At 45.3% G+C, this 115,343-nt stretch carries 106 protein-coding genes and 1 other annotated feature (1 of these 107 running past the window's edge); of the genes, 61 read left to right on the forward strand and 45 right to left on the reverse strand.

Features of this window, described 5'->3' with window-relative positions:
* The 5 genes from L5M28_RS10590 to rpsU all read right to left on the reverse strand — a co-directional run.
* On the reverse strand, window positions 1–142 hold a 142-nt coding region (locus L5M28_RS10590; protein WP_263203336.1), incomplete at its 3' end, for a transposase.
* A 155-nt stretch (window positions 143–297) separates the two neighbouring features.
* Window positions 298–2,136 carry an RNA polymerase sigma factor RpoD gene (gene rpoD, locus L5M28_RS10595; RefSeq protein ID WP_105249892.1) on the reverse strand — a complete coding sequence of 613 codons (1,839 nt, stop codon included), beginning with the start codon at window positions 2,134–2,136 and terminating at the stop codon, window positions 298–300.
* A gap of 135 nt (window positions 2,137–2,271) precedes the next feature.
* Entirely contained in the window at window positions 2,272–3,996 is a 1,725-nt protein-coding gene (gene dnaG / locus L5M28_RS10600) for a DNA primase (RefSeq protein ID WP_263203302.1), read from the reverse strand.
* An 83-nt stretch (window positions 3,997–4,079) separates the two neighbouring features.
* Window positions 4,080–4,523, reverse strand: coding sequence for a GatB/YqeY domain-containing protein (locus L5M28_RS10605; RefSeq protein ID WP_028760869.1), 444 nt, complete (start codon window positions 4,521–4,523; stop codon window positions 4,080–4,082).
* A 6-nt stretch (window positions 4,524–4,529) separates the two neighbouring features.
* A complete protein-coding gene (gene rpsU, locus L5M28_RS10610; protein WP_006080725.1) occupies window positions 4,530–4,745 on the reverse strand; it encodes a 30S ribosomal protein S21 in 216 nt (71 codons plus the stop codon).
* Between the two features lie 215 nt (window positions 4,746–4,960).
* Here rpsU and tsaD point away from each other — a divergent pair, with 215 nt between their 5' ends.
* Window positions 4,961–5,977, forward strand: coding sequence for a tRNA (adenosine(37)-N6)-threonylcarbamoyltransferase complex transferase subunit TsaD (tsaD, locus tag L5M28_RS10615; protein ID WP_131523062.1), 1,017 nt, complete (start codon window positions 4,961–4,963; stop codon window positions 5,975–5,977).
* Window positions 5,978–6,060: 83 nt separating this feature from the next.
* Here tsaD and plsY read toward each other — a convergent pair whose 3' ends face one another.
* A complete protein-coding gene (plsY, locus tag L5M28_RS10620) occupies window positions 6,061–6,672 on the reverse strand; it encodes a glycerol-3-phosphate 1-O-acyltransferase PlsY (RefSeq protein WP_028760867.1) in 612 nt (203 codons plus the stop codon).
* Window positions 6,673–6,940: 268 nt separating this feature from the next.
* Between plsY and folB the strand changes: the two genes are divergently transcribed.
* The 4 genes from folB to L5M28_RS10640 all read left to right on the forward strand — a co-directional run bounded on the left by folB (window position 6,941) and on the right by L5M28_RS10640 (window position 9,643).
* On the forward strand, window positions 6,941–7,291 hold the full coding sequence (folB, locus tag L5M28_RS10625; RefSeq protein ID WP_105249889.1) for a dihydroneopterin aldolase: 351 nt from the start codon (window positions 6,941–6,943) through the stop codon (window positions 7,289–7,291).
* A gap of 68 nt (window positions 7,292–7,359) precedes the next feature.
* The gene (gene folK, locus L5M28_RS10630) at window positions 7,360–7,863 is read left to right on the forward strand and encodes a 2-amino-4-hydroxy-6-hydroxymethyldihydropteridine diphosphokinase (protein ID WP_263196461.1); all 504 of its coding nucleotides are present in this window, start codon (window positions 7,360–7,362) and stop codon (window positions 7,861–7,863) included.
* Window positions 7,864–7,881: 18 nt separating this feature from the next.
* A complete protein-coding gene (locus tag L5M28_RS10635; RefSeq protein ID WP_173246178.1) occupies window positions 7,882–8,682 on the forward strand; it encodes an undecaprenyl-diphosphate phosphatase in 801 nt (266 codons plus the stop codon).
* Window positions 8,683–8,800: 118 nt separating this feature from the next.
* Window positions 8,801–9,643: a putative RNA methyltransferase gene (locus L5M28_RS10640; protein ID WP_212599964.1), complete on the forward strand. Its 843-nt coding sequence runs from the start codon at window positions 8,801–8,803 to the stop codon at window positions 9,641–9,643.
* A gap of 622 nt (window positions 9,644–10,265) precedes the next feature.
* On the opposite strand, the gene L5M28_RS10645 is transcribed toward L5M28_RS10640, so the two are convergent.
* Both L5M28_RS10645 and L5M28_RS10650 read right to left on the reverse strand, forming a co-directional pair.
* Complete coding sequence (locus L5M28_RS10645; protein WP_006080732.1) at window positions 10,266–10,532, reverse strand: Lpp/OprI family alanine-zipper lipoprotein; 267 nt, start codon at window positions 10,530–10,532, stop codon at window positions 10,266–10,268.
* Window positions 10,533–10,765: 233 nt separating this feature from the next.
* Window positions 10,766–12,016, reverse strand: coding sequence for a multifunctional CCA addition/repair protein (locus L5M28_RS10650; RefSeq protein ID WP_263203304.1), 1,251 nt, complete (start codon window positions 12,014–12,016; stop codon window positions 10,766–10,768).
* Between the two features lie 178 nt (window positions 12,017–12,194).
* Here L5M28_RS10650 and L5M28_RS10655 point away from each other — a divergent pair, with 178 nt between their 5' ends.
* Entirely contained in the window at window positions 12,195–13,868 is a 1,674-nt protein-coding gene (locus tag L5M28_RS10655; protein ID WP_263196457.1) for an ExeA family protein, read from the forward strand.
* Window positions 13,868–14,953, forward strand: coding sequence for a general secretion pathway protein GspB (locus L5M28_RS10660; RefSeq protein WP_263196456.1), 1,086 nt, complete (start codon window positions 13,868–13,870; stop codon window positions 14,951–14,953). The genes L5M28_RS10655 and L5M28_RS10660 overlap by 1 nt, the downstream gene beginning before the upstream one ends.
* Before the next feature lie 107 nt (window positions 14,954–15,060).
* Here L5M28_RS10660 and nhaD read toward each other — a convergent pair whose 3' ends face one another.
* From nhaD to L5M28_RS10680, 4 genes are all read right to left on the reverse strand, one after another.
* Window positions 15,061–16,308 (reverse strand): sodium:proton antiporter NhaD, encoded by a 1,248-nt coding sequence (gene nhaD, locus L5M28_RS10665; RefSeq protein WP_028760859.1) that lies wholly within the window; start codon window positions 16,306–16,308, stop codon window positions 15,061–15,063.
* A 798-nt stretch (window positions 16,309–17,106) separates the two neighbouring features.
* Entirely contained in the window at window positions 17,107–18,399 is a 1,293-nt protein-coding gene (hemL, locus tag L5M28_RS10670; protein WP_263196455.1) for a glutamate-1-semialdehyde 2,1-aminomutase, read from the reverse strand.
* A gap of 26 nt (window positions 18,400–18,425) precedes the next feature.
* Window positions 18,426–19,445, reverse strand: coding sequence for an aspartate carbamoyltransferase (locus L5M28_RS10675; RefSeq protein ID WP_105249881.1), 1,020 nt, complete (start codon window positions 19,443–19,445; stop codon window positions 18,426–18,428).
* Between the two features lie 231 nt (window positions 19,446–19,676).
* Entirely contained in the window at window positions 19,677–21,401 is a 1,725-nt protein-coding gene (locus L5M28_RS10680; protein ID WP_263203306.1) for a chloride channel protein, read from the reverse strand.
* A gap of 74 nt (window positions 21,402–21,475) precedes the next feature.
* Here L5M28_RS10680 and L5M28_RS10685 point away from each other — a divergent pair, with 74 nt between their 5' ends.
* A complete protein-coding gene (locus L5M28_RS10685) occupies window positions 21,476–22,279 on the forward strand; it encodes a DUF6776 family protein (RefSeq protein WP_263203308.1) in 804 nt (267 codons plus the stop codon).
* Window positions 22,272–22,622: an iron-sulfur cluster insertion protein ErpA gene (gene erpA / locus L5M28_RS10690; protein WP_006080742.1), complete on the forward strand. Its 351-nt coding sequence runs from the start codon at window positions 22,272–22,274 to the stop codon at window positions 22,620–22,622. The genes L5M28_RS10685 and erpA overlap by 8 nt, the downstream gene beginning before the upstream one ends.
* A 132-nt stretch (window positions 22,623–22,754) precedes the next feature.
* Here erpA and L5M28_RS10695 read toward each other — a convergent pair whose 3' ends face one another.
* The 5 genes from L5M28_RS10695 to L5M28_RS10715 form a co-directional block, all read right to left on the reverse strand.
* Entirely contained in the window at window positions 22,755–23,204 is a 450-nt protein-coding gene (locus tag L5M28_RS10695) for a hypothetical protein (protein WP_263196451.1), read from the reverse strand.
* A gap of 25 nt (window positions 23,205–23,229) precedes the next feature.
* On the reverse strand, window positions 23,230–23,610 hold the full coding sequence (locus L5M28_RS10700; protein ID WP_028760853.1) for a DUF2750 domain-containing protein: 381 nt from the start codon (window positions 23,608–23,610) through the stop codon (window positions 23,230–23,232).
* 164 nt (window positions 23,611–23,774) lie between these two features.
* Window positions 23,775–24,470: an aquaporin Z gene (gene aqpZ / locus L5M28_RS10705; RefSeq protein WP_263203310.1), complete on the reverse strand. Its 696-nt coding sequence runs from the start codon at window positions 24,468–24,470 to the stop codon at window positions 23,775–23,777.
* A gap of 435 nt (window positions 24,471–24,905) precedes the next feature.
* On the reverse strand, window positions 24,906–26,015 hold the full coding sequence (locus L5M28_RS10710; RefSeq protein ID WP_263203312.1) for an anhydro-N-acetylmuramic acid kinase: 1,110 nt from the start codon (window positions 26,013–26,015) through the stop codon (window positions 24,906–24,908).
* Window positions 26,016–26,035: 20 nt separating this feature from the next.
* The gene (locus tag L5M28_RS10715) at window positions 26,036–27,442 is read right to left on the reverse strand and encodes a peptidoglycan DD-metalloendopeptidase family protein (protein WP_263140521.1); all 1,407 of its coding nucleotides are present in this window, start codon (window positions 27,440–27,442) and stop codon (window positions 26,036–26,038) included.
* Window positions 27,443–27,568: 126 nt separating this feature from the next.
* On the opposite strand from L5M28_RS10715, the gene tyrS reads away from it, so the two are divergent.
* Window positions 27,569–28,762, forward strand: a complete 1,194-nt coding sequence (gene tyrS / locus L5M28_RS10720) for a tyrosine--tRNA ligase (RefSeq protein WP_028760849.1) — start codon at window positions 27,569–27,571, stop codon at window positions 28,760–28,762.
* Between the two features lie 99 nt (window positions 28,763–28,861).
* On the opposite strand, the gene L5M28_RS10725 is transcribed toward tyrS, so the two are convergent.
* The 8 genes from L5M28_RS10725 to gltB all read right to left on the reverse strand — a co-directional run bounded on the left by L5M28_RS10725 (window position 28,862) and on the right by gltB (window position 38,873).
* Window positions 28,862–29,290, reverse strand: a complete 429-nt coding sequence (locus tag L5M28_RS10725) for a hypothetical protein (RefSeq protein ID WP_028760848.1) — start codon at window positions 29,288–29,290, stop codon at window positions 28,862–28,864.
* Between the two features lie 126 nt (window positions 29,291–29,416).
* The gene (locus L5M28_RS10730) at window positions 29,417–29,908 is read right to left on the reverse strand and encodes a nuclear transport factor 2 family protein (protein ID WP_028760847.1); all 492 of its coding nucleotides are present in this window, start codon (window positions 29,906–29,908) and stop codon (window positions 29,417–29,419) included.
* A 1-nt stretch (window position 29,909) separates the two neighbouring features.
* A complete protein-coding gene (locus L5M28_RS10735; protein ID WP_105249873.1) occupies window positions 29,910–30,536 on the reverse strand; it encodes a trimeric intracellular cation channel family protein in 627 nt (208 codons plus the stop codon).
* Window positions 30,533–30,910, reverse strand: a complete 378-nt coding sequence (locus L5M28_RS10740) for a DUF2721 domain-containing protein (protein WP_012088590.1) — start codon at window positions 30,908–30,910, stop codon at window positions 30,533–30,535. The genes L5M28_RS10735 and L5M28_RS10740 overlap by 4 nt, the downstream gene beginning before the upstream one ends.
* A 56-nt stretch (window positions 30,911–30,966) precedes the next feature.
* The gene (locus tag L5M28_RS10745; protein WP_212599976.1) at window positions 30,967–31,956 is read right to left on the reverse strand and encodes a cobalamin biosynthesis protein; all 990 of its coding nucleotides are present in this window, start codon (window positions 31,954–31,956) and stop codon (window positions 30,967–30,969) included.
* A 22-nt stretch (window positions 31,957–31,978) separates the two neighbouring features.
* Window positions 31,979–32,689 carry a 5'-methylthioadenosine/adenosylhomocysteine nucleosidase gene (locus tag L5M28_RS10750; RefSeq protein WP_173246143.1) on the reverse strand — a complete coding sequence of 237 codons (711 nt, stop codon included), beginning with the start codon at window positions 32,687–32,689 and terminating at the stop codon, window positions 31,979–31,981.
* A gap of 322 nt (window positions 32,690–33,011) precedes the next feature.
* Entirely contained in the window at window positions 33,012–34,418 is a 1,407-nt protein-coding gene (locus L5M28_RS10755; RefSeq protein ID WP_263203314.1) for an FAD-dependent oxidoreductase, read from the reverse strand.
* 6 nt (window positions 34,419–34,424) lie between these two features.
* Complete coding sequence (gene gltB / locus L5M28_RS10760; RefSeq protein WP_263196440.1) at window positions 34,425–38,873, reverse strand: glutamate synthase large subunit; 4,449 nt, start codon at window positions 38,871–38,873, stop codon at window positions 34,425–34,427.
* Window positions 38,874–39,460: 587 nt separating this feature from the next.
* Here gltB and L5M28_RS10765 point away from each other — a divergent pair.
* The 3 genes from L5M28_RS10765 (at window position 39,461) to oxyR (ending at window position 42,154) form a co-directional block, all read left to right on the forward strand.
* Complete coding sequence (locus L5M28_RS10765; RefSeq protein ID WP_263196438.1) at window positions 39,461–40,390, forward strand: TIGR01212 family radical SAM protein; 930 nt, start codon at window positions 39,461–39,463, stop codon at window positions 40,388–40,390.
* A 204-nt stretch (window positions 40,391–40,594) separates the two neighbouring features.
* Window positions 40,595–40,960, forward strand: coding sequence for an Hpt domain-containing protein (locus L5M28_RS10770; RefSeq protein WP_028760840.1), 366 nt, complete (start codon window positions 40,595–40,597; stop codon window positions 40,958–40,960).
* 282 nt (window positions 40,961–41,242) lie between these two features.
* Window positions 41,243–42,154, forward strand: a complete 912-nt coding sequence (gene oxyR / locus L5M28_RS10775) for a hydrogen peroxide-inducible genes transcriptional activator OxyR (protein WP_028760839.1) — start codon at window positions 41,243–41,245, stop codon at window positions 42,152–42,154.
* A 55-nt stretch (window positions 42,155–42,209) separates the two neighbouring features.
* Here the strand turns inward: oxyR and L5M28_RS10780 are convergent, their stop codons facing one another.
* Window positions 42,210–43,277 (reverse strand): adenylate/guanylate cyclase domain-containing protein, encoded by a 1,068-nt coding sequence (locus L5M28_RS10780; RefSeq protein ID WP_105249866.1) that lies wholly within the window; start codon window positions 43,275–43,277, stop codon window positions 42,210–42,212.
* Between the two features lie 122 nt (window positions 43,278–43,399).
* Entirely contained in the window at window positions 43,400–44,071 is a 672-nt protein-coding gene (mutH, locus tag L5M28_RS10785) for a DNA mismatch repair endonuclease MutH (RefSeq protein ID WP_263196436.1), read from the reverse strand.
* Window positions 44,072–44,761: 690 nt separating this feature from the next.
* Here mutH and rppH point away from each other — a divergent pair.
* The 10 genes from rppH to L5M28_RS10835 all read left to right on the forward strand — a co-directional run bounded on the left by rppH (window position 44,762) and on the right by L5M28_RS10835 (window position 53,495).
* Window positions 44,762–45,286 carry an RNA pyrophosphohydrolase gene (rppH, locus tag L5M28_RS10790; protein ID WP_006080762.1) on the forward strand — a complete coding sequence of 175 codons (525 nt, stop codon included), beginning with the start codon at window positions 44,762–44,764 and terminating at the stop codon, window positions 45,284–45,286.
* 23 nt (window positions 45,287–45,309) lie between these two features.
* On the forward strand, window positions 45,310–47,544 hold the full coding sequence (gene ptsP / locus L5M28_RS10795) for a phosphoenolpyruvate--protein phosphotransferase (RefSeq protein WP_263196435.1): 2,235 nt from the start codon (window positions 45,310–45,312) through the stop codon (window positions 47,542–47,544).
* Between the two features lie 52 nt (window positions 47,545–47,596).
* The gene (locus tag L5M28_RS10800; protein ID WP_028760835.1) at window positions 47,597–48,397 is read left to right on the forward strand and encodes a sulfite exporter TauE/SafE family protein; all 801 of its coding nucleotides are present in this window, start codon (window positions 47,597–47,599) and stop codon (window positions 48,395–48,397) included.
* A 42-nt stretch (window positions 48,398–48,439) separates the two neighbouring features.
* Window positions 48,440–49,249: a prolipoprotein diacylglyceryl transferase gene (gene lgt / locus L5M28_RS10805; protein WP_263196434.1), complete on the forward strand. Its 810-nt coding sequence runs from the start codon at window positions 48,440–48,442 to the stop codon at window positions 49,247–49,249.
* Window positions 49,246–50,040, forward strand: a complete 795-nt coding sequence (thyA, locus tag L5M28_RS10810) for a thymidylate synthase (RefSeq protein WP_105249861.1) — start codon at window positions 49,246–49,248, stop codon at window positions 50,038–50,040. The genes lgt and thyA overlap by 4 nt, the downstream gene beginning before the upstream one ends.
* A gap of 117 nt (window positions 50,041–50,157) precedes the next feature.
* A complete protein-coding gene (gene nhaA, locus L5M28_RS10815) occupies window positions 50,158–51,327 on the forward strand; it encodes a Na+/H+ antiporter NhaA (RefSeq protein ID WP_263203316.1) in 1,170 nt (389 codons plus the stop codon).
* Between the two features lie 2 nt (window positions 51,328–51,329).
* Window positions 51,330–51,716, forward strand: a complete 387-nt coding sequence (locus L5M28_RS10820; protein ID WP_105249860.1) for a hypothetical protein — start codon at window positions 51,330–51,332, stop codon at window positions 51,714–51,716.
* Window positions 51,717–51,831: 115 nt separating this feature from the next.
* Complete coding sequence (nhaR, locus tag L5M28_RS10825; RefSeq protein WP_028760830.1) at window positions 51,832–52,740, forward strand: transcriptional activator NhaR; 909 nt, start codon at window positions 51,832–51,834, stop codon at window positions 52,738–52,740.
* A gap of 85 nt (window positions 52,741–52,825) precedes the next feature.
* The gene (locus L5M28_RS10830; protein ID WP_028760829.1) at window positions 52,826–53,074 is read left to right on the forward strand and encodes a succinate dehydrogenase assembly factor 2; all 249 of its coding nucleotides are present in this window, start codon (window positions 52,826–52,828) and stop codon (window positions 53,072–53,074) included.
* Entirely contained in the window at window positions 53,055–53,495 is a 441-nt protein-coding gene (locus L5M28_RS10835) for a protein YgfX (RefSeq protein WP_263203317.1), read from the forward strand. The genes L5M28_RS10830 and L5M28_RS10835 overlap by 20 nt, the downstream gene beginning before the upstream one ends.
* A gap of 28 nt (window positions 53,496–53,523) precedes the next feature.
* Here L5M28_RS10835 and nadB read toward each other — a convergent pair whose 3' ends face one another.
* On the reverse strand, window positions 53,524–55,137 hold the full coding sequence (gene nadB, locus L5M28_RS10840) for an L-aspartate oxidase (protein ID WP_263196429.1): 1,614 nt from the start codon (window positions 55,135–55,137) through the stop codon (window positions 53,524–53,526).
* 190 nt (window positions 55,138–55,327) lie between these two features.
* Here nadB and rpoE point away from each other — a divergent pair, with 190 nt between their 5' ends.
* From rpoE to L5M28_RS10900, 12 genes are all read left to right on the forward strand, one after another.
* Complete coding sequence (rpoE, locus tag L5M28_RS10845) at window positions 55,328–55,906, forward strand: RNA polymerase sigma factor RpoE (protein ID WP_028760826.1); 579 nt, start codon at window positions 55,328–55,330, stop codon at window positions 55,904–55,906.
* Between the two features lie 41 nt (window positions 55,907–55,947).
* Window positions 55,948–56,574, forward strand: a complete 627-nt coding sequence (locus L5M28_RS10850) for a sigma-E factor negative regulatory protein (RefSeq protein WP_263196427.1) — start codon at window positions 55,948–55,950, stop codon at window positions 56,572–56,574.
* A 12-nt stretch (window positions 56,575–56,586) separates the two neighbouring features.
* Window positions 56,587–57,519: a MucB/RseB C-terminal domain-containing protein gene (locus tag L5M28_RS10855; RefSeq protein ID WP_028760824.1), complete on the forward strand. Its 933-nt coding sequence runs from the start codon at window positions 56,587–56,589 to the stop codon at window positions 57,517–57,519.
* Window positions 57,520–57,529: 10 nt separating this feature from the next.
* The gene (locus L5M28_RS10860; RefSeq protein WP_263203319.1) at window positions 57,530–58,003 is read left to right on the forward strand and encodes a SoxR reducing system RseC family protein; all 474 of its coding nucleotides are present in this window, start codon (window positions 57,530–57,532) and stop codon (window positions 58,001–58,003) included.
* A gap of 166 nt (window positions 58,004–58,169) precedes the next feature.
* Window positions 58,170–59,960 (forward strand): translation elongation factor 4, encoded by a 1,791-nt coding sequence (lepA, locus tag L5M28_RS10865; RefSeq protein ID WP_028760822.1) that lies wholly within the window; start codon window positions 58,170–58,172, stop codon window positions 59,958–59,960.
* 183 nt (window positions 59,961–60,143) lie between these two features.
* On the forward strand, window positions 60,144–61,061 hold the full coding sequence (lepB, locus tag L5M28_RS10870; RefSeq protein WP_263203321.1) for a signal peptidase I: 918 nt from the start codon (window positions 60,144–60,146) through the stop codon (window positions 61,059–61,061).
* A 1-nt stretch (window position 61,062) separates the two neighbouring features.
* Window positions 61,063–61,743, forward strand: coding sequence for a ribonuclease III (rnc, locus tag L5M28_RS10875; RefSeq protein ID WP_012088603.1), 681 nt, complete (start codon window positions 61,063–61,065; stop codon window positions 61,741–61,743).
* Window positions 61,740–62,756, forward strand: coding sequence for a GTPase Era (gene era, locus L5M28_RS10880; protein ID WP_028760819.1), 1,017 nt, complete (start codon window positions 61,740–61,742; stop codon window positions 62,754–62,756). The genes rnc and era overlap by 4 nt, the downstream gene beginning before the upstream one ends.
* A 28-nt stretch (window positions 62,757–62,784) precedes the next feature.
* Window positions 62,785–63,495, forward strand: coding sequence for a DNA repair protein RecO (recO, locus tag L5M28_RS10885; RefSeq protein WP_028760818.1), 711 nt, complete (start codon window positions 62,785–62,787; stop codon window positions 63,493–63,495).
* A 70-nt stretch (window positions 63,496–63,565) separates the two neighbouring features.
* Entirely contained in the window at window positions 63,566–64,303 is a 738-nt protein-coding gene (pdxJ, locus tag L5M28_RS10890; protein WP_263160819.1) for a pyridoxine 5'-phosphate synthase, read from the forward strand.
* Window positions 64,303–64,686: a holo-ACP synthase gene (acpS, locus tag L5M28_RS10895; protein ID WP_028760816.1), complete on the forward strand. Its 384-nt coding sequence runs from the start codon at window positions 64,303–64,305 to the stop codon at window positions 64,684–64,686. Before pdxJ ends, acpS begins: the two co-directional genes overlap by 1 nt.
* Before the next feature lie 208 nt (window positions 64,687–64,894).
* Window positions 64,895–65,419 (forward strand): DUF962 domain-containing protein, encoded by a 525-nt coding sequence (locus L5M28_RS10900; RefSeq protein ID WP_131523031.1) that lies wholly within the window; start codon window positions 64,895–64,897, stop codon window positions 65,417–65,419.
* A 130-nt stretch (window positions 65,420–65,549) separates the two neighbouring features.
* Here L5M28_RS10900 and L5M28_RS10905 read toward each other — a convergent pair whose 3' ends face one another.
* Window positions 65,550–66,824 (reverse strand): HlyC/CorC family transporter, encoded by a 1,275-nt coding sequence (locus L5M28_RS10905; RefSeq protein WP_113940661.1) that lies wholly within the window; start codon window positions 66,822–66,824, stop codon window positions 65,550–65,552.
* Window positions 66,825–66,923: 99 nt separating this feature from the next.
* Window positions 66,924–67,712 carry an inner membrane protein YpjD gene (locus L5M28_RS10910; RefSeq protein WP_028760813.1) on the reverse strand — a complete coding sequence of 263 codons (789 nt, stop codon included), beginning with the start codon at window positions 67,710–67,712 and terminating at the stop codon, window positions 66,924–66,926.
* A 289-nt stretch (window positions 67,713–68,001) separates the two neighbouring features.
* Here L5M28_RS10910 and ffh point away from each other — a divergent pair, with 289 nt between their 5' ends.
* The 11 genes from ffh (at window position 68,002) to L5M28_RS10965 (ending at window position 79,027) form a co-directional block, all read left to right on the forward strand.
* Window positions 68,002–69,375 (forward strand): signal recognition particle protein, encoded by a 1,374-nt coding sequence (gene ffh / locus L5M28_RS10915; protein WP_006080787.1) that lies wholly within the window; start codon window positions 68,002–68,004, stop codon window positions 69,373–69,375.
* 218 nt (window positions 69,376–69,593) lie between these two features.
* Window positions 69,594–69,845, forward strand: coding sequence for a 30S ribosomal protein S16 (rpsP, locus tag L5M28_RS10920; protein ID WP_006080788.1), 252 nt, complete (start codon window positions 69,594–69,596; stop codon window positions 69,843–69,845).
* Window positions 69,846–69,865: 20 nt separating this feature from the next.
* A complete protein-coding gene (rimM, locus tag L5M28_RS10925) occupies window positions 69,866–70,396 on the forward strand; it encodes a ribosome maturation factor RimM (RefSeq protein WP_006080789.1) in 531 nt (176 codons plus the stop codon).
* A 15-nt stretch (window positions 70,397–70,411) separates the two neighbouring features.
* Window positions 70,412–71,158, forward strand: coding sequence for a tRNA (guanosine(37)-N1)-methyltransferase TrmD (gene trmD, locus L5M28_RS10930; protein ID WP_028760810.1), 747 nt, complete (start codon window positions 70,412–70,414; stop codon window positions 71,156–71,158).
* Window positions 71,159–71,192: 34 nt separating this feature from the next.
* Window positions 71,193–71,546 carry a 50S ribosomal protein L19 gene (gene rplS / locus L5M28_RS10935; protein ID WP_006080791.1) on the forward strand — a complete coding sequence of 118 codons (354 nt, stop codon included), beginning with the start codon at window positions 71,193–71,195 and terminating at the stop codon, window positions 71,544–71,546.
* Window positions 71,547–71,806: 260 nt separating this feature from the next.
* Window positions 71,807–72,898 (forward strand): 3-deoxy-7-phosphoheptulonate synthase, encoded by a 1,092-nt coding sequence (locus tag L5M28_RS10940; RefSeq protein ID WP_263146076.1) that lies wholly within the window; start codon window positions 71,807–71,809, stop codon window positions 72,896–72,898.
* A 27-nt stretch (window positions 72,899–72,925) separates the two neighbouring features.
* Window positions 72,926–74,065, forward strand: coding sequence for a bifunctional chorismate mutase/prephenate dehydrogenase (gene tyrA / locus L5M28_RS10945; RefSeq protein ID WP_028760808.1), 1,140 nt, complete (start codon window positions 72,926–72,928; stop codon window positions 74,063–74,065).
* A gap of 216 nt (window positions 74,066–74,281) precedes the next feature.
* Entirely contained in the window at window positions 74,282–75,946 is a 1,665-nt protein-coding gene (hcp, locus tag L5M28_RS10950; RefSeq protein WP_263196424.1) for a hydroxylamine reductase, read from the forward strand.
* Between the two features lie 74 nt (window positions 75,947–76,020).
* Entirely contained in the window at window positions 76,021–77,196 is a 1,176-nt protein-coding gene (locus L5M28_RS10955; protein WP_263196423.1) for a hybrid-cluster NAD(P)-dependent oxidoreductase, read from the forward strand.
* A 156-nt stretch (window positions 77,197–77,352) separates the two neighbouring features.
* On the forward strand, window positions 77,353–77,688 hold the full coding sequence (locus L5M28_RS10960) for a hypothetical protein (RefSeq protein ID WP_105249849.1): 336 nt from the start codon (window positions 77,353–77,355) through the stop codon (window positions 77,686–77,688).
* 43 nt (window positions 77,689–77,731) lie between these two features.
* Window positions 77,732–79,027, forward strand: a complete 1,296-nt coding sequence (locus L5M28_RS10965; RefSeq protein WP_263165651.1) for a cation:proton antiporter — start codon at window positions 77,732–77,734, stop codon at window positions 79,025–79,027.
* Between the two features lie 174 nt (window positions 79,028–79,201).
* Here L5M28_RS10965 and L5M28_RS10970 read toward each other — a convergent pair whose 3' ends face one another.
* Both L5M28_RS10970 and hpf (L5M28_RS10975) read right to left on the reverse strand, forming a co-directional pair.
* On the reverse strand, window positions 79,202–81,196 hold the full coding sequence (locus L5M28_RS10970; RefSeq protein WP_263196422.1) for a chorismate mutase: 1,995 nt from the start codon (window positions 81,194–81,196) through the stop codon (window positions 79,202–79,204).
* A 41-nt stretch (window positions 81,197–81,237) separates the two neighbouring features.
* Window positions 81,238–81,354, reverse strand: a sequence feature (Phe leader region).
* Window positions 81,355–82,996: 1,642 nt separating this feature from the next.
* Window positions 82,997–83,353, reverse strand: coding sequence for a ribosome hibernation-promoting factor, HPF/YfiA family (gene hpf, locus L5M28_RS10975; protein WP_105249847.1), 357 nt, complete (start codon window positions 83,351–83,353; stop codon window positions 82,997–82,999).
* A 299-nt stretch (window positions 83,354–83,652) separates the two neighbouring features.
* Here hpf (L5M28_RS10975) and L5M28_RS10980 point away from each other — a divergent pair, with 299 nt between their 5' ends.
* Entirely contained in the window at window positions 83,653–84,345 is a 693-nt protein-coding gene (locus tag L5M28_RS10980) for a cytochrome b/b6 domain-containing protein (RefSeq protein WP_219250092.1), read from the forward strand.
* 73 nt (window positions 84,346–84,418) lie between these two features.
* Here L5M28_RS10980 and L5M28_RS10985 read toward each other — a convergent pair whose 3' ends face one another.
* Complete coding sequence (locus tag L5M28_RS10985; protein WP_219250093.1) at window positions 84,419–84,868, reverse strand: c-type cytochrome; 450 nt, start codon at window positions 84,866–84,868, stop codon at window positions 84,419–84,421.
* A 190-nt stretch (window positions 84,869–85,058) separates the two neighbouring features.
* Between L5M28_RS10985 and trpR the strand changes: the two genes are divergently transcribed.
* Window positions 85,059–85,334: a trp operon repressor gene (gene trpR / locus L5M28_RS10990; RefSeq protein ID WP_028760799.1), complete on the forward strand. Its 276-nt coding sequence runs from the start codon at window positions 85,059–85,061 to the stop codon at window positions 85,332–85,334.
* Between the two features lie 64 nt (window positions 85,335–85,398).
* Here trpR and L5M28_RS10995 read toward each other — a convergent pair whose 3' ends face one another.
* Both L5M28_RS10995 and slyD read right to left on the reverse strand, forming a co-directional pair.
* A complete protein-coding gene (locus L5M28_RS10995; protein WP_263146093.1) occupies window positions 85,399–85,770 on the reverse strand; it encodes a hypothetical protein in 372 nt (123 codons plus the stop codon).
* Window positions 85,771–86,007: 237 nt separating this feature from the next.
* Window positions 86,008–86,667, reverse strand: a complete 660-nt coding sequence (gene slyD / locus L5M28_RS11000) for a peptidylprolyl isomerase (protein WP_263196420.1) — start codon at window positions 86,665–86,667, stop codon at window positions 86,008–86,010.
* Between the two features lie 641 nt (window positions 86,668–87,308).
* On the opposite strand from slyD, the gene thrA reads away from it, so the two are divergent.
* From thrA to L5M28_RS11030, 6 genes are all read left to right on the forward strand, one after another.
* Window positions 87,309–89,777 (forward strand): bifunctional aspartate kinase/homoserine dehydrogenase I, encoded by a 2,469-nt coding sequence (gene thrA, locus L5M28_RS11005; protein WP_263196418.1) that lies wholly within the window; start codon window positions 87,309–87,311, stop codon window positions 89,775–89,777.
* Window positions 89,774–90,736 carry a homoserine kinase gene (gene thrB, locus L5M28_RS11010; RefSeq protein WP_263203322.1) on the forward strand — a complete coding sequence of 321 codons (963 nt, stop codon included), beginning with the start codon at window positions 89,774–89,776 and terminating at the stop codon, window positions 90,734–90,736. The genes thrA and thrB overlap by 4 nt, the downstream gene beginning before the upstream one ends.
* A 71-nt stretch (window positions 90,737–90,807) precedes the next feature.
* Entirely contained in the window at window positions 90,808–92,091 is a 1,284-nt protein-coding gene (gene thrC / locus L5M28_RS11015) for a threonine synthase (protein ID WP_263203323.1), read from the forward strand.
* Window positions 92,092–92,375: 284 nt separating this feature from the next.
* Window positions 92,376–92,669 carry a hypothetical protein gene (locus L5M28_RS11020; RefSeq protein ID WP_113940650.1) on the forward strand — a complete coding sequence of 98 codons (294 nt, stop codon included), beginning with the start codon at window positions 92,376–92,378 and terminating at the stop codon, window positions 92,667–92,669.
* Between the two features lie 280 nt (window positions 92,670–92,949).
* On the forward strand, window positions 92,950–93,807 hold the full coding sequence (locus L5M28_RS11025) for a substrate-binding periplasmic protein (RefSeq protein ID WP_263203324.1): 858 nt from the start codon (window positions 92,950–92,952) through the stop codon (window positions 93,805–93,807).
* A 347-nt stretch (window positions 93,808–94,154) separates the two neighbouring features.
* On the forward strand, window positions 94,155–97,439 hold the full coding sequence (locus tag L5M28_RS11030) for a S41 family peptidase (protein ID WP_263203326.1): 3,285 nt from the start codon (window positions 94,155–94,157) through the stop codon (window positions 97,437–97,439).
* A 106-nt stretch (window positions 97,440–97,545) separates the two neighbouring features.
* Here the strand turns inward: L5M28_RS11030 and L5M28_RS11035 are convergent, their stop codons facing one another.
* The 5 genes from L5M28_RS11035 to L5M28_RS11055 form a co-directional block, all read right to left on the reverse strand.
* Window positions 97,546–97,986, reverse strand: a complete 441-nt coding sequence (locus L5M28_RS11035; RefSeq protein WP_263203327.1) for a hypothetical protein — start codon at window positions 97,984–97,986, stop codon at window positions 97,546–97,548.
* 224 nt (window positions 97,987–98,210) lie between these two features.
* A complete protein-coding gene (locus L5M28_RS11040) occupies window positions 98,211–98,648 on the reverse strand; it encodes an OsmC family protein (protein WP_028760789.1) in 438 nt (145 codons plus the stop codon).
* Window positions 98,649–98,735: 87 nt separating this feature from the next.
* Complete coding sequence (locus L5M28_RS11045) at window positions 98,736–99,086, reverse strand: DUF3325 domain-containing protein (RefSeq protein ID WP_113940646.1); 351 nt, start codon at window positions 99,084–99,086, stop codon at window positions 98,736–98,738.
* Complete coding sequence (locus L5M28_RS11050; protein WP_263203328.1) at window positions 99,083–100,753, reverse strand: PepSY-associated TM helix domain-containing protein; 1,671 nt, start codon at window positions 100,751–100,753, stop codon at window positions 99,083–99,085. The genes L5M28_RS11045 and L5M28_RS11050 overlap by 4 nt, the downstream gene beginning before the upstream one ends.
* A gap of 1 nt (window position 100,754) precedes the next feature.
* Window positions 100,755–101,129 (reverse strand): DUF3649 domain-containing protein, encoded by a 375-nt coding sequence (locus L5M28_RS11055; RefSeq protein ID WP_131523016.1) that lies wholly within the window; start codon window positions 101,127–101,129, stop codon window positions 100,755–100,757.
* Window positions 101,130–101,557: 428 nt separating this feature from the next.
* Here L5M28_RS11055 and L5M28_RS11060 point away from each other — a divergent pair, with 428 nt between their 5' ends.
* Both L5M28_RS11060 and hpf (L5M28_RS11065) read left to right on the forward strand, forming a co-directional pair.
* Window positions 101,558–103,126: a methyl-accepting chemotaxis protein gene (locus L5M28_RS11060; protein ID WP_105249832.1), complete on the forward strand. Its 1,569-nt coding sequence runs from the start codon at window positions 101,558–101,560 to the stop codon at window positions 103,124–103,126.
* Window positions 103,127–103,374: 248 nt separating this feature from the next.
* Entirely contained in the window at window positions 103,375–103,731 is a 357-nt protein-coding gene (gene hpf, locus L5M28_RS11065) for a ribosome hibernation-promoting factor, HPF/YfiA family (RefSeq protein WP_028760784.1), read from the forward strand.
* A gap of 93 nt (window positions 103,732–103,824) precedes the next feature.
* Here the strand turns inward: hpf (L5M28_RS11065) and L5M28_RS11070 are convergent, their stop codons facing one another.
* Entirely contained in the window at window positions 103,825–104,475 is a 651-nt protein-coding gene (locus L5M28_RS11070) for a response regulator transcription factor (protein WP_168823385.1), read from the reverse strand.
* Between the two features lie 29 nt (window positions 104,476–104,504).
* The gene (locus L5M28_RS11075; protein WP_263203331.1) at window positions 104,505–105,698 is read right to left on the reverse strand and encodes a sensor histidine kinase; all 1,194 of its coding nucleotides are present in this window, start codon (window positions 105,696–105,698) and stop codon (window positions 104,505–104,507) included.
* A gap of 183 nt (window positions 105,699–105,881) precedes the next feature.
* Here L5M28_RS11075 and L5M28_RS11080 point away from each other — a divergent pair, with 183 nt between their 5' ends.
* Window positions 105,882–106,388 (forward strand): DUF2141 domain-containing protein, encoded by a 507-nt coding sequence (locus L5M28_RS11080; protein WP_263203332.1) that lies wholly within the window; start codon window positions 105,882–105,884, stop codon window positions 106,386–106,388.
* Between the two features lie 13 nt (window positions 106,389–106,401).
* Complete coding sequence (locus L5M28_RS11085) at window positions 106,402–108,090, forward strand: carotenoid oxygenase family protein (RefSeq protein ID WP_263203334.1); 1,689 nt, start codon at window positions 106,402–106,404, stop codon at window positions 108,088–108,090.
* Window positions 108,091–108,155: 65 nt separating this feature from the next.
* On the opposite strand, the gene L5M28_RS11090 is transcribed toward L5M28_RS11085, so the two are convergent.
* On the reverse strand, window positions 108,156–108,878 hold the full coding sequence (locus tag L5M28_RS11090) for a YebC/PmpR family DNA-binding transcriptional regulator (protein ID WP_105249827.1): 723 nt from the start codon (window positions 108,876–108,878) through the stop codon (window positions 108,156–108,158).
* Window positions 108,879–109,313: 435 nt separating this feature from the next.
* Here L5M28_RS11090 and L5M28_RS11095 point away from each other — a divergent pair, with 435 nt between their 5' ends.
* Window positions 109,314–110,882, forward strand: a complete 1,569-nt coding sequence (locus L5M28_RS11095) for a methyl-accepting chemotaxis protein (protein WP_263203335.1) — start codon at window positions 109,314–109,316, stop codon at window positions 110,880–110,882.
* A gap of 332 nt (window positions 110,883–111,214) precedes the next feature.
* Entirely contained in the window at window positions 111,215–111,439 is a 225-nt protein-coding gene (locus L5M28_RS11100) for a TIGR02922 family protein (protein ID WP_263196288.1), read from the forward strand.
* Window positions 111,440–111,615: 176 nt separating this feature from the next.
* Here the strand turns inward: L5M28_RS11100 and L5M28_RS11105 are convergent, their stop codons facing one another.
* Window positions 111,616–112,197 carry a TetR/AcrR family transcriptional regulator gene (locus L5M28_RS11105; protein ID WP_263196280.1) on the reverse strand — a complete coding sequence of 194 codons (582 nt, stop codon included), beginning with the start codon at window positions 112,195–112,197 and terminating at the stop codon, window positions 111,616–111,618.
* Between the two features lie 133 nt (window positions 112,198–112,330).
* On the opposite strand from L5M28_RS11105, the gene L5M28_RS11110 reads away from it, so the two are divergent.
* Entirely contained in the window at window positions 112,331–113,398 is a 1,068-nt protein-coding gene (locus L5M28_RS11110) for an alkene reductase (RefSeq protein WP_212600007.1), read from the forward strand.
* A gap of 71 nt (window positions 113,399–113,469) precedes the next feature.
* Here L5M28_RS11110 and L5M28_RS11115 read toward each other — a convergent pair whose 3' ends face one another.
* Window positions 113,470–115,343: the 3' portion of a Lon protease family protein gene (locus L5M28_RS11115; RefSeq protein WP_263196279.1), read on the reverse strand. The gene runs 544 nt beyond the window's last position; the window shows 1,874 of its 2,418 coding nt (coding positions 545–2,418); its start codon lies off the right edge, out of view; its stop codon occupies window positions 113,470–113,472.

A 115,343-nucleotide genomic window follows, 5' to 3' on the forward strand; every position in this document is an offset into this window, starting at 1 on the left:
AAAGAGATTGCACGATAGATTGTCCTGTATGAGCTGCAAGTTGAGCCGCCAACTGTACAAGCCGTTTGGTCCTTCGTACATCCCCTAATTGTGCGCGCTGAAAAATGCTCTGTGCCCAGAGTGATGGTTCACTTAAAAACATGGCATGTGGTATCTGAAACAAAAGGTCAGGATCAGATCAGGTTAATTAAAAATGGTTCAAAAAAATCCCCCGGGGCAAACCGAGGGATTTGTGTAGAAGAGACAGGCATGGGCAGGGCTTCAATCCATCTTAGATGACTTTAGGCTTGTAACAGCCTATTCATCTAGGAACGATTTTAAGATTTCTGAGCGTGAAGGGTGACGCAGTTTGCGCAGTGCCTTAGCTTCAATCTGACGAATACGTTCACGGGTCACGTCGAACTGTTTACCCACTTCTTCAAGTGTGTGGTCAGTGTTCATATCGATACCAAAACGCATACGCAGTACTTTCGCTTCACGGGCGGTTAGACCTGCTAACACTTCGTGAGTGGCGTTTTTCAAGCTTTCGCTGGTCGCTGAGTCCAGTGGTAATTCGAGGGTTGTATCCTCGATAAAATCACCTAAATGCGAATCTTCATCGTCACCGATTGGGGTTTCCATGGAGATAGGTTCTTTAGCGATTTTCAGTACCTTACGGATCTTATCTTCCGGCATCATCATACGCTCAGCCAGTTCTTCAGGTGAAGGCTCGCGGCCCATTTCCTGTAGCATTTGGCGAGAGATACGGTTCAGCTTGTTGATCGTTTCGATCATATGTACTGGAATTCGAATAGTACGCGCTTGGTCGGCGATAGAACGGGTAATCGCCTGACGGATCCACCAAGTTGCATAGGTCGAAAATTTGTAACCACGACGGTATTCGAATTTATCTACGGCTTTCATTAAGCCAATGTTACCTTCTTGGATTAAGTCCAAGAATTGCAGACCACGGTTGGTGTATTTCTTCGCGATAGAAATTACCAGACGTAAGTTGGCTTCAACCATTTCTTTTTTCGCACGGCGAGCTTTGGCTTCACCGATTGACATACGGCGGTTGATGTCTTTTATGGCAGAAATTGCTAAGCCGGTTTCTTCTTCAACTGCTGCAAGCTTGGTACGACAACGAATGACGTCATCTTCAACCATTCTTAGGCCTTCGGCATAAGGTTTCGTTGAGGCTTTCTCAGTGTTGAACCAATCGAGGTTGGTTTCGTTGCCAGTGAAGAATTTAACGAAGTTTTTCTTCGGCATTTTGGCTTGTTCAACGCACAGTTTTAACACTAAACGTTCTTGAACACGCACGCGGTCCATCATAGTGCGCATGCTTTTGACTAAACGGTCAAACTGCTTAGGGACTAAGCGGAATTCTTTGAAGATTTCGCCGATTTCGAAGAGGGCTTTTACCGATTCAGGGTGTTCACGGCCCTTAGCTTCGATAATTTTCAGTGCGCTTTCGTAAGCGGCTCTAAGTTGACCGAATCTTTCACGAGCTTCTTCAGGATCAGGCCCTTTGTTGCCTTCTTCTTCATCTTCGCTGTCATCGTCATCCTCTTCGTCATCTTCATCGTCCAGCTCTTCTTCAGATAATTCTGAGCCGATGTGAGTGGCGGTCGGGGCGACGTCATCTTCGTCCGGGTTTACAAATCCAGAGATAATATCAGATAAGCGCAGTTCGTCGGCTTCAAATTGGTCGAATTGCTCAAGGATCATAGCGATCGCTTGTGGGTATTCGGCGACTGAACTTTGAACTGTGTTGATGCCTTCTTCGATGCGTTTGGCGATTACAATTTCGCCTTCGCGGGTCAGAAGCTCAACGGTACCCATTTCACGCATGTACATGCGTACGGGATCGGTTGTGCGGCCAAGTTCGCTTTCTACTGTTGCCAGTGCTGCGGCGGCTTCTTCTGCTGCATCTTCGTCTGTGTTGTCTTCCGACATCATCATGTCATCGGCATCGGGGGCTTCTTCGAACACCCGGATACCCATGTCATTTATCATCTGGATAATATCTTCGATCTGGTCAGAATCGACCATGTCTGCAGGTAAGTGATCGTTCACTTCTGCATAGGTTAAGTAACCTTGCTCTTTACCTTTGGCAAGCAACAGCTTAAGTTGCGACTGCGGAGTATGATCCATAGATATCATCCAAGTTGGGAAACTGTTACAACGACGGACACTTAGCATAAGCCAAGTGCCGCGCAAATCGTCAATTATAGCCGTGTGCACATATCTGTGCTAGTCACTGGGGTAGCGAATGAGGACATTTTTGCCTCAGTTTAACCCTTTCATGACTGAGATCAGCTTCGAGAGCTGCATCTTCTCTTCTTTTGTATGAGTCTGCTTTAGACTCAATTCCTGATATCGTTGTTCAATATATTGATTGTTCAACCAAACCAGGGTTTGTTTAAACTTTTCGAGCAAGTTTTCATCCGCCACTTGATGGTCCCATTGGGCCAATTTATGGAGAGTGCCGCTGTAAGGGTGCTCTCTGAATTGTTCAAGTAGTTGTGCGCTGTTTAACGTTTGCTCTCGAGTCATCTCCAATAACAGTGGCAGCAATTCTATGCCTGGCATCTGCAAGTGGGCGAGTGCGGGTTGTGGGGGTAAACCCATACCCAGTTTAGGATGTTGTACTAACAGTGCGATGGCGAGTCGCAATGGTGTACCGCGTCCTTTTAATCCTTTACTTGCCATTGGTTTAGCTTGTTTCACGCTAAAGCCTAGCTTCTTTTTCATATCTTCTGAGCTGTTCATTCCTAACTTGTGAGCTAAGTTCTCAAGTAGTAAATTTTGCAGCACAGTGTCTTGAATTTTTTCAATTAAGATAAAAGCTTGTTTCGCTAAGTTGCCTTTATCTGTACCGTATTTTGTCGCTAACGTGTTAAATAGAAACTCGGGTAGTGCAATGGCAGAGTCCATTAAGGTTTCAAATGCATCTTTACCAATTTTACGTACCATAGAATCAGGATCTTCGGCCTGAGGCAGGAACATAAATCGTACTTGATCGCCCGGCTTTAATAATGGCAATGCCGTTTCTAAGGCGCGCCATGCCGCTTCAGTACCCGCTCTGTCACCGTCGTAACAGCAAATCACTTCTTTAGCGCTGCGCAGCAAAAGCTGAAATTGCTCTGCTGTGGTTGAGGTGCCTAATGATGCGACAGCATAATCGACGCCAAATTGCGCCAATGCCACCACATCCATATAGCCTTCAACGATCAGTACTTTGTCTGGATCGCGATAGCGTTGCTTTAGTTCATAGAGACCATAAAGCTCATTGCCCTTATGAAATATGGGCGTTTCTGGAGAATTCAAGTATTTGGGTGTGCCATCACCTAAAACTCTGCCACCAAAACCAATGACTCGTCCGCGCCTGTCGCGGATAGGAAACATGAGGCGGTCACGAAATCTGTCGTAACGTTTCCCACTGTCGTTGCTAATTAACATACCCGCAGTCAGTAACTTATCCTGCGCATCTTGATTCTGACGATAGCGGCCCAATAAGCCATCCCAACCGTCTGGCGCAAAGCCAATACCAAAATGTTCTACTACATCATCGGATAAACCGCGATAGGCAAGATAATCGATAACTTTTTGTTTATCTTGGTGTTGTCTAAGTTGGTTTTGAAAGTAAAGGCTTGCTTCTTCCATGAGTTGATATAAGTCACGGCTTAAACCGTCATCATGTCGCTTGCCTGTGCCTTGTTCTCTGGGAACCTCTAATCCAAGCTGGCCCGCCAAATCTTCAATGGCATCAATAAAATCGAGTCGGTCATACTCCATCACAAAATCGATGGCGTTGCCGTGAGCACCGCAGCCAAAGCAATGATAGAACTGTTTATCACGGCTGACGGTAAACGAAGGTGATTTTTCGCTATGAAAAGGACAACAGGCCGAGTAGTTCTTACCCGCCTTTTTCAAGGGCACCTTACGATCGATAAGTTCGACTATGTCAGTGCGAGCGATTAGCTCATTGATAAAATCACGAGGTATTGCCATTGAGTGCTTAAAATCCCGCCTTGCGCGAATTTAAACAAACAAGCCGCGCATAGGCACGGCTTGTTCATACAGTGAAACGCTAATTATTGCAATTTAGCACGGATCATAGCGCCGATAGCGCCCATGTCTGCACGTCCTTGCACTTTAGATTTCAATGCTCCCATTACTTTGCCCATATCCGCCATGGCGGATGCACCTACTTCTACAATAGTTGCATCGATGAGCGCCGCGATTTCCGCCTCTGTAAGAGGGGTAGGCAGGAAAGCTTCAATAACTTGAATCTCTGCTGCTTCCACGTCGGCCAACTCGTTACGACCCGCTGCTTCAAATTGAGCAATCGAGTCACGACGTTGTTTCACCATTTTGGTTAAGACCGCTATAACCTGTTCATCAGTCAGAGATTCGCGGGTATCCACTTCAATCTGTTTGATGGCGGCTAATGCCATACGAATAGTGCTCAAGCGCGCCTTCTCTTTGGCGATCATGGCCTGTTTCATATGGTCTTTTAGCTGATCAATTAGGCTCATATGAGATTAATATAAACGTACGCGACGTGCGTTTTCGCGAGAAAGCTTCTTAGCTAAACGTTTAACTGCAGCTGCTTTTGCGCGCTTACGTGCAGTAGTTGGCTTCTCGTAGAATTCACGAGCACGCACGTCGGCTAAAATACCAGCTTTTTCACAAGAGCGCTTGAAACGACGCAGAGCTACGTCGAATGGTTCGTTTTCACGTACTTTAATAATTGGCATACGCCATCACCCCTTAGGTGTAGGTTGTTCTGGTTCAATTGCTCGAACCAAGTCTATTTAAAATGGTGCGGAATTTTATACCGAGACACCTAGGCTTGTAAAGCCCTAAAACTGAGCTCAGTCCTATAGTGGACTCAATATGGCCTGCGCGACTGGAGTAATCGAGCGCTTGCAGGTAGAATTGGCGCCCTTTAGTTAGCAATTGATGAGACACCATGCGGGTTTTAGGTATTGAAACATCCTGTGACGAGACAGGTATCGCCGTCTATGACGATGAACTGGGCTTATTATCTCATACTTTATACAGTCAGGTTAAGCTGCATGCTGACTATGGTGGTGTGGTGCCTGAGTTGGCGTCGCGTGACCATGTACGCAAAATTGTGCCGCTTATTCGTCAAGCGCTGAAAGATGCAAATACTGAAATTGCTGATCTCGATGGGATTGCCTATACCAAGGGCCCTGGTTTGATTGGTGCTTTGCTTGTTGGCGCTTGTGTGGGGCGGTCACTGGCGTTTGCTTGGGACAAGCCTGCAATCGGTGTTCACCATATGGAAGGACATCTACTGGCGCCTATGCTTGAAGATGACGCACCCGAGTTCCCATTTGTGGCCTTATTGGTCTCTGGTGGCCATTCTATGTTGGTTAAAGTCGATGGAATTGGCCGCTATGAAGTATTAGGTGAGTCGGTTGACGATGCTGCGGGTGAAGCGTTTGATAAAACAGCTAAGTTAATGGGGCTGGATTATCCCGGCGGTCCGCGTTTAGCAAAGCTTGCTGCTAAAGGTTTACCTGCAGGGTATAAGTTTCCGCGGCCTATGACCGATAGACCTGGACTCGATTTTAGCTTTTCGGGTCTAAAAACTTTTACCGCTAATACCATTGCTGCCGAACCTGACGATGAACAGACTCGAGCCAATATTGCTCGTGCTTTTGAAGAAGCTGTGGTTGATACGCTAGCGATTAAATGTCGCCGTGCACTGAAGCAAACAGGCTATAACCGCTTAGTGATTGCCGGTGGCGTGAGTGCTAATACGCGCTTAAGAGAAACCTTGGCTGAAATGATGAGCTCGCTTGGTGGACAAGTATTTTATCCCCGTGGTGAGTTTTGTACCGATAACGGCGCCATGATTGCCTTTGCAGGATTGCAGCGTTTAAAGGCAGGGCAGCACGAAGATTTGGCGGTAAAAGGTCAGCCAAGATGGCCGTTAGATACCTTGCCACCAGTGGCATAAAACGCCTTTGATGTTGATAGGTTATGTTGAGACAAAAAAACTGCGCTTATAGCGCAGTTTTTTATTGGGATAATGTTGTCACATTAAGATTTTTTAGGCGTTTTTTTACGTGAAACTTTGGACTCTTCACCTTTAAGTAACCGTTGGATATTGTCTTTATGACGAATAATGATAAGCGTCGATAGCATGGCAACGGGAATGGTAAATCTGTCGTCTAACCACCAAGTATAAAGTGGTGCAAGTAAGGCCGTCAGGATGGCTGCAAGGGACGAGTAGCGGCTAATTAAGAGGAGGACAATCCAAGATGCCATTAAGCAAATGGCTAAATCATCGCCAATGGGAGCCATAGCACCAAAAGCTGTTGCGACACCTTTTCCCCCCTTAAATCCAAAAAATACGGGATAAATATGCCCAAGGCAGGCGGCGATAGCGATAAGCCCGAGTGATACTGCATCTATGCCCATCAGATAGGCTAAATAAGATGGCAGGGCGCCTTTGAGCATGTCAAAAAACAACACCATGGCAGCCGAACTCGCGCCGCCAATTCGCAGTACATTGGTAGCTCCCGGATTACCTGAACCCTGTAATCTTGGATCGGGTAAACCCCTCATTCTACAAACCAGCACAGCACTCGAGATTGAACCTGCCAAATAGGCGGCCAAAATCATCAAAAGTGTCAGTGTTAATGGACTCACATTGGTTTCCTTACGCGTCTTAAGGTATTATCGCGCAACAATTTAAAAAGCTGACTCAGTTGTCAATCCCGCTATAGGTTTGTGGAATAACTCGCCCATTTGAGGTTGAGATATTTTCTGAATGAGCAAATCCTTTTAGGGCGTTATCCTACTGTGGATTGGCTCGAGTAGAAAGCAAATTAGTTATCTGTCAGAAGATTGCGGATTATACAGCTAGGATCGCTTTTAGCTTATCAGACCTCATAGTAGTAAGTTAGTTGGAGAAAGCATGGATAAAGTACTTATACGGCAATTACGCGTTGATACTGTGATTGGTGTCTATGAGTGGGAAAAGACAATCCATCAGAGCCTTTTGCTAGATTTAGATATGGCGTGGGATAACAAACCAGCCGCCGCGACAGACGATTATCAATATGCGCTTTGCTATGAGACAGTTTCCAATCGATTAACAGAACTTATTACTGAGCATCCAATCGAGTTAATCGAAACGGTTGCCGAGCGCGTAGCGGATTGCTTACTTCAAGAATTTAACGTGACTTGGGTGAAAGTTGTCGTGATGAAGCCAGGGGCTGTAGCCACTGCAGCATCGGTTGGCGTTGAGATAGAGCGTTCACGTTAGATACGAGTTTGATCAACTCGACTGTTGATTAAGAAATCATGTTTATCTTCAGATAAATCGGACATTGCATGGCACGTATTTATATCAGTTTAGGTAGCAATATCGAGCCTGAACAGCATCTGCAAGCGGGATTAATATCGCTGCGAGTGTGTTTTGGGCCGCTGCGCCTCTCTTCTATGTATGAAAGTGAAGCGGTAGGTTTTAGTGGCACTAACTTTTTGAATATGGTTGCTAGTGCTGAAACTGACCTTAATATTGCTGCGGTAGTTGCGCAGTTTAAGCAAATCGAGCAGAATCACGGCCGGCTTGTCGGGGCGAAGAAATTTAGCCCAAGAACTTTAGATTTAGACCTGCTGCTTTATGACCATGTGGTATGTGAAACGCCCGTTACGCTCCCCCGTGCAGAGATAGTTAATAATGCCTTTGTGTTATGGCCATTAGCCGAGTTAGCGCCGGAATTGATTCATCCCGTGGTTCATAAAAGCTATGCCAGTTTGTGGCAAGAGTATGATAAAGAGTCACAGCTGCTTTGGCCTGTGATGTTTGAATGGCCCCAAGGGCTGACGTTTTAATTTATTGATAGGATTGTCATGGATACGTTTCAGGTCATTATTTTAGCGCTTATTCAAGGGCTAACTGAGTTTTTACCTATTTCTAGTTCTGCTCACTTAATTCTGCCTGCTCAGCTTTTAGGCTGGGAAGATCAAGGTTTGTCATTCGACGTGGCGGTGAATACGGGGTCGTTATTTGCTGTGGTGATTTATTTTAGACACGAGTTATGGACTATGTTTAATGCTTGGGTTGCAAGCATCTTTAAAGGTCAGCAATCCGAAGACAGCAAGTTGGCATGGTGGATTATTCTGGCGACGTTACCTGCTGTATTTTTTGGTTTTATGGCTAAGGATTTTATTGCAACTCACCTACGTAATACAGAGGTTATCGCGGTCACGACAGTCGTTTTTGGTTTATTATTGTGGTGGGCTGATAAGATGTCGCGCCGCGATTTAACAATCTATCAGACTGGATGGCGCAAAGCCTTGTTAATTGGTTTCGCCCAGGCGCTTGCTTTAATCCCTGGAACTTCACGTTCTGGTGCCACTATGACCGCGGCGCTAATGCTAGGTTTGAGTCGAGATGCTGCGGCTCGCTTTTCATTCTTAATGTCAGTGCCTGTGAGCTTAGGCGCGGCAATTTTAGTGGGTAAAGATTTGGCGGAAAGCGCGCTGCCAATTGATTATCAAGCATTGATCTTAGGCACTTTGATTTCCTTTGTTGCAGCTTATGCATGTATTCATTATTTCTTGAAAATCATCAGCCGCATGGGAATGACCCCGTTTGTTATTTACCGTTTAGCACTGGGTGCTGTGCTGTGTGGATTTATTTTTTTGTAGTCATTCCAGTTTAGTCATCATAGTGAAATTATGAATAATAGAATCGGGTCAAGTACCCGATTTTTGTTTTTGGAGCTTCCTCATTTTTCTGAAGCTTAACTTATTTTTGGAGCTTTATATGGGTCTCGAATATCAGTGTCCAACCTGCGGACTTGCGTTAAAACAACACAAAGCCTCCCAAGGTTTTTATTGTGCAAATAAGCATCATTTTGATCGAAATGAGCAAGGTTATTGGGTTTTCACTAAACCACAACGCCAAAAGCCGACAGGGGATTCGCGCGAGCAAGTTAGGGCTAAGCGTTTTCTTCTCGAATCAGGCATCTTTTCGCCTTTAATCGATAAACTGGCTGAGTTAATCACGGGCTTTATCAAGCCTGACGCTTGTTTATTGGATTATGAATGCGCTGAGGGCTTCTATTTGCGTGCTTTAGCTTCCAAGTTGGCAGAGGTCGAAAATCCGCGAAACGTCCAGTACGTGGGTGTAGCGGACGCAGAAAATGCTATTTTTGCTGCAGCAAAAGCGCAGACTCCTGGGATCTTGTGTTTAAGCTCTTCTAAAAAATTACCCTTTGCCGATAATTGTGTGGATTTTATTACTGTTATTGATAGGCCGTTAAAGGGAAAAGAGTCTGTCAGGGTATTGAAAGACGATGGGACCATGTTACTGGTTATGCCTGGGCCACGACATCTATGGCAACTCAGAGAATATATTTATTCCGACTTGGCTGAAAAACCTTTCCAAGTGAATTTACCTTCAGCATTATTGGTAAAAGAAACTCAGTCACTGCGCTTCACCTTATCTGTTACCGGTGAGCAGGCATTAACGTTATTGGATATGGCACCCTATGCGTGGCGTGCAACTGACAAGATGAAACACGATATTCAAGCTAATCATTTTGAGTCGCTAGAAATTGACTATGTATTAGTCTTAGCACATAAACGCGTGAGTGAATCGCTATAGGTTAAAACTTGCAGTCGATGCGGTTAATTTTAAGACAATTCATAGGCTTAGTTAGATGGTTTTTTGATGTTTTAAACGGCTATATTACTCAAGTCTATGATTCTGTTTGACGTTTTTATGTTATTTTTATGTTGGGTAGGCTGGAGGTGTTATTATTTTTAACTTTAGGCCTATTTGTTCAGTGACAAATACAACCTTCTTATTGCCTTTGTTTCCCATATAGCCTCGATTTTTTTATCTATAGCTGTGCTTTAAATTAATAGCTTTCACTTCCCATAAATACATTTTTTATGATAGATGAGGCTGATTGTTAGGGATGCTTAAAAATGCAAACGAGAAGTTTAGATTAATAACGAGACTTTATTTAAAAGAGGAATAGCACTCGTTTATACAGAAGTATGCCAAAGCTAACTTTTAGGGGGGAGGTAGGCGAATCGCCTTTAACATGCCTTTGGAAGTTTAAAACCAATTTAGCGATTTTGTATTGCCACATTCGCTATTCTTTGCATGGCAATCTTGAATTGCAGGTATAAAAAAAGGCTTAGATTGATGTGCTTATCGCTTTCATCTTTCTTAAGCCTTTTGTCTTAACTTACTAAATAGTAAGCTAAATTACCTTTCATTACTTCTTGTAACGAGAAGCAACGTTGTCTAAACGGTCGTTTGCGCGTTTAGCTTCTGCTTGTGCGTCCATAGATGCTGCTTTTGCATCTTTAACGTCTGCAGACAGTTTGCTTTGCTCTGATTTCAGAGAACCAACATCAGCTGACAATTGATCAACTTTGTTGCCCAGAGTTGCAACGCTTTCTTCCAGAGCAGTAGTGTTCGCGCAACCACCTAGTAGGGCAGTCATTGCTAAACCAGCAATCATCAGTACTTTTTTGTTCATTGTAAAAAATCCCTTAAAATAGGTTGGATTTGAATGTTTCGTTACTTTGTAAGCGAAACTGCCTAATTATGACATAGCTATTTTAATTTGCTACGAATATTAATGTGTTTAACCACTATAGGCATATAAATTTTTTTTAAAAGCTTTTTTTCTATGTGATATCGACATTTCTAATCGTAAAAAGGGGCATTATTCACCATGCAGTGATGCACGACTTACAAATCCTTTACAAATTACTGGTTATCCGTCGGCAGTTTTGTTTGCATTTTTTGTTTAAACTGACTGACGGCTTCAACTCGATGTAAATTTAAGGCTTGTTTTATCTCTGCGCCTTGGAAACCAGTGGCAATGATGGCGGCAATATCGACATTATTGGCGACAGTGAAGCACTGAGTTAAATAATCTCCCTGAGGATATGGGATGTTTTCAAATCCTGTGCGGCCGCGCATATCTGCGGTGCAAGCTAATATAAGTTGCGTTAAGCGCTCTGGTTTACGCCAAAAGTCAGCTTTATCGAATATTTTAACGATAGTTTCGGCTCTGAGCTCGAATGCCTGATGGACGTTCTGATGTTGGTCGCTGACGAGCAACGCCAGATCGCGTGCCTCATTCGGTACTCGTAAACGTGTACAGAGTGCTTTTATGAGTGGCAAGCCTTTCTGGCCGTGGCCGTGATGCTTTGGTAAATGCTCTTTTGGGCTCAGTGCTTTGCCCAAATCATGTACTAGGGCGGCAAACCGAACGCTTTTATCTCTAGTGAGCAGTGCGGCTTGAGCGAGCACCATTAAGGTATGCACGCCAGTATCTATTTCAGGATGCCATTTTTCAGGTTGAGGTATGCCAAATAAGGCGTGAATTTCAGGGAATAGGACTTCGAGTGCGCCACATTGGTGAAGTACCTCAAAAAAGACTTCTGGGTGAGGTCCGCCTAAACTTTTATCAACTTCTTGCCAAACTCGCTCCGCCGTTAAAGCGCTAAGCTCATCGCTTGCGCTAATTTGACGCATCAGTGCCAGGGTTTCTGCGGCAATTTGAAATCCTAAGGCATGAAACCTTGCGGCAAAGCGGGCGACGCGTAACACTCGCAGTGGATCTTCAACGAAAGCATCCGACACATGGCGTAACAGGCGCGCGTTAATATCCTCAATACCATTAAAAGGATCATATAAGTTGCCCTTTTCATCTTGGGCGATCGCATTGATGGTTAGATCTCGGCGCAACAAATCTTGCTCTAAAGTCACATCTGGGCTGGCGTGGCAGCTAAAACCACCATAACCCAGACCAATTTTTCGTTCGGTTCGGGCTAAAGCATATTCTTGTTGATTTTTGGGGTGTAGAAATACGGGGAAATCTTTACCCACTTGGCGGTAACCCTGTTGCAGCATTTGTTCTGGTGTTGCTCCAACGACGAGGTAATCTTTATCTTTAATGGGAAGATTGAGCAGGCTGTCACGTACAGCACCGCCGACGAGATATATTTTCACAGGCAAGATTCGGCTAATGTGTCATGAACATAGCTTATCACGCTCATTAAGATGATGGATAAAGTCGTTGCGAGATATTTGCGCACTTATCTGTCACATTGATGTTGCAGATATTTTGACAATAACATTGGGACGCTTTAACGTGGGGCGTTATTTTTAAATTAGGATGATTGGTGGTATGTACAAGGCCTTTTACGGACTCAGCGATAACCCTTTTTCAATTGCACCCAATCCCCATTATTTATTTCTGAGTGATAGGCACAGAGAGGCGTTAGCCCATTTAACCTATGGGTTAGGGGAAACGGGCGGCTTTGTGTTGTTAACAGGGGAAGTCGGTACGGGTAAAACAACAGTATCTCGTTGTTTGCTTGGGCAATTGCCCGACAATACCGATACTGCTTTTATCCTTAATCCGTCGTTAACTGAGCTTGAATTACTCGCAACGCTTTGTGATGAGCTTAAGATTTCCTACGGCGATAATCCTACACTCAAGCAATTGACTGATCACTTGAGCCGTTTTTTATTGGCGAATCACAGCAAAGGTCGTAATACCGTGCTCATTATCGATGAAGCACAGCATTTACGTCCTGAGGTGCTGGAGCAATTGCGTCTTCTGACTAATTTGGAGACGGACACTAAGAAGTTACTGCAGGTGATTTTAATCGGTCAGCCGGAATTACAGCTGTTATTGAAGCGCCAAGAATTGCGTCAGTTAGCCCAGCGGATCACGGCTCGTTATCATTTATTGCCGCTCAATGAAGATGAAATCGCCCTCTATGTGCTGCATCGTTTGCAAGTGGCAGGGCGGTTTGAGCCTTTATTCACCCGTAAAGCCGTTAACGTTTTGCAGAAATACAGTGGCGGCATCCCTCGATTAATTAACCTTTTATGTGAACGTTCACTGATGGCAGGCTATGCACAATCGCGGGTGCCCATAGATCATCATATGGTGCGGCAAGCTGCGGCTGAAGTATTAGGTGAAGAAGAACCGACTCAAAATAGATATCTGTGGCCGACAGCAACGGCTGCGGCGTTATGTGTTGCGTTTGGTGTGTCTTATTGGTTATTTACTGATAAGTCAGCCAATACGGTGCCAGCGTCCAATTTGGTTACTGAGTCTGTACCAACTAATGTGGCGTCATTAAATGCTCAAACCTTGGGCGGGGAAGACGTCGCTGGTAAGTCAGTAAAACCAACTAATCAACCAAGCGGTCAGACTTCCATTCCCGATCCTAATCAACGTCTGTTAAACGAGGCGATTAATCAGAGTCGCAATATCGATACTGCTTTTGCAGGTTTGTTTAGCGTGTGGGGCAAAGTGCCCTATAAAGGCTTGACGGCTTGCCAATCGGCGGTTGAGCAAGGATTAGCTTGCTATCAACAGCAGGGTAACTGGATGTCACTGACTCGGCTTAATTATCCGGCTGTCGTGTATTTGGTTGATGACAAGCAACAAGATTTTTATGGTGCAGTGCTTGCGGTAGAGGGGGAACAATTACTGATGCAACTGGGTGAGCAGCAACTTTGGGTTGATAGAGCTTGGTTTAATCAACATTTCAGTGGCACCTTCGAAATATTATGGCAAGCACCTAATTTGCCTATGATGGATATCAGTCAAAAATCGAGTCCTGGTCAATTACAGTGGTTAGAGAATGCGTTAGCCCATGTGAATGGTCGTAGCCCCCGTCGGGTTAATCAATTTGATGTGCAATTGGAAAATGATCTTAAAACCTTCCAAAGTCAGCATGGATTAAAAGCCGATGGTATTGCAGGGAATCAAACATTAGTGAGATTAAATTTGTATTTAAGTCAGCAAGGCCCAAGGTTAACTGATGATGGGGCGCGCAGCTGATGTCCATTTTACTCGATGCCGTAACCCGCAACAAACAACAGCAACAATCACCGTTACCTGATGCTGTGATGACGCCAAGGGCTAATTATCCACAGCCTCGTAAATCGGGTGTGCCGATAGGAAAACTGTCTATATTAGTCGTTGCAGTTGCCGCTGGAATTGGTGTGGCTTGGGGATTAAGCGTTTGGGATAAAACTCGACTTCCCCAAAGTGATACTGTGGCAGTGGCTAACGTACTACCATCAACTTCATCATTACCAGCTTCGACTGTGATTAAAAATGAGCTTCAGTCTACCGCGGTAGGATCTGACTCTGAGCTCCAAGTTGAGCCCAGTGCTGCTTCAGGTGTTCGGCTTGCTGGGAAAGTGGCGCTTCCTCGGACGCAGACTTTACCCGAGCTAACGGTATCGCCGCAATTTCAGGCTGAGACTGTAGTATCAAATGCGCCTCAAGTGAATGCTAGCGCGAATATAACGACCAATTCTGTTGGCATGCCGGCTCAAAGTGATAGCAATTCGGGTTTTAGTGATTCAAGCTACGCAGATTATATGTCGACGTCAGCCCAAGTCGATGCGGCAAGTCAGGAAGCGGTTGTGCCAGCAGAGACGCAATCACAGCAGCCTATGATGTTAGGCGCTAATGCCAATGAGTCGGGTCTAGCGAGTCTTGAAGCCCTGCGTCAGCAAGTCAGTGCCGCGGCGGAAGATGTCGGTTTAGAGACCAATAAAAGTCGCGATGAAGATAAGTTAGTGGCTTCCTTTCAAAATGCATTAAAGGATGTGGAGTATGTTAATGCTGCAGAGACGAATGTCACTGAAGCTAAATTAGATCCTATCCCCAAAACTGCTGTGGATGAAATTCCGAAATACGGCCAATTACCTGCAGGTCTGCAATTACAAGTGCCTGAATTTAATATCGTTGCTCATGTTTATTCCAGCGACCCTGCCCAGAGATGGCTGAATGTAGACGGTGCTGAGTTACAAGAAGGGGATATGATTGCTGGTAAGCTGAAAATCATCTCTATTCGTCCAAGGGACATAGTGTTAGATATTCAAGGAACCCAGTTTAAGGTGCCCGCAATCTAATCAGGTATTACGATAAGTCATGCTAGCGGTTATTTGTGATAACAATGAATAAGTAGTTGATAAAAAAGGCGCACTAGGCGCCTTTTTTGATCTTAGCCAATCTCAACTTAATCAAACAGTCTGTTGGCTAAGAATAGGGTCAGTGCGTAACCGACGCTGTAGCAGAGGAAAAGTGCAGGAACATATTTCAAGTAACTCACAAAAGTCAGTTCTTTCACTTTACTCATGGCAACAATACCTGATGCTGAACCGATAATCAGCAGTGAACCACCTACCCCGACGCTGTAAGTCAAGCCAAGCCATTCAGGAGTACTCAGTACTGGATTGGCTTTTAACAATGCCGCCGTTAGCGGTACGTTATCAATTAAGGCTGAGCCCATACCCGTGACGAAGTTAGAGATGTTTGGATTAAACTGAGTATAAGCTTCAGTCAGCATGTCTAAGGTGCCAATTTCTTTAAGCATTCCAACGAGTAGTAAAATACCTAAGAAGAACAACAGAGTGTCGTATTCAACTTGGCGAATATACTCTAGGATCTTGATTTCTTCTTTATCGCTGCGAGTGGTATGGCCAATCAGGAACATAATTGATAGACCCGTTAAGAAGGTTAACACCGGCGGTATACCAAACAATATGTTGAGTAGCATGGTCATTAAAATGGTGCAGAAGAAGACGAGGGCAATCAATACATCAACGGTTTGATAAGTATGTTTGATTGGCGTCGTGCTCACAACACCTTCGGCTTTGAGTGAGAATAGGGTTGCCAGTAAAATCACGCTGACGGCTGAAGGGATAAACAACATCAATAGTTCAGACATATGCACATGCCCAGCTAAGAAGATCATCAGTGTCGTCACATCGCCAGTGATCAGGGCTACACCGCCTGAGTTCACCGCGAAGATAATCAACACTGCCATTCTACGGCGCATTTGCTTATCGAGTTTAAAGGTGGTTAATAAACCTAAAGACACTAAAGTCGCGGTGACGTTATCACAAAATGCTGAGAGCACGAGTGCAAATAGGGCGACTTGGATCATTAACATACGCACTGATACTTTCTGCGGAAACAGCTTTTGCACCATGATTTGGATCATACCCTTAGCATTCAAATATGCTACGAAGGTCATGGTCGACATCAGAAAGAGCCAAAGTGTGGCAATCTCGAGCAAATTTTCATTGAGCTGATGGGCAACGATTTTCTCATTAGCCGGTTCCCCTGCAGCCATAAACAGCGCTACCCAAGAGATACAACCAAAGAATAAGGTGGTTTTTGCTTTATTAAGGTGGGTCACTTCTTCGAAAATAATACTGAGCAATGCGAGCACGGCCAGTAAGATGAGAAAGGTATTTAACATAACTGCAATTCCAACTGCTGTTTTGATGTCGTAGGGCGACTTGAGTCAACCTAAAGATTGGGCATATCAAGGCTAAATTAAGCTAGCCGTGTTAGCGCGTGCGGATCAGAACATAATGGGCTAGAGAACGCAACTGTTAGCTGTAACTCAATTTAATGCTTCTTTGTGATGTCTATCTCATGCTTTTGGGTTGCTAATTAGTTTTATATATTGGTTATTGTTATTATTGTAGCGTTATTAACTGTATTGCTTGATTTGATTACCGCGTTAAAAGTGAGATCTACGATTAAAGTCTAAGCAGTTAGTTTGCATATTCTTCAATTAATTTTTATTCAGGTCGATATTCCTGAATTGTCGTGCCTATGTAGGCAGGCATTTTTAATGCTTGCCTTTTGAATGAGTGCCCGCTAGGAAGTAGAGTGCTCTTAGCACTCTGTCCTGCAGAATTCTGCGTCTTGAGCTTGTTTGGGTATCAATACTGGATATTGTGTTTTGGAGTAGAGGAAAATGACATTTGTTATCTGGAGTCTTTTGCTTTTAGGCTCACTCGTTTGGTTAACGTATTGTGGTAAGCAACTTATTGCGCTGGGCGTGATGGGTTGGCCTTAGCACGTTATTGAGCATATCCACTTGACCTTACAATTCATGGTGGCTGGGATAATATTTAAATCGGCTTTAGGTTCTAAAAAGTCTGATCGTTATTAAAGCGACACAAAGCTAACTAAATCGAATAAAAGCAAAGGGACGCATTGGCGTCCCTTTGTTATGTTTAAACGGCTTAAATACTAAAGCTTAGGCTTAGCTTGCCGCTTTCATGCTCGCCAATACGCGATCAGCTGCTTCTAAGGTTAAGCGTATCTCTTCTTCGCCATGGGCCATTGACAGGAAGCCAGCTTCATAGGCACTTGGCGCTAAGTAAACACCTTCATCTAGCATGCCGTGGTAGAAAATACGGAACTGTTCGATATTGCATTGGGTCACTTGATCGAAACGAGTGATCTTGGGTTGTTCCGTGAAGAAGAAACCGAACATGCCACCAACATAGTTGATCGCCATTGGAATACCGTGCTTATCCGCAGCCGCTTTAAAGCCTTCTGCAATACGTTTGGTTTTCGCGCTCAGCGCTTCGTACAGACCTTCTTCACACAGGGCTTCCATTTGTGCCAGACCCGCTGACATCGCAATGGGGTTACCCGATAACGTACCCGCTTGGTAAACCGGACCCGTAGGGGCGATAAATTGCATCACATCTTTACGGCCACCGAAAGCCCCCACTGGCATACCGCCACCAATCACTTTACCGAGTGTGGTTAAGTCTGGTGTGACGCCGTAGTAACCTTGAGCGCCACTTAGTGATACGCGAAAACCTGTCATCACTTCATCGATAATCAACAGCGCGCCAAACTCATCACACATATCACGCAGGCCTTGAAGGAAACCTGGGACAGGTGGAATACAGTTCATGTTGCCAGCAACGGGCTCGATGATGATGCAAGAAATCTCAGTTGGATACTGCTCGAACAGGGTTCTAACTGAATCTAAATCGTTATACACAGCGGTTAAGGTGTGTTTGGCGAAATCTTCTGGAATACCTGGTGAGCTAGGTTGACCTAAAGTTAACGCGCCAGAACCGGCTTTCACTAACAGGCAATCTGCGTGGCCGTGGTAACAACCTTCGAATTTTAAGATCTTGTCACGATTAGTAAAACCGCGTGCTAAACGGATAGCACTCATGGTAGCTTCTGTGCCTGAACTCACCATGCGTACTTGCTCGATAGAAGGCACCATAGAGATGACTTTTTCGGCCATTTGCACTTCAAGCTCAGTTGGCGCACCAAAAGATAAGCCATTTTCTACCGCTGCTAATACCGCAGCACGGATTTTAGGATGGTTGTGGCCGAGGATCATCGGGCCCCAAGAACCGACATAGTCGATATAAGCTTTACCATCGGCATCGTAAATATAAGCGCCGTTAGCTTTTTCAATAAACAGGGGCGAACCGCCTACACCATTAAATGCACGAACCGGAGAGTTAACGCCGCCGGGGATGGTTTTTTTAGCCTGTTCAAATAGCGCTTCGGAACGGGTCATGTTTAGTCCTTAAAGTCTGTAGCCAATTAGCGATCGGCTTTACGTGAATACCAATTAACCGGACACTCATATTTTTCGAGTTGATTATCAACGCCGAGTGTCAATGCAAACAAAGCCATGCGAATTAACAGCCCATTATCCGCCTGTCTGAAGATGGCGAGATTGGGATGGCTGTTCAAATCATTATCTAACTCATTGGCTTGCGCGCGTGAATCCCTTGGAAGCGGATGCATAATGACAGTGTTAGATTTGCAATGCTGAGTGTAAATACTGCGATTTAAGCGGAACTTGCCGCGATACTTATTTGCTTCTTCCTGTGAAGGGAAGCGTTCTTCTTGAATGCGAGTGAGATACAAAATATCTGCTTGATCTAAATGGCCTTCAAGTTGGTCGGTTATTTTGATGCTATGGCCAGCATTTTCAATGTCGGAGATCACATAATCAGGCATCGCTAATTCTGCGGGTGAAATCAGCGTGAAACTGATGTTCTTATACATGCAGAGTAAGCGTGATAGTGAATGCACAGTGCGGCCAAATTTTAAGTCGCCGACCATAGCGATGTGCATGCCATCGATACCGCGGCCAGCACACTTGAGTTCTTTTTGGATAGTGTATAAGTCGAGCAAAGCTTGGGTCGGATGCTCGTTCGAACCATCGCCGCCGTTGATCACTGGGACGCGGCTGCCTTCTGCAAACTCTTTTACCGAGTAAGAGTCTGGATGGCGCATGGCAATGACATCAGAATAGGTGGATAACACCCGCGCCGTATCGTACAGGGATTCACCTTTAGATAAAGACGATGAAGCCATGCCTGTGGTTTCACGTACATGGCCGCCGAGCAAGTTAAAGGCACAGCCAAAACTCACGCGGGTACGGGTACTGGGTTCGAAAAACAGGTTACCTAAAATGGCGCCATCGAGCACATTATTACGCTTCTCTCGAAGTGCATAGGGCATCATGCGGCTAGCGACATTAAAAATAGTTTGGATTGAGTCAAGATCTAACTGGTTTACGGAGAGGATATGGGATCCTTCGAACTGATTCATCAGCCTGTTTTCCAATTTGCTAGGGGGCATTTTAAGCTGCGGTATCGCGCTTATCTGCCCTGATGTTATGTAGGGTGGCTGAGGCGCGATTGTAGCAGAAGCACAGGGGCAACGAAATAGCCACATTGCCACTGTGTTAGATTTTTGCGATGAAGCCCAAAGCTTTTAATCTGCCGTCTCAGGTTTGAATCAAAATTAGGTATTGAATAGCGGCTAGATTTTGAAGCGATATTAGGCTTGGCCTGAACTAATCTCCTGTTGTAGGTTCGACCAACTGATCACCCCAACCACATTGTCTGGTGTATCTTGATAGATAAACACCTCACCGCAGCGTTTGGGCGACAATAGTGAATAGACTTCATTGAGGGTGGTGCTGTCGCTTAGCCCTTGCATGGGATGGCGTGATAGCGTGGTACTGTCATCATAGGATTGCATTTCAAGACTAAGCATTTCGATAATGCCATCGGCATTGCGAACTAGCACAGGGCGACCTTCGGCGCGTTTTAGTACTTCGAGCAGCAATTCATCGTTGTTATTGACGATAACAAAGCGTTTATCCATCAAGGCTCGCACGCCTTTTTTCTGCAGTGCTAAATTCACGGGGGCGACCTTATAACCTAGTCCCATAATTTCTAATTGCTTAAAGAAAATGGAGTCAGTCTTAAAACCCTGATAAGCAATTAAAAAAGCCGGAATTGTTACAAACATTGCCGGTAAAATAATGCTGGCGTCATTAGTCATTTCTAACAGGGCGACTAAGGCGGCCAGCGGCGCGCTTAAACACACGCCCATCATGGCTGTCATGCCGATCACAGTGTAAAGCCCTACATAAGGGGCGATGGACGGGAATAAGATAGCGCTGATCAGCGCCAAAATCGCCCCGAGCAGCGCGCCGATACCATAAAGTGGACCAATTAAACCGCCGGGAATACCTAAGCCAATCGCCGCAATAGTGGCAATGATTTTGGCAAATAATAGGGCGATTAACAGCAACAGGCTTGGATGTTGGCTAATGGCTTCGCCAATAGCGAGATCGCCCGTGCCAAGGGCTTGCGGCAACACGAGACCGATTAGGGTGGTGACACTACCCGCCAATAATAGTCGGTAAATCAGTGGCCAGTTTTGCCCCGTCGCGGTGACTTTTAAGAGTGAGTAATTAAACAGCGCCGCGGCGCAGCCCAATACCACGCCGCCGATGGCGAGAATAGGGTAATGGTCTAAGGGAATATGGATCACTTGAATACGGTCAAATTCGTGCACATTACCAAACACCAGTTGGCTTGAAACTGCGCCACAAATTGCTGATAGCATAATCGGGAAAAAGTAATGGATTTTATATTCACGTACTATCACTTCGAGTACAAAAATCACCGCCGCTAAGGGCGCGTTAAAAGTGGCGGCAATCCCTGCGGCAATCCCACTGGCACACATGATGCGTACGCTATTATCGGGAAGATTGAATTTTTCAGCGAGAAAACTGGCGCTGACAGCACCCAGATGAATGGCTGGACCTTCACGGCCGACTGAGAAATTTGTGCCTAGGGCAAAGAGTGCTTGAAAAAATTGCCCAGCGGCGGATTGTAGGGGGATTTTACCATAATGCAGTTTAACTCTATGTAACACATAGGCTATTCCCATACGTTTATAGCGTTTGGAGCCTAACTTCGCCACTATCCAAATTAATATTGCGCCTAAAAGGGGTAACAGGGCTCGCCAGTCGGCGACGTTCCCCGTAAAATCCAGCGCCTGTATTTGGGTGTAATGATTAGCCCAAACGAGCAAGAGTCGAAACAGTAAGATCACACAGGATGCAAAAATAGCAAATAACAGTGCCAGTATGCACAGCTGTGCACTGATGCGGGCTTGAGATAAATGGTCACGTAGCTCATTGGTTAAATACTTTTTGGCTGTGACTATGGCATGTTGGATAGCGACTTTATTTATCGTTAATTGCACTACATTGGCCTGAGTTGTATTGTATCGAACTCGTTCTTGAGTTGATTGTATTTTATATAAGGGGCTGTTACCTAATGCCAAATTATCATCGTTGGCTAGATCGGCTGCAAGTGATGGATCTCAAGTATCGTCCATCTTCAGTGTATTTATCGCTTTTAGTGTTAGTTTCTATTCTTTTTGGGGCTTGGATAAGTTTTCTGCTATTAAGCAGCGATGAGCCTGTTGTTAAGCATATCAGCAGCAAGACTCAACGCTTGACCGCTGAGTTAGAGGCACAGACCCAACTACTTGCGACCCGAAATTTAGAGCTGTCCGTCGAGCGTGAAGCTAATACCCAAATGCAAGAAATGTTTGGCCAGCAAATGAAAAAGCAAAAAGAATTGGAGCATGAGCTGGCATTTTACCGCAGCATTATGACACCGGATGATAATGCTGAAGGTGTTGCTATTCACGGACTTGAAATGACGCGGGGCGCTTTGGCCGATGAATATCATCTCAAGTTGGTGTTGACTCAGTTGCAAAAGCGTAAGCAAGCTATTCAAGGTCGAACTGAATTGACGCTCATTGGTGTGCAAGATGGCAAATCTGTTAGCTTGAGTGTGAACAAACTCATGGGTTCTAAGTTGGAATTTGATTTTCGCTATTTTCAAGTCATAGATACCAAGGTCACTGTTCCTGCTGGCTTTAATTTACAACAAGTGAAAGTCAAAGTGCTGGTGCCTTCGAGCCGCTGGACTAAGAATTCGCAGACCGAACATGTCTATAGTGCCCCTGAGTTATTACAGGGTGAAAAAGAACCACGGGTAATACTTGAACAAAACAGTCAGGTAAAGGATAATTTGCCCCAGAAAACTGATGTAAGAGGTAGTAATGACTGATCAAGCTGATACAGCAATGCCAATCCAATTTACCGATGCGGCAGCCGCTAAGGTGAAAGGTTTGCTGGAAGAAGAGCAAAATCCTGCACTTAAGCTACGAGTCTATGTGACTGGTGGTGGTTGTTCTGGATTTCAGTACGGCTTTACCTTTGATGAAAAGGTCAATGACGGCGATTTTACGATAGAAAAACAAGGCGTTCTCTTGGTTGTCGATCCTATGAGCCTACAATATTTAGTCGGTGGTGAAGTGGATTACACTTCAGGACTGGAAGGTTCTCGCTTCTTCGTGAAAAACCCTAACGCAACCACAACTTGTGGCTGTGGTGCCAGTTTCTCTGTGTAAACAGTTTCTCTGTGTAAAAAGTTTTTCTGTTTAATGATGACTAACTTTGCATCTTTTTAGGCGTGGAGTGAGATCAAAAAAGCCGTCGTATTGACGGCTTTTTGTTGGGCTAAATTTATTTTCTACAAGAGCTTAGCTCATGATGTTCAGGTTAAGCTTAGGCTTAAACCATGCCTTTACCTTTTTATCAAAGGCTATCCAAACTTGTAGTAATGACAAGACGATCAAAGCGATAAAAATCACATAGTCAGGCAGTTTTCCCTGCCATTCACCTAGGTACACTGTCGTTGGACCTACCACTAAGTTGCCCGGATCGTACATGATCACTGGCAGCATGCTAATCAATCCAAGCTGCACGACTGTGTAGCCGCGCAGCATGATAAGCCCTGCTTTTTGCCGACCGATAATGGCAATCACCATCAGGAGGGTTAGCAGACAAAATAACACCCCTTGTTTAGCGATTAAGCCACTCACTGACGCAACAACATACACTAGCAATAGGGCAATGAGTCGTTTCGGAAAGTGTTGACTCAGGGCTGTATTTGCCTCTGATGTCGGTATCGCCGATTTTTGCTCGCTCATAGGCATTCTCGTTTAGCGATAGCGATTAGTGGCTTTGCTTAGGCGCTAATCTTTGATCTAACTCATAAGGTGGGATTACCACACCTAAATCATCTAATACTGGGAATACGGCGACAAAGAGGTCGTCATCTTCCATGCCTGGCACCCATCTTTCGTGAAATTCGTCGAGTGGAATCGCTAACGTTTGACAATCACTCCATTCATCCACTGCCCAAGAATCAGCGGCTTCTTCGGTTGGCCACATTGGGATGCAATCTTCTTCTTCAGTGGTTAACATCACGCAACCGTCTTGGTCTTGTAATGTCCAAAGTATTTTGTGTTCTTTAACTTGTTCAACGAGGTAATCGTAACGGGCTTCTGGCGTCATTGCTGCTGTCTCAGCGAGGTTTTTAACAGTCTTGCTCATGAAAAATATCTCTTTTGCTTGGATAGGGCGAAGCCTGTTGTGTCTCTAATGTAAAAACCTAGGGCACAGCAAAATTCGCCAGTTGGCTAAATGGTAACATTAGAGCGGGATTAGAAAAAGAACAACAGCGCCAAGAGAGCGCTGTTGTGTTAGATCTTCGGCTTTTATTCTGCCGCGCGGAAGTAGCGATAGATAAAGCCCGCCAAAATGGCGCCGACAATCGGTGCTACCCAGAACAACCAGAGCTGTGATACCGCCCAGTCACCGACAAACAGTGCAGGGCCTGTGCTACGCGCTGGGTTCACCGAAGTATTGGACACAGGAATACTAATAAGGTGAATTAAGGTTAAACCTAACCCTATGGCAATTGGGGCAAATCCCTTAGGAGCTCGCTCATCGGTGGCGCCTAAAATAATAATCAAGAAGAACAGTGTCATAACGATTTCACAAATCATCACCGACAGCATGCTATAGCCACCCGGTGAGTGCTCACCAAAACCGTTAGAGGCAAATCCGACCGCGAGTGAAAATCCCTCTTGTCCTGAAGCGATGAGATACAAGATGCCTGCGCCAACAATTCCACCCGCGACTTGGGCTATGATATAGGGCAATAATTCTGCTGCCGGAAAACGTCCCCCAGCCCAAAGGCCGAATGACACTGCAGGGTTGAGATGACAACCTGAAATATGGCCAATCGCAAAGGCCATAGTCAGAACCGTTAAGCCAAATGCGAGCGCGACACCGAGTAAGCCTATGCCCACCTCGGGAAATGCAGCGGCAAGTACCGCACTGCCACAACCTCCAAGGACTAACCACAAGGTGCCAAGAAATTCTGCCGCCATTTTTTGTGACATGTTCATTGTTTGATTTCCTATTCTTTTAAAGACGCTTGCTTGTTAATCAGTGCGTCTTTATTCCTAATTTACCTGCCTATTAACGGATCTTGTCTGAGTGAGCAAAATCGCGCTGTAGACATGAGTTCCCTTAAAACCAGTTTCTTATTGGACGCCTATGAGGCTATTCCTAAGTGTTTGAGCTGTTTAGAGCAATATCCTGTATCCGTTTTCACTATAGTGAGACTTGATTAAGCTTCAGTGACGAAACTTTTTTTACTCATGCTTCTGTCACTAAATGCTTCAGTAATTAAGAATAGATGGCTTTAAAATAGCTGCTGATTTTCTTGATAAATTTAGGGAGGAAGAGGGGGAAAAGATTAGTTTGTCTTTTAAAGACAACAAGAGCTTCATGTAGAAGCTCTTGTTTAGGTTATCACTTTAGTATTTTGCGAAGGCCAATTACTTAGCGCTAAATCGTCCGCCGAGTACGGCTTCGCGGGAGGCGCCTGTTACTGCAGGGAGATTAGCGGGTAAACCTAAGTGATTGCGCATGGCGAGCCAGGCAAAGGCGATGCCTTCTGCCCACTTAGGATCGACGCCAAGGGCCGAGGTAGTATCCAGCTTATAACCTGGTAATAAGGCTGCAAGACGCTGCATCAGTTGACCATTAAATGCACCGCCGCCACAGACGAATAATTCCCCTTCATTGGATAGTTTTATAATGTCTTGGGCTATGCTGTGGCAGGTTAAATCCAATAAAGTTGATTGAATATCTTCTTCATCTAAATGATTAAAGGGCGATAATTGCTGCTCTAACCAAGCTTGGTTAAACAGTTCGCGACCAGTGCTTTTAGGGTAAGCAAGGGAAAAATACGGATGCGAAAGCAACTGAGTTAATAAGCTTTGATCAGTTTTTCCGGATTCAGCCCATTCGCCATTTTTATCGAAGGGCTCACTTTTAACCTGTTGCATCCAGGCATCAATTAAGGTGTTGCCAGGCCCTGTATCAAAGCCTAAAACTTCTTCGCTATTGCCCGGCAGATAGGTGATATTGGCAATACCACCAATATTGAGGATGACACGTTTTTTACCGACTTGGGCAAAGGTTTGCTGGTGGAATGCGGGTACTAAGGGCGCGCCTTGCCCACCAAGGGCAATATCTTTGCGACGAAAATCGGCAATGACATCTATGCCTGTTTCGGTCGCAATAGTATTAGGATCGCCAATTTGTAAGGTAAAACCCACTTCGAGGTTTGGCATATGGCGCACAGTTTGACCATGGCTACCAATGGCGATGATATCTTCTTTCGCAATAGCACATTTAGCCATCAGATTATTGACTGCTAAGGCAAACAGCTGACCCACATTTCGATCTAAACGGCCGAGGCGGTTAATTTCATCTGAGCTGGGTAAGCACAGGCGCTGTAGACCTTTGAGTAAATGGCTCGGAATAGCTTCGGTATGGCTGGCGATAAGCTGCGGCTGTGCACCTGAAAAGTCGACCAATACTGCATCGACACCGTCCATGCTAGTGCCTGACATAAGTCCAATATAATAAGCGTTTTTCATTGGGAGGAATCCATCCGTCGTTATTGCATTGCCAATTGCGTTTGCTTGTTTTGCGAAAGTGTAGTCATCAATTGCTTGCTAAGTGCATCGAATTGATTTTTTTCTTTTCTCGCAATTGATTCGGATTTCGGTAGCGTAATCGTTCTCGGGTTGCGGTGTACGCCATTGACGATAAATTCGTAATGTAAATGAGCCCCTGTGACACGGCCTGTTTTACCTAAAGTACCAATAATTTGTCCTTGCTTAACGTTGGCGCCTTTGCTGACATTACGTTTTGTGAGGTGTAGATATTTGGTGGTATAGGTATCGTTATGTTTGATAAACACATAGTTACCGTTGAATTGATTATAACCAGACTCAATAACGCGTCCACTACCCGCAGCTTTAATGGGCGTGCCAATGGCTGCGACATAGTCTACACCGCGATGGGCTTTGACTTGGCCTGTCACTGGGTGCAAACGTCTTGGATTAAAGTTGGAGCTGACATACTTAAAATCGACCGGTGAGCGCAGGAAGGCTTTACGCATGCTAGTGCCATTTTCGGAATAATAGTTACCGTCGGTATAGCGAATGGCAGTATAGCGCTCATCTTGGTTAACAAATTCTGCAGCTAAGATATTGCCATTACGCAAAAATTCACCATCGGCATATTCTTGCTCGTAAATAATGGCGAAGCTGTCGCCTTCGCGTAAGTCTAAGGCAAAGTCGATATCCCAGCCGAATACGGTCGATAATTGTAATATCTGGTTGGCAGACATGCCTGCATCCACTGCGGCATTCCAGAAATTGCTCTTAATTTTGGCACTGGTGAAATGGTTGCGAATTTCCACATCCTTTTCGGAGATTTTTTCGTTGTATTGCTCTTGGCTTTTAGTGATGACTAGCGTGGAAATAGCATCGACCCGATAACGTACTTCAGTCAAATTACCGTTTGCATCCTTTGAAATCACAATTTCTTCGCCCGGCATTATCTTAAGTAAGTTTTGCTTGGCTAAAGGCAACTGGGTGATTTCATAAACGTCTTTGCTGGTTAAGCCAGCGCGGTCAAATACCGCGGCTAAAGTATCACCATTTTTGACGTTAAAATGTTCTACATCTCTGTGAAGAGCGCTTTCGTGGGATCCTGCGGCTTGATTATTAGCTCCACCAGCAGCAAGCGCATCGGGTGAGGATAACGGTTCAGCCGTTGTCGGAGCATTATCTGTTTGACCTTCTGGCAACTCAGGGCGTTCAGGCGAGCGAAAAGCTAAGGGCACATCATAACGGGTGTTGATTTGAGCTTGGTCATCAATGCTAGTGGTTTGTCTTGAAGCTTGCGCTTCTTCAGAAGGTAGAAGCATGGTTATCATTGTGATAACTGAAAGAATGCTAAGGAGAATTTGATGCTTTTTAGGCAACAATTTAAATAACGTTATAACCTTTCCCATTGACGCCGATACCAATAACCAGAGACTTAAATAATCCCGTTAGTGTACACACTTTCAATTGTGGTGGCTAACAAGTAACATAAGTCTCTTCATTTTATGATCATGGCCTTAGGAGTCCCTGCCGAGATGGCTGATTTAGACCAAGTATTAGCAGAAATTAGACGTGGTACCGATGAGATTTTACTCGAAGCGGATCTGCTGGAAAAACTCAAAGAAGGACGTCCACTCCGTATTAAGTTAGGCGCTGACCCTACCGCTCCGGATATCCATCTTGGACATACAGTAATCTTAAATAAATTAAGATTATTCCAAGAGTTAGGTCATGAAGTCATTTTTTTGATTGGTGACTTTACTGGTATGGTGGGGGACCCAAGTGGTAAAAATAGCACACGTCCGCCGCTCACCCGTGAACAAGTTTTAGCGAACGCAGAAACCTATAAAGAACAGGTTTACAAGATCCTCGATCCTGCGAAGACTCGTATCGAATTCAACTCAAGCTGGTTAGAGCCATTGGGCGCCGCTGGTATGATCCGTCTCGCGTCTAAGCAAACTGTGGCTCGTATGATGGAGCGTGATGACTTTAAGAAGCGCTATGCCTCGGGTCAATCAATTGCGATTCATGAGTTTATGTATCCTTTACTGCAAGGTTATGATTCAGTTGCGCTGCAGGCCGATGTTGAGTTGGGTGGTACAGATCAAAAGTTCAACCTGTTAATGGGCCGTGAACTGCAAAAAGCCGAAGGCCAAAAGCCACAAGCTGTGATCATGATGCCGCTGCTCGAAGGTTTAGACGGCGTGAAGAAAATGTCTAAATCGGCGCATAACTATATTGGCGTGAGCGAACCTGCCAATGAAATGTTTGGCAAGCTGATGTCAATTTCGGATGACTTGATGTGGCGCTACTTTGAACTACTGTCATTCCGCCCACTGGCTGAAATTGAACAGTTTAAGCAAGATGTGGCGAATGGGTCTAACCCGCGTGACACTAAAATCGCCTTAGCTAAGGAAATTATCACACGTTTCCATGATGCAGCGTCTGCCGAAAGTGCGCATCAAGCCTTTGTCGATCGTTCTAAGGGCATGATCCCCGATGATATCGAAGAAATTGAGTTAGCTGCGGGTGAAGGTATTGCGATTGCCAATCTGTTGAAAGACGCTGACTTAGTGTCATCGACTTCAGAAGCGATGCGGATGATCAAGCAAGGCGCGGTGAAGATGGACGGCGAAAAGCTAGAAGATAGCCGTATGACTTTGTTCGCGGGTACTGTTGCTGTATTCCAAGTCGGTAAACGTAAGTTTGCCAAAGTGACTTTGGTATAGTGACGTTGGTTTAGTTAGGTTTACGCTACAGTAAGTTTAAACGAACAAAAAGAGCGCCTTAGGGCGCTCTTTGTTTTTGAATCTTTTGACAATACAAGATTAAGGCGCTGTATTGGCCTCATGCTCGGCGATATTACATCTGTCGGTGCCAAAGTGTTGCCCACCACTGCATTTCCATGCCAATTGGGCCGAACTTACCTGCCAAAGTTTAGCGTTTTGTTTCAGTGAGATAATCAACAGCATCTGTGGATGCTGCTTGGAAAGCTCGCTCACTTGATAGGTTAAAATGCCGTCTTTATTGGTTTGAGTTCGCACTAAGGTAAATTTGTTGCCTGCATATTGGCTGCTGATTTTATTGGGATCTTCCGACCAAGGCTGATGTTGTGCCTGAGCGGTACGTAGTTGTTGATTAAAATGGCTTACTGGCTGAACGGCGTAGGAAACGATAATGGGCTGTAAGGCCTGTGCTTTGGGGGCCAGTATTAAGCCATTAAGGGCGAGTAGGGCAATCAATCCAAAAAACTTCATACAAACCTCATTGAAACGAAACGGCTCAGTCAATTTTTCAAAGGTGAAATACGCAGTGGTATTGACTCATTGTTAGTTTCGACTCGTTTTTAGGGATCAAGTTTCAAAGACGGATAAATTTTGTGACTACTGCATCGCTAATTGGTCTGACATGGTCTGGTAATCGATTAGGTCGACATGTTCCGTTACTCTGCGATTGAGCATGTCGATCTTAAGGCTTGTCACACCAGGTATCGCAACATCGATGATTTTCCCCGGTTTGCCAAATTGTTCACCTGGACCCTTGAAATGATAGTTACCTATCATCACAACTAAAGAGCCTGCGTTATACATATGTTCTATGTTGAAGTTGTACTCGAGCACGCCCTCGTGGGCGCGCTCAAGGAAGTCGATGATGAAGCGGCCGCCGGTGTATTTGCGGTTGGCGGTTTTGTCGAAGAAGACGCTTTCGCGGTTATAGAATTTGCGCAGTGTCTTATAGTCGTGTTCAGTTAGCGCATTCATATATTTTACGGCTAACTGCTGTTCTTGTGGCATTTCACCTGAGTTGGCTTGCGCCGCTGCAGGATTGAGGGCTGGAACAAAAATGAGGCACAAAATAAAACACAATATTCGCAAACTATTCCCTCTTGGTCTTGAGATCAAAGGCCGGTAATGAAAGATGCCACTTGATGGCACTTAAGCGGATTAACAGGGCACTGGCCATCGCCAGAAACAGCGCCATTTTTTCGCCCATACCGTAGGCTAAGCTCACGGTATAGCCGATACCACCTATGATCGAAGCTGTGGCATAGACTTCTGTGCGTAAGACCATAGGAACTTGTCTACACAGTAAGTCTCGAATAATGCCTCCTCCCACGCCTGTGATCAAGCCCATTACGACGGCAATCATCCCACTCAAGCCCATATTGAGGGCCTTTTCAGCACCTATCACGGTAAAGAGGGCCAATCCAAAGGCATCTGCGACGGGTAAAATATACTCGGGTACCTTACGAGGGCGACGGACTAATAGCAAACAGACGAGCACGGTTGCGAGGATCACTATGATGTAATTCGGGTCGCGGATCCAGAACACTGGCGTTGCACCAATTAAGGCATCACGAATACTGCCACCACCGACAGCGGTAACCGAGGCGAGCACTATTACGCCAAAGGGGTCCATTCTATGGCGTCCAGCGGCAAGTGCGCCGGATAATGCAAATACAGCGGTACCCCATAAATCAAAAAAGTAGATCCACTGGCTCATTTACTCATCTCTTTGATATGGATATTTAATGCGTCCACAGAGATGCGGATTTCAATCACAGATAAAATCAGTGAATAGAGCAAGAGCAGTAGGCTAGCGCCAAAAATCACTGAGCCGGTTTTATTAAAGCCGATATAGATAAAAATCATACACAGTACGCATAGGGCAAAGCTTGACACACCTGCTTCCTGCATTCGACGAATGATGGTAATACGCTGGCTCAGGTTCTTAATTTGATCTTTATGTACGGGTTTTTCACCATTGCTTAAATTTCGGATTAATGCGGCTAAGGCAAAAAAACGATTGGTATAAGCTAATAATAACAATGAGATAGCAGGAAATAACAACGCAGGTGTTGTTAATGAAACATGCATGTTTTCGAGCAAGATGGTCAGCCTTTAACTTCACGTTGAGATAATGCGGCATCATATCACAGGCTTTGTAACCAACGTAAACTTGCCCATAACAAGGGCAGTATAATGATAAAGCTAAACCAGATAGCACAGGCACGTGAGGTCAGCTTAATTGCAGGCGTGATGTCATCACAGGTTGGCTGCGGACCGTAGCACAATTTATCCACATTGATACGCACGCCAGCAAACTTCTGTGGTCCACCGAGCTCGATTCTCAAAATACTGGCCACGAGATTCACACTGAGAACATAACCTCGAATAGCGTGATGATTTTTAGGGGCTCTAAAAAGTTTTGCAAACGCCTTAGGCCCGCCTTGAATGGCGAGCGACAGGCTCCACAACCAAGCCGGAATCGCCAGCAAGATAATGGATACACCATTCACAGTACTGCAGAAATGTTGATACTTTGGTTGAATGGGCGGCCAGCTCAATTCGAGTTGTTTGAGCATTCGCACAGCTAGCACTAGCGGTGCTCCAGCAATAGCGAAAAAGAAAATGGTCGATGCTGTGCCGTAAATAGGCGCTGTGGCGAGTTTTTCTATGGTGGCTTTGGCTAGGCCGATTTCCGACAAACTATCGGTATCGCGCACTACCCAAGGCTGTAAAAGCTTTTTTGCGCTGGCATTGTCTCCACGTTTTAAGGCTTTAGCGATTTCATCGGCGACTTGGCTAAACCCTGCATCGGTTAAGCATAGATAAAGCACCAAAAATTCGAAAAACCATGGAAAGGCGGCCAGTTCGAGCAAAAAGGTGATAATGGCCCAAAACGGAAACAGTAACAGCATCATAGCTAAAAAGCCTGCTGTGGCTTGTTGGCTTGGAGATCGTTCAGGGCGATTCACTTTGGCTGCGAGTTGCTTAGCTAAATGGCTAAACCAAATAAGCGGCTGCATTTCCCGTGGCAATGGCGCTAACCGCGCCAATAACAAAGCAAAAAAAAGTACCAAAAAGCCTTCAAACAAAGCGCCATCTATCTCGACAAGTTGTTGATAAAAAGAGGTGTGCATTCGGTACTTTCCACTTAAGTGATTATTTTATTGCGCTAGGATTCAGTTGCTCAAGCAGCAACATCACCATCAGAGCCGAGTGATAACCCGCTTTGACAATATAAGAGTCGAAATCCACTGGCGAGTCATTGTTGGCGTTATCCGATAAAGAGCGGATTACCACAAATGGCACTCCAAACTGATGACAAACTTGAGCGATAGCTGCGCCCTCCATCTCACAGGCGGCCATAGTCGGGAAGTTTTTGAGCATGGCTTGGGTGCGAACAGGATCGCAAATAAAGCTGTCACCAGTACAAATCAAACCTTCAATTGCTTTGACTTCACCTAGTTGAGCAATCGCTTTGTTGGCAGCTTCAACTAAATGTGCGGCAGGAATAAACGCAGCAGGTTGTTGTGCCATTTGGCCAATTTCATAACCAAAGGCGGTGACATCCACATCATGGTGACGTACTTCAGAAGAAATCACGATATCGCCAATGGCCAGCGAATCCACAAAACCACCGGCAGAACCAGTGTTGATCACCGCATCCGGCGCATATTTTTCGATGAGTAGCGTGGTCGCAATACTTGCGGCGACTTTACCTATGCCTGAGCGAGTCACTACTACGTCTTTACCCGCGAGAGTACCAGCAATAAATTCAATACCAGCAATGGTTTGCGATGTCGCATTTGTCATGGCGGCGATCAGGTGAGCGACTTCTGGCTCCATTGCGCCAATAATTCCAATTTTCATGGGAGACCTTTTTGATTCAACACTTAAAGAGTGGGACACGGTAATGCTGGCTAATATACCACACAGTTTTATGCAGTCGTTATGGCGAGATTGGGATTGCTTGATAATCGCGGGGTAAAAAGGTGGGAGGGTTAACGGAAAAGTGCATCCCTAAGATGCACGCTTTATCTATCTATTTTATCCATCAACCGATTGCGATAAGCCACAAGCAAATGGCTGAACTCGTTTGCACGAGTCCAGCCATTGGAGTGCTTGTTAAAATGACAAGGGTAAAATGTTTTTTACCGATAAAACAAACACGTTGGCGCTTAATCTATAGCGCTTAGTCTAAGTAGTTAAGAATACCTTGGGCGGCATCGCGACCTTCGGCAATGGCTGTCACGACTAAGTCAGAACCGCGCACCATATCACCACCGGCAAACACTTTCGGGTTTGTGGTTTGGAATGGGTTTTCATCTAACTTACTCGCTTTAACTCGGCCCCATTGATCTAGCTCGATACCGTGTTCGGCAAACCAAGGTGCTGGGCTAGGCTGGAAACCAAAGGCGATAATAATCGCATCGGCTTCGAGCAACTGTTCGCTACCTGCAATCGCTTCGGCCCGTTGACGACCGCTGGCATCGGCTTTGCCCATGGCGGTTTCGACGCATTCAATGCCAACTACTTTGCCATCTTGGGTTTTAATTGCCACAGGTTGACGGTTAAACAGGAAGTTAACTCCTTCCTCCCGCGCATTTTGCACTTCACGACGTGAGCCTGGCATGTTGGCCTCGTCCCGGCGGTAAGCACAGACTACGCTGCTGGCACCTTGTCTGACGGCTGTGCGCACACAATCCATCGCAGTATCACCACCGCCTAATACCACCACACGTTTACCTTCAAGGTTCAGGTAGGGCGTTTCAGTATTCTGGGTGCCCATTAAATGATGGGTGTTACCAATCAAATAGGGCAGGGCTTGGTATACGCCTTTGGCATCTTCACCCTCAAGGCCTGCTTTCATTGCGGTATAGGTGCCCATACCGAGGAAGACGGCATCGTATTCTTCGAGCAGTTTAGTAAATGGGATGTCCTTACCTACAGTGACACCGAGTTTGAACTCAATGCCCATGCCTTCTAATACACTGCGACGGGTCGCCATAACGGCTTTGTCGAGTTTAAAAGACGGAATACCGTAGGTGAGTAGACCACCAATTTGTGGATATTTATCAAAGACCACAGCTTTAACACCGTTGCGAGACAGAATATCCGCGCAGCCTAAACCTGCAGGACCCGCACCGACAATCGCCACTCGTTCAGGGCGTGGCGTGACCTTGCTCATATCGGGGCGCCAGCCTTGGGCGATAGCTGTGTCGGTAATGTATTTTTCGACATTACCGATAGTGACAGCGCCAAAGTCGTCATTCAGAGTACAAGCACCTTCACAGAGTCTGTCCTGTGGACAAACACGGCCGCAGATTTCGGGCAGAGTGTTGGTCTCATGCACTAAATCTGCCGCTTCCATGATGCGGCCTTGTTCCGCTAGCTTGAGCCAGTTAGGAATATAATTGTGTAGCGGGCACTTCCACTCACAATAAGGATTGCCGCAATCTAAACAGCGGTCCGCTTGCTCAGCCACTTGAGGCTGGGCAAAAGGCTGATAAATCTCAATAAACTGAGTCGCACGTTTAGCCGCAGGGTGTTTAGCGGGGTCTTTACGACCCACTTCAATAAATTGAAAATCGTTACTCATGCGCCATTACCCCGCTTTTACAACTAATTCTGGGCTCGATTTCTCTAATTTGAGCAGATCGGCCACGGCAATATTTTTAGGTTTTACTAATACGAAGCAATCTAACCAGTTACCAAAATCACTTAAGATCATCTTGGCATGTTCACTGCCCGTTTCGGCCACGTGGGCTTCAATCAGACCTTTTAAATGTTGTTGATGGATCGGTGATTCGAGTTTTTGAGTATCGACAAGCTCAGTATTCACACGGCGATTGAAGCGGCCGAATTGATCGAACACATAGGCAAAACCGCCTGTCATCCCAGCGCCGAAGTTCACCCCTGTTTTACCAAGGACAACCACAATGCCGCTGGTCATGTATTCGCAGCCGTTATCGCCAAGCCCTTCAACCACAGCAATCGCCCCAGAGTTACGGACTGCAAAACGCTCGCCCGCTTGACCTGCGGCGAAGAACTTGCCGCCCGTCGCGCCGTAAAGACACGTGTTACCGACAATGGCGCTACGCTCACTTTGGAACGGGCTGCCAATTGGCGGGTAGATGACGATTTGGCCGCCAGACATGCCTTTACCCACATAGTCGTTGGCATCACCGCAGAGTTTTAACTCAAGGCCTGGGCTGTTCCACACGCCAAAGCTTTGGCCTGCACTGCCGTTAAAGCTCAGTTTAACCGGCGCTTTGGTGCCTTTGACGCCGAGCGTGCTTGCGATATAGCCGGATAAGGTCGCGCCAACGGAGCGGTCGGTGTTGTTGATGCTGTAAGCGGCATCGAAACACTCGCCCTTATCGACGGCGCTTTGGCACTCGTTTAATAAATGTTGGTTAAGCAGCCCTAAATCCGCCGGTGGATTGGTTTCTTGCCAAGTGCGTGACGAGGTTGCTGGCACCTTGGGTTGATACAAAATCGGCGATAAGTCGAGCCCTTGTTGCTTAGCGGTTTGACCTTCGAGGGTATATAACCATTCGCTGCGACCGACTAAGTCTTCAAACTTGCTCACCCCTAAGGTCGCCATCCATTCACGAACTTCCTGTGCAACAAACTCAAAGTAAGTCATCACTCGCTCTGGCAGACCATGGTAATGGTTGTCGCGCAGGTTTTTATCTTGCGTTGCTACGCCAGTCGCGCAGTTGTTCAAGTGGCAAATACGCAGGTATTTACAACCTAGGGCGATCATAGGCACAGTACCAAAACCAAAGCTTTCGGCGCCTAATAACGCGGCTTTAATCACATCGGTACCGGTTTTTAAGCCGCCATCGACCTGCAGGCGAATTTTATGGCGTAGACCATTTTCCACTAGCGATTGATGCACTTCGGCTAACCCTAGCTCCCATGGACTGCCCGCATACTTCACTGAGGTGATTGGGCTAGCACCTGTGCCGCCGTCATACCCTGAAATCGTGATCATGTCCGCATAGGCTTTGGCCACACCGGTGGCGATGGTCCCCACACCGGGTTCTGACACAAGTTTCACTGAAATCAGTGCTTTAGTGTTGATTTGCTTCAAGTCGAAAATTAGCTGGGCTAAATCTTCGATAGAGTAAATATCGTGGTGTGGCGGTGGTGAAATCAAGGTCACACCAGGACGTGCGTGACGCAGTCCGGCGATTTCCACACTGACTTTATGGCCGGGTAACTGGCCGCCTTCACCGGGTTTTGCCCCTTGGGCGACTTTAATCTGTAACACATCGGCATTAACTAAATAATGTGCCGTGACGCCAAAGCGTGCCGAGGCAATCTGTTTAATCGCAGAGTTGCGTTCAGTATTAAAGCGGCGTGCATCCTCACCACCTTCACCTGAGTTCGAGCGGCCACCTAAGCGGTTCATCGCGATAGCCAGCGCTTCATGGGCTTCGGGGCTGAGGGCGCCGATACTCATGGCTGCGCTGTCAAAACGTTGATACAAGCCCGCTGCGCCTTCGACGTTAGCGACATCAATTGATGCCTGCGCACCCTTGATACCGATTAAGTCACGTAGCGTGGCTATTGGACGATTGTCGACGAGGTCGGCAAACTTTTTATAGGTCGCGAAGTTTTTGTCAATCAATGACGCTTGCAAGGTGTTGACCACATCAGGGTTGAAGCAGTGATACTCACCGCCCTCAACGTATTTCAGCAGGCCACCTTGCGGTAATGGCACATGGGCACGGTAGGCCGCTTTGTGCAGAATAGCTTGGTCTTGGGCGATGTCTGCAAAGCCTGCACCCTCGATGCGGCTAATTACGCCTTTAAAACACAGTTCGATCACTTCGCTGGCAATGCCTATGGCTTCAAATTGCTGACTGCAACGATAGGAGCCGACAGTGCTGATGCCCATTTTGGACATGATCTTACGCAAGCCTTTTTCGATGCCGTAGCGGAAGTTCAACATCAATGCCGTGGTATCGGTTAAGTCATGGCGTTTTGCCAGTTCGGAAATTGACTCATACACTAAATACGGATAAATCGCCGTGGCACCAAAGCCAAGCAATACAGCAAAGTGATGCGGATCTCGCGCCGATGCGGTTTCAACAATAATGTTGGTGTCGCAGCGCAGGCTCTTATTCACCAGCATTTGCTGCACAGAACCGACCGCCATGGCCGCGGGGATCACTTGCGCCGTTTTACCTATGGCTCTATCCGAAAGGATCAACAAAGTCGTGCCGCTGCGGGCTAAACGCTCGGCTTCGGCTGTGATACGGCGAATGGCACTTTCTAAGCCTTCCTGTGGTTCGTAATTTAAATCGACAATATTGGCGCGATAGTAAGTGCTATCTAATCCCAGTAACTGGTTAAAATCACTGAATAATAAAATAGGTGAATTGAACATTACCCGGTAAGCATGCCCAGTCGTTTCATTGAAGAGGTTCTGTTCACGGCCAATACAAGTGGTCAACGACATGACGTGCTTTTCACGTAAGGGGTCAATAGGTGGATTCGTTACTTGAGCAAATTTTTGCCTAAAATAGTCATACAGTGAACGTGACTTTTTCGACAATACCGCCATAGGTGTGTCGTCGCCCATAGAACCTGTGGCTTCTTCACCTTGCTTCGCCAATACCCAAATAACTTGTTCTAATTCCTCACGGGTATAGCCAAATTGTTTTTGGTATTGCAGCAATAGCTCAGGGCTTAACTCGCTGGCACCGTGCTGCTCAGAGGCTAAATCTTCCGCTGGCGTTAAAGTACGGCTGTTTTTCGCCATCCACTCTTTGTAAGGGTGGCGGCGTTTAAGATCGTTATCAATTTCAAAAGATTGGTACAGGCGGCCGTTCAAGGTATCTAATACCAGCAATTCGCCAGGCCCAACACGGCCTTTTTCAATCACTTCATCGGCGGCGTAATCCCAAATTCCGACTTCGGAAGCTAAGGTCAAAATACGATCTTTTGTGATCACATAACGCGATGGACGCAGACCATTACGGTCAACAGCGCAGGCGGCATGGCGACCGTTGGTCATCACAATACCTGCCGGACCATCCCAAGGCTCCATGTGCATAGAGTTAAAGTCGTAGAAGGCTTTTAATTCGTCATCCATTTCTGGATTACTTTGCCAAGCAGGCGGGATCAATAGACGCATGGCACGGTATAAGTCCATGCCACCAGATAACAGCATTTCCAGCATATTATCTAAAGATGAAGAGTCTGAGCCTGTTTCATTCACAAAGGGAGCGGCCTGCTGCAAATCTGGCAGTAGCGGCGAATTAAACTTATAGGCACGGGCGCGGGCCCATTGACGGTTACCCGTAATCGTATTGATTTCGCCGTTATGGGCTAAATATCTAAACGGCTGAGCTAATGGCCATTTAGGAGAAGTATTTGTTGAGAAACGTTGATGGAATAGGCAGATAGAGCTTTTTAAGCGAATGTCCGCGAGATCGGGATAAAACGCGGGCAAGTCTACAGGCATCATCAGACCTTTATAGACGATAACTTGGCCTGACAAACTCGCGACATAGAAGTCTTTGTCGTCGGTGATCTGCTGCTCTAGGCGGCGACGCGCCATATAAAGGCGACGTTCCAAGTCTTTTTCACGCCAGCCAATGGGGGCGTTGATCAGCACTTGATAGATTTGTGGCAGGCTAGCCTTGCCAATTTCACCTAACACATCGGGATTGACAGGCACCTTGCGCCAGCCTGCAATACTTAAGGTTTCACGCTCGAGTTCGCGCTCAAGAATAAACTTGGCTTGGTCAGCCAGTTCATCATCTTGACTTAAAAACAGCATACCTACGGCAAATTTTCTGCTCAAATGCCAATCATTTTCCGCGGCAATCGCTTCAAAAAATTGCACGGGTAATTGCATTAATAAACCACAGCCGTCGCCAGTGCGACCGTCGGAGGCAATGCCCCCTCGGTGCTTCATGCGATCTAGACCATGGATTGCCGTGCGCACTATGCGGTGGCTGGCTTCGCCATCCATCTGTGCTATCAACCCAAAACCACAATTGTCCCGCTCAAAACTGGGATGATATAAGCTCATACAAAAACCTCCCTAGACCTCAACTGATTACTACTCGGGGAGAAAATGTAAAGACTTTCTATAGATATGCACCCGAACCACCCAAATTAGCCTGAGATTCAATAAAGGTCAAACCAAAAATTTGCATAAAACATGGGTATTAATTCATGTTTCATACACAAACCACAATTGCCTTACGTTAACGTCAACAGTAAAATGTGCTGTATAACATTATGAATAAAAAGAATTTTAAAAACTATCAAACTCAAAATTTACCAAGGTGTAACATGCTGATGGGATTGTTTTTGATTTAGAAATAGTGATTTTTATTGCAAACACAGTAAATAGATAAAAAATTAAAATTGTTGAATTGTTATTCATTTTGGTGTGAGCAAGATCTCAGCGGTAAGCTGGCTAATTTGAGGATGCGCACATTTATGATAATAACGGTATGAGTCAGGCGGGAATTTGATGTAGCGCCAAGAAAACTCTCGCTACCTTATTTACACTAAGCTTTTTCTTCTATTTGTTCACGTATTTTCTTCTCTATTTGTGATTTTATCTTGGTTATTCTCAATGAAGCGATATGAAATTTGGTGGGTGCTCTGATGGGGCTTGATGCATATGTGAACACCTTTGGTGCCGTTTGTAAGGCGCGATATGGCACCCGACTGCGAAAACTCACTATAGATGCCAAGTTTACTTGCCCTAACCGTGACGGCACTTTAGGGCGCGGAGGTTGTACTTTCTGTAATGTGGCGTCATTTAGCCATCAAACCGCCGATGTATTGAGTATTACTGAGCAACTCGAACATGGTAAGAGCCGCTATCGTGAGGCGAAGCCTCAGGCACAAGCCGATAAATTTATTGCTTATTTTCAAGCCTACACTAGCACTTACGATGAATATCAAGTGTTAATGGCTAAGTACGATGAAGCGGTTAAAGATGGCGAGATAGTCGGTTTATGTGTTGGAACTCGCCCCGATTGTGTGTCGAATAATGTACTGGATTTACTGGCGCGCTATCAGGCAAATGGTGTCGATGTGTGGTTAGAGCTCGGGTTGCAAACAGCCAAAGATGAAACACTGCGTAGAATTAACCGTGGCCATGATTTCGCCTGTTATTGTGACACTGTGTCGAGGGCGAGAGCTCGCAGTCTTAAGGTGTGCACTCATCTCATTCTTGGCTTACCCGATGAAACCCATAGCGATTATATGGCGACTTTAGCTGCTGTATTGCAGCATGGCGTTGATGGCTTGAAGCTACATCCTTTGCATATCGTCGAAGGTAGCACTATGGCTAAGTCGTGGCGAAGTGGGCGCTTACCTTTATTGAGTCTTGAGGATTATGCTCACAGTGTCGGCGAGATGATCCGCCATACTCCCGCGGAAGTGATTTTTCACCGTGTCACCGCTTATGCGAAAAAGCCTATGCTATTAGCACCCGATTGGTGTGCCTATCGTTGGGATGGATTGGTGGCGATTGTGGATAATTTGCAGCATTATGGTGGACAAGGGCACGCATTAGCGCAACGATAGAGGCAAGTTAGTGGGATAAATTTACTCCCTAAATGTTATGTCGTCGCTATTATTTCGTAAGCGTTTATTTACGACTATTAGTTTGTTTTTTGTTAATTTTAATCTGAATTAGACCATGAATATCGCTATAAGTTGCACTGACAATTTTAGTGGGTATCATGTGATAAATTCGTTTTAAGCATTGAACCACTTAAGGGAGGCCTTATGGCCACAGTTGAATTAGAAGCAATCCTAGATCTCAATACTCTCGAACAGTACTGCAGCGCCATTGGTGCCGGTACCTTACTCAAGAGTGTGGTGTTATTTGAGCAGTTAATGCCTGAATATGTTGGAAATCTAGTGAAGGCTAACGACGCTGCAGACAAAGATACCTTATGTTCAGAAGCACATAAATTTAAAGGTGCTGCAGGTTCTGTGGGGTTAAAACGTATTCAGCAGATCGCCCAGTTATTACAGCATGGCGAAGAAGCAAGATGGGATGCTGAACATGGCTCTTGGGTTGCTGACATCGTTGAACACGCGAGTGCAGATTTACAACAGTTAAAGTTATTCCTCCAAGCCAAAGCATAAAATATTACTTGCTAAGGTACGTTAAGGCGCAGCAATAATGTCTATTGTTGCGCTCAATTGAGTGAATCTTGCATTGGTTTTACGATTAAGTTTGTTGTTTTCGACATTTTCTTGTTAGCGCTTTTCCCATCTTATTTTGTTACTCCCACTTAAGTTTTACGGCGAACCGATTGAATATCGATTCGGGTCACAATCCTGATATCTTATGCCGCGTTATTGCTCATCACTTATGCTAAAGTAGATTTAATTTCTTAATTCATAACCTTCATGGCAATCGAGAAAATGAAAAGTTTACCTAGCTTAAAAAACTTATTCTATTTGGTGAATCTCCATCAAGAGCAGAATTTTAACCGCGCCGCTAAGGTGTGTTTTGTCAGTCAATCAACACTTTCAAGTGGGATCCAAAACCTAGAAGAGCAGTTAGGGCATCAGTTGATTGAGCGAGACCATAAGTCATTTATGTTTACCGCCATTGGTGAAGAGGTGGTGCAGCGCGCCCGTAAAATTCTCACTGATGTGGATGATTTGGTGGAATTAGTGAAAAATCAAGGTGAGCCGATGACGGGGGATATTCGCTTAGGCTGTATTCCAACCATAGCGCCTTTCCTATTGAGCCGTGTGATCCGCCAGTGTCAGCAATCTTATCCGGCGATGAGTTTATTATTGAAGGAAGATACCACTGAGCGTTTGCTAGATGCTTTGGGTAAAGGAGAGCTGGACTTATTGATCCTAGCGCTACCCGTTGATACTAGCGGTTACCACAGCATGAAAGTGGGCATAGATCCTTTCAAAATGGTGGCCCACAAAGATTTAGCGGGTGGCATACATCAACCTATTGATTATCAAACTCTGCCGGACGAGAGTATTTTTCTTCTGCAAAGTGAGCATTGCATCACAGGCCATGCTATTACTGCATGTCAGCTAGGTGATAGTGCGAAAGTCAATCCGTTTGCCGCCACCAGTTTGCATACTTTAGTGCAGATGGTGAACAGTAAACTGGGCACCACGTTTCTTCCGCAAATGGCCATTGACGCGGGTATTTTGAATGACACAGATTTAGTGGTGATGACGCCACCGGGTGAGGCACCTTACCGTGATATCGGCCTTGTCTGGCGTCAAACCACCAGTCGGATCTTAACTTTCCGCACTTTAGGTTTAATGATCCAAAAATTATTAGCTAAGGACGAGGAATAAACTGACTGTAACTGCAAAGCATTAATTCAAGCTAAAGCTTAAAGTCGATTACAAATCAGAGCGGGGAAACGCCAAACACTTCAATTGAGTGTTGTTTCCCTTTGAGTTTGACTGGGCCTAGATTTGATAGGTGATACTGAGTGTTGGGGTTATCTAAACGTCCTGCGAGTGCGCCTGAAATCAACATGCGCTGTCCTAGTGGATTACATTGATCTTGCAGTCTTGCTAAGGTATTGAGCACGTCACTAAAGAAACTAATTTCTTGTTTCTGTACACCAACAACTGCAGCGACGACTTGGCCACAATGGGCCGCCGCTTTAAATTTCGGCACAAAGCCATAATGCTCTTCAAAGTAGCGGCGTTGCCAGTTCAGTTGTTGGCTAAATTCAAAATAGATATTCATGCAGCGGTCGTGAACTATCCCTTCTTCTAATGGCCAGTGAAGCAGCACTGCATCTCCCATATAGCGGTAGATTTCAGCTTCGTTATTGGACACAGTATCTGAAAGTAAACTAAAGCTGTCTTGGATCAATCGACTAAAGCGGTAATCGCCAAGTGATTCGGCATGTGTGGTTGAGGCGACCATGTCTAAATAGAGGAATAAGCGCTGCTCATATCTTGGCTTGTGGTATTTACCAAGGCCTATGTTGAGTAAAATACGCGGCCCGACTAATAATGCCATTTGCTCGACAAAAGCTAAGCTGACTCGTACAACGACCAAATATACGATCAATGCTTGGAATGAAGGACTATAGAGAATGTGCGCCGTCAGCATTTGTCTGAGGGTCGACATATGATTTTCGATGGCCCACATATTTAAAAACTGAGTCATGTAAGCTAACGTCGTAGCACCCAGTAATAAAAACAAGCCCTTAAAGATGACTGAAAACACATAGGGGAGGCGATTGATTGCACTGAAATCTGCAATGACGTTCGACATCCAATGTAAGCTGCCAAAAATTATCCCCATGTAGATAGCAAGTGTTGCGAGATCAGCCGAACTTACCGCCCATTGGGGCAGCTCTGGTGATTGGGCATATCGAAAAAACACGAATGCAGCCATGGCAATCGCCCAAGCTAAAATCGCAAAAAGGAGTTTTTTCGCTTGTCTACGTGCTCTCACTGCTTGATTGGTATCCGAATACGGCTGTGATTTCAGGATGCCGTAGTTTATAGAAAAGAGTCACCTTAGTGCCAGTGAAATTTGTGATCTGGATCAATCCAAGTCCATATCGTTACTAAAAATTAACCAAATACCTTATTAAGTATCATAGCAGTGAAACTGGTCTTTAAATAAAAGCCCCTAGGGTTGGTCATTTTGATGCTACCATCTTCGGCAATGCTTTGTGTTAACGCCTTACTATTCGCGGCCTTAGGGCGCAATTGCAGCACTTCGCCGTGGCGCGCTGTAAGCCTCTCTACTTTTCCGAGGGCGATAAGCTCCATGATCTCTTCCCAATCCTGTTGCAGTAATCGCAACTCGTGCGGATCTGGTTCCCACAATATTGGTGTACCTATACGGCGCTCACCCACAGGAATATGCCTCTCTCCTTCAACGGGTACCCAAAGTACTCGTTGTAACTTATGGCAGACTAAGCTGTTTTGCCAGGTTAATCCTTGGATATTCGATAGCGGCGCCACGCAGACATAAGTGGTCTCCAGCGGTCGCCCCTGTGTATCAATGGGGATAGTTTTTAGCTCGACCCCTAAATGTAGAAAATCTTGCTCAGGTTTAGAACCCGCCGTTGCGCCTAATTCCATTTCGATTAGTTGACCGACCCAACCTTTATCGCGTTTAAGATCCTTGGGGACTCGAATGCTTCTTTGGCTGGCTATCTGCGCCAAACTCACGCCCGCCATCATGTTGGCACGTTCGAGTAGTTCAGATAGATTTTCGGGGGGGATAATTCGATTCATGGCTGGATTTTACTTAAAAATAACCGCTTAGCAATGGTGGTTAAAAAACGAGCTCTACAGGGTGGGTTAACTTGTACCGAATGTTTTTATTCTAAGTGACTGATTTTCAATTTTATATCCGTGTTAACCCCCGTTGTGCAAAAAAGTGTTCAAAGTTACTCTCTGCTTTCCCTTGCGTTCCCCACATACTTATCCACAGATATTATGGATAACTCAGTAAAGTGAGCCTCTTAACCTAATAAAAATCCTAAGTCAATGCGAATAAAGTGCATTTATTCTGGCTTTTGTGGACAGTTGTGGACACTATTTGTGTATAAAGTTGAGTAATATCGCGAGAATGATAGAAATACTTCTTGCTGGTTAAATAATGAGCTTTATTGGTTTTTTAGTCTAAAATAAATCGTGATTAATTTGCAAGTTAATGAATTTATTTGCTATTAAGTTTTAACTCTAAATTTTCAAAACGATGGTAAATAGATGTTTTTTGAACGTTATAACAAGTTCACCTGAGTTTCAAACAGAGATATCCACAGAAAATGTGGATATCCCCGGATCCCATCCCCTAGCATTGTTGATAAATGTCTTTTAAGTCAGATGTTATCCAAAGCTTAGGATAAAATAGAGGTTTGCTGAGAGACTAGCTTTATGAAACAATCAGTTTATTAAAATTTAATGTGATTTGGAGTCCATGTGATTGATAGCGACGGCTTTCGCGCAAATGTGGGCATTATAATTTGTAACAGATATGGCCAAGTCATGTGGGCTAGACGTTTCGGTCAACACTCATGGCAATTTCCTCAAGGTGGCGTCGATGATGGCGAGACAGCAGAAGAGGCTATGTATCGTGAGTTGTATGAAGAAGTGGGCCTAAGACCTGAACACGTGCATATATTAACCTCGACCCGTTCTTGGTTACGCTATCGTTTGCCAAAGCGTTTAGTCAGGCAAGACAGTAAACCTGTGTGTATTGGGCAAAAACAAAAGTGGTTTCTGTTACAACTGAAAAGCCAAGATAGTGCGATTAATTTAAGTTCCTCTGGGCATCCTGAATTTGACGATTGGCGCTGGGTAAGTTATTGGTATCCTGTGCGGCAAGTCGTGTCATTTAAGCGTGATGTTTATCGTAAGGTGATGAAAGAGTTTGCGGTAACGGCATTGTCATTCCAGACCCTAGAAATACCTAGGAAACGGGGAAGGCAAAAAACAACGGGCTGATTTTCAAAAGAGGATTGAAAACAGTGTTAAATACGCTTAGGGATATTACTCAGGCTGTGGCATCTGCCCACAGTTTGGAAACCGCACTAGAAGTCTTAGTTTCATCGACTAAAGCGGCGATGGAAACCCAATGTTGCTCGATCTATATCCTAGAAGAGCAAGAACTGGTGTTATCTGCAACCGACGGTCTTGAAAAAAGCGCCGTTGGTCGGGTACGTATGCCGTTGACCGAAGGTTTAGTAGGACTCGCTGCCCAGCGAGAAGAGGCCGTTAATTTAGCAGATGCGCGGCTTCATCCAAGGTTTAAGCTTTTTCCTGAAGTCGCCGAAGAAGAATACCGCGCTTTTTTAGCTGTACCTATTATCTACCAGAAGGCTGTGGTAGGGGTGATAGTGGTACAGCAGGCGAGTGCTCGCCAATTCAGTGAGGGTGAAGAAGCCTTCCTGATGACGCTCGCCGCCCAATTAGCGATGGCGGTGCGTGGCTTAAAACAAAAAGCACAAGTCAGCTCCCATCATCAACAAATTCTGTTTCAAGGTACTTCAGCGTCAAACGGTATCGCCATTGCGTATGCCTTCGTACTTGGTGGGGAAATCCCCCTTGAACAGCCTGAGGTGCGTTCTGACGATATTGCCTATGAATCGAGTCGCTTAACCACGGCTATGGTGCGTTGTAAAGAAGCGATAGGTGCCTTATCTCAACGGTTTGATCGTGAGCAAGATGACGAAGTTGTCTCCATTTTCAATGCATTACAGTTACTGCTTGATGATGCTAGTTTAGGCGGCGAATATACCCGTGAAGTGCAATTAGGCTGGGCTGCTGAGTCGGCGGTGAGTCGAGTGTCTCTACGTTATATTCAACAGTTTTTAGCAATGGAAGACCCTTACCTTAAGGAGCGGGCTAGCGATATTCGCGACTTAGGTCAAAAAGTATTGCGCCAACTTATTGAGCCAGAACGTCTAGAGCTTGAGCCCGATAAACCTGTAATCCTCATTACCCGTGAAGCCGATGCGACTATGTTGGCTGAGTTCCCAAGGCAAAAGCTTGCGGGTATTGTCACTGAGCTTGGTGGCGTAAACTCCCATGCCGCCATTTTAGCCCGTGCCTTAGGTGTGCCTGCTATTACAGGTGTAGAGCAACTGTTATCCGCCAATATTGACCAAAAACTTTTAGTCGTAAACGCAAGCCGTGGTCAGTTATTGGTGTCGCCATCACCCGCGATTGTCGGTGAGTATCGTAGCCTGATTTCGGCACAAAAAGCCTTGCAACGCCAGTATGCCCAAGAATTAGCGCTGCCTTCTGTAACCTTAGATGGTTCACGTATTCGCTTGTATCTCAATGCGGGATTACTCAGTGGTGTGGCCTCTGAAATTGCAGAGGGCGCCGACGGTATTGGGCTTTATCGCACTGAAATTCCTTTTATGTTGCAACAGCGCTTCCCGAGTGAATCTGAGCAAGTCAAAGTCTATCAACAGGTCTTATCGGCCGCGTCCGGTCGACCTGTGGTGATGCGTACTTTAGATGTGGGAGGCGATAAACCTTTACCGTATTTCCCGATTAAAGAAGACAATCCTTTCCTAGGATGGCGCGGGATTCGCTTGTCTCTGGATCATCCTGAGCTGTTTTTGGTGCAGTTACGGGCCATGCTACAGGCTGGGGGAGACGGTAAACAGCTGAGTATTTTGCTGCCTATGGTCAGCAACTTAGATGAAATCGATCAATCCTTAGAATATTTGCAACAAGCCTATGTTGAATTAAAAAACGATGTTAACAGCGACATAGTGATGCCACGAATAGGCATTATGCTCGAAGTGCCTGCCATGTTATATCAGTTGGATGATGTGGCAAAACGAGTGGATTTTGTCTCTGTTGGTAGTAATGATTTAACCCAATATTTGCTGGCTGTTGACCGTAATAACCCGCGGGTGAGCTCGTTATTTGACAGTTATCATCCTGGAATATTGCGGGCTTTGCATCAGGCGCACCTCGATTGTCGATACCATAAACTCGATATTAGTATCTGTGGAGAGTTAGCGGGCGAACCTATGGGAGCCATTTTGCTGGTGGCTATGGGATACGATCAGTTGAGTATGAATCAGGGCAGTTTAGCGCGGATCAATTATCTATTGCGACGTGTTGCGCGGGCCGATTTAGATCAATTACTTGCTAAAGCGCTGAGCCTATCAAACGGCTTCCAAGTGCGTGAGCTGGTTAAAGAATATTTGACCCAGCAGGGTCTCGCAACAATTCTTAATTAACTAATGCCGTGTTAAGCTAAGGCCCTCAATTTATCACGCTGTAGGTACTCGTGTGGATAGTTTGTTGTTGGTGTTCTTTATTTGCTTGGCTTTAGGCGCATTTGTCGGCTTTATGGCTGGATTATTAGGTATCGGTGGCGGCTTGATTGTAGTGCCGGCACTGCTTTATATTTTGCCATCGGTCGGTATTAGCTCTACTCAGCTCCCCCATATTGCAATTGCCACTTCGCTAGCAGCCATTATTCTCACCTCTATTTCGTCGGCACGTGCCCACCATAAGCGTGGCAATGTGCCTTGGGATTTATTCAAATCAATGTTACCGGGCCTGATTATAGGCGCGCTGGCTTCAGGTTTTATTGCTGAGCGTATTCCCGCTGATAAGTTACAACAAGGTTTTGCCATCTTTGTGATTTTAATGACAATTCAAATGGCTTATCCCGTTAAGGCCGAATCAAATCGTCAATTACCTAATTCAGTAGTGCTTTTTGTTGTATCGGCTTTTGTTGCGGTTTTGGCAGGTTTGACCGGGATAGGTGGCGGTATACTGATAGTGCCATTTTTGACTTTTTATGGTTTACAGATGCGTCAAGCCGTGGGCTTTTCTGCGGCGATGGGCTTCTTAATCTCTCTTTCTGGCAGTTTCGGCTATATTATTGCAGGAATGAATGCCCCTGAGTTGCCCTATGGTACCTTAGGCTATATCTATTTACCTGCATTGTTTGGTTTAGTGATCACTTCTGTCTTGATGGCGCCTGTGGGGGTAAAAGCGGCGAGCACTTGGCCAACACCTGTACTTAAAAAGATATTTGCACTGTTACTTCTATGTGTCGGCCTTAAGTTAATTCTGACCTAGTTTTTATGTTTATCTCAGTTTGAGGCTGCTAATGGATGTGTTATGGCGTTGAGTTTCCCCAATATCGATCCCGTGATCGTTTCATTTGGACCGTTTAATCTTTTTGGACAAACCTTTGAACCGGCACTGCGTTGGTATGGTTTTACCTATTTAGTCGGATTTGTTGCGGCCATGTGGTTGTTGAACCGCCAAGCCGACCGTTCAAAGGGGATATGGACGCGGGAGCAAGTTTCAGATTTACTCTTTTATGGTTTTCTTGGGGTGATTTTAGGTGGCCGTATCGGTTACGTGCTTTTTTATCATTTCGATTATTTCCTCGCCAGTCCCCTCTATTTATTTAAAATCTCCGAAGGTGGCATGTCCTTCCACGGCGGTTTGATGGGCGTGATTACGGCGATGCTCTATATCGCGTGGAAACAAAAACGTACTTTTTTTGCTGTCGCCGATATGGTAGCACCTGTTGTGCCTATTGGTTTAGGCGCTGGTCGTATTGGTAACTTTATCAACGGCGAGCTTTGGGGACGAACCACTGATGTGCCTTGGGCTATGGTGTTTCCTACCGGTGGGCCTGACCCACGTCATCCATCCCAGTTGTATCAGTTCGCCCTTGAAGGCGTAGCATTATTCCTATTACTTTACTGGTTTAGCAAACGTACCGATAAAGTCGGTGCAGTCTCTGGTATGTTCTTAGTCGGTTACGGTATGTTCCGTATTATGGTTGAAACTGTGAGGCAACCCGACACACAGTTGGGACTCTACTGGGGATTTATGACTATGGGGCAGATACTCTCTGTGCCTATGGTGTTAATCGGTTTGTACTTGATTTTTCGTAAGCAAGGTAAGCAGCAATGAAACAGTATTTAGACTTAATGAAGCACATATTAGCCGAAGGCGTGGATAAATCGGATCGCACAGGTACTGGGACTCGCTCGGTATTTGGCTATCAAATGCGCTTCGATTTGAGCAAAGGTTTTCCTTTGGTGAGCACCAAAAAATGCCATATGCGCTCTATCATCCATGAATTGCTGTGGTTTCTGAAGGGTGAAACTAACGTTGCCTATTTACGCGAAAATAAGGTCAGCATTTGGGATGAATGGGCCGATGATAATGGCGATTTGGGCCCAGTTTATGGTGCCCAGTGGCGCAGCTGGCCAACCCAGAGTGGTGATGCTATCGATCAGATTTCGCAAGTTATCGCCCAGATAAAATCTCAGCCAGATTCTCGCCGTCTTATCGTTTCTGCGTGGAACGTGGGCGAACTGGATAAAATGGCTTTGGCACCGTGCCATGCGTTTTTTCAGTTCTATGTAGCTGATGGCAAATTATCTTGTCAGCTGTATCAGCGTAGTTGTGATGTGTTTCTGGGGTTGCCATTTAATATTGCCAGTTATGCTTTGTTGACTATGATGGTCGCCCAGCAATGTGACTTGGCCTTAGGTGATTTTGTGTGGACGGGTGGCGATACCCATTTATATTCTAATCATATGGAACAGACGGCACTGCAGTTAAGCCGTGATCCAAAACCGTTGCCGACTATGACTATTGTACGCAGACCTGAGTCGATTTTTGACTATCAATTCGATGATTTTGAATTAACAAACTACGCTCCACACCCTCATATCAAAGCCCCTGTTGCTGTGTGATGTATGTTTTTTAGTCTAACACTTCGGGATAACCGAGGTGTTAGGGAGAAACTTACGATTATATTTGTTATTACAATTCGTCTACACTCAATTCATTATGATTTTTAGGAGTGCAAGATGGAAAAAGCAATTAGAAATTTTCTGAGCCAAGAGTCGGCTGGCGGTATCCTGTTATTGGTTGCTGTTGTCTTAGCCATGCTGATGGCCAATTCCCCCTTATCTGGACTTTATCAAGGCTTTTTAGGCACTGACGTTCAAGTCAAAATTGGCGAGCTCAATATACACAAGCCACTCATCCTGTGGATAAACGATGGCTTGATGGCCATATTCTTTTTGCTGATTGGTTTAGAAGTGAAACGTGAGTTACTTGAAGGCGCCTTATCGAGTGTCGCTCAAGCTTCCCTGCCTACCTTTGCAGCGATTGGCGGCATGTTAGTCCCTGCTGGTGTGTACTTACTGTTTAACTATGGTGATCCTGTCACACAAGCGGGCTGGGCGATTCCTGCCGCGACTGATATTGCCTTTGCCTTAGGTATTATGGCACTGCTCGGAAGCCGCGTTCCTGTTTCACTGAAAGTCTTCTTACTTGCTTTAGCTATCATCGATGATTTAGGCGTCATAGTGATTATCGCGCTGTTTTACAGTACTGACCTATCAACCATTAGTTTAGTGATTGCCAGTTTAGCGATTGCGGGCTTGGTCGGGTTAAACCGCAAAGGGGTTACCTCACTTTTACCCTATGGCATCTTAGGGTTAATTCTTTGGGTTGCCGTACTTAAGTCTGGAGTGCATGCGACTCTGGCTGGCGTCATCATTGCTTTTTGTATTCCATTGCGGGCAAAGGATGGCAGTTCACCCTCAGAAGGCTTAGAGCATAGTTTGCATCCTTGGAGTACTTTCCTCATTTTGCCAGTGTTTGCTTTTGCCAATGCGGGCGTTTATGTCGGCAATATGAATTTGGAGACGTTAATTTCTCCTGTTCCTGTTGGTATTGCATTGGGCCTGATGTTAGGTAAGCCAATCGGTGTAATGTTATTTAGCTTTATTGCGGTGAAACTAAAATTAGCTCAATTGCCCGATGGCGTAGGTTGGAAGCAAATTGCCCCCGTCGCGGCCATGTGCGGTATTGGTTTTACTATGTCTATGTTTATTGCGTCGTTAGCCTTTGAACATGCAGACCCTATGTACGGTGACTTAGCACGCCTAGGGACCTTAATCGGTTCGATTATGGCAGCGTTAGTCGGGTATTTCTGGTTATCAAAAGTGTTACCTAATAAAGGAGTATAACTATGATAAAGTTGAAATTAATGGGAATAGCAACGCTCTTATGTTTATCAACAACTGCGACGGCATCGCAAATATCGGCCTGTAATCAAGATGCAAACTCGCAGACTTGCCAAAGCTATCTTGAAGGAATAGTGGATGGCGCTTTGATGTTTAAATCTGATTCCTTAGGGGCGAGATTAGAAACTAATGGTTATGAATCGAGGGCACTTAAGTATCGCGGTGGTAAACGTTTCCAAGAAGCGAATCGAACCTATTGCGCCGAACGTATTCCTGAACGTAACGTTTTAGTTTCAGGAGTCACTGAAGCGGTAAGTCTGGGGAATGCTGCCGATTTGGAGCAGTTACAAGGCATAGTTACTAACTTACTCGACTGCCAGCGTTTAAAGTAACTTGACTGGTAATCATCAGGTTTTTAATCATCTGATTTTAAACTAATCGAGTTTAAAATAACACAGTAACCCCTCAGCGCTTTGGCGTTTGAGGGAGCATTAACAGCGGGTTAGCATGCTGCACTTGAATTATAACCACTTGTATTATTTTTGGATGATTAAGAAAAAGGGCTCAGTCGCGAAGGCGGCCGAAGCCCTATGTTTGACGCCGCAAACGATAACGGGGCAAATTCGTGCCTTAGAAGATAGGTTAAACGGCAGTCTGTTCAAGCGAGTCGGGCGGACATTGGAGGCGACAGAGTTAGGTGAATTGGTGTTTCGCTACGCCGATAAGATGTTTAGCCTTAGCTATGAAATGCTCGATTTACTTAACTATCAAAAAGCGGATGCCATGTTATTCGAGGTGGGTATTGCCGATGCCTTATCTAAAGCTTTAGTCAGCCGAGTTTTATTATCTGTAGTGCCTAATGACAATTCTATGCACTTAGCCTGCTATGAGGCGACTCACGAGAGCCTAATGGCGCGTTTACGTGAGCATAAACTGGATATGATCCTTTCGGATTGTGCCGGTGAGTCACTGAAATACCCTGAAATTTTATCTAAAAAATTGGGCGAGTGTGGCGTGAGTTTTTTCTCCGCTGAGACTTATAGCGCTGATTTTCCTGCTTGTTTAGAGCAAGGCCAGCTATTAATCCCCGGCCGCAGAACCTCACTTGGACAACAGCTATATCGCTGGTTTGACGAGCAAAACCTTAAAGTCAGTATTTTGGGCGAGTTCGATGATGCGGCCATGATGAAGGCCTTTGGTTACCTTAAACGAGGTATTTTTGTCACACCGTCGATTTATCGCCAAGAAGTGATTTCCCATGGTATGAATTTGCTCGGTGAAACTACCGATGTGAAAGAGGAATACCATGTGATGTTTGCCGAACGTATGATCCAACATCCTGCGGTAAAGCGATTATTGGATACAGATTTTAGCGATCTCTTTGAGGGGCTCGATACGCAAGTACAACAATGCTAATTTTGTAAGTCAATATGAAGGGTTAATCGACACTTTAGTCAGTGAACTGATAGACTAATGCCAAATCTGTGTTGGGAGAAATACCTTGGAATTAATGAACATCGCAAGGGTTCGCTGGGCATGTCGCCGTGGGATGCTGGAATTAGACGTCTTGCTTCAACCTTTTGTTGAAAACTTCTATCAAGAAATGTCCGATGAAGATAAAACCGTGTTTATCCGTTTGTTGGAATGTGAAGATCCAGAATTGTTTGCTTGGTTTATGGGCCATGAAGTGTGCCCTGATACTGAACTGGCTCGTATGATAGTAAAAGTCCGTGGAAGACCGGCACCATAGTTTCAGTGTAAAAGCCTCTTTCGACCAACGACTCTCGTTGGTCGTTTTTATTGGCGTTTGTTCTAGCTCCTTTCTGCTTTGGCCCCAAAGCGACATTATCGCCTTATCTCTGCTTAAATATTTGTTTATCGTACTTGTTAGTATTTTTTTGCTGTCGCAGTTGTGGCGACTGCAGCATTGGCGTTTAGATTTTGTGCTGAGTGATAAAGGCGAGGGGCGTTTGTCAACGGGGTCGCACTTTCAGGTACTAAAACGCACTTGGGTCACGCCCTTTGTTTGCTTGATTTATATCGAAGTGGATACTCAGCTACGGCTCTTGTTGGTTTGGGCAGATATGTTAGACGATACTGACTATCGACATTTATGTCGGCTGTTGCTGCGGGCTAAAATGCAACAGACTAAACCTCATTCTGAGATTTAGTCTGTTTATGATGAAGTCACCTATGCGGTTACTTTTCTGGTAGTAAAATAGTCGGGCGAGGCGCGTCTAATTTCTCTGGATGATCGATATTAAAATGCAGCCCACGGCTTTCTTTACGCTCCATGGCACAGCGAATAATTAATTCGGCCACTTGCACTAAGTTACGTAATTCGAGTAAGTTATTGCTAACCCTGAAGTTACTGTAATATTCCTGAATTTCTTGCTGTAACATCAGGCAGCGGCGCAGTGCACGCTCCAGACGTTTATCTGAGCGTACAATTCCAACGTAGTCCCACATAAATAACCGCAGTTCGTGCCAGTTATGGGCGATGACCACTTCCTCATCCGAGTTCGACACTTTACTTTCATCCCATGCTGGAATTTGTCCCGGGATTTGAATTTTATGCAGTTGGCTTTCTATGTCCTGTGACGCCGCACGGGCAAACACTAAACATTCGAGTAGTGAGTTACTCGCCAGACGATTGGCGCCATGTAAGCCCGTATAGGCAACTTCACCAATAGCATAGAGACCATTGAGATCCGTCTGACCGTGCATATCTGTCATCACACCACCGCAGGTATAGTGAGCAGCAGGCACGACAGGGATAGCATCTTTAGTGATATCGATTCCCAGCTCTAAGCAACGGCTATAGATGGTCGGAAAATGCTTCATCACAAAGTCAGCATCTTTATGGCTGATATCTAGATAGACGCAATCGGCACCGAGACGTTTCATCTCATAGTCGATGGCGCGGGCAACGATGTCACGGGGAGCTAACTCGGCGCGTTCATCAAAGTCCGGCATAAAGCGCGTGCCGTCTGGACGACGCAGATAAGCCCCTTCACCACGCAGGGCTTCGGTGAGTAAGAAGTTGCGCGCATCTGCGTGGTACAAACACGTTGGATGGAATTGGTTGAACTCCATATTCGCCACGCGGCAACCTGCACGCCATGCCATGGCAATACCATCACCACTAGCGACATCGGGGTTTGAGGTATATTGATAAACCTTTGAGCTACCACCAGTCGCTAACGCAACAAACTTGGCCTTAACGGTTTCGACGTGCTCTTCATTGCGATTCCACACATAAGCGCCTAACACACGATTACCTGGGCGATTTAACTTACGGGTGGTGATGAGGTCGATGGCGTTATAGCGTTCTAAAACTTGAATATTGGGGTGGGCGAGTGCGCGCTCTTGCAGTGTGGTTTGCACTTCCTTGCCTGTGGCATCGGCAGCGTGCAGAATACGTCTGTGGCTATGGCCGCCTTCACGGGTTAAATGGTAAGGTGCATCTTTTGCGTTGCCGTCTGTGGTTTCTTCTTTATCGAAGGCGACGCCACATTCGATAAGCCATTGCATTGCACTCTTGGCATTTTCAGCAGTGAAAGTGACAACGTCTTTGTCACATAAACCCGCCCCTGCGATTAAGGTGTCTGCAACATGGGATTCGATAGTGTCACTTTCGTCGAAGACGGAGGCGATACCGCCTTGGGCGTAGTAAGTCGACCCTTCCGAGAGTGGGCCTTTTGAAAGCAGAATTACTTTTGCTTTTTCAGCAAGATGCAAAGCTAGTGTCAGACCTGCGGCACCGCTACCTATGACTAATATGTCAGATTGGTGTTCAACTACTTGTTTCATCGGGTATCATGATGTGACTGAAGAGTGCCAACTATGGTAAACCAACTCACCGATTATGGGTACTTTCCTTTTTACCTTACTTTTTTTGTATAATTTTTAGAACTTTTTCAAAGCCCGCGAGTCTACATAAGTGAATATGATTCGAGCGACTGAAAAATCAGCATTTTAGATTTAGGAGAAGTCGGCTCGGATGAGTGGACAATTAAGTGATCAACAATTAGTTGAGCGCGTACAACAAGGTGATAAAAACGCTTTTAACCTGTTAGTGCTTAAATATCAAAGTAAAGTCATTAGCTTGATATCCCGTTATGTACGGAACCAAGCGGACGTTGCTGATGTCGCACAGGAAGCGTTTATCAAAGCTTACAGAGCTTTGCCAAACTTTCGCGGTGAAAGTGCATTTTATACTTGGTTGTACCGCATCGCAGTAAACACTGCGAAGAATTATCTCGTATCACAGGGGCGTAGAACGCCTGCGAATGATGTTGATGCAGAAGATGCCGAATATTACGAAGGTAGTGACGCGCTGAAGGAGTTTGCCTCCCCAGAACGGCTAATGTTATCGGATGAAATCAAAAAAGTGATTTTCGATACATTAGAGACCTTGCCTGAAGAATTACGAATGGCCATCTCATTGCGTGAACTCGATGGTATGAGTTACGAAGATATTGCCATAGTCATGGATTGTCCTGTCGGGACCGTAAGATCACGTATCTTCCGAGCACGAGAAGCAATCGATAAAAAGCTCCAGCCTTTGCTGGAAGCCTAAATTCTTATTTTAAGAAACCCTTATATTTAGACAGGTGAAAAATGGATAAATTAGGTCAAGAATGGGTATCTGCCGCAGTCGATGGAGAGACTGATGAGCAGACCATGGCAGAGTTATCTGCTGATACACATTCACATGATAAATGGCATAACTATCATATGATAGGCGATGCCATGCGTGGCGAGTTGCCGCAGAATATTGTGTTAGATCTCTCTGCTAGCATTGCCGCCGCCATTGAGCTTGAGCCAGCGATAGTTGCGCCTAAGCATCATGCGTCTAACGTTGCTGCACCTGTAACGCCACAAATTGCCGCCAATTCGGAGCAAAGCCGCGTCGTACCTTTATTTAAGCAATTTGGTCAATATGCCATTGCTGCGACGGTTGCTATGTTTGCGATTGTGGGTGTGCAGAATTACAATCAAACCGCCGATGATGCCGCGTCACCATCGCCCGTGTTAATTACAAGGCCGCTTATTGGTAGCGCATCACCTGTGAGCCTACAAACCGGTCCTGTACAACAGAATCAAGGCTATACCAATGATCAGGTGAATGAGCAACGTCGCCGAATTAATACTTATATCCAAGATCATATGTTGCAACAACGATTGAATACTGGTGCGGTTGTAGAGGACAATACCGAGGTCGTACCCGTTCCGGTCAATCAATAACGAGGAGTTAGCTTGCGTCTAATCCTGTTGGCTTTATTAGCCTTGGTCTTTCCTGCAACCGCGCAGGAGGACATGCCTGCCAAAGCTTGGCTCGAGAAAATGAGTCAGGCTTTACGAGAGAAAGAGTTTAAAGCATCGATTATTCAACTTCAGGCCGATCATATTCGGCCTTTGGTTTACCTGCATGGTAAGGTGAATAATCAAGAAGTTGCCTTTCTAGAATACCTTAACGGTCCACCCAAAAATGCAGTGCGTGTCGGTAATCGTGTCACCTTTATTGAGCACGATGAGCCTGCGTATAGTATCGTTTCTAATCATATTCAAGGTGTCTGGCCTGCTGCTTTCTCTGCCAATATGGCGGACTTAGAAGTGGGTTATCAGTTTGTACTCGGTGGCCGTACCCGTATCGCTGGGCGTCCGGGGCAGATGATCCGCCTGTTGCCTAATGATGAATTCCGTTATGGCTTTCAAATTTGGCTTGATATGGAAACCTATCTGCCGCTGAGATACGACATGCTGACTCAAGATAAGCAATTACTTGAGCAGATCATGGTGATTGAACTCATTGAATTCAGCGAGCCGCCAGCCATTTTGCAAGAGGCCTATAAGCAAGAGTGGCCGGCAGTTATCGATCAAGCCGAGCGCCAAGACGGTCAAAACTGGCAATTTGCTTGGTTACCCGCAGGTTTTACTGTGGTAGTGCGCGACCACCATAGATTAATTGGCAGTCACGAAGCGGTGGAATACATAGCACTGACCGATGGACTGGCAAATATTTCTGTTTATGTGGCGCGTGCGGGCACGAGTCCATTGCCTGAAGAATTAATTACCCGTAATGGCTTGTCGTTAGTCTCAGAAAAAGTCGGTAATGCCGAAGTGGTTGCTGTGGGTAAAGTGCCGACAGAAACCTTAACGCGCATTGCTAAAAGTCTGACGCTAGAATAGGACGCCGATTATGATGGAAGAAATTGCCAGAGTCGTCTCCAGTGATAGTCAAGGCTGGTTGACGGTTGAAGTGGAACTTAAGAGTACCTGCAAGAGCTGCAGTAACAGTGAGTCTTGCGGGACCTCTGCTGTCGCTCAGGCTTTTTCCTCGAAAACCCAGCAATTTTCTATTCAGAGTGACCGCCGCTGTGAGGCTGGTGAATTACTCAAATTAGGCCTTCCCGAGAGCGTGATCCTCAAAGCCGCGGCATTAATCTATTTAATGCCGCTGTTTGGCCTGTTTATCGGCGCGGCCTTAGGACAATTTTTAGGCCAGTTGCTTGAGTTTAATCCTAACCTAGGTGCCATGGGCTTTGCGGCCGTTGGTGCCTTGATTGCGTGGTCTTTTGGTAAGCAACAGGCTAAACGTTTAGAAGTTGATGCTCAGCCTGTGATTTTGGCCTATTTAGGTAGGAGCATCAATTTAAACGAATTAGCCCAATAATTTCAATGTGTTATTTTTTATCAAATAGCAGCTAACTGCGGTTTTGGGCGTTGTTTTATCGGCCTGTCTTAAGTAGGAGTGAATGTGATTGGTATTGAAACCGCAATCAGGTACAATTTCGCTCCTTTGAACCGTATCCATTTTCAGTATTAGTCATTGCAGCATAATGAAACAAATTAGAAACTTCTCAATTATTGCCCATATCGACCATGGTAAATCGACGCTATCAGATCGTCTTATTCAGGTTTGTGGCGGTTTAACCGACCGTGAAATGGATTCTCAAGTTTTAGATTCTATGGATCTAGAACGTGAGCGTGGTATTACGATTAAGGCACAAAGTGTCACTTTGGATTATAAAGCCAAAGATGGCCTTGTCTATCAACTCAACTTTATTGATACCCCAGGTCACGTTGACTTCTCCTACGAGGTCTCGCGCTCATTAGCTGCCTGTGAAGGTGCTTTGCTGGTGGTTGATGCGGGTCAGGGCGTTGAAGCTCAGACACTGGCAAACTGTTATACCGCGCTGGATATGAATCTAGATGTAGTACCCATTTTAAACAAGATTGACTTACCACAAGCCGATCCAGAACGTGTTGCTGCCGAGATTGAAGATATCGTTGGTATCGATGCCATGGATGCTGTGCGTTGTTCGGCTAAAACCGGTGTCGGTGTCGACGAGGTTTTAGAAGTCATTGTTGCCAAAATTCCACCGCCTGAAGGCGATCCTGACGCACCATTGCAAGCCTTGATCATCGATTCTTGGTTTGATAATTACTTAGGCGTAGTGTCGTTAGTGCGAATTAAACACGGTAGCCTGAAAAAAGGTGACAAGTTTAAGGTCATGTCTACAGGGCAAAACCACACTGCGGATCGCGTGGGTATTTTCACTCCAAAACAAACTGACAAAACCGAACTTAAAACCGGTGAGGTCGGCTTTGTGATTGCGGGTCTGAAGGAAATTCACGGTGCGCCTGTAGGTGATACGTTAACTTTAGCCAAAAATGGTGCTGAAAAGCCGTTACCTGGTTTTAAGAAAGTGAAGCCACAGGTATACGCTGGCGTATTCCCAATTTCGACCGACGAATATGAAAACTTCCGTGATGCGCTGAACAAACTCAGCCTGAACGATGCGTCATTATTCTTTGAGCCTGAAAGTTCATCGGCACTCGGTTTTGGTTTCCGCATTGGCTATTTAGGCCTGCTGCACATGGAAATCGTACAAGAGCGTTTAGAGCGTGAATACAACCTAGAGTTGATCACCACTGCGCCAACCGTAGTGTACGAAGTCGTCATGACCAGCGGTGAAACGATTTACGTTGATAACCCGTCTGATCTGCCTGCGATTAACAACATTGAAGAAATGCGTGAGCCGATTGTTGAGGCCAACATTTTAGTGCCAAAAGAATACTTAGGTAACGTGATTACCCTGTGTATTGAAAAACGTGGCACTCAAGTGAACATGGTTTACCACGGTAACCAAGTGGCTGTAACTTACCATCTGCCAATGGCGGAAGTGGTCATGGATTTCTTCGACCGTTTGAAATCCACTAGCCGTGGCTATGCATCACTCGAATATAACTTTATTCGTTTCGATCCTGCAGACATGGTGCGTTTAGATATTCTCATCAACGGCGACCGAGTCGATGCCTTGGCTATGGTTATCCATAGATCAAACATTCGTCACCGTGGTTTAGCCTTAGTGGATAAGATGAAAGAACTTATTCCACGTCAGATGTTTGATATTGCGATTCAAGCGGCGGTGGGCAGTCAAATTATTGCCCGTTCAACCGTGAAAGCCCTGCGTAAAGACGTAACGGCTAAGTGTTATGGCGGCGACGTTTCTCGTAAGAAAAAACTCTTAAATAAACAAAAAGAGGGTAAGAAACGGATGAAGCAAGTAGGTAACGTTGAGGTGCCACAAGAAGCATTCTTAGCGGTACTTAAGCTAAACGAGTAATCGTTAGCATAAGAAGTGACAATTTAGTTGACTATTGCGCCGCTGTTTGCGGCGCTTTAGTTAGGTTATCGCATTGGTTTATCACTTTGGTTTACCAAGGTCGAATACGGTAAGTTAACTAAAGTATGATATTCGCTGAGTTAGGCACCTTTAATTATTTTTAAGGCAGGAGTTCAATAAGCAATGGCAGCGTATTTTTCCATTATTCTAGTGCTAATCACCCTGATCTCAGGACTTATTTGGTTAGTCGATGTGCTCGTTTTCGCCCCAAAGCGTCGTGAGAATTTAGCGTTAGCAAAGGCATCACAAGCGAATTTAACTGAAGAAGCTGAGTACCAAATCATTCGTGAGTCGACCATAGTCGAAACCGCGCACTCTATCTTCCCTGTGATTGCCTTTGTGTTGATCCTACGTTCATTCATTTATGAGCCATTTCAAATCCCATCGGGTTCTATGATGCCTACCCTCTTAGTGGGCGACTTCATTCTGGTGGAAAAATTTAGTTATGGGCTTAAAGATCCCGTATGGCGAACCAAACTGGTTGAAACTGGCGAGCCAAAACGCGGTGATGTAGTTGTATTTAAGTATCCTGAAAACCCCGCCATTGACTACATTAAGCGTGTAGTCGGTTTGCCGGGTGATAGAATTATTTACCGTAATAAACAGTTGATGATCCAAAAGGCCTGTGGCGTTGAGCAAACAGCTTGTCCAGAACCGCAAGTTATCGCCCGCACAGAGATCAGTCGTGGTGATTACAGCCAAGATGGTGTGCCATTACTGCGTTATAAAGAGGAATTGGGTGATGTCGCCCACGATATCTTGATCAACCCAAGTCGACCTGACATGCTGGGATATTTTAAGCGCGAAGGTAATTTACCCGCGGGTGAGTTTTTAGTGCCTGAAGGCCATTACTTTGCCATGGGTGATAACCGCGATAACAGTACCGACAGTCGTTTCTGGGGCTTTGTGCCAGAAGAGAACCTTGTTGGTAAAGCGGTAGCGATTTGGATTAGTTTTGAATTTGACCGTTCAAAAGCCGACTTCCTCCCAACTTGGGTGCCTAGCGGCGTGCGTTTTGAGCGTGTAGGTGGAATTAAATAGCATGGAACCGATTAAAAATTTGCCACGTTTGTGTCGTACCTTAGGTTATGAGTTCAAGAATATTGAGCTTTTGACTCAAGCGCTGACCCACAGAAGTGCGGCAAATAAACACAATGAACGCTTAGAGTTTTTAGGTGATTCAATTTTATCTATTGTGATTTCTGATGCTTTATATCATCAGTTTCCGAAGGCAACCGAAGGCGATTTAAGCCGGATGCGTGCCACCTTAGTTCGCGGTGATACCTTAACTATCATCGCCCAAGAGTTTAAGCTCGGCGATTATTTATATCTCGGTCCTGGCGAGTTGAAAAGTGGCGGATTTAGACGCGAGTCGATTCTTGCCGATGCGGTTGAAGCCATTATTGGCGCCGTTTACCTTGATTCCGATCTCGAAGTTTGCCGTGCATTACTGCTGAAATGGTATGCCGAGCGTTTGGCCGAAATCCAACCTGGGATCAGCCAGAAAGACGCTAAGACATTACTGCAAGAACATTTACAAGGGTTTAAAAAGCCGCTGCCTGATTACCAAGTAATCAACATAGAAGGCGATGCCCACGATCAGACATTTACCGTTGAATGTCGTATTGAAGACTTGAGCCAAAGCGTCATTGGTGTGGCGAGTTCACGCCGTAAAGCCGAGCAAATCGCGGCCGCTCAAGTATTGGAGTTACTAAAGAAATGACCAAAAAAACAGACTTGTCAGGTATCGATGCTGCAAAAGCGGCAACTGAGCCTAGTTTAGATGAATTACTGGCAAGGATGAATGCGGCCGCGCCAACGCCGTCGGCCCAATACGATGTCACTTATTGCGGCATGGTGGCGATCATTGGTCGCCCTAACGTTGGTAAATCGACGTTAATCAACCGTTTGCTTGGTCAGAAGGTAAGTATTACTTCTAAAAAGCCACAAACAACGCGCCACCGTATCATGGGTATTCATACCGATGGTCCGAAGCAAATTGTGTTCATCGATACACCAGGTTTACACATAGAAGAGCAGCGGGCGATTAACCGCCTGATGAACCGCGCAGCTGCCAGTTCGCTTGCCGATGTAGCTATGGTGATTTTTGTGGTCGATGGCATGACGTGGACCGCCGATGATGAGATGGTGTTGAGTAAATTACGCCGTGGCGGTGAAGAGCGTCAGACAATTCTGGCGATCAACAAAGTCGACAATATCAAAGACAAAGAATCGCTATTCCCGTATTTGGAAGAAGTCGCCAAAAAATATCCTTTCGATGAAATTTTGCCGATTTCAGCCAGTAAAGGTACCAACGTTAAGCGCATTTTAGAGCTAGCGGCGGCGTCGATTCCTGAAGGACCTTTCTTCTTCCCTGAAGACTATGTTACCGATCGTTCGCAACGTTTTATGGCGTCGGAAATTGTGCGTGAAAAACTGATGCGCTTCTTAGGTGATGAATTACCCTATGATGCGACAGTTGAGATTGAACAGTTCAAGATGATGGAAAATGGCGTTTATCAAATCAATGCCTTGATCCTTGTTGAGCGTGAAGGTCAAAAACGTATGGTGATTGGTAGCAAGGGCGAACGTATTCGTACTATCGCAACTCAAGCTCGCTTAGACATGGAGACCTTGTTTGATAATAAAGTCTTCCTCGAAGTGTGGGTGAAAGTGAAATCCGGTTGGGCCGATGATGAACGCGCCCTGCGTAGCTTAGGTTACGGCGACGATTAAGTATTAATTCCAGCGAGCGCGCTTACCGATGAAACGTGGTTACGTTTTACATCATCGCCCATATCGAGAGTCCAGTGTCTTAGTTAACCTCTTAGTTGACGGCATTGGACGGGTTGATGTGGTTGCCCGAACTGGCAGCGGTAAGCGCTCTATCAAGAGTATTCTCCAGCCCTTTCAACCGCTGATCTTCGAATTTAGCGGTAAGTCTGAATTAAAAACCTTAACTCAAGTCGAAGCCGCTGCGCCTGCTGTGCCTCTTTCTGGCCAGAGCTTGTTTGCTGGCATGTATATCAATGAGTTATTGGTTCGCACTTTGTCTGTACAGCACAATGCCGAAGAGTTGTTCCTCATTTATCATCAAGCCTTAGTCGGCCTTGCCGCGAAGTTTTGCCAATCCCAACTGCGTTATATTGAGCTCGCCTTGCTGCGGGAATTAGGTTTTATGCCTTCTCTTAGCCGCGATACTCAAGGTGAACCACTCGTACCTGATGATTATTACCAGCTCGTGCCTGAGTTAGGTTTTCAATTTGTGCTCAACTCCCGTGCTCGCAATGCTTATCAAGGGGCAATGTTGACGGCGCTTAACGATAACCAGCTCACCGACGCACATTTTTTGAGCGCCAAGTTGTTGATGCGCTCCCTGTTAACGCCATTACTCGGGACTAAACCTTTGTTGAGTCGACAATTGTTCGTCAGCACTGCCGTACCAACTAAGATTGATGGGAATAATTCGCCCTAGCTCCTGTTTTTTAGCGTGAGCCTAAGTACAATAGGCCGCAATATCAGCGTTAAACATTAAGGAGTTCCCGATGAGCCGTATCTTATTGGGCGTGAATATCGACCATATTGCTACTCTGCGCCAAGCCCGTGGCACCAGTTATCCTGATCCTGTGCATGCTGCTGCCGTTGCTGAACATGCTGGTGCCGATGGCATCACTATCCATTTGCGTGAAGACAGACGCCACATCATAGACCGCGATGTATATTTGTTGGCAAAAACCTTGAAAACCCGCATGAATTTTGAATGCGCTGTGACCGAAGAAATGCTTAACATCGCCTGTGAAATTAAGCCGACCTATGTCTGTTTAGTACCAGAAAAACGTCAAGAAGTCACCACTGAAGGCGGCTTAGATGTGGCGGGGCAGTTAGATAAAATCACTGCTGCAGTGACTCGTTTAGCTGCTGAGGGTATTCAAGTCTCCTTATTTATCGATGCCGATAAAACTCAAATTGATGCCGCCGTTGCCTCTGGCGCACCGCTTATTGAAATTCATACGGGCTGTTATGCCGATGCTAAAACTGAAGCGGAAGAAGCTATTGAGTTAGCGCGTATTCGCGAAATGGCAAAATACGCCCATGGCAAAGGTTTAGTGGTTAACGCGGGTCATGGTTTACATTATCACAACGTGAAACCCATCGCGGCGATTCCTGAGTTATATGAACTCAATATCGGCCATGCGATTGTCGCACGTGCCGCCATTGACGGTTTAGCGACAGCAGTGAAAGACATGAAAGTGTTAATGCTTGAAGGTCGTCGAGGCGAATAATGGCGATTGTCGGCCTAGGCACAGATATCGTCGAGATTGAGCGTATTCAGGTCCATGTGGCACGCGCAGGTGACAAGCTGGCGAAACGTGTGCTGACCGAGTCTGAGTTAGCCATTTATACTGCCCATAGTCAGCCAAGTCGTTATCTTGCCAAGCGTTTTGCTGCAAAAGAAGCCGCAGCCAAAGCCCTCGGTACGGGTATTGGCCGCGGCGTGTCGTTTCAGCATATTCACATTGGCAACAATGAGGATGGTGCACCGACGATTCACTTTACCGAGGGGGCGTTAACGCGCTTACAGCAGCTTAAAGCGACGGTTGGGCATATCTCTATTGCCGATGAAAAATCCTACGCGATTGCGACGGTAATCATAGAGTCTCAATAAACCCGAGTTTGTGTCTGTTGGCGGTAAAAAAGGAACCTTAGGGTTCCTTTTTTCATTTCTGGATGGGTATCCAAATCAGTGCCAAATTACTGAATGCAACAATTTATTTACTTTTACTGTTCAGCTTAATTGTTTTACGTTAGTTTATGGCTTGCGCGTCTCTCAATTTGGCGCAGGTAAAGCAGGGGCAAATGAAGAGGAACCCGACATGAAATCCGCCGCAGAGCAGTTATCGACCTACAAAAGTGTGCATTTAAATCAGCGTAATATTCAGACCCATTTTATTGGCATCCCACTGATTATTTGGTCTGCTTTCCTGTTGTTGGCCACAGTGCGTATTCCGCTGGGGAGTATGGGAGAGACAAGTTTAGCAGTGATAGTCGGTATATTCGTGTTGGCCTATTATGTCCGTTTACACTTAAGGCTTTCAATGGGGCTCATATTATTTATGGTACCTGTGCTGCTCACGACTGAGTGGGCGGCGCATATCGCCGGTGCCACTTGGCTTGCCCTAGGGGTATTTGTGGTGGGCTGGGTGTTCCAGCTAATTGGCCATCAATATGAAAAAGCCAAGCCTGCCTTTGTGGATGACTTAAATCAGCTATTAATTGGGCCATTTTTCTTAATGGCGGAAGTGTATTTTATGTTGGGCTTAGAAAAGGCGCTGAATGCCCAGATAACACCAATGGCGCTTGAGAAGCGTCGTATGCTTGAGGCGAAAAAGTCTGCATAGCTTGGCTAGATAGTGAATTAGAGTAGATAGATTTATAGCTTGGGGGAGCATCATCGCTTGGAGGAAATCGTCCGCCGGACCACATCTTAACTCGTGTGGTTCGGCCATTTTTTATGCTCAAAATTGAGGATTAAACTCTGGGGGGATGATAATACAGCGGGATAATTCTCACTGTATTAATCATATTCTCTGACACATCAATTATCTCTAATGGATAACCTGCTAAACGTAAACTGGTATTCGCAGAAGGAATTTCCTCCAGATACTCCAGAATCAGACCATTGAGGGTTTTAGGGCCATCGGTGGGAAAGTTCCACTTCATTTCTTTATTCAAATCGCGGATCGTAATGCCCGCATCAACTAAGTAGCTACCATCTTGCTGGACCTTAATGTCTTCACTCGGGGTGGTCAACATAGAAGTGGTAAAGTCGCCGACAATCTCTTCGAGAATATCTTCGAGTGTTACTAGACCTTGAATATCACCATATTCATCAACGACTAAGCCGATGCGCTCTTTATTTTGTTGGAAGTTAGCTAGCTGCACATTGAGTGGTGTACCTTCTGGCACAAAGTAGAGTTCTTTCACTGCGCGCAACAAAGATGACTTGCTGAATTGCTCTTTAGATTGGAGGCGCAGGGCGTCACGTAAGTGAATAAAGCCCACTGCATCGTCTATGGTGTCGCGATACACTAACACTCGGGTATGTGGACTTTGGATCACCTGACGATTGATAACCTTAAATTCGTCATTGACGTTAATTCCGTAGATATCTGAGCGTGGCACCATAATATCTTCAACGGTGACTTTCTCTAAATCCAAGATAGATAACAGCATTTCTTGGTGACGTCGGGGGATGAGTGCCCCTGCCTCATGCACCACAGTACGCAGCTCTTCTTGGCTTAGTGCATCGCTACTATTAACGGTTTTTATCCCCATCAAACGTAAGATACCTGTGGTTATCAAATTAACGCTTGAGACAACATAGGCAAAGGTCGAGGAAAGTATAAGTAGCAGTATGCTAGAGGGAAAAGCAATACGCTCAGGATTTAGCGCTGCGATGGTTTTTGGCGTGACTTCAGCAAAAACGAGCACGACTAACGTAAGCACGCCAGTTGCAACAGCGACCCCTAAGTCGCCCCAAAGACGCATACCAATGATAGTCGCAATAGCAGATGCGGAAATATTGACTAAGTTATTGCCAATTAAGATCAATCCAATCAAACGGTCAGGACGCTCAAGTAACTTCAAAGCTCTAATCGCCCCTTTATGGCCATTGTTGGCTAAGTGGCGTAGACGGTAACGGTTGAGAGTCATCATTGCGGTTTCTGAGCCTGAAAAATAGGCAGAGAATAGGATAAGCACTAGTAAAACGATCAGGAGTGCGCTTGTCGATATAGCGTCCAAAAAAGGCTCCAATGTGGCCAGTAAACTTAAGTAAATACCGACATTTAAAAAAAGTGTCAAGTCGGCCGCAGCAATAACTGCCCCAGCCGACTTAAATGTTTAGTTGAGGATTAATTCTTTGACAATGCGCGCGCCAAAATATGCGAGCGAAAGTAAGGATGCGCCAGTCAGAGTGTAAATGACTGCGGTACGAATTTTACAACCGACCCAATACTGTTGCCACAGCATAGTAATGTATACAAACCAAGCCATTATCGACAGAATTGCCTTATGACCTTTACCATCGGCGAACATATCTTCAAGGAAGATAAAACCAGTCGCGAGCGACAAACTGAGCAAGATAACGCCGATAATCACCAGATGATAAAGCTGTTTTTCAACTGTCATCAGCGGCGGAATGCCAGGGCTCAGCATAAATTGTTTTTTCTTCAGTTTATTTTGGATCATCGCCAGTTGTATCGCATACAGGGCGGCAATCATCAGGGCGCTGTAGGCCATGAGTGACAATACGACGTGGGCTAATACTTCAGGATAAAGCTCAAAATGTGTGATGAATTTAGGCGGCAATAACCAGAGTAGGGCAACCGAAAGCACTGAGCAGGCATAAACCACGGGCACGACGACGATGACTTTCAGCCTGAACATCAATATCGTAAAAGTAAAAGCGATAATCCAGTTCACTAAGGAAATCACATTCGTCAGGCTAAAGTTTTGGCCATCTGTGGTGAAAATCACTTGTGATAATGCTGCGGCATGTAAAATAACCGCAATAGCGGCAAAACCTGCGACAGCACGGCGATTCGGACCGTCTGGGTGAAACAATCTACTCGTCACTAGTACCAATGCAATGCAATAAAAAAACATGGCTGAGGCAGAAAAGATGACCATGGGTAATTAACCTATTTGTGTAGTTAAAGGTGCCTTAAAAACGGGGCATACAGATCAATATTTTCCCTAGAATAACATGAGCTGTCGGCAAATGGGCAGTGACATGAGTTGCAAAATTTAGCAGATTCTTATTGTTAGGGTTAAATAGTGTGTCGACGACAATAAAACATGACTCAGCGCAAGTAAAACACTTAACCACAATCAAGATGGGTGCAGCAGTAGCATAATGCGCATGCATCGTTATAATACAGCCCATCAATCGAGATTCTTAAAGGTATAGAACAGGACGATGTTTGAGAACCTAACCGACAGACTGTCACGCACACTGAAAAATATCAGTGGCCGTGGTCGCTTAACTGAAGAAAACGTTAAGGAAACCCTGCGCGAAGTGCGTATGGCACTGCTGGAGGCCGATGTTGCCCTGCCTGTGGTGCGCGAATTTGTTAATAACGTAAAAGAACGTGCCGTAGGCCAAGAAGTCTCTAAAAGCTTAAGCCCTGGCCAAGCCTTTATTAAGATAGTTCAAAGTGAACTTGAAAAATCCATGGGCGAGGCGAATGAAGCCCTAGATTTAGCCACTCAGCCGCCAGCTGTGATTATGATGGCGGGTCTGCAAGGTGCGGGTAAAACCACCAGTGTGGCAAAACTGGGTAAATTTTTACGCGAACGCCATAAAAAATCGGTATTAGTCGTCAGTGCTGACGTTTATCGCCCCGCGGCGATTAAACAGCTTGAGACGTTAGCGCAAGAAGTGGCGGTGGAGTTTTTCCCATCGGACGTTAGCCAAAAGCCAATCGACATTGCGAAAGCGGCGATTGCCCACGCTAAATTAAAGTTTATCGATGTGGTGATCCTCGATACCGCAGGTCGTCTGCATGTCGACGAAGCCATGATGGACGAGATCAAAGGCTTACACGCAGCGGTCAAGCCTATCGAAACCTTGTTCGTTGTTGATGCTATGACAGGTCAAGATGCGGCAAACACCGCTAAGGCCTTTAATGAAGCTTTACCACTGACGGGGGTTATTTTAACTAAAGTCGATGGTGATGCGCGCGGTGGTGCGGCGTTATCGATTCGCCACATTACGGGCAAGCCGATTAAATTCCTCGGAGTGGGTGAAAAGACCGACGCGTTAGAGCCATTCCATCCAGACCGTATTGCTTCACGCATTTTGGGCATGGGCGATGTGTTATCGCTTATCGAAGAAGTTGAGCGTGGCGTCGATAAAGAAAAGGCCATGAAGCTGGCTTCGAAAGTGAAGCAAGGTGGCAGTTTCGATTTAGAAGATTTCCGTGAGCAGTTACAGCAAATGAAAAATATGGGCGGCATGATGAATATGCTGGAAAAACTGCCCGGTGTTGGTCAATTGCCCCCAGAAGCCTTAGCGCAAATCCAAGACGGCAAGATGACAGGTCAAATGGAAGCCATCATTAATTCGATGACTTCCAAGGAGCGTAAGAACCCTGATTTAATCAAGGGCTCACGCAAACGTCGCATCGCAGCTGGTTCTGGCACGCAAATTCAAGATGTAAACCGTTTATTGAAACAGTTTACTCAAATGCAAAAGATGATGAAAAAAATGTCTGCTAAGGGCGGCATGCAAAAAATGATGCGCGGAATGCGCGGTATGATGCCACCAGGAATGAAATTTCCGGGCCGTTAATCGGACATTTTTAGTTAAACCTAGCACTTTATCAGTCGGTTGACTCTGGTAACAATGAACCGCTAACGAAGGACGCAGGCGTAATAATCGCCATCTTTGGTTGCATTAGTTGGAAACTCAGGTAAAATCTTCCGGCTTTCTATCTGGGACTCTTCGCGAACACGGGGTTCCAGTTTTTATTTTTGCTTCAAAGCAAATCATTAGAGGATTGAAAACGCATGGTTACCATTCGTTTAGCTCGTGGCGGCGCAAAAAAGCGTCCATTTTACAACATCGTTGTTGCTGATAGCCGTAACGCTCGTGACGGTCGTTTCATTGAGCGTGTAGGTTTCTTCAACCCATTGGCCCGTGGCCAAGAAGAAACATTACGTTTAGACCTAGCTCGCGTTGAGCACTGGGTTTCTAACGGTGCAGCTGCTACAGAACGCGTAGCAAAATTGATCAAAGACGCTCGTAAAGCAACTGCTTAATAGCGTTAAGGTATAGATTGATGAGCAGTAACCAACAGCCAGTCGTACTGGGGAAATTAGGCTCCTGTCATGGCATTAAAGGTTGGCTGAAAATCACCGCCTATACCGATTCTGTTGAAGGTATCTTTGACTACTCGCCTTGGCTTATTAAAGAAAATGGTGAGTGGCGCGAAATAAAGGTCACCCAGTGGCGTTATCAAGGCAAGGCCGTTGTTGCCTTACTTGATGGCGTAGAAACACGGGAGCAAGCGCAAATGCTCACAAATTGTGAGATTGCGATTTTGCCGGAACAGATGAACGATTTGCCAGCAGATGAATTCTACTGGCGTGATCTCATCGGTTGCGAAGTGGTCAATACAACTGGCTATAACATGGGGATTGTCGATCAGATCGTGGAAACAGGATCGAACGACGTATTACTCGTTAAAGCCAACGCTAAAGATAGTTTCGGCAAAGTGGAACGTATGATCCCCTTTGTCCCTGAGCAGTTCATCAAAACGGTGGATCTGCAAGGTAAACAGATTTTAGTGGATTGGGATCCTGACTTCTAAGTCGAGGTACAACAGATGTGGTTAGGGGTAATAACCCTGTTCCCAGAGATGTTCCGTGCCGTGACAGACTTTGGAGTTACGGGCCGAGCCGTGAAAAACGGCCTGCTCGAGTTGCACACGTGGAATCCCCGTGATTTCACCCATGATAGACATAATACGGTAGATGACAGGCCTTACGGCGGTGGTCCCGGAATGTTGATGATGGTGCAACCCTTGCGCGATGCCATCCATGCAGCGAAAGCCGCAGCGGGTGAAGGTGCGAAGGTGATTTACTTGTCACCTCAAGGACGCAAGCTGGATCAGCAAGGCGTCACTGAGTTGGCTCAATCATCACGTTTGATTTTGGTCTGTGGTCGATACGAAGGTATTGATGAACGCATCATTCAAACGGAAGTGGATGAAGAGTGGTCGATAGGGGATTACGTGCTTTCGGGCGGCGAATTACCGGCGATGACTCTGATAGATTCAGTATCGAGATTGGTTCCTGGCGTGCTAGGAAAACAAGCTTCGGCGGAGCAAGATTCTTTCTCCGACGGTTTACTGGATTGTCCACATTACACTCGCCCTGAAAGCTTGGATGGTCTTGACGTACCGGCAGTGCTGCTAAGTGGCAACCACGAACAAATTAGACTCTGGCGTTTACAGCAAAGCCTTGGTAGGACTTTACTTAGACGGCCAGAATTATTGCAAAATCTAGCTCTGACTGACGAACAAACGACTCTATTAGCGCAGTTCGTTGAAGCAATGAACAAGCATGCTTAGTCGTAGCTCAGTTAATTCTAGAACGGAGTAAGTTATGAACAACATCATTAAAATGCTCAACGATGAGCAAATGAAACAAGACGTACCTGCGTTTGGTGCTGGTGATACAGTAGTCGTTCAGGTTCGTGTTAAAGAAGGCGATAAAGAGCGTTTACAGGCTTTTGAAGGCGTTGTAATTGCTAAGCGTAACCGTGGTCTGCACTCTGCATTCACAGTACGTAAAATCTCTAATGGCGAAGGTGTTGAGCGTGCTTTCCAAACGCACAGCCCACTGATCGCTAGCATTGAAGTTAAGCGTCGTGGTCGCGTTCGTCGCGCCAAACTGTACTATCTGCGTGATCGTTCAGGTAAATCTGCACGTATCCGTGAGAAGCTGGCAACTAAGTAATAGTTACCGCTACAGAAAACAAGACGTAGTGTTCGCACAGAAAACCGCCCTAGTGGCGGTTTTTTGTTGCTGTTTTTTGAGTATTTATACTTGATCTAAAGAGAATGAACAGGCATAGTGGTCGCCTGGTTGTAATGGTGTAGCATTACAAAAGTACATTGCGATGGATTTACGCTATTTTATATCCGAAATGAATGCCCAAGCTGACTTGAAGTCCTGCTTCGACAACTGGGTTAAACACTAAGTCTTAGGTGGTAAGCATGCAACAAGATACGATTAACAACGTACACATCAGTTCAGAGAAAGTCTTAATCACGCCGCAAGAGCTTAAAAATGCCTTGCCACTCTCTGAGCATGCTTATCGCTATATCCTCAATGCCCGTAAAACCGTGGCTGATATTGTTCATAAGCGTGACAATCGAGTATTGATTGTCACTGGCCCTTGCTCAATCCATGATATCGCCGCCGCAAAAGAATACGCTTTAAGGCTTAAAACTCTGCACGATGAACTCAGTGATGAGTTTTACATCTTAATGCGAGTGTACTTTGAAAAGCCGCGTACCACGGTAGGTTGGAAGGGCATGATCAACGATCCCGATATGGATGAATCCTTCGATGTCGAAAAAGGCCTGAAAATGGCCCGTGAGCTAATGATTTGGTTGGCCGAGTTAGGACTGCCTGTTGCCACCGAAGCACTCGATCCTATCAGTCCTCAGTACATTTCTGAGCTTGTCACTTGGTCTGCCATTGGTGCTCGCACCACTGAATCGCAGACTCATAGGGAAATGGCATCGGGTCTTTCTATGCCGGTGGGCTTTAAAAATGGCACCGATGGTAAGCTCGATGTAGCGATTAATGCGCTAAAATCGGCGGCCAGTAGCCACAGATTTATGGGCATAAACCAGCAGGGCCAAGTCGCATTATTGCAAACTGCGGGCAATCCCGATGGCCATGTGATTTTACGCGGTGGTGCAACGCCCAACTATGATGCGGCGAGTGTGGCAGAGTGTGAAACGCAGCTCCATAAAGCCAAACTCAATGCACGTTTGATCATCGATTGCAGCCATGGCAATTCATCCAAAGACTACAGCCGCCAAAAGCCTGTCTGTGAAAATGTGTTCGAGCAGATTTTTAACGGCAATAAGTCGATTATTGGCGTCATGCTAGAAAGTCATTTAAATGAAGGCAATCAAAGTTGTGATAGGCCATTAAGCGAGCTAGCTTACGGTGTTTCTGTAACAGATTCTTGTATTAGTTGGGAAAAAACAGAAACCATTTTACGGGAAGGCGCAGCGAAGTTATCTTCAATACTTCCAACGCGTTTCGATATGCTGAAAGTAGCTAACGCTTAAATTAGTTACAGCTTAATGGACTCAGGTATGAATGAAAAAACAACGGCCGAATTAGAACACCTTCGCGGCCTGATTGATGGTGTTGATCAGCAATTACTGCACTTACTGCGTAAGCGCTTGGATCTCGTTGCGCAAGTGGGCACGGTGAAACACGGCGCCGGTTTACCTATTTATGCACCTCAGCGTGAAGCAGCCATGCTGGCTAAACGCCGTGAAGAAGCAAAAACTATGGGGATCGAGCCGCAGTTGATCGAAGATATTTTGCGTCGCTTGATGCGTGAGTCTTACCTCAATGAAAAAGATGTTGGTTTTAAGCAAGTTAAAAAAGATCTTGGCTCAGTGGTGATTGTCGGCGGTAAAGGGCAACTCGGTGGACTATTTTCACAAATGCTGACTTTATCCGGCTACCAAGTGAATTTGCTCGATAAAGACGATTGGCAGCAAGCGGATAGCTTATTTGCCGATGCGGGCATGGTGTTAGTGACAGTGCCTATTGCGATTACCTGTGAGCTTATTCGTGAAAAACTGACCCAATTACCAGCCGACTGCATTCTGGCGGATTTGACCTCCATCAAGACTGAGCCAGTTAAAGCCATGCTTGAGGCGCATTCTGGTCCCGTCGTTGGTTTTCATCCTATGTTTGGCCCTGATGTGGGCAGTCTGGCGAAGCAAGTCGTGGTGGTGTGTCATGGTCGCTCGCCGGAAAAATACCAGTGGTTGCTTGAGCAGATCGCCATTTGGGGCGCGCGGATTGTCGAAGCAGAACCAGAGCGTCACGACAATGCGATGCAGCTAGTGCAGGCAATGCGTCACTTCTCGACCTTTGTGTATGGTTTGAATCTGTGTAAGGAAGAGGCAGATATCGATACTTTACTGCAATTTAGCTCGCCGATTTACCGATTAGAATTGGCTATGGTAGGGCGCTTATTCGCCCAAAGCCCAGAGCTTTACGCCGATATTATTTTTGCCCAGCAAGATAGCCAGCATGCTATTGGTGATTATTTAGATAACTACCGTGAAGCGTTAGAACTGCTAAAACGGGGTGACAGGAACGAGTTTATTAAGCAGTTCCAAAGTGTCGCCAAATGGTTTGGGGATTTTGCACCTCAATTCCAGCGTGAAAGCCGTATTATGCTGCAATCGGTTAATGATATGAAAACCAATTAATAAATAAACAGTTACTTTTTAAAACGCCCATCATTGATGGGCGTTTTTTTATGGATTTTTAACAGTTCACATTGTATTAATTAGCAATTGCTTAAGGTGATCTTTCTCTAACATTTAGCATCTCACTTTAGAAATGACTGTCGCTTATGGCACGTTTAGGTAGACTAGTTTTAAACATGCAAATATAAAGCATGAATTTAAATTAGGAGTCTATCCATGTTCTGTATTCAGTGTGAGCAAACCATTCGTACACCCGCTGGCAATGGTTGTAGTTATTCCCAAGGTATGTGTGGCAAGTTGGCGGCAACGTCCGATCTGCAAGACTTGCTGATTTACATGCTGCAAGGCGTGTCTGTATATGCGGTTAAAGCTCGCGAGCTGGGCATTATCGATGCTGAAATTGATAGTTTTGTGCCTAAAGCCTTTTTCGCGACCCTCACCAACGTCAACTTCGATGATGAGCGCATTATGGCCTATATCCAGCAGGCGGCTAAGTATCGTGCTCAGTTAAAAGCTTCTTACGAAGCGGCTTGTGAACAAGCCGGTATTGCTGCTGAGCAAGTGCCGCAAGTCGCTCAGTTAGTGCTGGGGACCAGTAAGATTGAAATGCTAGCGCAGGCACCGATTGCATTGCTGAATAAAGATAAGCATGAAGTTCATGAAGACATCATGGGATTGAGGTTATTGTGTTTATATGGTCTTAAGGGCGCGGCTGCTTATATGGAGCATGCTCGCGTGTTGGGTCAGACTGATGCTGATGTGGCAGGGCGCTTCCATGAAATTATGTCTTTCTTAGGTGAGCCGAGTGTTGATGGCGATAAGCTGTTTACTACGGCTATGGACATAGGTCAGTTGAACTACCGCATAATGGCAATGCTGGATGCGGGTGAAACTCAAGCCTTTGGTCATCCTGAGCCAACTGTGGTCAACACTAAGTCAGTTAAGGGCAAAGCCATACTAGTCTCTGGCCATGACATGAAGGATTTAGAGCTTATTCTCGAGCAGACTGTAGGCAAGGGTATCAATGTGTTTACCCACGGTGAAATGCTTCCTGCACTGGCGTATCCAGCCTTTAAAAAATATGCTCATCTTGTCGGAAATTACGGCAGTGCTTGGCAGAATCAACAGCAAGAATTTGCCAATTTCCCTGGCGCTGTGGTGATGACATCTAACTGTATTATCGATCCAAATGTGGGTAGTTATAGTGATCGTATCTTTACTCGCAGCATAGTGGGCTGGCCTGGTGTGGTGCATATCGAAGGAGATGATTTCTCGGCTGTCATTGATAAAGCGTTAGCCTTAGAAGGCTTTATCTATGATGAAATCCCACACACTATCACTATTGGTTTTGCCCGCAATGCCTTGATGGCCGCAGCGCCCGCCGTGGTTGAAAATGTAAAGAGTGGTGCGATTAAGCATTTCTTTCTTGTTGGCGGTTGCGATGGCGACAAAGCCGACAGAAGCTACTTCACTGAACTTGCTAAATCCACACCTAAGGATTCAATAATCCTGACGCTAGGCTGTGGTAAGTACAAATTCAATAAGCTCGAATTTGGTGACATTAACGGTATTCCACGTTTGCTCGATGTGGGCCAATGTAACGATGCCTATTCAGCGATTCAGTTAGCGATTGCATTAGCTGAAGTGTTTGAATGTGATATCAATGAATTACCTCTGAGCTTAGTGCTTTCTTGGTTTGAGCAAAAAGCCATTGTAGTACTGCTGACACTGTTGTCTCTCGGGGTTAAAAATATTCGAACAGGCCCGACGCCACCTGCGTTCCTTACGGCCAATTTAGCCAAAATTTTGGAAGATAAGTTTGGCTTGCGTAATACCACGACAGTCGAAGCCGATTTAAAAAATATGTTAAACGTGGCTTAAATCAACCAAGAATTGTTGCTGAACTGCGGTTTTGGCTTGTTTACTGAGGCCGCGGTGTTTTGTGGGTAAATGCTATGAACATGAGTGTGATAGCGGGAGCGCGGGCATTATCGGTTTCGCCCCATAAACCCGGAAGTGTTAATCAATTAGTGTGCGTCGAACGCTGGAATGAAACCTCGGATGTCGTGAGTTTTCGTTTTCAAGTGGGCGAGCCGATGAAGTTTGACTATAAACCCGGTCAGTTTATGACCTTTGTGCTTGAGATTAATGGCGAGCAAGTGTGCCGCAGTTATACCTTGTCATCATCGCCATCTAGGCCCTATTCCTTGATGGTGACGATTAAGCGTGTTGCGGGTGGACTCGTATCTAATTATCTTATCGACAATCTATTACTCGGCCAGAGTGTACGAGTGCTGCCGCCCGCGGGGCAATTTAATCTGTTTGATATTGCTCGGCTAAGCCATAAACAGCCAGAGACTGAAAAGTTAGATGCTAATTTGTTAGCTATAACGGCGCAGAAATACCTTTTTTTGAGTGCTGGTTGCGGTATTACCCCCATGTACTCTATGTCGCGTTATCTGACTGATACACAAATTGATGCCGATATTGCCTTTGTGCACAGTGCGCGATCAGAGAATGATATTATTTTTAAGTCATCATTGGCGACTATGGCCAACCGTTTTAATGCATTTAAGCTCAGCTACGTACTTGAGACTGTCACTGAAACACTGGGGTGTTCACCAAAGATAGCATTCGATTTCGGGCGGTTAAGTGCACAGATGCTACAAACCTTAGTACCTGATTTTGCAGAGCGTACTATCTACCTTTGTGGGCCAGAACCTTATATGCAAGCGGTAAAAGCCTTATTGGTCGAACTCAATTTTGATATGAGTCGGTTATACCATGAGAGTTTTGCCACGGCCGAGAAAGTTGCCCGTAGTCAGCTTATGCAAGCAAACTCCTCAGATGGAACGAGTGAAAACCCACCAGAAGTGGCTTTCGCCTTGTCTATTGGCGATCGAAGCACGACGCTAAATCAAGGACAAAGTCTGCTGGAGGGAATTGAGGCGGAAGGGTTGCCGATTATTGCGGCCTGTCGTTCGGGCGTTTGCGGCGCGTGTAAGTGTCAAGTCTTGGAGGGCGAAACGGTATCGACAAGCGTGATGACACTGACTACTGCAGAAATTGAAGCCGGTTTTGTACTCGCTTGCTCCACAAAATTAGCATCCGACGTGACACTTAAACTTTAACGTGCTGCTAATTAGCGTCATTTACTTGTGACTTATTTTTAAATGGATGGAAATATTTCTAATCCTTAGTTGCGCTTATCTCAGTGAGAACGTAAGGTTAATGACAAGGGCGTATGATGTTTGCGCCCAGTCTATTAGTCTGGCTGGAGTCTCTCAATGACAATGACAACCACTTATGCCGCAAAAATTGAAGACCGTACTCTGGGACATTTGTTGTACGCCTTGATGTCGGGTTTTCCCTTATTATTACTTCCTGTGCTGCTAAGTTTGTTCATTAATGTTTCCCAACGCCAATTCCATGGTAATCCATTATTGGCGTCGCATTTACGTTGGCAACGGCATTCTAATCTCGCCTTTCTTGGCTTACTAGTGCTCGGCTATTGCGTTCCACTGACTTGGCTCAGTCTTTCGATTTATCTCTTTGGGATCATTTGGTTTTGCCACAGGATCATTAAAGGGTGGTTAAGTCTATTGGATGGTTTAGAAATCTAAACTTGTGCTAGAGTCTCTAAATTGATGATTTTTAGAGGCTCTTATGTCCAGCTACCAAATTCTGTGTGTCCTCTGCGCATTGGCGCTAGTGACTTCGGTTATCTCCTCTCGCGTCCATAAACTGCAGGAAACTGTGGCCATTACTGCTATTGCCCTAGGAATGAGTTTGTTGTTGCTCCTTGGGGGAAAGGCTTTAGGTGGGGACGTTTATGTGTATTTTGTCTCTGGCTTAGAGAAACTCGATTTTCAAGCTTTACTGCTCAATGGCATGCTCGGTTTTTTACTCTTTGCCGGCGCATTACAAATCCGCTTAAAAATACTGAGGCATCAAAAGTGGGAGATCCTAATCCTTGCTTTTATAAGCACCTTATTGTCGACATTTATTATAGGTGAGCTGTTATTTTGGTTCGCGCCTATGCTAGGTCTCCCGCTAGAATTCAGCCACTGCTTACTGTTCGGCGCCTTGATTTCGCCCACCGATCCTATCGCTGTTTTGGCTATTTTAAAGAAAATGGGGGCGCCGGAAGATATTGCGATTCAAGTAGAAGGAGAATCTTTATTTAACGATGGCATAGGGTTAGTGATTTTTGTGGCAATATCGCAATTGGCTTTCTCCACCGAGCCTCTGACGTTTATCCATATCTCTGAGTTATTTATTCGTGAGGCGGTAGGTGGGGTTATTTACGGTGGCGTACTTGGCTTTTTATTGCATCATTTTTTCCACTACTGCGAGGAAGAAACGCAATTAATGCTGGTTACCCTGCTGATCCCAACCGCGGGATATGTCATGGCGGATGTGCTTGGTGTTTCAGGTCCTTTAGCTATGGTGAGTGCGGGGATCATCATAGGAAATTTCAGTGTGCCTAAGTTTTTTGCTCGCAACGAGCGAGTGAAACTATTTACTTTTTGGTCGCTGATTGAATCCTTCTTTAATGCCTTACTCTTCCTATTGCTTGGTTTATTGCTTTTGTTAGTCACTTTCAAAGCACCATTATGGTGGTTTATGTTTGTGGCTATACCAATAGTCTTGTTGGCGCGTGCAATGAGTGTGTTATTACCTTATTTAGGCTTTCGATTGTTTAAGTCATACAACCCCTATGCAGAGACGATTTTGATTTGGGGTGGCTTAAGGGGAGGATTAGCCCTCGCTATGGCGATGAGTTTGCCAGAGGGTATCGTCATAGATGCTATTGGTGGTGTGGAGCTGCGGGAGTTGTTGTTAGTGATGACCTATGCCGTCGTCGTATTTTCGATTCTAGTGCAGGGCTCTACTATGACAGGGCTTATCCGTAGGAGTAATGCCGTTACTGAACCATCGAGTGCTGTTGGCTCTTCTTAAAATGCATAAAAGCTCGCTGCGCTGCAATACTAAACAATATTAAGCCTGCTAGTCATCACACTGGCTAGCAGGCTTGTCTGAGTCAATTAGGGATAAAAGATGTCTTATTTATCCCTTAACACACTTCGAACTAACCACATTTCACTTTAAATTAAATCAATCAAGATCAAAGCGTTAGTTCGCCCGATATAATTCCCGTACCACAGCGCTTATTAAGTTAAGCGACTCATGGTCATCACTGCTAGCTAGTGGACAATTGAGTATCAATCCATCCACTTTAAGCTGTTTAATACCTTGTGTTTGAATCAATAGGGCATCATCTGATACGGCATAACTTGGGTTGATCAAAATCGGCAAATGGCTCGTGGCTTTAATCTGGATCAGACTCGCTAAATCGAGTGAAGGTAGATTGGCGTTATTTAAGGTTCTAATGCCTGAGTCACACAGGATAAGTTGCTGATTGCCTTGGCTTAAAATGACTTCTGTTGCCGTGAGTAATTCTTCAAAACTTGCCATATCGTTACGCTCAAGTATTAATGGTATCGGTAGGGTTCCAGCTTGAGTCAGTAAAGTTTGGTTAAACATCTGCTTGCCTGCGAGGAATAACATATCGGCGTGCTGGACTGCTAATGGCATATCGGCTTCTTGCGCTATGGCAATAATGCACACTAGGCCATATTGATGCAGGATTTGGCGTAGTTTAGCGAGAGTAACTTCTGCCATAGTCAGTTGATTAACCGCGCAGAGCAAAACGGCTTGGAATCCCGCTTCTTTAAGCTGCTTCATTTGCTGCTCGAAAGCCGATAATGCTAAATGTGAAATGTCATTATTCAGTGTGATTTGGGCTATGGCACAGACATGCCCTGCACCGATTGTCATTGCGCCACAGTTGATTTCACTGGCTTGCTCTTTATAGGCTTTGCTATATCGAACTGGACTGGCATTAGCACCATTTTCGCTGATGACTTGATCCTTAGAGGTGCTGGGCTCAATCAGTAGCTGGCTGTTGCTCAGCTGTGTGGGCTTGACTGTTTCACAAGGATAACAGCCTAATACTTTGATAAAACGGGTGATCCGCTCTAGTTGTTTTAAACCTGCCTGCATAGATTCACTGGAGATATTCGCGTCGATATCCAAATAGAACATTTCTTCCCAAGGTGTTCCTGGAATCGGGCGTGACTCTAATTTACTCATGTTTAACTGATGCGCTTTTAGAACCAGTAAGGCTTCCACTAAAGCACCAGCTTTTTGGCCTGTGGCCATGATCAATGTAGTCTTAGCGGGTAACTGCTCTGGTACGGCAACGGCTTTGCGTGCAACAACGATAAAGCGGCTTTGGTTGATCTTCTGATTCGCTAAACCTGCTTCTATGGACTCAAGTTGATAGAGTGCACCACCTTCGGCGCTGCCAATCGCTGCTGCATTGTTATCTGGACTTTGGTTTACCTTTTCCATTGCTTCTGCGCTGCTTGAGCAGTATTCCAGTCTCAAGTCTTTGTGTTGAGTTAAATATCTGCTGCATTGGCTAATAGGCTGAGGGTGGGCATAGACAGTTTTGATCTCAGCTAATTTACTGCCAGCTTTTCCTAGTAGGCAATGGCTGACTTCAATCGTCGTTTCGCCAACAATCGACAGACTGGTGTGCTGTAGCACGTCGTAGACTTCGTTGATTGAACCTGAAGATGTGTTCTCAATCGGCAGGAAACCATAATCAGCATGTCCAGACTCAACGGCTTGCACTATTTCATCGAAAGTTTGGCAACCTAAGTCCAGCATTTCAACTTGGCGACGTTGGCAATAGCGTGTAGCTGCGAGATAAGAGTATGAACCTCTAGCACCGAGGTAAGCGATACAATACTGTTGTTTTTGTGTCTCTGGATTGGCGCGGCCGTGAAGGTAAGCTTGTTGATTCAATACTGAATCTTCAATGATGCTCTGGTAAAGGGAGATAACATAGTGGGCATCTAATCCTTTCTCTCTGCCTTCTTTCACGAGGCGAGCGAGCAGTTCTTTTTCCCTTTGAGTATCTCTGATGGGTCTGACATCCACTTCTTTGCTACGGGCTACTTCTAAACTTAAGCGACGGCGCTCAGCGAGTAATGCCAGCAGTTCATTATCCAGATGGGTGATCTGCTCTCGGGTTTGATTTAAAGGCTGTGGTGTATGCATTCTGACCTCAATTGCCGCCATGTATTTTATCAATCGTTTAAGACAAAAAAGCCTCCCAGTTGGGAGGCTTTGGATTTTTACTTTCGTTTTTACACAGTAAATCCGCCTCCTAGAGTGGGGGTGTAAAAAAGAAAGTAAAAAAAACTGCAGTTATCATTTTCATGGTCTTAAAACTAAAGGGCTAGGGCTTAGCTGTCAATCAAAACTTTCTTAAAGGTAATCTAAAAAGAAAGCGCACCCGAGGGTGCGCTGGTTTGGTTCAAGTATGTATATATGGTCAAGCGAGTTTATCCTCCTTATGGTCAGTGTGGGACAAGGTAACACATTCGTTTATCTTACATTTACGTGTAACAGTAAAACGTTGACAACTCACTAGATAACGACTTGCATTTACAATGAACATTAACAAGTACTTTATGCGGCATAGCGTATAACCTTGAAACTATGCAGTTTGCAGTACCAGCGAACTTACGTTGACATGTCTTGCACTTATATTTTAACAATTAACACTTGCATGGAGCTATAACATTAAAAACTAACACTAACAAAACGAACATTTAAAAATAAACGATTTACGGCTCATTGGTTGTACTAGGTACATTTTGCTGTAAGAACAGCTTAGCCTTGTCACGCGTTTAGGTCTTGCTACTTACATTATTACCATTATTACTTTTTACTTTAAAACCTAACATTTTAATACATGGAGCGTATAAAAAGCTCTCATTTACTGTTATTACAATTTTCGTCAAGTCTAGATTTCCTCCTTTTTAGTTGATAAGTAAACATTATTTAAGGTGTCTATAAATATCAAAACTCAACTAATGGTAAACGTTAACACATTACATAAATAAACATTTATACGATTTACAGTTTTTACTATACAAATAACACTAAGTAAACTAATGACTTTTAATCAAATCAACGTATTGCACTTACATTAAACACTTACATTAAATCACACGCTAAAAACGCTAACTAACATATCAGTGTAAATATGACTCTCTTCATATAACTAATCTACATCTAACTAAACGTGACAGTTGTTACCTCATTTATCTCAGTGTTTAGCACGTATTGGTGCTGACCCGTTTTACAATAAACGCTTTTATTCATATAGCTTTTGTAAATGTGATTTTTGTTTATGTTTACCTGAGCCTCCATTGTGAATATAAACAATTTGATAGTTAAAGGTTTTGCTAATGTACTCGTTGTACTGTACTCGGCTCCTTATGTTAACTCTGGTATTCAGCAATGCCGCCTGTTTCTGGTGTTCATCCTGATATTGGGTCAAAATTGAGTACTGCTTTTGGTGAATGCCAACATACTTGATTGTTTCTAAAATCAAATTGTTCGCTTTTGTGTTGCCTCCTTTTCCAAACTTGCTATTGAAAGTGGAACCTAGTTGAAAGTAAAACTTGAAATTTTAAACGTAGAAATTATAAGTAAAATTAATCATTAACAGTAAACCTTGGTACTTAAAACCTTAGTGCTTAAAACTATAAGGCTTAGATTAGTAGTGCTCCTTAGTTATATCCAGTAACGTTACTTAGAACTTAAGATCTGTTAATCAATATTTGTAAATCAAAATTTAAAGTAAATCAACATTTGAAACGATTTAAATCCGCACCACTTCGATTCTTGCTGTCACTTTGTAAAGTGTAGTAGGTATTTAGTCAAAAGAACTGTTTTTCTCATCATTAAAATGATTGCACTAAGCTTTTGTAAAAACTGTGATCTGATTAAATATTTCTACTTTATTGCTCTCAAAGTGATGCGTTTCTCGCACTCACCAGATTTAAATTATGCCGCATCTTCCTCCTCGTACTCGTCGTCAATTTCAACAACATTATTAGTCGGTGTTAGTGATGTGGAGCGTTGAGCTTCAGGTTTGTGTGTTATGCGATTGAGCTGCTTCTCTAATTTTTGGCCCATAGCGTTAATCGCAGTATATAAATTTTCATGTTTTGCTTGAGCGAAGAGTTCTCCATTTGGGATGCCAACCGATGCTTCAATTTTGAAACCAGGTTTCTCCTCCGTAATGATTACATGGGGATTTATCATTTGCACATCATGCCTTGAAAGTTTTTCAAAACGGCTTTCAATGCGTTCGCGAATAGGAGATGTGACTTCAAGTTGCTTGCTAGTAATCTTTAGCATATTTCGAACCTTCTGTTGTTTCCTTGGATTTCAGATTACCAAGGTTCGCACTATAAAACGAGATGTAGATCACGTTTTTGTGCCCATTAGATACTGTTCGTTGGATATTTGATCACTTAGACAAATATCAATAATTCTTGGCCCAAAAGCCTTGTATTGCCAGCTAAATGGGGTCATATTCGATGGGATAACTCCGCAGTCTTTGCCCTTATTTACTTATATTTACTTTAAGTTTCATCCCGAATCCCGATAAAATACCTCTACTTATTCCATTCGGTCACTTTGAGTTTGCCCATTTTATGAATACTGAACATGTTAAAATTAAGGTCTGGGATTTACCCACGCGAATTTTCCATTGGGGCATGGTGTGTCTGTTGGCACTTTTATGGTGGAGTGCCGATGCGGGCGAAATGCAGTGGCATCAAATTTTTGCTTATAGTTTGCTGATCCTTATTGGATTTAGGATCCTCTGGGGGCTCATTGGTAGCGATACGGCAAGGTTTAGCCACTTTGTTCATCACCCCAAAGTTGTACTCGATTACTTGAGATCGATTCGAACTAAAGGGATGTCTGTGGTACTTGGACACAATCCTATCGGTGGCTATATGGTCATCGCGTTGATTGGGATCATTAGCCTTCAATTAGTAACAGGCCTTTTTGCGACCGATGATATTTTTACCGAAGGTCCGCTATATAGCTATGTCAGTTCAGATACCAGTGGTTTTTTGACTTGGTTACACAAAACGAACTTTAACCTTATTCTCTTGCTGAGTGTCATTCATGTACTGGCTGTGATTATTCATGCCATGAAAGGGGATAAGTTAGTTGGTGCTATGATCAGTGGTTACAAGAAAGTCTCGAAGGTTGCTTTTTCATCAAGTGCGAAGAGCGAGCTTCGATTCAAGTCTGAGTGGCTTGCTTTAGTGCTGTTCACAGTATGCGCGGCAGTGGTATTTGGCTATTTAATGTGGCCAATAGTGCAAGTTCTGTAGATTTATACTCAGTTTGGGAACATCAAAAAGCCTGCTATTTAGCAGGCTTTTTGATGGGAAAAACAACGTCAAATTAATCTTTCTTATAAATGTCGTGACAACTTTTACAGCTTTTTCCTGTGTCCATAAAGGCTTGTTTGATTTCAGCTTGATTACCTTTTTGAGCTACAGTAGCCAGAATGGCAGCATTCTCTTGGAAGGTTTTCATTTTTGCATCAAAATCAGCTCTGTCTTGCCAAACTTTGGCTAGGGCTTCGGTATCACCTTTGTCTGAGCCATCAATAAAACCTTCGAAAGGAAGTTTGGATAATGCAGCAACATTCGTTGCGCGCATTGCGAAGGTTTCTGCTTCGAAAGGTTTTTTACCTTTCATCATGGCAGCCATATCGCCGAAGTTATAAGCAATAAGACCAAATGCAGATTGGCGGTATTCAATTGCATCTTTAGAGTCTTCGAAATTGTGTGCTTGTGCAGTTGAAGCCAATAAGGTACTGGCAACGAGAGTAAGTAGTAATTTTTTCATCGTATTCTCACAAATTAGCGTCGAAGTGTGACATTGCACGTCTATTGTACACAAATTAACTTGATGTACTAGAAGCAATTTTGTCAGTTTTTGTCTGGATCAGACTGCTAAACGTAACAATTTATTTGTAAGTAGGCGAAATCTGTTAGACTGCTAATGTAATGCTTGAACAGTACTTATGAGGGTGATTATGCGAGCTAACTGGGATCTAGTATTAGAAAAAATTTTGAGCCACAGCAATTATGAAGATCTTTCTGTGTTGTTTCATTTACTGTTAACCGAAGAAGAACGTAGTGCCGTTGCCGGACGTTTGAAGGTCTTTCAATTGCTGCTAGACGGGGAAATGAGTCAAAGGCATATCGCTGCGGAATATGAAGTCAGTATTGCAACGATTACACGTTGTTCTAATTATTTGAAGAATATGTCTTCTGAGCATAGGGCGAAAGTTCAAAAACTAATTGGTTAGTGTTCACTTGGATACAACTCTTATGAATATCATCTGCTCCTATTGTGGTGAATAGAACTAAGTCTTAAGGCGTGATGGGAAGCTTATGACGACGATAGAGGGAACGACGAACCAGAATGTATAAGCCGTAGCTGAGTAAACAGATAGCCAGAATTGGGTAAAGATCCTTGGGAAGGAATTTAAAGATAGCCAGCGCCGCTAAGAGATAGATAAAAGGTATAAAGTTATAAATTATCTCGGGAAGATAACCCGATTTACGTCGTTTGGCCGAGTCTGTTCGACGGTTTTGAGAACGCATAACGTAGATCCTCGCACCTAATACAAATACCACAGTTGCCGCTATCAAGGCATAGTTGATGTCGAGTGCAATAAAACTCGAACTACCGAGCGCCATGTAGCCAAAAGGCAAAATTTCGTAAAGGGGTTTGGTTAACATAAGCACTCCGTCGCTTAACTTAGGTTGATATCAATATCTAATTGAAAATATTCATATAAAATTTGAATACTTCAATTTACCAGTCAGTTATTTATCTATTACGAATATTATAAACGCTTGTGTATAAAAAATGCACGACCTTAAATTAAGGGCGTGCATTTTAAAAGGTTAAACCATGGCAGTTTAATCACTTACGGATAAACAACTTCTCGTTTAACTTCTGGTATCAGGCTTTGTTTAGCCGCGGCAACCACAGCCGCCATTGCCGTCACAGCCTGTTTTAGGTGTGTCGCAGGCTTCGTGTTCTTCATGGTGGTGTCCATGATCGTGGTCTGAACCACCACCACAACAGCCGCCCGCTTCTTGTTTACCTGAACCGCCACAGCATCCACCGCCGTGGTCGTGATCATGTCCATGGCTTCCACAACCACCTTGGGCATGAATGTGGCCATGAGCGATTTCTTCGGCTGAGGCTTCACGAATGTCAACGATTTCGACGCTGAAATTGAGCGATTGGCCCGCTAAAGGATGGTTGCCATCGACGATAACCACATCGTCTTTCACTTCCATGACTTGAACTGGGCGCTGACCCATTTCAGTTTCAGCGATGAAGCGCATACCTGGGACGATATCTTCGATATCACCAAAGGCTTCTAATGGCACGGCTTGACGTAGGCCATCGTGATAAGGCCCATAGGCTTCTTCGGCGCTAATAGTGACATCGAGTTTTTCGCCTTTGCTTTTACCATCTAATGCGGCTTCTAAACCTGGGATCAGGTTTTCAGTGCCGTGTAGATATAGCATAGGTTCAGAGTCGAAAGAGTCTTCTAATAGTCTGCCTTCTTGATCTGATAAACGGTAATGAATGGTTACCGCGCTGTGTTGAGTGATCTTCATATCGCCTCCAATTCGTAATGTGCGCGCATAATAACGTGCTTTTTTAGTGCTGGCGATAATTTGAAGTGGCTTATGTTAGATATCGCACAGGTTTTTTTTAGGCAAATTTGTCGGTGCTTTACGGTAGAAAGGATGAGTAATGTGATTTTTGCTCGTTAGCCTGTCAATTTAGCCTGAGTGATGAGTTAGAACAAATAACGCATTACTTGAAAATGTATTATAAATAATTATATTAAAAACAAGTGATTATCTAATGGTTTTCGTGCCGCATTACGTTGACGTTAACAGTTATCTATTGCGTAAATCGCATTTTTACCCCTAGAAAACTTCATATTAACGAATCTTGATGCAGTATTTTATCGAGCGTTAATATTTGCCTATAAATAATCCATTTTAGGGGTTGACAAGCGCGGGTAAAAAAAGCAATTCTGTTTATCAAGAAATTAACATGGATTAGCCCAAACACATGCATAGCCTAGGTTTCGTAGTAACTACCATTATTACAACCACCACTACAACAACAGTGGGGGCGGGCTGATACACCCTAAAGAATTTTAACGATGAGCCCGCTTCCCACAAAGAAGCGGGCTTTTTTGTTTCTAGCTCTTATTTCTAAGTCGGGCGCGGTACAGGAGAACAAGATGAAAGTAATGAAATTTGGTGGTACCTCGCTTGCAAATTGGCAGCGATTCTCGATGGCGGCGGATATCGTTGCTAAGTCATCTAAGCTTGAACCCATAGCCACTGTGCTATCGGCCCCGGCGACTGTGACAAATGCGTTACTAGAAATGGTTGATGTAGCAGTCAAAGGTGAAGATTATTCGCCTGTGCTGCAGCATGTTGAGCGGGTATTTACCTCGCTATACCAAGATGCTGTTACTTCAATGTTGTCGAGTGAGCAGAGTGAACAGCTCTTTTCTGGACTTAATGCACAGCTGGTGATTTGGCAGGATAGATTACGTGGCATTAGCTTACTGCAAGAGTGTCCTGATGGCATACGTGCTGAAATCGTGGTGGCAGGTGAGCGTTTATCGGCAGCCTTGATGGAACAAGTGATGCTATCTAAGGGGATCACATCTGCTCAACTCGATCCGCGCGCCTTGTTTCTAGGTCGTGGTCGGCCGTTAGAATCCGTGGTCGATATCGCTGTGAGTAAGCCAAGGTTTCGTGCGTTGGCATTAGGTGAAAAGCGCGTATGGGTAATGCCGGGATTCACCGCCGCCGATGAACAGGGCAAAGTGGTGACGTTAGGCCGTAATGGTTCTGACTATTCTGCTGCTGTGCTTGCTGCCTGTTTAGATGCGTCAAGTTGTGAAATCTGGACCGATGTTGACGGTGTTTATAATACCGATCCCCGTGTGGTTGCCGATGCTAAGCTGTTATCACAACTCAGCTATCAAGAGGCGATGGAACTCTCCTATTTTGGCGCTAAGGTGCTGCATCCTAAGACGATTGCGCCTATCGCCCAGTTCCATATTCCCTGTTATATCAAAAACAGTTTTAACCCCGATGCGCCCGGCACTCTGGTATCAAACCAAGCCGATGAAACGGGCTTACAGGTTAAAGCTATCTCCAATTTAGATAACCAGACCATGTTTGATATATCAGGCCCTGGCATGAAAGGCATGGTTGGCATGGCGAGCCGTACCCTTGCGGCGATTTCCCGCAGCGGCGTGTCTGTGTCTTTAATCACCCAAAGTTCCTCTGAATACAGTATTAGTTTCTGTGTGGCGACGTCTGACTCGGCCAAAGTGAAATGGGCCTTAGAGCAAGAGTTTGAATTAGAAATAAAAAGTGACTTGCTTGAACCTATCGCTATGCGTCATGAGCTCGCCATCGTTTCTTTGATTGGTGATGGCATGCGCACTCACAAAGGGGTGGCAGCGCGTTTCTTCCAAGCGCTAGCGCAGGCAAGCGTGAACATTATCGCCATCGCCCAAGGTTCGTCCGAGCGCTCGATTTCGACTGTGATCGAGCAGCGTAAGACTAAGCATGCGGTGGCGGCTTGTCATCAAGGCTTTTTCGATGTGCAGCAGTATTTAGATGTGTTTTTAGTGGGTTGCGGCAATGTGGGGGCAGGCCTACTTGAGCAGATAAAACAACAGTCCGCCATGCTCAAAGAGCAACACATCAGTATCCGTGTTTGCGGCATAGTAAATTCGAACAAGATGTTACTCGACAGCGCAGGCATCGATTTAAACAATTGGTCAAGTTTGCTTTCCGATAGTCAGCAAGCCTGTGATATTCCAGCGTTACTTGCATGGGTGAAAGAGCAACAATTACTGAATCCTGTGCTGGTGGATTGCACTTCGAGCGAGCAAGTGTCGGATTTGTATTTGGATGTGATGAACTCAGGTTTGCATGTGGTCACGCCGAACAAAAAGTCGAACACTCGCGATTATGCTTATTATCAAGCACTTCGCCAAACGGCATTAAAACAGCGTCGCCAATTTTTATACGAAACCACAGTCGGCGCGGGTTTACCTGTGATCGATAACCTGAAAAAACTGTTATTTGCGGGTGATAAACTGCATAAGTTTAACGGTATTTTATCGGGCTCTTTATCCTTTATTTTCGGCATGCTCGATGAAGGTATGACGCTTTCCGAGGCGACTGATCTGGCGCGGGAAAAATGTTTTACTGAGCCCGATCCCCGTGATGATTTGAGTGGTATGGATGTGGCGCGTAAAGTGCTCATTCTTGCCCGTGAAGTGGGACTAAAGTTAGAGCTCAGTGACGTGCAGGTTGAATCTGTATTGCCAGCCGAGTTTGATGATTCAGGTGATGTTGAAAGCTTTATGGCACGATTACCGCAAGTTGATGCTGCAATTGCCGCAAAAGTGGCGCAGGCCAAAGCTCAAGGTAAAGTGTTGCGTTATGTTGGGCAAATTGAGGATGGTGTGTGCCGTGTGCGTATCGCCGAAGTGGATGCACAGGATCCGCTTTATAGCGTTAAAGGCGGCGAAAATGCCTTGGCATTCTACAGCCGTTATTATCAGCCCATTCCCTTTGTGCTGCGCGGTTATGGCGCGGGAACGGAAGTGACCGCTGCTGGTGCCTTTGCCGATGTATTAAGAACCTTGAATTGGACTCGTGAGGTGAGTGTATGAGTTTGACCGTTTACGCTCCAGCCTCTATGGGTAACGTAGGAGTCGGATTTGATTTACTCGGTGCAGCATTAGCGCCGATTGATGGTAGTTTACTGGGCGATAGAGTGACTATCGCCCCGGCAGCGTCGGGTGTGAGTCTTATGCAAACCGGCGCTTGGGCCCATAAACTGCCTGAAAATCCGCAAGACAATATTGTGTACCAATGTGCCGAATTCTTCTTAACAGCCATGAGTAAGGAGTTTTTAACTGCGCAGGGTAAAGCAGATGAAGGTGTGGCACTCACACTGGAAAAGAACCTGCCCGTCGGCAGTGGTTTAGGTTCGAGTGCAAGCTCAGTCGTGGCGGCGTTATATGCCTTGAATGAACATTTTGACAGACCCTATAACGAGCAAGCACTGCTGGAACTGATGGGCGAGTTTGAAGGGAAGATCAGCGGCAGTGTGCACTATGACAACGTCGCCCCCTGTTATTTGGGCGGTATGCAACTGATGCTCAATGTGCCGGGGACAGTTTGTGAAGCAATACCGAGCTTTAAAGAATGGTATTGGGTTGTAGCCTATCCAGGGATTTCACTCTCAACGGCGATGATGCGTAAACTCATGCCTGATCAATATGATAAAAGTGTCACTATCGATTTTGGCCGTTATTTAAGTGCCTTTGTGCATGCCTCTTACCAGCAAAATGCCAAGCTTGCGATCAGCGTATTAAAGGATGTGTTAGCCGAGCCCTATCGCGCCGCCGCGATTCCGGGTTACGGCAAGGCCAGAGCCGCTTTAGCCGATTTAGGCATGTTGACTACGGGGATTTCGGGCAGCGGCCCAACGCTGTTTTCGATTACCGATGATTTAGCCACGGCAAATACCGCTAAAGCCTGGTTAGAACAGCATTATCTCACCGAGGTGGGTGGCTTTGCCCACGTGTGTCGCCTCGATGAGCAAGGCACGCGTAGAGTCGATTAATAGTTAATTTAGCTAAGACTAAGTACCCCAAATTAGCATTTAAGGTTTAGCATCAAAAGGTTGAGTTGAGCATGGAACTATATAATTTAAAACACCCTTCGCAGAAAGTGAGCTTTAAAGAAGCGGTACAACTGGGGTTAGGTAAAGACAGAGGTTTGTTCTTTCCTAGTCAAATACCCGTACTAGACGATATTGAAGGGCTGCTGGCGTTGCCATTCGTTGAGCGCAGTAAAAAAGTACTCGGCGCATGGCTTGCCTCTGAGTTAGGCCAAGATGCGGTCGATGAATTAGTTGAGCGTGCCTTTAACTTTGATTTACCTTTGGTTGCCGTCGATGAGCAGCGTGCCTGCCTCGAATTATTCCACGGTCCAACACTGGCATTTAAAGATTTCGGTGCACGTTTTATGGCGCAATGCGTCAATGCCTTTGTGGGTGACACGCGCTTAACCATTTTGACTGCGACCTCGGGCGACACTGGCGCTGCGGTTGCCGATGCCTTCTATGGACTAGAGAAAGTCAATGTCGTGGTGCTCTATCCTAAGGGGAAGATCAGTGAGCTACAGGAAAAGATGTTCACGACGTTGGGCAAAAATATCCATACAGTTGCCGTCTCTTCCGATTTCGATGCCTGCCAAGATCTCGTTAAGCGCGCCTTTGATGATCCCGAAGTCCGCGATGGGTTGAGCTTAAACTCGGCGAACTCTATCAACATCAGCCGCTTACTCGCGCAAATTTGCTATTACTTTGAAGCGGTTGCCCAGTCTAAACAACGGCATGAAGCCGATCCTGTGATTTCAGTGCCAAGTGGTAACTTTGGCAACCTCACCGCAGGTTTATTCGCTAAAGCCATGGGATTACCGGTTAAACGCTTTATTGCCGCGACCAATGCCAACGATACTGTGCCGCGCTATTTAGCAAACGGTCAATGGCAACCAAATCCGACTCAAGCGACTATGTCTAATGCTATGGATGTGAGTGAGCCCAGTAACTGGCCGCGTGTGGAAGCCATTTGTGAGAAATTAGGTTGGCCACTGAGTAGCTTAGTGGGTATTCGCTTATCGGAGGAACAAACGTCACAGGCATTAGCTGAGTTGCATGCACAGGGTTATGTGTCTGAGCCCCATGCGGCGATTGCAGCTAAGGCCTTATCTTTAACCTTAGTGCCCGATGAAGTGGGCATATTTTTGGGGACTGCCCATCCCGCTAAATTTAAGGATGTTGTGGATAGAGAATTAACGCTTAACTTACCCTTGCCGCCTGAGCTTGAAGCTGTTGCGAGTAAGCCCATCTTATCCGCGGAATTAGCGGCAGATTTTGCTGCATTAAAAGTGCATTTATTCAAAATATTAGCTTAAGGGCTTTAGCCCTACTGATGTCTGCCTAGCAGTGGAATAACATGGCGTAAAAGCAGGAAGGGAGCTTGGCTCCCTTTTTTTACAAGTGTGAGTTTTATGGTGGGGAATTGATGAGCTTGTGTTACCAGCGAACATAAAACAACCCTTAGTTAACTACATGATATTTAATTAATATTTGTAACTTTCTGTATTATCTTTGGTTTCTTATATGTGACATTGTTCACAATTTTATCGGTTGCAATTAGTTATGTTCACCCGCGTGTTTAATCTGTGGGTTAATTGATTTGTCTAAATTTTTTCTGTTAAGTACATGTTTTTGCGTTTTAATATCTGGATGTGCGACCAAGCAGCATGAACTATATCGTCGCATTAACGTGGCCTACGATTTTGAAGTCACCCACTGCGATAGTTTTGCTTTAGTCACTGGGGTGAGCCGCCATGAAAACCAGCTTGATGAAGCTAAAGAGTCCGCCACGGCTCAGGGTGAGGAATTGGGGGGGACACACATAGTTTGGTTACAAGTCGATATGGGGGATCCCACTAAAGTTGTTGCTATTATTTATAAGTGTCTGATTTAAATTTATAAAACTTTATTTTATTTCCTGCGTTCAGGCTTAGCCTTTATCGCAGTATAGTGAGTCGTTTAGATCTCACTCTTGGCTGTTGTGCTTTTTTGTTATTATTCCTCGTCCTTTTCTAGGCTAATTACTGTGATCTCGCCGGTGTTTATGGCGCGCTATCTAAGTGACAACTACGCTTACTGAGGTAGAACCCCCTCGCGGAAGTCTGACGCTGAATCGTTATACTTCATCTTAATCAAGAGAGGATCATCAACTTAAGAGGCAAGTAACTTAGCCTATGCCATGGTTTAAATACGTTCCTGTCTTATTTATGCTTTTTTTAGTCTTGCCCGCTGTAAGTGCGTCGCAGGTCAATAGCCCTTTACCTTGTAAGAACACGATTAAAGTCGGTTACAACGATTGGCCTCCCTATGCTTGGCAAGATCCTCACGGAGAAGCCCAAGGCTTAGATGTGGATCTGATGCGGGCATTTGCAGTGTATCTTGGTTGTGAAGTTCATTTTATTAATGTGCCCGCTAAGCGCTCGCATCAGATGTTGCGAGCAGGACAGTTAGATGTGTTGATGGGAGCGACTATGACGGATGAACGTCAAAACTATGCTCTTTTTTCAACCTATTACCGGGATGAAGAGCTGCGCTTATTTGTACTCGATGAGCAAAAAGATCAGATTAATATCGATAAATGGGAGGACATTTTTACCCAAAAATTGCGTCTACTTGTCCCTTCTAGCGGTTGGTATGGTGCAGATTATCAAGAATCTCAATATCGATTAGAGCAGGAGCACTTGTTAGTATTAAGTCCCGACTCAAATAAGTCTGTGCAAATGCTTATCTACGGTAGGGGAGATATGATCGTCGGAGATACCTTAGCCATGCCCTATATTGCCAGCCAGCATCAACGCATCAAGCTAGTACCACTTAAGTTAGTGTTAGATCAAAACCATATTCATTTAATGTTCAGTAAAGCGAGTATCAAGACAAGCCAGTTAGAGCAGTTTAATCATGCGATTAAGGCATTGATGGATAACGGTGAAATTGCACGAGTGATCAATAAATGGCAACAAATGACACTGGCGAAACAGTCTAATATGAGCCGCCTAAACAGTCCGCTAAAGACGCTGTATGTCAGCCCTTAACATTAGCCCTTCACGTTAGCCACTCATGTCCGACTCTGGTATATTTTTATCCTAGTGCAATATGGTAACGCTATGATCTTTGATGTTTTCCTCTAAAGAATCTTGTCTTTTATTCAGTTGTTCCTCCGCGATTTAAGATGTGACACATTTGCTAAAACTTCTCTGACTCGAAGTTACTGAACTCTCTATCAAATTCTGCTAGCTTGTTGGGCTCAATTGTCATGCTTTGGACTTGATTGTGGTTTTTTACAAAAGCCCATGGCAAGAATTTCTTCGCTAAATCTGCTAGCAAAATCTCGTAGTAAAGAGTCTATTGCTAAAAAATAACAATAGGATAGAGGTCATACATGAAACTTCGCCATTCTGTCGCCTGCTGTATGCTTGCCCTAGGCACATTAACAGCGTTCCAAACCATCGCTGCCGATGCGGTGAGCAATCAAGGGTATTACCGTGCGCCCGCGTTGCACGATCAAACCTTAGTCTTTACTGCAGAAGGGGATTTATGGACTCAGACCTTAGGTCAAAAAGCGGCTACTCGCTTAACGAGTTTACCAGCGGAAGAGCTAGGGGCGACTATTTCGGCCGACGGTAAGTGGGTTGCTTATGTTGCCAACTATGAAGGCGCGAGCGAAGTGTATGTGCTCCCCATTACGGGCGGTGTGGCTAAACGGGTGACTTTTGAGAATAGCCGTGTACGAGTTCAGGGCTGGACTGCCAAAGGCGAGATTTTATATTCCACCGACACGGGCTTTGGTCCTGCTAATAATTGGATGCTGCGCAGCGTCGATCCTCAAACCCTCACCACCACAGATTTACCCTTAGCCGATGCAGTTGAAGGTGTGATTGATGATCGCAACGAATACGTGTACTTCACCCGCTTTGGTCTGCAAGTGACTGGCGATAATGCCAAAGTGTACCGTGGCGGCGCAAAAGGTGAATTATGGCGCTTTAAACTCGGCAGCAAAACCGAAGCACAGTTGCTCAGCGGCCAACACGACGGCTCAGTGCGCCAACCTATGCTATGGCAGGACAGACTCTATTTTATCAGCGACAGCGATGGCAACGACAACCTCTGGTCGATGGCGCTCGATGGTTCAGATGCAAAACAGTTGACTCAATTTAAAGATTGGCAAGTCCGCGGTGCGCGGATGGACCAAGGCAAAGTGGTATTCCAGTTAGGTGCGGATATCCATGTGTTTGATATTGCGGCCGCTAAAGACTCGTTACTCAATATTGAACTCATTTCCGATTTTGCCGAGCGCCGTGAGCATTGGGTAAAAGATCCTATGGATTACGCTTCTTCGACTAATTTGGCCCCCGCTGGCGATAAAGTGGTGATTACCGCCCGCAGCCACGTGGCGATCGCGGGTATTGATGGCTCGCGTTTAGTTCAAGTTGCACTGCCGGGGACTTATCGCGTAAGGGAAGCTGTGTTGAGCCAAGATGGCAAGTCGGTTTATGCGATTAGCGACATGACAGGTCAGCAGGAAATTTGGCAATTCCCTGCTGATGGCAGCAGTGGCGCTAAACAGTTAACCAAAGACGGTCATACTTTAAGAATGAGTCTTAATTTGTCCAGTGACGGTCGATTTATCGCCCATGACGATAACGATGGTAACGTTTGGCTGCTCGACTTAAAGAAAAATACCAATCAAAAAATCATCACTAACGGCGAGGGACTTGGGCCTTACGCCGATATCCGCTGGTCCGGTGATAGCTGTTTTATTGCATTAACTAAGTCGGAAATCGGTAAACAAAGACCGCAAATCGTCCTGTATTCAGTGGATGAAAATAAAGCAGAGACGCTCACAAGCGACAAATACGAGTCCTATTCGCCAACCTTTAGCAGTGACGGCCAGTGGCTATATTTCCTGTCAAACCGCCAATTCAGCGCAACACCAAGTTCACCTTGGGGCGATAGAAACATGGGTCCTGTGTTTGATAAACGCAGCCAAATTTTTGCCATCGCACTGGTCAAAAATGCCAAATTTCCCTTTAGTAAACCCAATGAACTCGAATCGAATCAAGTTGAAAAAACCGATGCTAAGGATAAACCGAGTCCAGTGAAAATCGATTGGGCGGGGATCTCTCAGCGTTTATGGCAAGTGCCTGTCGATTCAGGCAATTACAGTAAGCTGCGCGTCGTCGATGATAGACTTTATTTGTTAGATCAAGCTATTGGCGACGATGTCGCACCTAATTTAATGACCATCAAATTTGACCGATTAAGCCCCAAAGCCGAGGTTTTTGCCGAGGACATTGGCCAATATGAGGTTTCTGCCGATGGTAAGAAGCTGATGCTACGCAAGCACAGTAATGATAAATCACTCCTGATTGTGGACGGCGGTGATAAATTAGGTGATACGGATAATGCCAAAGTGCAAACGGAACAATGGCAGTTAGCGATTTCTCCCCAGCTTGAATGGCAACAAATGTTTGAAGATGCGTGGTTGATGCACCGAGAATCTTTCTTCGACAAAAAAATGCGTGGCCTCGATTGGCAAGCCACTAAGGCTAAGTATCAGCCTTTGCTCGACCGTTTGACCGATCGTAACGAACTGAATGACATCTTCATGCAAATGATGGGCGAGTTAGATTCTTTGCACTCACAGGTGCGCGGTGGTGATTTACCTCAAGATCCCGATGCGGCTAAAGCGGCAAGCCTTGGCGCGCGCCTACAACAAACTGCAGATGGCGTTAAAATCGCGCACATTTACAGTAACGATCCTGAGTTACCGGCTAATGCTTCACCGTTAAATCGTATCGAAGTCGATGCTAAAGAAGGCGATATGCTGTTGGCTATTAATGGCACGCCAGTGGTGAATGTGGCCGACGTCACGCGTCTTCTGCGCAATCAACAGGATAAGCAAGTATTACTACAGCTTAAGCGTGGTAGCCAAACCCATAAAACCATCGTCATGCCCGTTAGCGCTGTGGTGGACAGTCAATTACGTTACTTAGATTGGGTGAGCCATAACGCTGCTGTGGTCGAGGATGCAAGTCAGGGCAAGATGGGTTATTTGCACTTATATGCCATGGGCGGCGGCGATATTGAAAGTTTCGCCCGTGAGTTTTATACCAATTACGATAAAGACGGTTTGATTATCGACGTTCGCCGTAACCGCGGTGGCAATATTGACAGTTGGATTATCGAGAAGTTACTACGCCGCGCTTGGGCGTTTTGGCAACCGACCCACGGCACGCCAAACACCAATATGCAACAAACCTTCCGCGGTCATTTAGTGGTGTTAACCGATGAACTGACCTATTCCGACGGCGAAACCTTCTCCGCAGGGATTAAAGCGCTCGGTATTGCGCCCTTAATTGGTAAGCAAACGGCAGGGGCGGGCGTGTGGTTATCTGGGCGAAATGCGTTGACCGATAAAGGGATGGCGCGGGTGGCCGAGTATCCACAGTATGCAATGGATGGCCGCTGGGTGCTTGAAGGCCATGGCGTAACGCCGGATATTGAAGTCGATAACTTACCTTTTGCTACCTTTAATGGCAAAGATGCGCAGCTTGAAACTGCAATAAGTTATTTAAAGGATGAGTTGGTTAAACAGCCAATCCCAGCCTTAAAAGTGCAACCTTTGCCTGTAAAAGGTATGGCACAGGATATTAAAGCTAAGTAATTGATATTTAAATTCAGTATTTAACCGAAATTTAAGGTATCTCGGCTAGCATGTCCGCGTACAAAGTTAGGGTGTTGTCTCTTGGTTCCCGAGACAACACCCATTTTTATGCCCATTCATTAATACTTCTATTCCCATTTTTACTTGTTTCCGCATAGGTTTGCATAGTGTTCACTTGCTGTTGTTGGGCAAGGTGATTAACTGTCATTGCTCTCGCGTCTTCGTTATGGCTTAGATAATAGGCCGTTGGCGCTGAAATTCCTTGGCTCGTTCCTGTCGCTAAATTGGTCATGTCGGCGATCACTTGATACTTCATCTTCGCGTGTTTCAATTCGACTAAGGTTTCTATGTTATCCCTCAGTGCTGGCATTTCTGCTGGTTTTTGCGTATTCGCCGCAAATTGTTTTGCATCGCTAGAAAGCGTTACTGTATCAGTTGATGCTGGTGCGCTGGTTTGAACTGGATTTTTAACCTGTGCAAATTCAGCAGTGGAGACATTTTTTTGTGGGCTGACAGACGGGGAATTTCGCAGTGGTTGAATGTGCATCTTTTAACTCCAACAGATGATACCAAGCTAAGATTGGCTTCTATCGTACTGTTTAAAAGCTGGACCTGAGCTGAATAATGGTGAAAAGTTAGACTATGTGGATGGTTAGGTGGCGCGGATAATTCGATGATAGCAATGATTCAGACTGCTATTGAGTTACGGTGCGGCAATAAAAAAGCCCGCTTAAGAAAACCATCAGCGGGCCATAAAGATCTGCTCAAATCCTAAAACTTGATTTGAATATCTGTTGCTAAACTATTAGCGATAAAGCAATTTGCATGTGCTTTCTCGTGAATTTTCTCAAGGGTTTCTTGGCTGACTTCGACCCCTTCAGCGAAAATGACCTTAGGATTGAGCACCATCTTTGTCACGGCCAACTTGCCCGCCTCGTTTTTACCCAGCTCTGCAGTGGCATTATCCACATAAGAGGTTACAGGTAAGCGCTTAAGATGCGCAATCGCTAGAAAGGTCAACATATGGCATGAGGATAATGCAGCCAACAGGCTTTCCTCTGGATTGACATTTTGCCCATTGCCTTTGTATTCCGGTGCCGACGAGGCTTGAATCGTCTGGCCGCTGCCAAAGGTAATACTGTGGTCTCGACAAAATTCGCCTTCTTCGGCGGGCGAGGTTTGCCAGTTAACCGTTAAGTTAAAGCCCATTATTTTCTCCTATCTGAAGGACATCAGGGCACTATAGCCTAGCGGTGCTCACTTAGCCATGATCGCCATGCCAGTGTTAGCTGGACATTAGATCCCAGCACTCAGTAATAGAGTGCCAGTGAGCACGCTGCCAGTGACGATTCCTATCGGTAAATGGCGCGGGCTGTAGCTTAACGTTAGGATGACCAGCATTGCCGCGAGGGAAATTATTCCCATAAACAAAATGCTCCCGTAGGCCCAGCCTTGATCGCTCGCGCAGGCACTTAAGCTAAATGCCAGTAGTAACCAAGCAAACAAGGTTAGCAAACGACTTTGCCATTGTGCTGGTGGACGATTGAACACATCCTTGAAGTGACCAAATTTAGCTAAGGCAAACAGGGCGAGGGAAAGATAACTCAAACCTAAGATCCCAAGTAGGGGAATAAATTCTGGCATCATGATTTGGCTTCCTCCAATGAAGATGACGAACTAAGGTCGCTGGCAAGGGATGTTTGGGATTCGCTTCTACGTGCATTTTTTGCTTTTGCTGGGCGTTTAGCGGGGGCCTTAGCAATCAAAGTCACTCTTTTACTGGCAAATAGCATAGCGCCACCAAGTAGCACTGCGAGCACGTCAAATCCGACTAAAGCCCATTGATGGGATTGGATATTGTCGATGATATTGCTTGGTGATGTGAAGGCATTGAGCACAGGCAGCGCACAGCACAAAATCCCTGTGAGTCGTAATGCGGTTTGCCACTGGCGACGTGAACGACCCAAGAAAGCCCAAACTCCCATTGCCGCTAACGCGATAAAGAAACTGTGAACTTCCCATTCAGAGCGGCTTGCAAAACTTGTCGATAAGAGACGATTGGCGTAAAAGAAGGCTACAGTGCCTAAGGGTAATCCTAAGATAAACATGAAGTTTAACCCTTCAACTAAACGTAATCCAAAGCTTGGTTTCTCGCCTTTATCGATCAATTTTTGCTGTTTTTGACGTAGACGAATGGCCCACATCAAAGTGCCTGTCGCGATCATAGCGCAGCCTAATAAACCGCAGAAAAAGAATAAAAATCTTAGCAGCGGTGCGGCAAAACGTGCCGTGTGCAGCGACATCATAGTATCGTAAGTCGCGGAGGCTCCAGAGGCTTCGTGCGGGCTGGCATATTTAAGCTCACCATTTACCCCGTTGAATATCAAAATATTGGCTTCATCGGTCACATCTTTACCTGTGTTTTGGTAAAAGGTCACTTGGCTATTTTGATCTTTAGGGTATGACACTATCACTTGCTTAATTGGCGCATCGCCCCATGCGGCTTTCACTTGAGGTAGTAATTGGCTCAGTTGCACCTGTGGCGCACTAATCCCCGCGGCTTTCTCGGTTTGTCTGGCGGGATTAAGTTCTTTTAAAAAAGCTTGGTTATCACCCGAATAGGCGGTATTAACCGTCCATGGGATATAGATAAGCATTAGGGTAATAAGCCCTGTATAAGTGATCATCAAATGGTAGGGCAGGGCGATGACAGAGCTCACATTGTGCGCGTCTAGCCAAGAGCGAGCGCCTTTATCCCGTCTAAAACTGAACAAATCTTTGAAGATCCGTTTGTGGATCACTATGCCACTGATAAGGGCGATCAGCATAAACATAGTGCAAACGCCGACGATATAACGCGCTGTAATAGCGGACATATAGTGCAAGTCAAAGTGCAGACGATAGAAGAAATCACCGCCGCGACTCTCACGCACTTCAGAGATCATGCCGCTGCCATCTGCTAAGGCTACATGTTCTTCAGTCTTGCCACGACGCTGACCTTTTTCTGGTGGCAGTTGCCAGCTAACGCTTTGAAAGGGGGTCCGTTCAGTTGGAAAACCTATCATCCAGCGCTGCGCTGTTGCCGGCGAATGCGCTTCTATGTAACTTTGCCCTTTATCTAATTGGTTTTCGAGGGTATCGGCTCGGTAGTCTTGATAAACCCCTTTGTGTAATTCGGGTTCATTCCAAAGGCTGATCTCATGGCGAAAATAGCTCAAGCTACCCGCAAAAAAGATCAACAATAATACCCAACATACCAGCAAGCCTGCCCAGGTATGTAGCCAAGATAAAGTTCTAAAAAATGTTTCTTTCATCTTATTGCCCACATACCTTGATCAATCCAAAACATAACAAACTCACTAAGCCTAAATCTCGCCACGCATGCCAAGTTTTACGCACACAAAAGGCATAAATAATAGCGATGGCATAAAACAGGAAAGCTAACATATTGGCCGTTATCGTGCTTTCAAAGCGCGGCATAGGTAGCACTAATGTCAGCAGGCAAGCCAAGGTTGCTGCCGCAACATAACCCGCCAGTAGAGCGGCACTCGCACGGGCAAAGACTTTGAAGGCAAACTGCGATTGCTCTTGCTTAAACCATTGCACAATTCCCCGCGAAATCAGCGAGAACGAGCGCATTTGGGTTGTAGAAGATTGCGTTGAGGTTTCAAACGCGGGTGTATTAGACATAAGTGCCACTTCTCATTTCGAGCCAATATGGGTCTGTTTTGGCTATCCGCTACTGTTGATTCTGCAAAGTGTGCTTGAGCTTTTTGGCTTAACGACGAATGCATTTCTATAGCAGTAGATAGCTAACCGCGAGAAGTATAACTTAGTTAATTCAAATGATAAACGATATCATTTAGATTCGAATGTGAATTTGTGATCTTAAGCTAATCTGCTTTAGCGAGTGTAGGGTGACGAGTTTAACGTATGTAGCGTAACGAGCGCCCTGTCACAATTGTTTGTTTTTATTTGTTGATATGTGTTTAGTGGTTACTGCTTGTTTAGCATTAGGTTAATTTTTATGCTGCCAATGTGAGCTTTATCAATTTTGATAGACGACGGTTTTGGCAGAATGCGTTATCTTTTTTACCGAGACCTAGCCTGATAACCCTATGCATAAAAATTCTACAAATGGTGAAACACACCTGTCAGATAATGCGATTTTACTATCAACGACGGATCTGAAGGGAAATATTAAATATGTGAATCAGACCTTTTCGCAGATCAGTGGGTTTAGTGTTGCTGAGTTGCAAGGGAATCCACATAACATAGTGCGCCATCAAGATATGCCTGCGGCTGCATTTAAGATCCTCTGGGAGCGAATTAAGCAGGGCAAGCCTTGGATGGGGATAGTTAAAAATCGCACCAAAACGGGCGGCTATTATTGGGTGAATGCCTACGTCGCGCCTGTGTATGAAGATGGTAAAGTTCATGAGTATCAATCTGTTCGTCGCCAAGCTACCCCTGAGCAGATTAAAGCCGCTGAGAGTATTTACAGTGATATTAATCAAGGCAAGCAACCTAAAGTATTGCGTAAAGATAGGTTAGGTTTCAGTGGCAAAATACTGCTGGCCATGTTGGTTTCGATTACGGCTACGGCGATGATTGCCAGTTATTCCCCCATAGTTGCCGCGATGGTAGGGATGAGTCTCGCGTGCCTAGCATGGTATTACCTGATGCAGCCGCTGCAAAAGCTTGTGTCTATGGCAACCAACATTATTGACGATCCCGTCGCTACGGGCGTGTACACCGGCCGCCAAGATGAGATCGGTAAATTAGACCTCGCCCTACGTTTTTTGATCACTGAAATTGGTGGCGTTGTTGGCCGTATGGCTGATTCTGCCAGTGAGATCCAAGCACAAAGTGTCAGCCTTAAACAAACCATTACAAACACTTGGGAGCATGCCGATAGTCAGAGTGAACAAACCACGCAAGCTGCGACTGCGATGGAGCAGATGAGTGCCAGTTTTGCTGAAGTAACGGGAAACATTCATCGCACTGCCTCGGAAATGGTGTCGAGCCATGAGGCGGCTCAACGCGGGCATTCTCGTTTAGAAACGGTTATTGATGCGATACATCAGTTAAGTGTACAAGTGAGCCACTTTTCCGATGTTGTACAAGCTATTGAACAAGATAGCAGTGCGATTCACCAAGTGCTCGAAGTCATACGTGCCATTGCCGACCAAACTAACTTATTAGCCTTAAATGCGGCAATTGAAGCGGCACGGGCAGGGGAGAGTGGTCGTGGTTTTGCCGTGGTGGCCGATGAGGTCAGGCAGTTATCGAGTCGTACTAGCCAATCCACCTCGCAAATTGAGTTAATTGTTAGCCGTTTTAGGGAAAGCACTCAAAGGGCGACCTCGACCATGATGGCGGGGCAGGAACAGGTAAAACGTTCGGTAAGCTTAGCGCAAGATGCGAGTGTGGCTTTTGGCGAGTTGCTTTCATCTATTTCGCGAATTAATTCTTTGAGTGATGATAATGCGGCGGCGATGACGCAGCAGACTTCGGTGGCCGCAGAAATTAGCCGAGCCATCCATGTGATCAGCGACTTGGCTCAGCAGAGTTTAGAGCAGACGCTCGATGCGGCAGCGCGGGGTGATCAAGTGTCGCGTTTATCGACCAAGACGCATCATTTGTCCCAACAGTTTTGGCAGCAGAGTGTGCAACGTAAATATTAAGCGTATTTACCTTATGTCGTATTGCATTTTGTGATTGATTTATTATTAATGCCTGTTTATAAATCAATCACTTAATCATGTTTTTCTCGCTGTTTTATTTTTGACTTCTTGATGGAGGTCACATTTAGGAGATGCTAATACCTGAGTTGACCGAAATATTTGCCAATAACCCTTGTGTTTTATCCTGCATGCCCCAAGCTCTATTAGTGAAGCAAAAATAAAAGTAATGACACTAAAAGGGACAACCTATGAAAATAAATATTTCTGGTCACCACGTCGATGTTACTGATTCTATTAGAGAAGATGTTAACGAAAAATTTGCAAAAATCGCCACCCATTTCCCCTCTCTGATCGCACTGGACATTATTATTGCGAAAGAGCATGGCGAGTATCAGGTTGAGCTTCGTACGAATTATGAAGGAAGCCGTATTTCTGCTTCAGGTACCGATGAGGTTATGTACCCAGCAATCAAAGCCGCATCGAAAAAATTAGATGCAGCACTTAAGCACCGTAAAGGTCAGTTAAAAGCGGATTTGCATGAAACCCCGAGCTGTACAACGCCAGCTATTGCCCATGAAATTATCCAAGAGATGGATCTTCGTTAGGTTTTAGCCATAACTCATCGCTTTAGATGAGCACAAAAAGGGCCTTAAATGGCCCTTTTTGTTGGCAATCGGGTTTGGTTTAATGCTAATGGGTTAAATCAATGCCAGTTGTAATCCCTTGAGCACAGCTTGGGTACGGTCTCGGCAATCGAGTTTAGTGAGTATGTTAGAGACATGATTCTTCACTGTGCCCTCGGCTAAAAATACCGCATTGGCGATTTCCTTGTTGGAGAAGCCGCCCGCCATAAAACTGAGAATTTCCCGCTCCCGTTCCGACAATAATTCATTTCTAGTTACCCCAACGCTAGGTGCAGGTTTAGGCTCACTCATCTGTTTGAGTACCGAAGGCTCTATCAAGTAGCCGCCTTTGGCGACGGTTTCGATGGCGTGCAGTAACTTGTCGAGTGACACGTCCTTGAGCAAAAACCCATTGGCGCCCGCCTGCAAACTATTGAGGAATAACTCACTGTCGTCGAAGGTGGTTAACATGATGACAGGTAAGCGATTGGCACTTTGCCGTATCTGTTTGAGCATGGCGATACCATCAAGATTTGGCATGCGGATATCACTGAGCAGCACATCGACGGGATTGCTGGCAAGCTTTTTGAGTGCATCTTGACCGTCTTCGGCTTGCCATAACACGCGAATGTTGTCGGAAATAGCGAGCAGGCTGGCGATACCTTGGCGAACCAATTGCTGATCTTCCACTAAACCGACACTGATAATGTTGTTTTGCGTATCCATAGTGATCCCAAAGCGTTTTTAATAAAAAGTTAAGCGAGTGCAGGGAGTGTGAGGGTGAGTTGGCAGCCGGATGCCGAGTCATTTGCCCTTAACTCCAAGGTGCCATTAAAGGGTTGTAGCCTTTCCTGCATGCCGCCGAGCCCAGTACCGAACTGCCCTGTACCGAACTGTCCTGTACCGTTTAGCCCTGTGCCGCTTTTAACTGATGTGTTTCGCGCGGCTCCCCGTGTTAGCCCCACGCCGTTGTCGCTTAGTTGCAATACCAGTGCGCTTTGGGAGTCTTGCATGCTCAATTGCAGTTGATTCGCCTTGCCGTGACGAACGGCGTTGCTGATGCCTTCCTGCAGCACTAACAGTAGCGCCTGAGTCAGTTCGGCTGATTGCAGTGGCTTCATCCCTTTGCAGTTAAGAGTCACGCTGGGTAAGCGGGTCATCAGTGCCTCTAAAGGTGGGACTAAATCCAATCCCACTTGCACTCTTTGAGCCCTGACGACGGCGCGAATACTTTCAAGTAGCTCTTTAGCTAAGGATTTACTTTGGTTAACTTGAGGTTTGAGCTCCTCGGGCGCTTTATGGCTCAGTACTTCTAATTGCAGAGAGAGTGCTGTGAGCTGGTGGCCAAGAATGTCGTGTAAATCGCGGGAGATCCTTAATCTTTCTTGCTGTTCGCTGGCTTGGCTCAGCAGGGCGCGAGTGGCAATAAGCTGTTGGTTTAGCTGTTCTTGTATCAAACGTGATTTACGTTCAGAAAGCCTTGCTTGGCTACTGCTGTAGGCAAAGAATTGAAAACCAAGATAAATCAAAATATTGAACACATTGCTTTGTTCATGCAATTGCCATTGCTGCAGTAGGTAATAAACAACATTGACCAACACTAGCTGTGAAATGGCTTGGCGACGACTAAAAAACTCAGGCAACAGTGACGCCCAAATGACGAAGAGGATCGGCAGCAATGCATGGTTTGCCGTGAGTAATAAGCCCAGTACGATCAAGGGCATTGCTAGCGTGGTTATGCGGCGAAGTTGAATATTATTATGCGTAACTTTATCGGTAGCTATCAGTATAAATTGCACTACAAACAGCCCATACAGTACGGCATTTAGCATGCCTTGCCATGTATGCAATGCGGCTTGATTTATCCCAACCCAAGCGACTAATGCCCAAGTGAGCACTCCTGCAGCAATCAACATGTTTTCCTCTTTCGCTAATCGATTTTCTAGCACGAATGACGATTCCTTAATCCAATTCTGCCGACCATTCTAAGGTATCAACGCCAGATGTCACTATACCAAAAGTCATCTTGTTAAATTTTTGTTTCATGACTTTTGGCACCTGTTTTTCGTCCTGCGATTTTTTAAGCTAACTCCATCGCAGTTACTTATCAGCGCAAATAACAGGAGTAAGACATGAAACACGTGAACTCGGCTATGACAACTCAGATTCGCCAAGCAAATATGACCAAAAGGACGTTATCAGCGATTTGGGGCGCAGGCTTAGCTTGCTCGCTCTTGTCGGCTGGAAGTATATCGGCAGGCACCATGTCCGCAGAGAGCCAGGCACATTCCCTGACTGTCGATATCGATAATATTCAAGTACAAACTGGCGCCTTGATGGTGGAGCTTTATGCCAATGCCGAGGATTACGCCGCAGGCCACAATCCTAGCGCATCTATGATAAAGCCCGTCACTAAAACAGATCACAGGCTGGTATTTAGCGATCTCGCCGATGGCCAATACGCGGTAAAGGTCTTTCATGATGAAAACAACAATCACAGTTTAGATACCAATATGTTAGGTGTGCCGAGTGAAGGCTATGGTTTTAGCAATAACGCCGGCAGTTTTGGACCAGCGAGCTTTAAAGACGCCAGTTTTAGTCTGCAGGCCGATGCGCAAATCACCATACATATTCGCTAAGGGGGGCTGCACCATGGATAGACGTCAATTTCTAGCAGGCTCAGCCGCCCTAATGACGAGTGCAGTTTGGGCCAGTTCAGTGGATAAATTGCTGGCGCTGGATAACGCACAAACGGTCGCAGGTGAGCCATGGGCCATAGGTTTTAATGGGGCGCAAGGCGACTATCCGCCACTCACTATGCAGGTTTCGGGCGAGTGGCCAGCGCAGTTGAGTGGCAATCTATATCGTAATGGGCCAGCGAAAATGTCTCGGGCAGGTAAGGCATATCAGCATTGGTTCGATGGCGATGGCATGGTGCAACAGTTTAGTGTGAGCAATGGGCAAATTCAGCATCAGGCCAAGTTCATCCAAACAAAGAAGTTTAAAGTGGAAGAGGCCGCTGGCGCGTTTAAGTACACGACCGCAGGCACAGTGATCCCCAATGCTTTACCTATTCGAAATAACGATGACTTGAATGTGGCCAATACCAGTTTATTGCCGCGCCACGGCGAGTTGCTTGCCTTGTGGGAAGCGGGTTCACCCTATCGACTCGATGCCCAGACCTTAACCACGCTCGGCGTTAAAAGCTTTGGTGACAAATTTAAGGGCTTGCCCTTTTCTGCTCACCCACTCGATGACGGACAAGGTGGACTGTGGAATTTTGGCGTCTGGTATGTCGGTGGTGAGAAGCAATTACTTGTGTATCAAGTGGCAGCCGATGACAGCATTGCCAGAATGGAAGTGATTGAATTACCTCAAGCTAGCTATTTACATGCCTTCGCGCAGAGTGAGAATAAGCTAGTGTTTTACATTTCATCTTGCGTGTATGAAGAGGGCGAAACCTATATTGATGCCTTTAAATGGCGCCCCGAATTGCCATCGCAATTACTGGTTATCGACAAAGCCGACTTTAAAACGCGGCAGTTACACCCGGTGCCTGCGGGATTTGTGTTTCACTTTGGTCAAGCCATTGAGAAGAATGACGAGCTTTCGGTGCAGCTTTGCCTCTATCCCAATTCAGCGATTTTAACCCAAGGGATGAAGGGGTTACTGGCGGGGGAGCGTAAAACTAAGACACCTCATGCAGAGTTAGTGACTATCACAGTACCGCTCACAGTACCGCTCACAGTACCGCTCACAGTAGCACTTACAGCAACTAGCAAAGCGCAGTTTGCGGAGACCTTGTCTTTCTCTGCACGTATTAAGCGCAGCGGCGTGATGATGGAGTTTCCCCAGTTTTCGCAGCACATTATGGGTAAAAAACAAACTAGCAGTGAAAAAGCGTTTGCAGAGAAAACAGGCGGGGCTTCGGAGTTTGTTCCGTTATTTGGCGTTGGAGCAAGATCAGATTCAGCTGTTAACTCTGGCTCCAGCTCCAACTTTAAATATGAAGCAGAATCTGACTCTGAATCAGGGCTAAGTAACACTCTATATTGTATTCATAATGCAAAAGACAGCAGCAAGCACAGTGCGGATACACTTGGCGACGCGAGCTATAGCGCGTTTTATCTTGGCAAAGGCAAAATTGCCGAAGAGCCGCTCTATATCCCCGCCACTGAGCAGCACGAAGCTTATTTACTGATGACTTGGCTCGATTACCATAATGCACAGTCTGGTTTGTCTTTGTTTCGTGCCAGTGATATCAGTGCGGGCCCCATCGCTTCGGCTCAAATGAACAGGGTATTGCCACTAGGGTTTCATGGCTGCTTTATTGAAGCTTAATATTATGATCTATAAATAAAAAACGCAGCTCTTGGCTGCGTTTTTGTTTCAGGCGAAAGAAACGTCTAGTCATCAATTTCCGCATTGTGATAGACGTTTTGTACGTCGTCACAATCTTCAAGTGCGGCAATAAACTTTTCAAACATAACGACATCTTCACCTTCAACTTTAGTCATGTCCTGCGGTACGAAGGTGATATTGTCAAATTCAAAGTTAACATCTGGCATTGCTTCGGTCAGCGCAGTTTTGACTTTAAAGTATTCAGTGTGTGGCGCGTATACTGTGATTAAGCCATCTTCAAGCTCAACATCGCTTACATCAACGTCAGCCATCATCAGCAGTTCTAAAATCGCATCTTCGTCATCACCCGCAAACACGAACACGGCTTGATGATCAAACATGTGGCCAACTGTACCAGGGCCGCCGAGTTTGGCATCGTTTTTCACGAAGGCTTGACGCACTTCGGTGAAGGTACGTTTTACGTTATCGGTTAAGCAGTCAACAATGACCATGCAGTTGCCAGGACCAAAACCTTCGTAACGGGCGGTATCGTAATCTTCACCACCGCCGCCTTTGGCTTTTTCAATTGCGCGTTCAATAACATGCGCGGGCACTTGGTCTTTCTTAGCGCGTTCAATTAAGCGACGCAGTGATAAGTTTCCATCGGGCTCAACGCCGCCTTGCTTAGCGACAACGTAAATCTCTTTACCGTAGCGTGAATAAATGCGGGTTTTTTGACCGGCTGTTTTCGCCATGGATTCTTTCTTGTTTTGATATGCTCTGCCCATCTTGATCTCGTTAGCTCAAAAAAATTGCGCCGATATTAGCAGTTTTCTTGGCATAAGTGCAGTCGTCCCTATGTGATTTATTACCTAGAAGGCGACGGGGCACGCATTTCAGGGCAAAGTTGGTTTTATCAAGGAAGATCCGCTTTTAGATAGGCAAGGACTATATCGCGATAGATTAATACTAATGTCTAATGCCATACGCTCGTGAGACTGTTGATGATAGCTAACTTCTACTTTGTTTATTTAGCGAGATAAATTATCTAGCTTATTCAGAGAAATAGACTAAAACTATAAATCTTGAGCGCTATCATAGTTAGTCCTCCCTCGTCAGTTGTAAGCAATAGCCGCTGTAATTGATAGCAGCTGAACGAAGGCTAATGATTCGACTCTTAGCATTTCCCTTTCATTTTTACCTTGCGCAGTTACGGGAAGTATATGGAAATACAGCACAAAATTTTAATTTTCATCAGTTTTACGCTGGTCACTCTGGGGAGTTTATTACTTGAGGGACTGCATCTTCCGAGTATTGTGCAGGCGGTGATCTTGGGCGTTCTTGCCTGTGGCTTAGTGGTATGGGTGTGTTTGCGCGCATCTAAGGCTAAGCTCGACACCGATGAGGCAAACATTAAGGTATTACAAGAGCAAAGCATCCCCGCCCACGACATTAGTGTGCAAACCAGCAAAATGGCTATTGGTTCGGCTGAGGTGTCGCATTTTATTGATTTACTGAATAAATCAATTGAATCAAATGGCGAGCATGCCAGCGCCATTGCGGTTGCCGCGGGGCAATTGAGTCACACTACGGCCCAACTTGGCGATAATGCGGCAGATATTTTAGGCCAAGCTCAAGAGGCTGAGCGCGTTAGCGTGCAGGGACGAAGTCAAGCTCAGAAAGGTGTTGCAGCCATTCATTCACTGAGTACGGATATTGATACTGCCGCTGAGCAAGTGCAGGCGCTTAAATCAAGAGCCGAAGAAATCCAAAAAATTACCGAAGTGATTAACTCCGTTGCCGAGCAAACTAATCTGTTGGCGTTAAATGCGGCTATCGAAGCGGCCCGTGCGGGAGAGCAGGGTCGAGGTTTTGCGGTAGTGGCAGACGAAGTACGCAGCCTTGCGGGGAAAACGGCGGGTGCAACCCAAGATATTGGCAAAATGCTATTAGAAATCCGCAGTGAAACGGATAAAACTTCTGGGCTGATGGAAAGGGTCGTAACGCAAACCGCCGATGTGGTTGCGGCTATGGGCGAGTTAGACGCGCACTTTACTGAGATTTCGGCTTCTGTGACTCAATCGGCCCATGCCTTAGGTGATATGGAAGATTCACTCAAACAATATAACAACACTACTAACGACATTAGCCGCTCGGTGACTCAAATTCGTGACTCGTTAAATTCGACGGGTAAACAGAGTCATAGCGTATCCGAGCAGGCCTTTACTTTATCCTTGACCACTGAGGGTATTTTTAAAGCGCTGTCTAAATGGGATACACAAACCTTCGATCAGCAGGTTCTGCAATTGGCGAATGTTGCCGCTAAAGCGTGCGGTGACAAGTTAGCACAAGGTTTAGCCAGTGGCAGTTTTAGCGAGGCTGATTTGTTTAATCCTAAATACCAACCTATTACCAATACTCAGCCGCAGAAATACAGCACGGCTTTCGATCGTTATACCGATCAGCATTTTCCAACAATTCAAGAGCCCATTCTGGCAAAACACAGCGAAATTATTTATGCGGGAGCCGTTGATAGGAAAGGTTATTTTCCGACCCATAATAAACGCTTTAGCCAAGCACTGACAGGCAAAGTTGAGGTTGATATGGTGCACAATCGAACCAAACGCTTGTTTAATGATCCGACAGGGATCCGTTGCGGCGCCCATACTGAACCTGTGCTATTGCAAACTTATAAACGCGATACGGGCGAAGTGATGCACGACTTGTCGGTGCCCATTTTTGTAAACGGTAAACATTGGGGCGGATTTCGAGTGGGATTTAAAGCTAAGTAGATTACTGATAACTCAAATTTAGGTTATTTACTCTAAAAAATGCATAAAAACGCATCTTTATTTGTGTCTTATATGTGATCGATAGTGGGTAATTGATTAACATAATAGAAATAGATTGGCATCTTTTTGCCGAAGTGCTTAAATAGCTCAAGGTGTACAGTATAAGACAGTATTGTATCCAATAAAAAATCATAAAATTTGAATAAGACCTTAAATAATTGATTTAAAATGTTTAAAATATCTTTCTGGATATTTTAAAATGTTGAGGACAGGGAGCTCTCTTGCGACGTAAATATAACGCAGTAGATGCTGCTTAATGTGAGTTAAATATGATGCAAGCAAATCAAGCGACTGTAACTGTTTTATATTATGATGCGCCCGTAGGGTTAATTATGCACAACGCCGTATTAGGTAATTTGCCAGTGAGTGAAGCTGGGCGTGTGATGATACCTGGAAGTTTCCGCAAGGGAAAATCTATCATTGCTGTACTTGAAGGTGAGTGTAAGATATTGAATTCATTAGGCGAGCGAGTGTTTGCTCAAGCTAATATAGGTTAACATTTTAAACTAATCGTCATTCTTGGGACGAATAATTCGCTTTGCTAAATTATCGTCCCGACATCTTCTGCAAAAACTTTATTCAATCCATCTATTTCTATTAATGTTAGCGCTTGTTCGCCTAATCATATTCGGTTAGTCATTTAGATATTTACTGTCCCACAAATTAACGCACTTTAATGGCAGACTTCTGCCAATAATTGATCTGCAAGGTACTGTAAGGTTTCGGTATTAGGATGGGTGTGGGCGAAGGTTCTTAAACCATAAATTCCCATCATTAAATATTGGGCTCTTTGCTCGCTGCTGCGATCGCCTTGGAGGAGTCCTTGTAACGTTGCGGTGGCAAATTGTAGCGTGAGTGTTTGCTGCCAAGATTGTAGATACTGATTGATGATGTCTCGGATCTCAACATCTTGCTCTGCAATTTCATTTAACGCTTTTGTCAGTAAGCAAGCTTGGGCGCTATCGCAACTCAGACATTCAATAACGAGATGATCTAAGTAGGTTTTCAAATTAGTCAGCACATTCTCGCCATTGCCGAATAGATTGTTGAATTGTTCGTTTCTGTCGAGTTGATATTGCTCAATGGCCGCGATTAATAACCCGCGTTTATTGGTGAAGGCACAGTAAATCGACCCCGGATGTAATCCCGTGGCTTGAGTAAGATCTTGCATGCTCGTTTTGGTGTAACCCTTGTGCATGAAGGCGGCCATAGCGCCGCGAAGTACCTGTTCTCGGTCGAACTCTGCATTACGCATCGAATTTCATTCACTTGTATAGAAACGCTTAGGCCAGATTCTACCTAAATTTGAACAAACATTCAAAAATGAACTTGAATGATCGTTCAAATAATAATATCTTGAATGCATATTCAAGAATGGAACTGAGAAAATGACCACACAAACCACGCCAAATTCATTGGTAAATCTGTTCGATACCTACTCACTTAATGACACTATTACCTTAAATAATCGTATTTTAATGGCACCTTTAACCCGTTGTATGGCGGATGCCGATTTAGTGCCGACCGATGATATGGTCGCCTATTATGCACGCCGCGCCGAAGCGGGTTTGATCATCACAGAGGCGACGATTATTCGTCCCGATGCTCAAGGTTATCCAAATACCCCTGGTATTTTTACTCAAGCGCAAATTGCTGGCTGGCGTAAAGTGACCGATGCTGTACATGCCAATGGCGGTAAGATTTTTGTGCAGTTATGGCATACGGGCCGTGTTGCTCATCCACACTTTTTCGGTGGTGGTGATGTGCTTGCTGCATCAGCACAGAAGATTGAAGGCAGCGTGCCAAGAATGCGCGAACTGACATATGTCACGCCAAAACCTGCCACACTTGAGGATATTCAAGGCCTAGTGCGTGATTACGCCAAAGCGGCGGAAAATGCCATTGAAGCTGGGTTCGATGGCGTCGAAATCCACGGTGCAAATGGTTATTTGATTGACACTTTCTTACACCATGACAGCAATCGCCGCACCGATGAATACGGTGGCACTCCAGCCAATATGTCCCGCTTTGCGCTTGAGGTTGTCGATGCTGTTGTGGCTCGTATCGGCAAAGACAGAACCGGTTTACGGATTTCTCCAGGGGCTTATTTCAATATGGCGGCAGATAGTCGTGACCGCGAAGTGTTCGATTACTTCTTGCCTGAGCTGGAATCCCGCGATATCGCTTTTGTGCATATTGGGATTTTCGATGACAGCATGGAATTCGATTATCTTGGTGGCAGAGCTTCAAGCTATGTGCGCGCACACTATGGCAAAACCTTAGTGGGAGTTGGAAGCTACAGCGCTGAAACTGCCAGTGAAGCGATTGCGGCGAATAAGTTTGATTTGATTGCTATTGGTCGCCCATTCATTGCCAATCCTGACTATGTTGCTCGCGTGCGTGATGGCGTTGAACTGGTTCCTTACAGCGACGAAATGCTAGCAAGCTTAGTGTAATTTCATTTAATAGCTGAATAAAGAAAGGGTTAGCATGTGCTAACCCTTTTCGTTTGTCTCGTGCCTTTTATTTAATCCGCTTTAACTAAGGATCTGAGTGCGGTGAGTTTTTGCTGAGCGATGCTGAAAATGCTCTCGGGAGAATATTGCCCTTGGCTAGGTGCGGCCGTTTGCGGCAAACTTCCTGCGGTTTTACCGAGCAGTAACTCCATTGCTTGAGTCACATGGGTAATAGCCCAAATATGGAATTCCCCCTGTGCCACTGCATCGACAATGTCTTTGCGCAGCATAAGGTTGGCCATGTTCGAGGCAGGAATAATCACCCCTTGCTCCGGTGTACGGCCTTTTATTTTACAAACATCGAAGAAGCCTTCAATTTTTTCATTCACGCCGCCAATGGGTTGAGCCTCGCCAAATTGGTTCATCGAACCTGTGATGGCAATATCTTGCCTTAGTGCTTGCTCGCTAATGGCCGAGATAATCGCGCAACATTCGGCCATTGAGGCGCTGTCACCGTCCACACCGCTGTATGATTGTTCGAAGGTGAGGTAAGTGGTGAGCGGGATTTGCGCCGTCTTACCTAAAACTGAGGCTAAATAAGCGGTTAAGATCAACACGCCCTTAGAATGGATCCGGCCTCCAAGTTTGACTCTGTGCTCGATATCCATCACTTCACCCTTACCAAACGCTGTGGTTGCTGTGATGCGATTGGGCATACCAAACTGATGATCTGAGGTCGAGATGACGGATAAGGCATTGATTTGCCCAACCACTTTGCCCTGAGTGCTAATCAAGGTCGTGCCGTTGGTAAAGCTTTGCATTATGTTGTCGTGCAGACGCGAGACTCTTTGCTCCTGATTTCGCAGTGCTTGCTCAACGTGCGGTACTAAAATTTGCTGACTGCCCGAAGATTTAGCGCAGTAGTTTGATTCCCGCAGTAGGTTGGCAATATTGGCCGAGTGTAGCGACAGTTTTTGTTGATCTTCGGCTTCCCGCGAGCTGTATTCAATGATGCGCGCTATGGCGGCGCGGTCGCAGTGCAGCATGTTGTTGTCGTGAACTATGCTCGAAATAAAGCGGGCATAGTGCGCCTCAGAAGTTGAGGTTCTGTCCATCACATCTTCAAAATCGGCGGTAACGCGGAATAACTCACTGAAGTCAGGATCATAGTGCTGTAACAGCTGATAAGTTTCATGATCGCCAAACAGAATAATTTTCACATCTAAGGGGATAGGCTCAGGCGCTAATGAAATAGTGCCCGACAGTGACACTTCCCGCTCGAGTGAACTTAAATCGAGTTTGCGTGAACGCAGGGCGCGTTTTAACCCGTCCCACACGTAAGGGCGTTCTAACACTTTTACCGCATCCATTAATAGCACGCCGCCGTTAGCTTTGTGCAGACTGCCAGAGCGGATAAGTGAGAAGTCGGTGAACACTGTCCCCCTGAAGGTGGCATTTTCCACATAGCCAAATAGGCTGTGATAACTTGGGCTTTCTTCTACGACAATAGGGAATTTTTGAGTCCCTTGAGCGACCAAAACGTTAACTTGGTAGCGGCGGGGCATTTTCTTTTCAAGGGAAGCGTAGGCTAGGCCCAGTTGTTCTTCACTTTCTTCTAAAAAGATATCTAAATTGTCTAAGATATCCGCCTGCATACCGGTTAAGAAAGTCCGCGCTTCTGGCTGGTGCTTGAACTTATCTTTGAGTGGCTTAATAAAATGGATTAATACTTCTTTGGCGACTTGTTCGTCATGCTCTTGCTGCTTGTCGCTGAATTCTTCTTCCCATTCAGTGATTTGGCGAATAATACCGCGCAGTTTAACTTCTAGGCCATTGATATTACTTTCAAATTGACTACGTTCAGTCTCTGTCAATGCTTCGAATGAAGCTTCGTCATGGGGTTCTTCACCATTGAGCGCTACCATTTGATAGTCGCCCTGCATGG

This window comes from Shewanella sp. SW32 (assembly GCF_025653365.1).
Lineage (GTDB): Bacteria > Pseudomonadota > Gammaproteobacteria > Enterobacterales > Shewanellaceae > Shewanella > Shewanella oncorhynchi.

Excerpts from the sequence above, each read along its gene's own strand:
- recO (WP_028760818.1), top strand. The coding sequence starts at position 62,785 with ATGAAACGTGGTTACGTTTTACATCATCGCCCATATCGAGAGTCCAGT.
- L5M28_RS10755 (WP_263203314.1), bottom strand. The coding sequence starts at position 34,418 with ATGAGTAACGATTTTCAATTTATTGAAGTGGGTCGTAAAGACCCCGCT.
- rpoE (WP_028760826.1), top strand. The coding sequence starts at position 55,328 with ATGAGTGGACAATTAAGTGATCAACAATTAGTTGAGCGCGTACAACAA.
- hemL (WP_263196455.1), bottom strand. The coding sequence starts at position 18,399 with ATGACCCGTTCCGAAGCGCTATTTGAACAGGCTAAAAAAACCATCCCC.
- L5M28_RS10635 (WP_173246178.1), top strand. The coding sequence starts at position 7,882 with ATGGATACGTTTCAGGTCATTATTTTAGCGCTTATTCAAGGGCTAACT.
- hcp (WP_263196424.1), top strand. The coding sequence starts at position 74,282 with ATGTTCTGTATTCAGTGTGAGCAAACCATTCGTACACCCGCTGGCAAT.
- mutH (WP_263196436.1), bottom strand. The coding sequence starts at position 44,071 with ATGAATCGAATTATCCCCCCCGAAAATCTATCTGAACTACTCGAACGT.
- L5M28_RS10660 (WP_263196456.1), top strand. The coding sequence starts at position 13,868 with ATGTCCATTTTACTCGATGCCGTAACCCGCAACAAACAACAGCAACAA.
- L5M28_RS10770 (WP_028760840.1), top strand. The coding sequence starts at position 40,595 with ATGGCCACAGTTGAATTAGAAGCAATCCTAGATCTCAATACTCTCGAA.
- L5M28_RS10725 (WP_028760848.1), bottom strand. The coding sequence starts at position 29,290 with ATGAAGTTTTTTGGATTGATTGCCCTACTCGCCCTTAATGGCTTAATA.
- acpS (WP_028760816.1), top strand. The coding sequence starts at position 64,303 with ATGGCGATTGTCGGCCTAGGCACAGATATCGTCGAGATTGAGCGTATT.
- aqpZ (WP_263203310.1), bottom strand. The coding sequence starts at position 24,470 with ATGAACATGTCACAAAAAATGGCGGCAGAATTTCTTGGCACCTTGTGG.
- L5M28_RS10640 (WP_212599964.1), top strand. The coding sequence starts at position 8,801 with ATGGGTCTCGAATATCAGTGTCCAACCTGCGGACTTGCGTTAAAACAA.
- L5M28_RS10695 (WP_263196451.1), bottom strand. The coding sequence starts at position 23,204 with ATGAGCGAGCAAAAATCGGCGATACCGACATCAGAGGCAAATACAGCC.
- rnc (WP_012088603.1), top strand. The coding sequence starts at position 61,063 with ATGGAACCGATTAAAAATTTGCCACGTTTGTGTCGTACCTTAGGTTAT.
- L5M28_RS11095 (WP_263203335.1), top strand. The coding sequence starts at position 109,314 with ATGGAAATACAGCACAAAATTTTAATTTTCATCAGTTTTACGCTGGTC.
- L5M28_RS11085 (WP_263203334.1), top strand. The coding sequence starts at position 106,402 with ATGGATAGACGTCAATTTCTAGCAGGCTCAGCCGCCCTAATGACGAGT.
- L5M28_RS10955 (WP_263196423.1), top strand. The coding sequence starts at position 76,021 with ATGAACATGAGTGTGATAGCGGGAGCGCGGGCATTATCGGTTTCGCCC.
- L5M28_RS10675 (WP_105249881.1), bottom strand. The coding sequence starts at position 19,445 with ATGAATCAGTTCGAAGGATCCCATATCCTCTCCGTAAACCAGTTAGAT.
- L5M28_RS11030 (WP_263203326.1), top strand. The coding sequence starts at position 94,155 with ATGAAACTTCGCCATTCTGTCGCCTGCTGTATGCTTGCCCTAGGCACA.
- slyD (WP_263196420.1), bottom strand. The coding sequence starts at position 86,667 with ATGAAGATCACTCAACACAGCGCGGTAACCATTCATTACCGTTTATCA.
- ffh (WP_006080787.1), top strand. The coding sequence starts at position 68,002 with ATGTTTGAGAACCTAACCGACAGACTGTCACGCACACTGAAAAATATC.
- L5M28_RS11045 (WP_113940646.1), bottom strand. The coding sequence starts at position 99,086 with ATGATGCCAGAATTTATTCCCCTACTTGGGATCTTAGGTTTGAGTTAT.
- trmD (WP_028760810.1), top strand. The coding sequence starts at position 70,412 with ATGTGGTTAGGGGTAATAACCCTGTTCCCAGAGATGTTCCGTGCCGTG.
- folB (WP_105249889.1), top strand. The coding sequence starts at position 6,941 with ATGGATAAAGTACTTATACGGCAATTACGCGTTGATACTGTGATTGGT.
- L5M28_RS10715 (WP_263140521.1), bottom strand. The coding sequence starts at position 27,442 with ATGGGAAAGGTTATAACGTTATTTAAATTGTTGCCTAAAAAGCATCAA.
- L5M28_RS11055 (WP_131523016.1), bottom strand. The coding sequence starts at position 101,129 with ATGTCTAATACACCCGCGTTTGAAACCTCAACGCAATCTTCTACAACC.
- nhaR (WP_028760830.1), top strand. The coding sequence starts at position 51,832 with ATGCTGCACTTGAATTATAACCACTTGTATTATTTTTGGATGATTAAG.
- L5M28_RS10995 (WP_263146093.1), bottom strand. The coding sequence starts at position 85,770 with ATGTTAACCAAACCCCTTTACGAAATTTTGCCTTTTGGCTACATGGCG.
- rplS (WP_006080791.1), top strand. The coding sequence starts at position 71,193 with ATGAACAACATCATTAAAATGCTCAACGATGAGCAAATGAAACAAGAC.
- L5M28_RS10605 (WP_028760869.1), bottom strand. The coding sequence starts at position 4,523 with ATGAGCCTAATTGATCAGCTAAAAGACCATATGAAACAGGCCATGATC.
- L5M28_RS11100 (WP_263196288.1), top strand. The coding sequence starts at position 111,215 with ATGCAAGCAAATCAAGCGACTGTAACTGTTTTATATTATGATGCGCCC.
- L5M28_RS11040 (WP_028760789.1), bottom strand. The coding sequence starts at position 98,648 with ATGGGCTTTAACTTAACGGTTAACTGGCAAACCTCGCCCGCCGAAGAA.
- nadB (WP_263196429.1), bottom strand. The coding sequence starts at position 55,137 with ATGAAACAAGTAGTTGAACACCAATCTGACATATTAGTCATAGGTAGC.
- trpR (WP_028760799.1), top strand. The coding sequence starts at position 85,059 with ATGCGAGCTAACTGGGATCTAGTATTAGAAAAAATTTTGAGCCACAGC.
- L5M28_RS10910 (WP_028760813.1), bottom strand. The coding sequence starts at position 67,712 with ATGGTCATCTTTTCTGCCTCAGCCATGTTTTTTTATTGCATTGCATTG.
- dnaG (WP_263203302.1), bottom strand. The coding sequence starts at position 3,996 with ATGGCAATACCTCGTGATTTTATCAATGAGCTAATCGCTCGCACTGAC.
- nhaD (WP_028760859.1), bottom strand. The coding sequence starts at position 16,308 with ATGTTAAATACCTTTCTCATCTTACTGGCCGTGCTCGCATTGCTCAGT.
- L5M28_RS10965 (WP_263165651.1), top strand. The coding sequence starts at position 77,732 with ATGTCCAGCTACCAAATTCTGTGTGTCCTCTGCGCATTGGCGCTAGTG.
- L5M28_RS11050 (WP_263203328.1), bottom strand. The coding sequence starts at position 100,753 with ATGAAAGAAACATTTTTTAGAACTTTATCTTGGCTACATACCTGGGCA.
- rpsU (WP_006080725.1), bottom strand. The coding sequence starts at position 4,745 with ATGCCAATTATTAAAGTACGTGAAAACGAACCATTCGACGTAGCTCTG.
- thrC (WP_263203323.1), top strand. The coding sequence starts at position 90,808 with ATGGAACTATATAATTTAAAACACCCTTCGCAGAAAGTGAGCTTTAAA.
- thrA (WP_263196418.1), top strand. The coding sequence starts at position 87,309 with ATGAAAGTAATGAAATTTGGTGGTACCTCGCTTGCAAATTGGCAGCGA.
- tyrA (WP_028760808.1), top strand. The coding sequence starts at position 72,926 with ATGAATGAAAAAACAACGGCCGAATTAGAACACCTTCGCGGCCTGATT.
- L5M28_RS10700 (WP_028760853.1), bottom strand. The coding sequence starts at position 23,610 with ATGAGCAAGACTGTTAAAAACCTCGCTGAGACAGCAGCAATGACGCCA.
- L5M28_RS11090 (WP_105249827.1), bottom strand. The coding sequence starts at position 108,878 with ATGGGCAGAGCATATCAAAACAAGAAAGAATCCATGGCGAAAACAGCC.
- L5M28_RS10940 (WP_263146076.1), top strand. The coding sequence starts at position 71,807 with ATGCAACAAGATACGATTAACAACGTACACATCAGTTCAGAGAAAGTC.
- erpA (WP_006080742.1), top strand. The coding sequence starts at position 22,272 with ATGACTGATCAAGCTGATACAGCAATGCCAATCCAATTTACCGATGCG.
- thyA (WP_105249861.1), top strand. The coding sequence starts at position 49,246 with ATGAAACAGTATTTAGACTTAATGAAGCACATATTAGCCGAAGGCGTG.
- L5M28_RS11035 (WP_263203327.1), bottom strand. The coding sequence starts at position 97,986 with ATGCACATTCAACCACTGCGAAATTCCCCGTCTGTCAGCCCACAAAAA.
- L5M28_RS11080 (WP_263203332.1), top strand. The coding sequence starts at position 105,882 with ATGAAACACGTGAACTCGGCTATGACAACTCAGATTCGCCAAGCAAAT.
- lepA (WP_028760822.1), top strand. The coding sequence starts at position 58,170 with ATGAAACAAATTAGAAACTTCTCAATTATTGCCCATATCGACCATGGT.
- L5M28_RS10645 (WP_006080732.1), bottom strand. The coding sequence starts at position 10,532 with ATGAACAAAAAAGTACTGATGATTGCTGGTTTAGCAATGACTGCCCTA.
- tsaD (WP_131523062.1), top strand. The coding sequence starts at position 4,961 with ATGCGGGTTTTAGGTATTGAAACATCCTGTGACGAGACAGGTATCGCC.
- L5M28_RS10710 (WP_263203312.1), bottom strand. The coding sequence starts at position 26,015 with ATGAAAAACGCTTATTATATTGGACTTATGTCAGGCACTAGCATGGAC.
- rpoD (WP_105249892.1), bottom strand. The coding sequence starts at position 2,136 with ATGGATCATACTCCGCAGTCGCAACTTAAGCTGTTGCTTGCCAAAGGT.
- L5M28_RS10740 (WP_012088590.1), bottom strand. The coding sequence starts at position 30,910 with ATGCATGTTTCATTAACAACACCTGCGTTGTTATTTCCTGCTATCTCA.
- thrB (WP_263203322.1), top strand. The coding sequence starts at position 89,774 with ATGAGTTTGACCGTTTACGCTCCAGCCTCTATGGGTAACGTAGGAGTC.
- L5M28_RS11060 (WP_105249832.1), top strand. The coding sequence starts at position 101,558 with ATGCATAAAAATTCTACAAATGGTGAAACACACCTGTCAGATAATGCG.
- tyrS (WP_028760849.1), top strand. The coding sequence starts at position 27,569 with ATGGCTGATTTAGACCAAGTATTAGCAGAAATTAGACGTGGTACCGAT.
- hpf (WP_105249847.1), bottom strand. The coding sequence starts at position 83,353 with ATGCTAAAGATTACTAGCAAGCAACTTGAAGTCACATCTCCTATTCGC.
- era (WP_028760819.1), top strand. The coding sequence starts at position 61,740 with ATGACCAAAAAAACAGACTTGTCAGGTATCGATGCTGCAAAAGCGGCA.
- L5M28_RS10850 (WP_263196427.1), top strand. The coding sequence starts at position 55,948 with ATGGATAAATTAGGTCAAGAATGGGTATCTGCCGCAGTCGATGGAGAG.
- L5M28_RS11110 (WP_212600007.1), top strand. The coding sequence starts at position 112,331 with ATGACCACACAAACCACGCCAAATTCATTGGTAAATCTGTTCGATACC.
- L5M28_RS10985 (WP_219250093.1), bottom strand. The coding sequence starts at position 84,868 with ATGAAAAAATTACTACTTACTCTCGTTGCCAGTACCTTATTGGCTTCA.
- L5M28_RS10900 (WP_131523031.1), top strand. The coding sequence starts at position 64,895 with ATGAAATCCGCCGCAGAGCAGTTATCGACCTACAAAAGTGTGCATTTA.
- L5M28_RS10765 (WP_263196438.1), top strand. The coding sequence starts at position 39,461 with ATGGGGCTTGATGCATATGTGAACACCTTTGGTGCCGTTTGTAAGGCG.
- rimM (WP_006080789.1), top strand. The coding sequence starts at position 69,866 with ATGAGCAGTAACCAACAGCCAGTCGTACTGGGGAAATTAGGCTCCTGT.
- L5M28_RS11070 (WP_168823385.1), bottom strand. The coding sequence starts at position 104,475 with ATGGATACGCAAAACAACATTATCAGTGTCGGTTTAGTGGAAGATCAG.
- nhaA (WP_263203316.1), top strand. The coding sequence starts at position 50,158 with ATGGAAAAAGCAATTAGAAATTTTCTGAGCCAAGAGTCGGCTGGCGGT.
- L5M28_RS10685 (WP_263203308.1), top strand. The coding sequence starts at position 21,476 with ATGCCAAATTATCATCGTTGGCTAGATCGGCTGCAAGTGATGGATCTC.
- L5M28_RS10655 (WP_263196457.1), top strand. The coding sequence starts at position 12,195 with ATGTACAAGGCCTTTTACGGACTCAGCGATAACCCTTTTTCAATTGCA.
- hpf (WP_028760784.1), top strand. The coding sequence starts at position 103,375 with ATGAAAATAAATATTTCTGGTCACCACGTCGATGTTACTGATTCTATT.
- gltB (WP_263196440.1), bottom strand. The coding sequence starts at position 38,873 with ATGAGCTTATATCATCCCAGTTTTGAGCGGGACAATTGTGGTTTTGGG.
- pdxJ (WP_263160819.1), top strand. The coding sequence starts at position 63,566 with ATGAGCCGTATCTTATTGGGCGTGAATATCGACCATATTGCTACTCTG.
- folK (WP_263196461.1), top strand. The coding sequence starts at position 7,360 with ATGGCACGTATTTATATCAGTTTAGGTAGCAATATCGAGCCTGAACAG.
- L5M28_RS11105 (WP_263196280.1), bottom strand. The coding sequence starts at position 112,197 with ATGCGTAATGCAGAGTTCGACCGAGAACAGGTACTTCGCGGCGCTATG.
- L5M28_RS10960 (WP_105249849.1), top strand. The coding sequence starts at position 77,353 with ATGACAATGACAACCACTTATGCCGCAAAAATTGAAGACCGTACTCTG.
- oxyR (WP_028760839.1), top strand. The coding sequence starts at position 41,243 with ATGAAAAGTTTACCTAGCTTAAAAAACTTATTCTATTTGGTGAATCTC.
- L5M28_RS10750 (WP_173246143.1), bottom strand. The coding sequence starts at position 32,689 with ATGAAAATTGGAATTATTGGCGCAATGGAGCCAGAAGTCGCTCACCTG.
- L5M28_RS10980 (WP_219250092.1), top strand. The coding sequence starts at position 83,653 with ATGAATACTGAACATGTTAAAATTAAGGTCTGGGATTTACCCACGCGA.
- L5M28_RS10860 (WP_263203319.1), top strand. The coding sequence starts at position 57,530 with ATGATGGAAGAAATTGCCAGAGTCGTCTCCAGTGATAGTCAAGGCTGG.
- lepB (WP_263203321.1), top strand. The coding sequence starts at position 60,144 with ATGGCAGCGTATTTTTCCATTATTCTAGTGCTAATCACCCTGATCTCA.
- L5M28_RS10735 (WP_105249873.1), bottom strand. The coding sequence starts at position 30,536 with ATGAGCCAGTGGATCTACTTTTTTGATTTATGGGGTACCGCTGTATTT.
- lgt (WP_263196434.1), top strand. The coding sequence starts at position 48,440 with ATGGCGTTGAGTTTCCCCAATATCGATCCCGTGATCGTTTCATTTGGA.
- rpsP (WP_006080788.1), top strand. The coding sequence starts at position 69,594 with ATGGTTACCATTCGTTTAGCTCGTGGCGGCGCAAAAAAGCGTCCATTT.
- L5M28_RS10970 (WP_263196422.1), bottom strand. The coding sequence starts at position 81,196 with ATGCATACACCACAGCCTTTAAATCAAACCCGAGAGCAGATCACCCAT.
- L5M28_RS11025 (WP_263203324.1), top strand. The coding sequence starts at position 92,950 with ATGCCATGGTTTAAATACGTTCCTGTCTTATTTATGCTTTTTTTAGTC.
- L5M28_RS10745 (WP_212599976.1), bottom strand. The coding sequence starts at position 31,956 with ATGCACACCTCTTTTTATCAACAACTTGTCGAGATAGATGGCGCTTTG.
- L5M28_RS10820 (WP_105249860.1), top strand. The coding sequence starts at position 51,330 with ATGATAAAGTTGAAATTAATGGGAATAGCAACGCTCTTATGTTTATCA.